General features: G+C 69.8%; 99 protein-coding genes and 1 rRNA gene. 43 read left to right on the forward strand and 57 right to left on the reverse strand.

The annotated features are described in order from the left end of the window. Positions 1 to 298: 298 nt before the first annotated feature. Entirely contained in the window at positions 299 to 1,900 is a 1,602-nt protein-coding gene (locus ACIP6W_RS15045; protein WP_400430239.1) for an MFS transporter, read from the reverse strand. Between the two features lie 179 nt (positions 1,901 to 2,079). Further along, on the reverse strand, positions 2,080 to 2,304 hold the full coding sequence (locus tag ACIP6W_RS15050; RefSeq protein ID WP_066658679.1) for a PLDc N-terminal domain-containing protein: 225 nt from the start codon (positions 2,302 to 2,304) through the stop codon (positions 2,080 to 2,082). A gap of 111 nt (positions 2,305 to 2,415) precedes the next feature. Here ACIP6W_RS15050 and ACIP6W_RS15055 point away from each other — a divergent pair, with 111 nt between their 5' ends. The 3 genes from ACIP6W_RS15055 to ACIP6W_RS15065 all read left to right on the forward strand — a co-directional run bounded on the left by ACIP6W_RS15055 (position 2,416) and on the right by ACIP6W_RS15065 (position 4,802). Next, positions 2,416 to 2,832: an HIT family protein gene (locus tag ACIP6W_RS15055; RefSeq protein ID WP_400430241.1), complete on the forward strand. Its 417-nt coding sequence runs from the start codon at positions 2,416 to 2,418 to the stop codon at positions 2,830 to 2,832. Positions 2,833 to 2,938: 106 nt separating this feature from the next. Continuing rightward, a complete protein-coding gene (locus ACIP6W_RS15060; RefSeq protein ID WP_251155735.1) occupies positions 2,939 to 3,370 on the forward strand; it encodes a hypothetical protein in 432 nt (143 codons plus the stop codon). A gap of 1 nt (position 3,371) precedes the next feature. Continuing rightward, positions 3,372 to 4,802, forward strand: a complete 1,431-nt coding sequence (locus ACIP6W_RS15065) for an FtsX-like permease family protein (RefSeq protein ID WP_400430244.1) — start codon at positions 3,372 to 3,374, stop codon at positions 4,800 to 4,802. A 30-nt stretch (positions 4,803 to 4,832) separates the two neighbouring features. On the opposite strand, the gene ACIP6W_RS15070 is transcribed toward ACIP6W_RS15065, so the two are convergent. Together ACIP6W_RS15070 and ACIP6W_RS15075 are read right to left on the reverse strand one after the other, a co-directional pair. Beyond that, positions 4,833 to 5,261 carry a hypothetical protein gene (locus ACIP6W_RS15070; protein WP_066656185.1) on the reverse strand — a complete coding sequence of 143 codons (429 nt, stop codon included), beginning with the start codon at positions 5,259 to 5,261 and terminating at the stop codon, positions 4,833 to 4,835. A gap of 211 nt (positions 5,262 to 5,472) precedes the next feature. Then, positions 5,473 to 5,922 (reverse strand): DUF4383 domain-containing protein, encoded by a 450-nt coding sequence (locus tag ACIP6W_RS15075; protein ID WP_400430246.1) that lies wholly within the window; start codon positions 5,920 to 5,922, stop codon positions 5,473 to 5,475. A 161-nt stretch (positions 5,923 to 6,083) separates the two neighbouring features. On the opposite strand from ACIP6W_RS15075, the gene ACIP6W_RS15080 reads away from it, so the two are divergent. Beyond that, entirely contained in the window at positions 6,084 to 6,806 is a 723-nt protein-coding gene (locus tag ACIP6W_RS15080; RefSeq protein ID WP_400430250.1) for a tyrosine-protein phosphatase, read from the forward strand. Between the two features lie 101 nt (positions 6,807 to 6,907). On the opposite strand, the gene ACIP6W_RS15085 is transcribed toward ACIP6W_RS15080, so the two are convergent. Both ACIP6W_RS15085 and ACIP6W_RS15090 read right to left on the reverse strand, forming a co-directional pair. Further along, a complete protein-coding gene (locus tag ACIP6W_RS15085) occupies positions 6,908 to 7,774 on the reverse strand; it encodes an SMP-30/gluconolactonase/LRE family protein (protein ID WP_400430252.1) in 867 nt (288 codons plus the stop codon). A gap of 29 nt (positions 7,775 to 7,803) precedes the next feature. Next, on the reverse strand, positions 7,804 to 8,832 hold the full coding sequence (locus ACIP6W_RS15090) for an LLM class flavin-dependent oxidoreductase (protein ID WP_400430254.1): 1,029 nt from the start codon (positions 8,830 to 8,832) through the stop codon (positions 7,804 to 7,806). A gap of 59 nt (positions 8,833 to 8,891) precedes the next feature. Between ACIP6W_RS15090 and ACIP6W_RS15095 the strand changes: the two genes are divergently transcribed. Together ACIP6W_RS15095 and ACIP6W_RS15100 are read left to right on the forward strand one after the other, a co-directional pair. Beyond that, positions 8,892 to 10,802 (forward strand): ABC transporter ATP-binding protein, encoded by a 1,911-nt coding sequence (locus ACIP6W_RS15095; RefSeq protein ID WP_066656205.1) that lies wholly within the window; start codon positions 8,892 to 8,894, stop codon positions 10,800 to 10,802. Positions 10,803 to 11,233: 431 nt separating this feature from the next. Beyond that, entirely contained in the window at positions 11,234 to 11,722 is a 489-nt protein-coding gene (locus ACIP6W_RS15100; protein ID WP_400430256.1) for a hypothetical protein, read from the forward strand. A 24-nt stretch (positions 11,723 to 11,746) separates the two neighbouring features. On the opposite strand, the gene ACIP6W_RS15105 is transcribed toward ACIP6W_RS15100, so the two are convergent. Next, positions 11,747 to 12,694 (reverse strand): LysR family transcriptional regulator, encoded by a 948-nt coding sequence (locus ACIP6W_RS15105; RefSeq protein WP_400430258.1) that lies wholly within the window; start codon positions 12,692 to 12,694, stop codon positions 11,747 to 11,749. 119 nt (positions 12,695 to 12,813) lie between these two features. Here ACIP6W_RS15105 and ACIP6W_RS15110 point away from each other — a divergent pair, with 119 nt between their 5' ends. Both ACIP6W_RS15110 and ACIP6W_RS15115 read left to right on the forward strand, forming a co-directional pair. Then, positions 12,814 to 13,818: a putative oxygenase MesX gene (locus tag ACIP6W_RS15110; RefSeq protein ID WP_271826333.1), complete on the forward strand. Its 1,005-nt coding sequence runs from the start codon at positions 12,814 to 12,816 to the stop codon at positions 13,816 to 13,818. A gap of 20 nt (positions 13,819 to 13,838) precedes the next feature. Then, positions 13,839 to 14,888, forward strand: coding sequence for a methionine synthase (locus ACIP6W_RS15115; protein ID WP_400430260.1), 1,050 nt, complete (start codon positions 13,839 to 13,841; stop codon positions 14,886 to 14,888). A gap of 198 nt (positions 14,889 to 15,086) precedes the next feature. Here the strand turns inward: ACIP6W_RS15115 and ACIP6W_RS15120 are convergent, their stop codons facing one another. From ACIP6W_RS15120 to ACIP6W_RS15140, 5 genes are all read right to left on the reverse strand, one after another. Next, on the reverse strand, positions 15,087 to 15,869 hold the full coding sequence (locus ACIP6W_RS15120; protein ID WP_400430261.1) for a serine hydrolase domain-containing protein: 783 nt from the start codon (positions 15,867 to 15,869) through the stop codon (positions 15,087 to 15,089). Beyond that, positions 15,766 to 16,497 (reverse strand): HTTM domain-containing protein, encoded by a 732-nt coding sequence (locus tag ACIP6W_RS15125; protein ID WP_400430263.1) that lies wholly within the window; start codon positions 16,495 to 16,497, stop codon positions 15,766 to 15,768. The genes ACIP6W_RS15120 and ACIP6W_RS15125 overlap by 104 nt, the downstream gene beginning before the upstream one ends. A gap of 287 nt (positions 16,498 to 16,784) precedes the next feature. Beyond that, positions 16,785 to 17,183: a hypothetical protein gene (locus ACIP6W_RS15130; protein ID WP_400430265.1), complete on the reverse strand. Its 399-nt coding sequence runs from the start codon at positions 17,181 to 17,183 to the stop codon at positions 16,785 to 16,787. Positions 17,184 to 17,328: 145 nt separating this feature from the next. Next, positions 17,329 to 19,218: an alpha/beta hydrolase gene (locus ACIP6W_RS15135; RefSeq protein ID WP_400430267.1), complete on the reverse strand. Its 1,890-nt coding sequence runs from the start codon at positions 19,216 to 19,218 to the stop codon at positions 17,329 to 17,331. A gap of 397 nt (positions 19,219 to 19,615) precedes the next feature. Continuing rightward, positions 19,616 to 19,870: a hypothetical protein gene (locus tag ACIP6W_RS15140; protein WP_400430269.1), complete on the reverse strand. Its 255-nt coding sequence runs from the start codon at positions 19,868 to 19,870 to the stop codon at positions 19,616 to 19,618. Between ACIP6W_RS15140 and ACIP6W_RS15145 the strand changes: the two genes are divergently transcribed. From ACIP6W_RS15145 to ACIP6W_RS15215, 15 genes are all read left to right on the forward strand, one after another. Continuing rightward, positions 19,869 to 20,159, forward strand: a complete 291-nt coding sequence (locus ACIP6W_RS15145) for a hypothetical protein (RefSeq protein WP_400430271.1) — start codon at positions 19,869 to 19,871, stop codon at positions 20,157 to 20,159. The genes ACIP6W_RS15140 and ACIP6W_RS15145 overlap by 2 nt on opposite strands. Before the next feature lie 41 nt (positions 20,160 to 20,200). Beyond that, a complete protein-coding gene (locus ACIP6W_RS15150; RefSeq protein WP_400430273.1) occupies positions 20,201 to 20,626 on the forward strand; it encodes a PRC-barrel domain-containing protein in 426 nt (141 codons plus the stop codon). A 19-nt stretch (positions 20,627 to 20,645) separates the two neighbouring features. Continuing rightward, positions 20,646 to 21,128, forward strand: coding sequence for an RES domain-containing protein (locus tag ACIP6W_RS15155; protein ID WP_251155713.1), 483 nt, complete (start codon positions 20,646 to 20,648; stop codon positions 21,126 to 21,128). Positions 21,129 to 21,269: 141 nt separating this feature from the next. After that, positions 21,270 to 21,797, forward strand: a complete 528-nt coding sequence (locus ACIP6W_RS15160; RefSeq protein ID WP_251155712.1) for a hypothetical protein — start codon at positions 21,270 to 21,272, stop codon at positions 21,795 to 21,797. Between the two features lie 351 nt (positions 21,798 to 22,148). Then, entirely contained in the window at positions 22,149 to 22,706 is a 558-nt protein-coding gene (locus ACIP6W_RS15165) for a histidine phosphatase family protein (RefSeq protein ID WP_251155711.1), read from the forward strand. Positions 22,707 to 22,866: 160 nt separating this feature from the next. Continuing rightward, complete coding sequence (locus ACIP6W_RS15170) at positions 22,867 to 23,274, forward strand: hypothetical protein (protein WP_251155710.1); 408 nt, start codon at positions 22,867 to 22,869, stop codon at positions 23,272 to 23,274. Between the two features lie 373 nt (positions 23,275 to 23,647). Further along, positions 23,648 to 24,919, forward strand: coding sequence for an MFS transporter (locus tag ACIP6W_RS15175; protein ID WP_400430276.1), 1,272 nt, complete (start codon positions 23,648 to 23,650; stop codon positions 24,917 to 24,919). A gap of 77 nt (positions 24,920 to 24,996) precedes the next feature. Further along, positions 24,997 to 25,575 carry an NADPH-dependent FMN reductase gene (locus tag ACIP6W_RS15180; RefSeq protein ID WP_400430278.1) on the forward strand — a complete coding sequence of 193 codons (579 nt, stop codon included), beginning with the start codon at positions 24,997 to 24,999 and terminating at the stop codon, positions 25,573 to 25,575. Between the two features lie 99 nt (positions 25,576 to 25,674). Then, entirely contained in the window at positions 25,675 to 26,370 is a 696-nt protein-coding gene (locus tag ACIP6W_RS15185) for a DJ-1/PfpI family protein (RefSeq protein ID WP_400430280.1), read from the forward strand. A gap of 236 nt (positions 26,371 to 26,606) precedes the next feature. Further along, entirely contained in the window at positions 26,607 to 27,914 is a 1,308-nt protein-coding gene (locus ACIP6W_RS15190) for an ice-binding family protein (RefSeq protein ID WP_400430282.1), read from the forward strand. A gap of 140 nt (positions 27,915 to 28,054) precedes the next feature. Next, positions 28,055 to 28,222 (forward strand): hypothetical protein, encoded by a 168-nt coding sequence (locus ACIP6W_RS15195; protein WP_200884112.1) that lies wholly within the window; start codon positions 28,055 to 28,057, stop codon positions 28,220 to 28,222. Between the two features lie 13 nt (positions 28,223 to 28,235). Further along, positions 28,236 to 29,201 (forward strand): diacylglycerol/lipid kinase family protein, encoded by a 966-nt coding sequence (locus ACIP6W_RS15200; protein WP_400430285.1) that lies wholly within the window; start codon positions 28,236 to 28,238, stop codon positions 29,199 to 29,201. A gap of 130 nt (positions 29,202 to 29,331) precedes the next feature. Beyond that, positions 29,332 to 29,943 (forward strand): GrpB family protein, encoded by a 612-nt coding sequence (locus ACIP6W_RS15205; RefSeq protein ID WP_400430287.1) that lies wholly within the window; start codon positions 29,332 to 29,334, stop codon positions 29,941 to 29,943. Positions 29,944 to 30,050: 107 nt separating this feature from the next. Then, positions 30,051 to 30,482, forward strand: coding sequence for a chemotaxis protein CheY (locus ACIP6W_RS15210; protein ID WP_400430289.1), 432 nt, complete (start codon positions 30,051 to 30,053; stop codon positions 30,480 to 30,482). Next, entirely contained in the window at positions 30,479 to 30,796 is a 318-nt protein-coding gene (locus tag ACIP6W_RS15215; RefSeq protein WP_066656282.1) for a transcriptional regulator, read from the forward strand. The genes ACIP6W_RS15210 and ACIP6W_RS15215 overlap by 4 nt, the downstream gene beginning before the upstream one ends. Positions 30,797 to 31,258: 462 nt before the next feature. On the opposite strand, the gene ACIP6W_RS15220 is transcribed toward ACIP6W_RS15215, so the two are convergent. From ACIP6W_RS15220 to ACIP6W_RS15240, 5 genes are all read right to left on the reverse strand, one after another. Further along, on the reverse strand, positions 31,259 to 31,696 hold the full coding sequence (locus tag ACIP6W_RS15220) for a hypothetical protein (protein WP_400430291.1): 438 nt from the start codon (positions 31,694 to 31,696) through the stop codon (positions 31,259 to 31,261). Continuing rightward, positions 31,693 to 36,873 carry a DUF6531 domain-containing protein gene (locus tag ACIP6W_RS15225; protein WP_400430293.1) on the reverse strand — a complete coding sequence of 1,727 codons (5,181 nt, stop codon included), beginning with the start codon at positions 36,871 to 36,873 and terminating at the stop codon, positions 31,693 to 31,695. The genes ACIP6W_RS15220 and ACIP6W_RS15225 overlap by 4 nt, the downstream gene beginning before the upstream one ends. A gap of 535 nt (positions 36,874 to 37,408) precedes the next feature. Further along, positions 37,409 to 37,948, reverse strand: a complete 540-nt coding sequence (locus ACIP6W_RS15230; protein WP_400430295.1) for a TetR family transcriptional regulator C-terminal domain-containing protein — start codon at positions 37,946 to 37,948, stop codon at positions 37,409 to 37,411. Continuing rightward, positions 37,915 to 38,499, reverse strand: a complete 585-nt coding sequence (locus ACIP6W_RS15235; protein WP_400430297.1) for a recombinase family protein — start codon at positions 38,497 to 38,499, stop codon at positions 37,915 to 37,917. Before ACIP6W_RS15235 ends, ACIP6W_RS15230 begins: the two co-directional genes overlap by 34 nt. A gap of 60 nt (positions 38,500 to 38,559) precedes the next feature. Continuing rightward, on the reverse strand, positions 38,560 to 38,778 hold the full coding sequence (locus ACIP6W_RS15240; protein WP_400430349.1) for a cold-shock protein: 219 nt from the start codon (positions 38,776 to 38,778) through the stop codon (positions 38,560 to 38,562). Positions 38,779 to 38,913: 135 nt separating this feature from the next. Here ACIP6W_RS15240 and ACIP6W_RS15245 point away from each other — a divergent pair, with 135 nt between their 5' ends. Next, positions 38,914 to 39,834, forward strand: coding sequence for a hypothetical protein (locus tag ACIP6W_RS15245; protein ID WP_400430299.1), 921 nt, complete (start codon positions 38,914 to 38,916; stop codon positions 39,832 to 39,834). A 292-nt stretch (positions 39,835 to 40,126) separates the two neighbouring features. Here ACIP6W_RS15245 and ACIP6W_RS15250 read toward each other — a convergent pair whose 3' ends face one another. Together ACIP6W_RS15250 and ACIP6W_RS15255 are read right to left on the reverse strand one after the other, a co-directional pair. After that, entirely contained in the window at positions 40,127 to 40,261 is a 135-nt protein-coding gene (locus ACIP6W_RS15250) for a hypothetical protein (RefSeq protein WP_284800294.1), read from the reverse strand. Positions 40,262 to 40,350: 89 nt separating this feature from the next. Further along, complete coding sequence (locus ACIP6W_RS15255) at positions 40,351 to 42,150, reverse strand: glycosyltransferase family 4 protein (RefSeq protein WP_400430301.1); 1,800 nt, start codon at positions 42,148 to 42,150, stop codon at positions 40,351 to 40,353. Between the two features lie 387 nt (positions 42,151 to 42,537). On the opposite strand from ACIP6W_RS15255, the gene ACIP6W_RS15260 reads away from it, so the two are divergent. The 5 genes from ACIP6W_RS15260 to ACIP6W_RS15280 all read left to right on the forward strand — a co-directional run bounded on the left by ACIP6W_RS15260 (position 42,538) and on the right by ACIP6W_RS15280 (position 46,574). After that, positions 42,538 to 42,903 carry a hypothetical protein gene (locus ACIP6W_RS15260; RefSeq protein WP_284800296.1) on the forward strand — a complete coding sequence of 122 codons (366 nt, stop codon included), beginning with the start codon at positions 42,538 to 42,540 and terminating at the stop codon, positions 42,901 to 42,903. 145 nt (positions 42,904 to 43,048) lie between these two features. Next, complete coding sequence (locus ACIP6W_RS15265) at positions 43,049 to 43,231, forward strand: hypothetical protein (RefSeq protein ID WP_400430304.1); 183 nt, start codon at positions 43,049 to 43,051, stop codon at positions 43,229 to 43,231. A gap of 262 nt (positions 43,232 to 43,493) precedes the next feature. Beyond that, entirely contained in the window at positions 43,494 to 44,855 is a 1,362-nt protein-coding gene (locus tag ACIP6W_RS15270) for a hypothetical protein (RefSeq protein WP_400430306.1), read from the forward strand. Continuing rightward, positions 44,852 to 45,067, forward strand: a complete 216-nt coding sequence (locus ACIP6W_RS15275) for an NUDIX domain-containing protein (protein WP_400430308.1) — start codon at positions 44,852 to 44,854, stop codon at positions 45,065 to 45,067. The genes ACIP6W_RS15270 and ACIP6W_RS15275 overlap by 4 nt, the downstream gene beginning before the upstream one ends. Positions 45,068 to 45,704: 637 nt before the next feature. Then, positions 45,705 to 46,574, forward strand: coding sequence for an LEM-3-like GIY-YIG domain-containing protein (locus ACIP6W_RS15280; RefSeq protein ID WP_400430310.1), 870 nt, complete (start codon positions 45,705 to 45,707; stop codon positions 46,572 to 46,574). Positions 46,575 to 46,595: 21 nt separating this feature from the next. Here the strand turns inward: ACIP6W_RS15280 and ACIP6W_RS15285 are convergent, their stop codons facing one another. From ACIP6W_RS15285 to nrdH, 6 genes are all read right to left on the reverse strand, one after another. Beyond that, positions 46,596 to 47,192 (reverse strand): hypothetical protein, encoded by a 597-nt coding sequence (locus tag ACIP6W_RS15285; RefSeq protein ID WP_400430312.1) that lies wholly within the window; start codon positions 47,190 to 47,192, stop codon positions 46,596 to 46,598. Positions 47,193 to 47,562: 370 nt separating this feature from the next. Further along, entirely contained in the window at positions 47,563 to 48,582 is a 1,020-nt protein-coding gene (locus tag ACIP6W_RS15290; protein WP_400430314.1) for a RelA/SpoT domain-containing protein, read from the reverse strand. A gap of 210 nt (positions 48,583 to 48,792) precedes the next feature. Continuing rightward, complete coding sequence (gene nrdF, locus ACIP6W_RS15295) at positions 48,793 to 49,794, reverse strand: class 1b ribonucleoside-diphosphate reductase subunit beta (RefSeq protein ID WP_058725585.1); 1,002 nt, start codon at positions 49,792 to 49,794, stop codon at positions 48,793 to 48,795. Positions 49,795 to 49,888: 94 nt separating this feature from the next. Beyond that, positions 49,889 to 51,994, reverse strand: coding sequence for a class 1b ribonucleoside-diphosphate reductase subunit alpha (gene nrdE / locus ACIP6W_RS15300; RefSeq protein WP_209685910.1), 2,106 nt, complete (start codon positions 51,992 to 51,994; stop codon positions 49,889 to 49,891). 17 nt (positions 51,995 to 52,011) lie between these two features. Further along, positions 52,012 to 52,428: a class Ib ribonucleoside-diphosphate reductase assembly flavoprotein NrdI gene (gene nrdI, locus ACIP6W_RS15305; RefSeq protein WP_066656296.1), complete on the reverse strand. Its 417-nt coding sequence runs from the start codon at positions 52,426 to 52,428 to the stop codon at positions 52,012 to 52,014. A 112-nt stretch (positions 52,429 to 52,540) separates the two neighbouring features. Continuing rightward, positions 52,541 to 52,774: a glutaredoxin-like protein NrdH gene (gene nrdH, locus ACIP6W_RS15310; protein WP_058727719.1), complete on the reverse strand. Its 234-nt coding sequence runs from the start codon at positions 52,772 to 52,774 to the stop codon at positions 52,541 to 52,543. Between the two features lie 412 nt (positions 52,775 to 53,186). Here nrdH and ACIP6W_RS15315 point away from each other — a divergent pair, with 412 nt between their 5' ends. Together ACIP6W_RS15315 and ACIP6W_RS15320 are read left to right on the forward strand one after the other, a co-directional pair. Further along, positions 53,187 to 54,392 carry an MFS transporter gene (locus ACIP6W_RS15315; RefSeq protein WP_066656297.1) on the forward strand — a complete coding sequence of 402 codons (1,206 nt, stop codon included), beginning with the start codon at positions 53,187 to 53,189 and terminating at the stop codon, positions 54,390 to 54,392. A 48-nt stretch (positions 54,393 to 54,440) separates the two neighbouring features. Then, the gene (locus tag ACIP6W_RS15320; RefSeq protein ID WP_400430316.1) at positions 54,441 to 55,259 is read left to right on the forward strand and encodes an aldo/keto reductase; all 819 of its coding nucleotides are present in this window, start codon (positions 54,441 to 54,443) and stop codon (positions 55,257 to 55,259) included. 34 nt (positions 55,260 to 55,293) lie between these two features. Here the strand turns inward: ACIP6W_RS15320 and ACIP6W_RS15325 are convergent, their stop codons facing one another. The 4 genes from ACIP6W_RS15325 to ACIP6W_RS15340 all read right to left on the reverse strand — a co-directional run bounded on the left by ACIP6W_RS15325 (position 55,294) and on the right by ACIP6W_RS15340 (position 59,044). Beyond that, positions 55,294 to 55,878, reverse strand: a complete 585-nt coding sequence (locus tag ACIP6W_RS15325; RefSeq protein WP_400430318.1) for an IS5 family transposase — start codon at positions 55,876 to 55,878, stop codon at positions 55,294 to 55,296. 70 nt (positions 55,879 to 55,948) lie between these two features. After that, positions 55,949 to 57,643 carry an MFS transporter gene (locus ACIP6W_RS15330; protein ID WP_400430320.1) on the reverse strand — a complete coding sequence of 565 codons (1,695 nt, stop codon included), beginning with the start codon at positions 57,641 to 57,643 and terminating at the stop codon, positions 55,949 to 55,951. Then, the gene (locus ACIP6W_RS15335) at positions 57,534 to 58,163 is read right to left on the reverse strand and encodes a class I SAM-dependent methyltransferase (RefSeq protein WP_400430322.1); all 630 of its coding nucleotides are present in this window, start codon (positions 58,161 to 58,163) and stop codon (positions 57,534 to 57,536) included. Before ACIP6W_RS15335 ends, ACIP6W_RS15330 begins: the two co-directional genes overlap by 110 nt. Beyond that, positions 58,160 to 59,044 carry an NAD(P)/FAD-dependent oxidoreductase gene (locus tag ACIP6W_RS15340; protein ID WP_400430351.1) on the reverse strand — a complete coding sequence of 295 codons (885 nt, stop codon included), beginning with the start codon at positions 59,042 to 59,044 and terminating at the stop codon, positions 58,160 to 58,162. The genes ACIP6W_RS15335 and ACIP6W_RS15340 overlap by 4 nt, the downstream gene beginning before the upstream one ends. On the opposite strand from ACIP6W_RS15340, the gene ACIP6W_RS15345 reads away from it, so the two are divergent. Next, positions 58,952 to 59,215, forward strand: coding sequence for a hypothetical protein (locus tag ACIP6W_RS15345; protein WP_271826366.1), 264 nt, complete (start codon positions 58,952 to 58,954; stop codon positions 59,213 to 59,215). The two genes, ACIP6W_RS15340 and ACIP6W_RS15345, sit on opposite strands and share 93 nt — an antisense overlap. Then, complete coding sequence (locus ACIP6W_RS15350; protein ID WP_066656309.1) at positions 59,188 to 59,763, forward strand: helix-turn-helix domain-containing protein; 576 nt, start codon at positions 59,188 to 59,190, stop codon at positions 59,761 to 59,763. Before ACIP6W_RS15345 ends, ACIP6W_RS15350 begins: the two co-directional genes overlap by 28 nt. A 762-nt stretch (positions 59,764 to 60,525) precedes the next feature. Here the strand turns inward: ACIP6W_RS15350 and ACIP6W_RS15355 are convergent. The 5 genes from ACIP6W_RS15355 to ACIP6W_RS15375 form a co-directional block, all read right to left on the reverse strand. Further along, positions 60,526 to 61,911, reverse strand: a complete 1,386-nt coding sequence (locus ACIP6W_RS15355; RefSeq protein ID WP_400430324.1) for a LamG-like jellyroll fold domain-containing protein — start codon at positions 61,909 to 61,911, stop codon at positions 60,526 to 60,528. Between the two features lie 65 nt (positions 61,912 to 61,976). Next, entirely contained in the window at positions 61,977 to 62,570 is a 594-nt protein-coding gene (locus ACIP6W_RS15360) for a hypothetical protein (protein WP_066656325.1), read from the reverse strand. Positions 62,571 to 62,703: 133 nt separating this feature from the next. Further along, positions 62,704 to 62,910 (reverse strand): tautomerase family protein, encoded by a 207-nt coding sequence (locus ACIP6W_RS15365; RefSeq protein WP_066656327.1) that lies wholly within the window; start codon positions 62,908 to 62,910, stop codon positions 62,704 to 62,706. Positions 62,911 to 62,949: 39 nt separating this feature from the next. Next, positions 62,950 to 63,852 (reverse strand): SDR family oxidoreductase, encoded by a 903-nt coding sequence (locus ACIP6W_RS15370; RefSeq protein ID WP_400430326.1) that lies wholly within the window; start codon positions 63,850 to 63,852, stop codon positions 62,950 to 62,952. Further along, the gene (locus ACIP6W_RS15375) at positions 63,852 to 64,592 is read right to left on the reverse strand and encodes an SDR family oxidoreductase (protein WP_066656331.1); all 741 of its coding nucleotides are present in this window, start codon (positions 64,590 to 64,592) and stop codon (positions 63,852 to 63,854) included. The genes ACIP6W_RS15370 and ACIP6W_RS15375 overlap by 1 nt, the downstream gene beginning before the upstream one ends. 97 nt (positions 64,593 to 64,689) lie before the next feature. Here ACIP6W_RS15375 and ACIP6W_RS15380 point away from each other — a divergent pair, with 97 nt between their 5' ends. Beyond that, entirely contained in the window at positions 64,690 to 65,457 is a 768-nt protein-coding gene (locus ACIP6W_RS15380) for a TetR/AcrR family transcriptional regulator (RefSeq protein WP_081985077.1), read from the forward strand. Beyond that, complete coding sequence (locus ACIP6W_RS15385; RefSeq protein ID WP_209685922.1) at positions 65,454 to 65,954, forward strand: VanZ family protein; 501 nt, start codon at positions 65,454 to 65,456, stop codon at positions 65,952 to 65,954. Before ACIP6W_RS15380 ends, ACIP6W_RS15385 begins: the two co-directional genes overlap by 4 nt. 141 nt (positions 65,955 to 66,095) lie before the next feature. Here ACIP6W_RS15385 and ACIP6W_RS15390 read toward each other — a convergent pair whose 3' ends face one another. The 3 genes from ACIP6W_RS15390 to ACIP6W_RS15400 form a co-directional block, all read right to left on the reverse strand. Beyond that, complete coding sequence (locus ACIP6W_RS15390; RefSeq protein WP_209685924.1) at positions 66,096 to 66,386, reverse strand: ArdC-like ssDNA-binding domain-containing protein; 291 nt, start codon at positions 66,384 to 66,386, stop codon at positions 66,096 to 66,098. Positions 66,387 to 66,435: 49 nt separating this feature from the next. Continuing rightward, positions 66,436 to 67,276 (reverse strand): IS5 family transposase gene (locus ACIP6W_RS15395; RefSeq protein ID WP_245172482.1). Its coding sequence is split into 2 segments (ribosomal slippage): positions 66,436 to 66,972 and positions 66,974 to 67,276, totalling 840 coding nucleotides; the frame shifts between segments, so codons are not numbered across the junction. Positions 67,277 to 67,375: 99 nt separating this feature from the next. Continuing rightward, positions 67,376 to 67,714: a hypothetical protein gene (locus ACIP6W_RS15400; RefSeq protein ID WP_066656341.1), complete on the reverse strand. Its 339-nt coding sequence runs from the start codon at positions 67,712 to 67,714 to the stop codon at positions 67,376 to 67,378. A gap of 149 nt (positions 67,715 to 67,863) precedes the next feature. Here ACIP6W_RS15400 and ACIP6W_RS15405 point away from each other — a divergent pair, with 149 nt between their 5' ends. Both ACIP6W_RS15405 and ACIP6W_RS15410 read left to right on the forward strand, forming a co-directional pair. Further along, the gene (locus ACIP6W_RS15405) at positions 67,864 to 68,679 is read left to right on the forward strand and encodes a LysM peptidoglycan-binding domain-containing protein (protein WP_400430328.1); all 816 of its coding nucleotides are present in this window, start codon (positions 67,864 to 67,866) and stop codon (positions 68,677 to 68,679) included. Between the two features lie 65 nt (positions 68,680 to 68,744). Then, positions 68,745 to 69,266: a ribonuclease H gene (locus tag ACIP6W_RS15410; protein ID WP_066656346.1), complete on the forward strand. Its 522-nt coding sequence runs from the start codon at positions 68,745 to 68,747 to the stop codon at positions 69,264 to 69,266. Positions 69,267 to 69,365: 99 nt separating this feature from the next. Here the strand turns inward: ACIP6W_RS15410 and ACIP6W_RS15415 are convergent, their stop codons facing one another. Together ACIP6W_RS15415 and ACIP6W_RS15420 are read right to left on the reverse strand one after the other, a co-directional pair. Next, on the reverse strand, positions 69,366 to 69,617 hold the full coding sequence (locus ACIP6W_RS15415) for a DUF6458 family protein (protein WP_400430329.1): 252 nt from the start codon (positions 69,615 to 69,617) through the stop codon (positions 69,366 to 69,368). A gap of 104 nt (positions 69,618 to 69,721) precedes the next feature. Beyond that, on the reverse strand, positions 69,722 to 72,283 hold the full coding sequence (locus ACIP6W_RS15420; RefSeq protein WP_400430331.1) for a DEAD/DEAH box helicase: 2,562 nt from the start codon (positions 72,281 to 72,283) through the stop codon (positions 69,722 to 69,724). A gap of 182 nt (positions 72,284 to 72,465) precedes the next feature. On the opposite strand from ACIP6W_RS15420, the gene ACIP6W_RS15425 reads away from it, so the two are divergent. Then, a complete protein-coding gene (locus ACIP6W_RS15425) occupies positions 72,466 to 73,488 on the forward strand; it encodes an LLM class flavin-dependent oxidoreductase (RefSeq protein ID WP_400430333.1) in 1,023 nt (340 codons plus the stop codon). Between the two features lie 426 nt (positions 73,489 to 73,914). Here ACIP6W_RS15425 and ACIP6W_RS15430 read toward each other — a convergent pair whose 3' ends face one another. Next, positions 73,915 to 76,401 (reverse strand): beta-glucosidase, encoded by a 2,487-nt coding sequence (locus ACIP6W_RS15430; RefSeq protein WP_400430335.1) that lies wholly within the window; start codon positions 76,399 to 76,401, stop codon positions 73,915 to 73,917. A gap of 141 nt (positions 76,402 to 76,542) precedes the next feature. Here ACIP6W_RS15430 and ACIP6W_RS15435 point away from each other — a divergent pair, with 141 nt between their 5' ends. Both ACIP6W_RS15435 and ACIP6W_RS15440 read left to right on the forward strand, forming a co-directional pair. Then, on the forward strand, positions 76,543 to 77,145 hold the full coding sequence (locus tag ACIP6W_RS15435) for a TetR/AcrR family transcriptional regulator (RefSeq protein WP_209685936.1): 603 nt from the start codon (positions 76,543 to 76,545) through the stop codon (positions 77,143 to 77,145). Positions 77,146 to 77,343: 198 nt separating this feature from the next. Next, on the forward strand, positions 77,344 to 78,210 hold the full coding sequence (locus tag ACIP6W_RS15440) for an NAD(P)-dependent oxidoreductase (protein ID WP_066658693.1): 867 nt from the start codon (positions 77,344 to 77,346) through the stop codon (positions 78,208 to 78,210). Between the two features lie 23 nt (positions 78,211 to 78,233). Here ACIP6W_RS15440 and ACIP6W_RS15445 read toward each other — a convergent pair whose 3' ends face one another. Together ACIP6W_RS15445 and ACIP6W_RS15450 are read right to left on the reverse strand one after the other, a co-directional pair. Then, positions 78,234 to 79,868: a methyltransferase gene (locus tag ACIP6W_RS15445; protein ID WP_400430337.1), complete on the reverse strand. Its 1,635-nt coding sequence runs from the start codon at positions 79,866 to 79,868 to the stop codon at positions 78,234 to 78,236. After that, a complete protein-coding gene (locus ACIP6W_RS15450; RefSeq protein ID WP_066656359.1) occupies positions 79,865 to 80,242 on the reverse strand; it encodes a helix-turn-helix transcriptional regulator in 378 nt (125 codons plus the stop codon). Before ACIP6W_RS15450 ends, ACIP6W_RS15445 begins: the two co-directional genes overlap by 4 nt. A 106-nt stretch (positions 80,243 to 80,348) precedes the next feature. On the opposite strand from ACIP6W_RS15450, the gene ACIP6W_RS15455 reads away from it, so the two are divergent. After that, positions 80,349 to 81,599, forward strand: coding sequence for an MFS transporter (locus tag ACIP6W_RS15455; protein ID WP_066656361.1), 1,251 nt, complete (start codon positions 80,349 to 80,351; stop codon positions 81,597 to 81,599). A gap of 13 nt (positions 81,600 to 81,612) precedes the next feature. Here the strand turns inward: ACIP6W_RS15455 and ACIP6W_RS15460 are convergent, their stop codons facing one another. Together ACIP6W_RS15460 and ACIP6W_RS15465 are read right to left on the reverse strand one after the other, a co-directional pair. Then, on the reverse strand, positions 81,613 to 82,080 hold the full coding sequence (locus tag ACIP6W_RS15460) for a TIGR02611 family protein (RefSeq protein ID WP_235426374.1): 468 nt from the start codon (positions 82,078 to 82,080) through the stop codon (positions 81,613 to 81,615). Positions 82,081 to 82,342: 262 nt separating this feature from the next. Next, entirely contained in the window at positions 82,343 to 82,675 is a 333-nt protein-coding gene (locus ACIP6W_RS15465) for a TraR/DksA C4-type zinc finger protein (protein WP_066656365.1), read from the reverse strand. A 56-nt stretch (positions 82,676 to 82,731) separates the two neighbouring features. Between ACIP6W_RS15465 and ACIP6W_RS15470 the strand changes: the two genes are divergently transcribed. Then, the gene (locus ACIP6W_RS15470; protein ID WP_400430339.1) at positions 82,732 to 83,763 is read left to right on the forward strand and encodes an LLM class flavin-dependent oxidoreductase; all 1,032 of its coding nucleotides are present in this window, start codon (positions 82,732 to 82,734) and stop codon (positions 83,761 to 83,763) included. Between the two features lie 15 nt (positions 83,764 to 83,778). On the opposite strand, the gene ACIP6W_RS15475 is transcribed toward ACIP6W_RS15470, so the two are convergent. Next, complete coding sequence (locus ACIP6W_RS15475) at positions 83,779 to 84,258, reverse strand: ASCH domain-containing protein (RefSeq protein WP_400430353.1); 480 nt, start codon at positions 84,256 to 84,258, stop codon at positions 83,779 to 83,781. A gap of 130 nt (positions 84,259 to 84,388) precedes the next feature. On the opposite strand from ACIP6W_RS15475, the gene ACIP6W_RS15480 reads away from it, so the two are divergent. Beyond that, positions 84,389 to 84,832, forward strand: coding sequence for a DUF2510 domain-containing protein (locus ACIP6W_RS15480; protein ID WP_066656369.1), 444 nt, complete (start codon positions 84,389 to 84,391; stop codon positions 84,830 to 84,832). Positions 84,833 to 85,225: 393 nt separating this feature from the next. On the opposite strand, the gene ACIP6W_RS15485 is transcribed toward ACIP6W_RS15480, so the two are convergent. From ACIP6W_RS15485 to rrf, 12 genes are all read right to left on the reverse strand, one after another. Beyond that, positions 85,226 to 86,218, reverse strand: a complete 993-nt coding sequence (locus ACIP6W_RS15485) for a site-specific tyrosine recombinase XerD (protein WP_209685974.1) — start codon at positions 86,216 to 86,218, stop codon at positions 85,226 to 85,228. 40 nt (positions 86,219 to 86,258) lie between these two features. Further along, complete coding sequence (locus ACIP6W_RS15490) at positions 86,259 to 86,858, reverse strand: DUF1349 domain-containing protein (protein WP_066656372.1); 600 nt, start codon at positions 86,856 to 86,858, stop codon at positions 86,259 to 86,261. Then, a complete protein-coding gene (locus ACIP6W_RS15495) occupies positions 86,855 to 87,469 on the reverse strand; it encodes an NUDIX domain-containing protein (protein ID WP_400430341.1) in 615 nt (204 codons plus the stop codon). Before ACIP6W_RS15495 ends, ACIP6W_RS15490 begins: the two co-directional genes overlap by 4 nt. A 114-nt stretch (positions 87,470 to 87,583) precedes the next feature. After that, positions 87,584 to 89,305 (reverse strand): CTP synthase, encoded by a 1,722-nt coding sequence (locus ACIP6W_RS15500; protein ID WP_066656378.1) that lies wholly within the window; start codon positions 89,303 to 89,305, stop codon positions 87,584 to 87,586. 212 nt (positions 89,306 to 89,517) lie between these two features. After that, the gene (recN, locus tag ACIP6W_RS15505; RefSeq protein ID WP_400430343.1) at positions 89,518 to 91,212 is read right to left on the reverse strand and encodes a DNA repair protein RecN; all 1,695 of its coding nucleotides are present in this window, start codon (positions 91,210 to 91,212) and stop codon (positions 89,518 to 89,520) included. After that, the gene (locus ACIP6W_RS15510; protein ID WP_066656388.1) at positions 91,209 to 92,132 is read right to left on the reverse strand and encodes an NAD kinase; all 924 of its coding nucleotides are present in this window, start codon (positions 92,130 to 92,132) and stop codon (positions 91,209 to 91,211) included. Before ACIP6W_RS15510 ends, recN begins: the two co-directional genes overlap by 4 nt. Continuing rightward, complete coding sequence (locus ACIP6W_RS15515) at positions 92,129 to 92,974, reverse strand: TlyA family RNA methyltransferase (RefSeq protein WP_235426376.1); 846 nt, start codon at positions 92,972 to 92,974, stop codon at positions 92,129 to 92,131. The genes ACIP6W_RS15510 and ACIP6W_RS15515 overlap by 4 nt, the downstream gene beginning before the upstream one ends. Beyond that, positions 92,961 to 93,275, reverse strand: a complete 315-nt coding sequence (locus tag ACIP6W_RS15520; RefSeq protein ID WP_400430345.1) for a hypothetical protein — start codon at positions 93,273 to 93,275, stop codon at positions 92,961 to 92,963. The genes ACIP6W_RS15515 and ACIP6W_RS15520 overlap by 14 nt, the downstream gene beginning before the upstream one ends. Before the next feature lie 10 nt (positions 93,276 to 93,285). Next, complete coding sequence (locus ACIP6W_RS15525) at positions 93,286 to 94,263, reverse strand: HAD-IIA family hydrolase (RefSeq protein ID WP_066656392.1); 978 nt, start codon at positions 94,261 to 94,263, stop codon at positions 93,286 to 93,288. Between the two features lie 25 nt (positions 94,264 to 94,288). Further along, positions 94,289 to 95,029 carry a hypothetical protein gene (locus ACIP6W_RS15530; protein ID WP_066656394.1) on the reverse strand — a complete coding sequence of 247 codons (741 nt, stop codon included), beginning with the start codon at positions 95,027 to 95,029 and terminating at the stop codon, positions 94,289 to 94,291. Next, complete coding sequence (locus ACIP6W_RS15535) at positions 94,975 to 96,111, reverse strand: hypothetical protein (protein ID WP_400430347.1); 1,137 nt, start codon at positions 96,109 to 96,111, stop codon at positions 94,975 to 94,977. Before ACIP6W_RS15535 ends, ACIP6W_RS15530 begins: the two co-directional genes overlap by 55 nt. Before the next feature lie 360 nt (positions 96,112 to 96,471). Then, positions 96,472 to 96,561 (reverse strand): 5S ribosomal RNA (rrf, locus tag ACIP6W_RS15540); the annotation flags it as partial.

A 96,561-nucleotide genomic window follows, 5' to 3' on the forward strand; every position in this document is an offset into this window, starting at 1 on the left:
CGGAAGACAAGCCAACCGCGAGGATTGCTCCGGAGACTACGGACGGGGGGGGGGGGGGGGCGGGGGGCGCCCCCCCCCCCGGCCCGGCGGCGGGGCCGGGGCCCCGGCGCGCCGGGGGGGAGGGACGGGGACCCGCCGCCCCCCCACCCCCCCCTCCCCGGAACCCCCCCGCGGGCGGTCCCCCCCCCCCCCCCCCGCCCCCCGGGGGGCGGGCCCCCCGCGGGGGGGGCCGGGCGCCCCCCCCCCCCCCCCCCCCCCCCCGTCCGTCAGCTGGTCGCCGCGCAACGGTCGCGCCCGTTCAGACGGACGCCTCCGTCCCGCGGACCTTCCCCACCACGACGTCGACGATCCCGGCGACGAGCGCCGCCGCGACGAAGACCAGGGAGACCCCGAGGCCGAGCGGGAGCCCCTGCGAGTAGTCGCCCTTCGTGCTCGCGAGCGACGAGTAGAACACGCTGCCGACCGCGGCGATGCCGATCGCCGAGCCGACGCGGGCTCCGACCTGGATCAGGCCGCCGGCGGAACCGCCCTGCTGGACCGGTACCTCGGAGAGCGTGAGCGTCTGGTTCGGCGAGATGGTCAGGCCCGACCCGATGCCGGCGACCAGCAGCGGCAGCACGAGCCACCAGCCGAGGTCCGGGCCGTAGTGTTCCGCGACGACCCAGATGACCGCGCCGAGGCCGATGAGCACCAGCACGGTGCCGACCACGATGAGCTGCCGACCGAAGCGGTGCACGATCCGGCCGCCGACGGTCGACGCGATGCCCGAGCCGATGGCGAACGGCACCGAGGCGACACCCGCGAGCAGCGCGGAGTACTGCAGGCCCGACTGCAGCGCCAGGGTCAGGACGAAGAACAGCGGGGTGAACCCGGCGAAGTAGACGGTGGCGAGACCGACCCCGAGCGAGAACGACCGACGGCGGAACAGCCGCAGGTCGACCACGGGCTCGTGGTCCCGGCCGTAGCGGCGCTCCCAGAGCACGAACAGCACCGCGAACACCACCGCGGCGACGACGAGCCACCACTTGGCGTTGCTCTTCCACTGCTCCGACTGCACGAAGGGCAGCAGCAGCGCGACGACCGCGGCGCCGAGCAGGACGATCCCGACCGGGTCGAAGTCGTGCTTCTGGCCGCGCTCCGCCTTCGGCGTGGTGGGCAGGTAGCGGAAGGCGAGCAGGATCGTGACGAGCCCGACGGGCAGGTTCACGAAGAAGACGAAGCGCCACCCGTTCTCGGTGCCGAACGCCGTGATGAGCAGGCCGCCCACGAGCGGACCGATCGCGGTGGCGATGCCGACGGTCGCGCCGAACAGGCCGAAGGCGGTGCCGCGCTCCTTGCCGCGGAACAGCTGCTGGATGAGCGCGGTGACCTGCGGGGTGAGCAGACCGCCGGCCAGGCCCTGCACCAGGCGGGCGACCACGAGCACGAACCCGTTCGGGGCGAAGCCGCAGAGCGCGCTCGCCACCGTGAAGAGTGCGACACCGACGACGAACATGCGGCGACGGCCGACGGCGTCACCGAGCCGGCCACCGGGCACGAGCAGCAGTCCGAACGCCAGGGCGTACCCGGACAGGATCCACTGGACGGCCTCGGGGGTCGCGCCGCTCAGGCCGCTCGAGATGGACTGGAGTGCGACGTTGACGATCGACACGTCGAGCAGGACGATGCCGCCGCCGAGCAGGCAGATGACGAGTGCCTTCCACCGGTTCGGGTCCGGGGCGTCGTCCTGCTGCTGCGCCGGTCGTCCGCCGGTCGGCTGCTGCTGGTCGGAGTGCTGCTCGGGGTGTTGCTCGGCCTGCGGCCCCGAGGGCTGCTCGGCGCTCGCGGCGTGGTGCGCGGTGTGGTGCGCGACGGTGGGAGCCGCATCGGGCTCGACGGGTCTGCGGTGTTCGGCTGCCATGACGATGCCACGCTAGGCCGGACCCTCGGGGCGATCCGCAGGCTGTGCGGTTCTTGTCCCCCGATCCGACCCGCGGACGCCGAGGACACCGCGAACACCTCGGACACCTCGGACACCTCGAACACCTCGGACACCTCGGACGCAGCAGACGCCCCGGACGGGCCGGTGGGGCCGGAGGGTCAGCGCCCCGTGCGCTGCAGGCCGTCCGCCGCCCTCCCCAGGAGCCAGTTGACCGCCCAACCGAGCACGCCGACGACCGGCACCAGGACGATGACGAGCGTCCAGACGATCTTCACCGCGTCGCTCCGGCGTCGGTCGCGCCAGACCTGCACCAGCGCCAGCACGTCCAGGGTCAGCAGCAGCACGAGCACCAGCACGTGGGCACCAGCGAGGTTCTCGAACACGTCGTCCTCCTTCGTCGTCGGAGGTCCCACGCTAGGACGCACCCCGTGTCGGTCGCGTCCTCCGCGAGGACGACCTCACTCCCCCTGGTCGGCGTCGACCAGACTGGAGCGATGGAGTCGTGCACGTTCTGCAGCATCATCGCCGGCGGGGAACCGGTCACCTGGGTCGAACGCGAGGAGCACGCCGTCGCCTTCGCCCCGCTCCCGGCATCGGCGCTGGCGCCCGGGCACACGCTGGTCGTCCCGGTCGCCCACACCGCGGACCTGCTCAGCGCCGACCCCACCTCGCTCGCAGCCTGCACGGCGCTGGCGCGACGGGTCGGCCTCGCGCTGCGGGGTGCCCTCGGCGCGACCGGGACCGTCCTCCTGCAGGCCTCCGGCACCGACGCCGGGCAGAGCGTGCCGCACCTGCACTTCCACGTGGTGCCCTGCTGGCCGGACGACGGCACGACGCACTGGCCGGAGCCGCCGTCGGCGCACGTGCACGACGGCGATCCGTACGCCGACCTGCGGGCGATGGTCGAGTAGGCGCGGCACCGGATGTCATCCCGGAGGAGCACGTCGGTCCTCCGCTGTGCCGATCCCGCCGTGGGCCGCGGTGCGCTGTGATCGTCCCAGACACGAAAGGCTCGACATGCCCCGCTCCACGATCACCGCTCCCCTCGCCGTCGGCGTGCTCGCCCTCGGCGCCCTGACGCTCACCGGCTGCTCGGCCCTCGGCGACCTCGCCCACGACCGGGTGACCTCCGAGGCCTCGACCCGCGCCGACCTCGACTCCGCACCCGACTGGCTGCCCTCGGACGCCAGCGACATCACCTCGGTCGCAGGCACCGGCGGGAAGGGCTCCGACACGACCCCGACCACGCTGGTCTTCACGAGCACCGACGGTGTCACCGACGACGCCTGCAGCACGACGCCCCGGCAGTCCGCGCCGACGATGGACGTCGACGGTGCGCCGGACGTGTACAAGGCCACCTCGGTGCTGCGGTGCGGCCCGTGGTCGATGACGTCGACGGGTGACCGCTGGGTCGCCTGGACGCCGAACCCGGGCGACGGCGGGTCCTGACGTGCCCCGTCCCCGCGGCCGCCACCGACGCACGAGGACGCGGCGCGCCCGTCCGTTCGGCGAGCACCGCGCCACGGTCGCCGTCGCGGCCCTCTCCGCCGGCCTCGGCGCCCTCGTCGTCACCGGCGCCGAGGCCGCGCACCGGATCGTCGAGCTCGGCGAACGCACCGGGTCGAGCGCAACGGTGGCCGCGATCCTGCCTGTCGTGGCGGGGGTCTTCATCGGGATCGCCCTGTACGTCAGCGCCGTGGTCGCGTCCAACACCTGCGCGACCGTCATCGCCGGCCGCACCCGCTCGCTCGGACTGCAACGTGTCCTCGGTGCCACCGGTCAGCAGCTCCGCTGGCAGGTCACCCGGACCGGGGCGACCTGCGGGATCGTCGGCGCCGCCGTCGGCACCGTCCTCGGCGCGGTCGTCGCGGACGCCGCGCTCGCCGTCACCGCGGCCGCGGACGTGCTCCCGTCGCTCGGCGTCGTCGCCCCGCCGTCCCTGGTCCCGATCGGGCTCCTGGTCGCGGTCATCACGACGGTCGCGTTCCGCATCGGCTCCCGCGCCGTCCTCACCATCTCCCCGCTCCGCGCGCTCGAGGCCGGCGTCGAGGCCGCTCCCGGCACGACCCGTTCCGTCGGCCGCACGGTGACCGCGAGCACGCTCTCCCTGCTCGGCACGGCGGGGCTCGGCGTCGCCGTGGTGCTCGGCGCGACGAGCGTCGACTCCCTGCTGCTCGCGGTGGCCTGCGGTGCCCTGTCGTTCACGGGCGTCGTGGTCGCCGCCCCGGTGCTGCTCCCCGCCGTCCTGCGGATCGCGGCCGCCGCGTCCGCCCGGTCGGTCGTGCCGGCGATGGCCGCACGGAACTCGCTCCGGGCGCCGAAGCGCACCGCCCGCGCGACGGTGGGGCTGCTCATCGCGGTGACGCTCATGGCCACGTTCGCCGTCGGGTTCTCGACCTACGCCAGCATGCTCCAGGGCCAGGCCGCGGACGACCCCGAGTACTACCGCGGCATCCAGGAGCAGTTCGACCAGCTCGCGGTCATGTTCACCGGCCTCGTCGGTGCCGCGGGGGTCATCGCGGCCGCCGGGGTCGTCGCCGTCACGGCCCTGACGACCGCGCAGCGGGGACGTGAGCTCGGACTGCTCCGGGTGGTGGGCGCGACGCGGCAGCAGGTCCGCGCGCTCGTCCTCGCGGAGACGGCGATCACGGTCGCGGTCGCGGTCGTGCTCGGCGGGCTGCTCGGCACCGCGTACGGCTGGGCCGGGGCGTACACCCTGCTCGGCGCGACGAAGGGTGCGGAACTCATCGCGCCCGTCGTGCCGCTCTGGCTCGTGGTCGTCGTGGTGGTCGGCGCTGCGGGCACCGGGCTCGCCGCTGCGCTCGGCCCGGCGGCACGAGCCGTGCGGGCGGCCCCGGTGACCGCGCTCCGGTACGAGTAGCGCCCGACGGGGCCGGGGGGTGTCGCGGGGTCAGCCGGCCGCCCGGCGCACGAGCTCCCGGAGCCGCTGCTCGACCTCGTCGGTCCACTCGACGACGGCGAACGAGGTCGCCCACATCGCGCCGTCGTCGAGCGTGGCGTCCTCCTGGAACCCGACGGTCGCGTAGCGCGCACCGAACTTCGAGGCCGGCTGCACGAAGGTGACGACCTTGCCGTCCCGCGCGTACGACGGGAACCCGTACCAGGTCTTCGGATCGAGCTCCGGAGCGACCTCGGTCACGAGCACGTGGTAGCGCGCGGCCAGGACCTGGTCGAAGCCCTCGAGTGCCTCGATCGCGGCCGTGCACGCCTCGCGCTCGGCCTCGCGCTTCGCGGCGCCCTTCAGCCCGCGCGTCGCCTTCCGTTCCGCTGCTGCCTGCTGCATCGCGGCTCGCTCCGCGTCGCTGAACACCTCGGCCATGCCCGTCTCCCTCACCGATCCGCCCGGTCCGCGACCGGTGCTGACGGCATCCTGGCACCGCCGGTGCGGACCGCGCGACCCGGCGGACGGGAGGCACGGTGCGGGTCGACCACGAGCCTCCCGTCCGTCCCGGCGCACGCCCGTGGCCCACGGACGACAGGAGCGCGCCGGTCCGAGGACCGACGCGCTCCTGTCTGCGCTGGGCTGGGTGTCAGCGGGTGGTGCGTCCGGCGCGGGGCAGGAGCACGCCGAGGACGATCATCGCGACGGCGAGGAAGGCGTGCAGGACGTTGTCGGCGCTGTTCAGCGGGACGAAGTTCGCAGCCCCGGCCATGCCGGCGACGAAGAGGCCGAAGACGAACAGCACGGCGTAGACGATGCCGCCGACGAGCAGGTACGAGCGCGAGCCCGCGGCCGAACGGGCGGCGAGCAGGCCGACGATGCCGAACAGCAGGTGCACGATGTTGTGGAGCACCGACACCTGGAACAGGCCGAGGAGCATGGCCATCGAGCTGTTGCCCGCGAAGGACAGCGTGCCCATGTCCATCGTGAGTCCGGGGATGAAGCCGGCGATGCCGACGATGAGGAAGACGATCCCGAAGAGCAGTGCGCCCTTCTGGACGAGGGTCGAACCGGTACGGGGGGTTGCTGCGCTGGACATGTGGTCTCTCCTTGTGTGCGAGGACCGGGTCGTGGTTCCGGTCGGGGACGTGACTCGTGTCACGCTCGGTTGCCTTTCACGGTAGACATGCAGCCTGCTCTCGGTTTCCCCCCGTCCGGGGGCGCGCGCCGAACGGACAGGACCCGTCGTACGGTGGGAGGGTGCGTGGACTCGACTGGGACGGCTACCGGAACGTGCGGGACCTCGGCGGGCTCCCCACCCCGTCGTCCCCGACCGGTGCGACGCAACTCGGCCGGATCGCACGCGGTCCGCGCCGCGAACTGCTCACGGACCGGGGGTGGCAGGACGCACGCGTGTGGGGGCTCCGGTCGGTGGTCGACCTGCGGTGCGCCGACGAGGTGGGGCGTCGCGAGGGCGATCCCCTCGTCGCTCCGGACGCCCTCACCGACATCACCGTCGTCGCGGCCCCGACCGAGGACCAGGACGACCCGGAGTTCCGCGAGGTGTGCTTCCCGATCCTCGACTCCCCCGAGTACTGGCGGCACAACTGGCGGATCCTGCCCGACCTGGTGCTCGGTGCGCTGCGGGCGATCGCGGACGCGCCGTCCGGGGTGCTCGTGCACTGCAGTGCGGGGCGCGACCGGACGGGCATGATCAGCACGCTGCTGCTCGCGAACGCCGGCGTCCCGCCGACGGCCGTCGCCGAGGACCACGCGGCTTCCGTCCGCGCGATGGCCGGCACCGGGACCCACGCTCCGGGTGACCGCCAGGCGACCTGGGATGCCGACCAGGTGACCGAGTGGCTCGCCACCGTCACACCGATCGTCGAGGACGTCGCCGCCGACGTCGACGCGGCGTTCGCCGCCGTCGGTGCCGACGACGACCTGCGCGCACGGTTGCGCGCCCGACTCACCATGCCCTGACCACGCGGGAGCCGTCGGACGGGAGGCACGCTGCCGGCCCGCACCGCGCCTCCCGTCCGTCAGCTGCGCCCCGCCGTCGACTGCTCAGGTCGGTCGTGCGGTCACGGTCCGGGGACGGTGACGCGGACGGCGCTGATCCGCCCGGCGCGCGTGCGCGCCGTGGTGTCCGGGTCGTAGCTGTCGGCGGTGGCGAGGTAGAGGGTGCGACCGTCCTCGCCGCCGAGCGCGCAGTCGATCGCGCACAGGCCGGGGGCGTCGACGCGGTCGGTGACCTCGCCGCCCTCGACGACGCGGAGGAACTCCCCCGTGTCCACCGAGCAGACCCAGATCGCGCCCTCGGCATCGACCGTGCTGCCGTCCGGCGTGACGCCCTCGGGCAGCGTCGCCCACTCGCGGCGGCCGGTGAGCGACCCGTCCGGCTCGATGTCGAACGCGGTCAGTCGACCACCCCAGGTCTCGCTGACCACCAGGGTCCGCGTGCCGGGGAGCACGTTCGCGCTGTTCGGGAACACCAGGCCGTCGGCGGCGAGCCGGGCGGAGCCGTCCTGGTCGACGACGTAGAGCGGTCCCGGGCGGAGTTCTTCACCGCCGTACAGGTCGTAGCCGAACGCGCCGACGTACGTCCGGCCGGTCGCCTCGTCGACGACCAGGTCGTTGAGGAGCGACGGTTCGGTCGACGACAGGTCGGCGAACGGCTCGTTCGAGCCGTCGGGACGCACGACCTGGATCGTCCGGGCGTTCATGGCACTGACGATCAGCCGGCCGTCGGCGAGCCACCCGAGGCCGGACGACTGGCCGTCGATGGTCGTCTCGAGGCGCGGTCGCGCGTCCGCCGCACCGGGGTCGACCGAGAAGACCTCGCCCGTGTGCATGTCGGAGTACCAGAGCCGGCCGTCGTGCCAGCGGTTGCCCTCGGGGAAACGGATGCCGGAGACGACCTCGGTCGCGGAGTCGATGGTGGTGTGCACCCGTCCAACCTGCCACTCCGGACTGGCGGTCACCTGGCGCTCGTGGCCGGGGTCCAGCCGAGCTCGGGGCCGAGCCGACCGGCCATGTCCTCGATGATCTGCGCGTAGTCGTCGGGTGCGAACGAGAACGGCAGCGCGAAGGCCACCTCCGTCGCCACCTGGTACCCGGCGTCGGCGCGGAGTCGATCGGCGATCTCGGCCGAGCTCCCGACCAGGTCGGCGGCGAACAGCAGCTTCCCCGGCCCCTGCGGCACCCCGACCCGACCGGCCCGGGACCCGGCGTACGCCCGGTAGCGCTCGACCTGCTCCGGCGTCGCCGAGTCGGTCGGGATGACCACGAGGCCCTGCGAGACCCGCGCCGCAGCAGGGTCCGGGTGCGCGTCGAGGTAGGCGTCGACCTGCGCGCGCTGGTTCGCGGCGAAGTCCGTGCCGACCTCGCTCCGGGTCACGCTCGAGGTGAGCAGGTGGAAGCCGTGCTCGGCCGCCCACACCGCGGACCGCGTGCTGCCGGTGCCGTACCAGATCCGGTCGGCGAGACCCGGGCTCTGCGGTTGGACGGTCGTGGCGAACTCCTCGATCCCCCGGCGCTCCACGGTCGCCGTGACGGGGTCGCCACGCACGAGGTCCCGGAAGCGCAGGAGTCGGTCGTTGCCGAGGTCCTCGTGCTCGGCGGTGTCCGGGTGGATCGCGTCACGGTAGAGGTCGTAGTGCATGGGCGTCCCCACGGAGAAGCCGGGCTGCAGCCGACCGCCGAGCAGCACGTCCACCGTGCCGAGGTCCTCGGCGAGGCGGAACGGGTTCTCGGCGCCGATCGGGGTGACCGCGGTGCCGAGGGCGATCCGCGAGGTGCGCTGCGAGGCTGCGGCAGTGATCGCCACGGGCGACGAGATGCCGTGCTGCAGGTGGCGGTGCCGGAGCCAGGCACTGTCGAAACCGAGGGCCTCGGCTCGCTCGATCACGCGGAGCGTCTCCTCGTGGCCGTCGGCCGGGCGCACGGGGTCGAACGAGCCGATGGTCAGGAAGCCGAGGCGCTCGAGGGGCCGGTCGTCGGAGGGCATGCTCCGATCGTCGCAGACCGGGGCGCGGGGCGTCGGTGGTCCCGACGTATCCTGGCTGCATGAGCATGGAAGGCGCTGCCTGGAGCTCGCTGTACAAGATCTCGTCCGCGAAGGACGCCGGGCGGGGCTTCTCCCGCGAGTCGCTCCGACGGATCATGACGTTCGCCGTGCCCTACAAGGTGCAGCTCGTGGTGTTCATCGCGCTGTCCGTCGTGGGGGCGTTCCTCGCGGTCGCGACGCCGGTGCTCGCCGGCCAGGTCGTCGACGTCATCGCCGCCCGCGGCGCCGTGTCGACGATCGTCTGGTTGGCCCTGGTCATCGCGCTCGTGGCCGTCGCCGACGCCGCGTCGTCGCTGCTGACCCGCTGGTACTCCGCGCGGATCGGCGAGGGCGTCATCCTCGACCTCCGCACCGCGGTGTTCAACCACGTGCAGAAGATGCCGATCGCGTTCTTCACCCGCACCCGCACCGGCGCCCTGGTCAGCCGGCTCAACAACGACGTCATCGGCGCGCAGCAGGCCTTCAGCGGGACGCTCTCCGGCGTCGTCACGAACTCCGTGGCACTCGTGCTGACCCTCGTCGTCATGCTCAGCACCTCGTGGCTGGTGACGGTCATCGCCGTCGTCATGCTCCCGGTGTTCCTCGTCCCCGCACGCCGGATGGGCAGCCGCCTCGCCGCACTCCGCCGCGAGGCCGCCGACCACAACTCCGCGATGAGCACGCAGATGACCGAGCGGTTCTCCGCGCCCGGCGCGACGCTCGTCAAGCTGTTCGGACGCCCCGACGAAGAGGCCGAGGAGTTCCGCGTCCGCGCCGCCCGCGTGCGGGACATCGGCGTCCGCACCGCGATGCTGCAGTTCGTCTTCGTCACCGCGCTCATGCTCGTCTCGGCGCTCGCGCTCGCACTCGTGTACGGGCTCGGCGGCACGCTCGCCCTCGGTGGCCAGCTGAACACGGGCGACGTCGTCACCCTCGCACTCCTGCTCACCCGCCTCTACGCACCGCTCACGAGCCTGGCGAACGCCCGCGTCGAGATCATGAGCGCCGTCGTGAGCTTCGAGCGCGTCTTCGAGGTGCTCGACCTCCGGCCGCTCATCCAGGAGAAGCCCGACGCCGTCACCCTGCCCGACGGTCCCGTCGCGGTCGAGTTCGACGACGTCCGCTTCGCCTACCCGTCCGCCGACAAGGTCTCGCTGGCCTCGCTGGAGGAGGTCTCCACGCTCGACACCCGCGGCGGTGACGAGGTCCTGCACGGCGTCTCGTTCCGGATCGAGCCCGGGCAGACCGTCGCCCTGGTCGGGTCCTCCGGCGCGGGCAAGTCCACGATCGCGCAGCTGCTCTCCCGCCTGTACGACGTCGACAGCGGCGCCGTCCGACTCGCCGGCACGGACGTCCGCGACGTCACCTTCGCGTCGTTGCGGCACACGATGGGCATGGTCACCCAGGACGGGCACCTGTTCCACGAGACCATCGGCGCCAACCTGCGCCTCGCCCGCCCCGAGGCCACCGACGACGAGGTGTGGGACGCCGTGCGACGCGCACGCCTCGAGCCGCTGATCCGGTCGCTGCCCGACCAGCTCGACACCATGGTCGGCGAGCGGGGCTACCGACTGTCCGGCGGCGAGCGCCAGCGCATGACGATCGCCCGGCTCCTGCTCGCGCAGCCCCGCGTCGTGATCCTCGACGAGGCGACCGCCGCGCTCGACTCGACGTCCGAGGCCGCCGTGCAGGCCGCCCTGAGCGAGGCGCTCGACGGTCGCACGGCGATGGTCATCGCGCACCGGCTGTCTACCATCCGGAGCGCGGACCTCATCCTGGTCATCGAGGACGGCTCCGTCGTCGAGCGCGGCACGCACGAGGAACTCCTCGCCGCGGGCGGCCGGTACGAGGAGCTGCACCGGACCCAGTTCGCCGTCCAGGCGGACCAGGCGCCGGACCCCGCTCCGCTGCGCGGGAGCGGCATCCGCTGACGGCGCGACCGCAGCGTCCTGTGACGGGCTGCGGGCGGACGTGCGATCGCGCCCAGCGCCGGCCCGGAGGCGCGTGGTGCGCGCGCCCCGCGCCTCCCGTCCGGCGGCACCGCGGTCCGCAGCCGTCAGCCGCTCCGTGCCCGAGACCGAGATCGGGTCCACGTCCGTGACGATCCCGGTGCACGAACCGCGGCATCCGTGCACCGGGATCGTCACGCGGCGGACGGGACGTGGCCGCCCCGTACTCGGCTCCCGGCTCGCTCGGTGCGACGAGGCGCAGGATGGCGTCGTGTCGTCGCTCACGCCGCCACGGGACAAGGAGTCGAGATGACCGCGTACCACCTCTCGAGGCCGGCCTCGGGATCGTCCTCGGGATCGTCCTCGGAGCGGATCCCTGACCGATGCGGACGGTGAGGGAACACGTCCGTGCGGTGATCGCCGTCGTCACTGCGGCGACAGCGATCGTCGTCATCACCGGTTGCAGTGGAGGAAGCCGCGTGGACTCGGAGAGCAACGGGGCCGTGAGCACTGCCGAGGCCCGGCAGTCCGTGCAGGACATCGTCGACCGGACTGCCTCCTCACTCGAGGGCGACTGGGAGGTCTCCAGCGGGCCCTCGGTCGAACAGTGCAGCAAGAGCGACGGCAGCGACGGCGCTGCCTACAGGTACATCACGGCTCTCGCGAAGCCGACCGGTGAACCCGAAGCGGACATCGCCGTCGTCGAGAAGCTGTGGGAGGAAACCGGGATCACCACGCAGCCGTACGAGAGCGGGGGCGACGACCCGATCCTCGGTCTCCGCGGCGCAGGAGGCCCGACCACGTCCATCAGCTTCCTGGCGGACACCCGTCGGTACACGGTCTCAGCAACGTCCGAGTGTGCTGACGGGGACGCCGTCGAGATGCAGCGCAACGGCGAGTGACGAGCGGCGGAGATCCTCGACGGATCAGTGCGGCCCGAGCAGCTCGACCCCGTAGCTGACGACGACCGCCCGCAACTCCTCCAGGTACGTCTGCGCCTGCTCCGTCAGGGGCACCGAGGAGTGCGCGATCCACCCGATCTCGATGCGCTCGTCGACGTCGAGCGGGATGGCGACGATCTCCGGGTCGAGGTCGTCGCTGATGAGCCCGGTCGAGATCGTGTACCCGCCGAGCCCGATCATGAGGTTGAAGATCGTCGCCCGGTCCGACACCCGGATCTCCCGCTTGCTCGACATCGTCGACAGGATCTCCTCGGCCAGGTAGAAGGAGTTGTTCGCGCCCTGGTCGAACGTCAACCGCGGCAGCTCGGCGAGGTCGTCGAGCGTCGCCCGCTCCTGCGACGCCAACGGGTTCCGCCGGGCGACGAAGACGTGCGGCTGTGCGACGAACAGCGGCGTGAACACGACCCCGGCGTCCCGCATGAGCTTGCCGAGGACCTGCCGGTTGAAGTCGTTGCGGTAGAGGATGCCGAGCTCGCTCCGCAGCGTCCGGACGTCCTCGATGATGTCCCACGTGCGGGTCTCGCGCAGCGAGAACTCGTACTGGTCGGCGTCGGCACCCTCGACCATCCGCACGAAGGCCTCGACCGCGAAGGAGTAGTGCTGGGCCGACACCCCGAGCAGCCGGCGCGACGCCTGGCGCCCGACGTACCGCTGCTCGAGCAACGACACCTGCTCGACGACCTGGCGGGCGTACCCGAGGAACTCGACGCCGTCGACGGTGAGCACGACCCCACGTGCGGACCGGGTGAAGAGCGGCCGGCCGATGCGAGCCTCCAGGTCCTTCATCGCGGCCGACATGGTCGGCTGCGAGATGTAGAGCAGGTCTGCGGCCGCGCTGATCGATCCTTCGGAGGCGACCTCGATGAAGTACCGCAGCTGCTGCAGGGTGATGTCGTTCGCAACGCGAGCCATAGGAACAGGCTATGCGACCGCATAGCGTCTCGGTATTACCTGATGACCCGCGCCTCCCGCCATGATCGGAGGACTCATCCCACAGTGCCCGCGGGCGCTCGACGACCGGACTGCGGACCATGGCGAACGACATCACCTTCAGCATCAGCAGGACACGCTTCGACGAGGACTACTCGCCGGCCGAGAGCTCGCGCCTGACGACGAACTTCGCGAACCTGGCCCGCGGGGAGCACCGGCAGCAGAACCTCCGCGACGCGCTCGCGCTCATCGACGGGCGCTGCAACGACCTGGCCGGTCACCCGGACGCGGATCGCTACCGCGTCGAGCTCGACATCGTGTCGGTGACGATGCAGTTCGAGGACGGCGGACAGGTCGAGCGCTTCCCCTTGATCGAGGTGCTCGACGTCACGATCGTCGACCAGCACTCCGGCGAGCGCCACCAGGGCATCGTCGGCAACAACTTCTCGTCGTACCTGCGGGACCACGACTTCGCCGTCCGCCTGCCGTCCGCATCCTCGCTCCCCGCCGACTTCGGGCTGCTGCACGGGCAGCTCTTCCAGCACTTCCTGCGATCGGACGCGTTCCGGTCGGAGTTCGACGCGGAGCCGGTCGTCTGCATCAGCGTCTCGACGAGCCAGACCTACCGGCAGACGGGCGTCGTCCACCCGGTCCTCGGTGCGGAGTACGAGCACGAGCACTCGTCGCTCACCGACGACTACTTCGGTCGCATGCGCATGCAGGTCCGGTACTGCATGCCGCCGGGGTCCAAGGCACCGCTCGCCTTCTACTCGCGCGGCGACGTCCTGACCGACTACTCGGACCTGCAGCTCATCGGCACGATCGCCACCATGGAGACGTTCCAGAAGATCTACCGGCCGGAGATCTACAACGCGAACGAGGTCGCGCCGAGCACGTTCCGCCCGACACTCGAGCACGACGACTGGACGTCGACCGGCATCGCCTACGACCGCGAGGAACGCAGCCGCCTCGGCGTCACGCAGGGCCGGTGGACCGAGGAGCACCTCGTCACACCGCACCGCGACTTCCTCGACCGCTGGCTCGCTGAGCAGACCGCACACGCCGACCAGGCTCTTCCCGCCGCCCCCGCTGCCCTCACCCACTGACCGACTGGACCCCCACGCGCATGAGCACGCTCCTCCCCACCGCGATCGTCGGCAGCCTGCCGAAGCCCTCCTGGCTCGCCGAGCCCGAGCGACTCTGGTCCCCCTGGCTGCTCGAGGGTGACGCCCTCGTCGAGGGCAAGCAGGACGCGCTCCGCTCCGCCGTCCACGAGCAGGAGCGCAACGGCATCGACATCGTCAGCGACGGCGAGCAGACCCGGCAGCACTTCGTCACCACCTTCATCGAGCACCTCGACGGCATCGACCAGGAGCGCAAGGAGACCGTGCGCATCCGCGACCGCTACGACGCCGCCGTGCCCACGGTCGTCGGCGCGGTGAGCCGCCCGGAGCCGGTGTTCGTCGAGGACGCGAGGTTCCTCCGGGCCCAGACCGACCGCCCGATCAAGTGGGCGCTCCCCGGCCCGATGACCATGATCGACACGCTCTCCGACCAGCACTACAAGAGCCGCGAGAAGTTGGCGTGGGAGTTCGCGACGATCCTCAACCAGGAGGCACTCGAGCTCCAGGAGGCCGGCGTCGACGTCATCCAGTTCGACGAGCCCGCGTTCACCGTCTTCCACGACGAGGTGCAGGACTGGGGCGTCGCCGCACTCGAGCGCGCCGCCGAGGGCCTGCGCGCCGAGACCGCCGTGCACATCTGCTACGGCTACGGCATCGAGGCGAACAACCGGTGGAAGGAGACCCTCGGCGCCGAGTGGCGGCAGTACGAGCAGTCCTTCCCGCTCCTGCAGCAGTCCTCGATCGACATCGTCTCCCTCGAGTGCATCCACTCACACGTCCCGCTCGAACTCGTCGAGCTCATCCGCGGCAAGAAGGTCATGCTCGGCGCGATCGACGTCGCCACCGAGCAGGTCGAGACGCCCGAGGAGGTCGCCGCAGTCCTCCGCCGCGCCCTCGACCACGTCGACGCCGACAAGCTCATCCCGAGCACGAACTGCGGCATGGCGCCGCTGGCGCGCGGGGCGGCCCTGCAGAAGCTCGGTGCGCTGTCCGCGGGTGCGGACATCGTGCGAGCCGAGCTCGCGAGCGTCGCGGTGCCGGCAGCGCGGTAGTCCCCTGCTCCGCAGGACGGCTCGCCCCAACAACGGGGCGAGCCGACCGCCGTGTCCCCGCCTGCGCTGGTCCCGATCCGGCCTGGAGGCAGGGGTCGCTCCTGGCGGGTCGGTCACATGTGTGGGCACCTGCGCGTCGGCGCGGGGCTGGCCGCCAGCCAGCTCGAGTTGGTCACCTCCTGACCGCCGCGGCTCATCTCATCGACGTCGCTCGCCACGCCCTGCGAGCTCCCGTTCGATGACGGCTGAGGCGATGCGGTCCGGAGTGAAGAGCCGCTGCGCCAAGGCATGTACGACCGCCGTCACGCCACCCGCAGACACGATGGCAGCACCTGCAGCACGTACCTGTCCGTTGATCCAGATCGTCGCATCCCGTTGTTGCCAAGCAACCGTCCGCGCCGGGTCGTCCAGGTCTCCCAGAGCCCAGTCCGCATATCGGCACAGGTCCTCGAACGTCGACCAGACGCCCCCTGCAGCTGCATAGGGCGACCCGGTCATCGTCCACGGCTCGACGGGCCGACCAAGCCTCCGCGGCACGACTCTGGCTGTCTCCAGTGGAGCTGTCGTGGCCGTGGTGATGCCCGCTGGCTCGAGGACCTGCTTCCGTACCGTTCGGAACCAGTTGCCGTCGACGTCGTCGAGTAACTCACCGAGCAGGGCGTAGCCGAGGTTCGAGTACGCAAACTGTCCGCGGTCTCCGCTGCGAACGACGCTGTCCGGATCCAGAGGGGCTCCGATCGTCGGAAGGTACGGATCGCGGAACGGCACCAGTCCCATACCGACGTGCAGGCGAGGGAGTCCCGAGGTGTGCTCAATCAGGTCTTGGACGGTGAAGTCAGCCCCCGGGAACCGGGGCGCGAACTGACGGACCTCGCGGTCAAGCGGAAGCACCATCGTCGCAGCGGTCCCCACGAGTCCCTTGGTGATACTTCCCCACTCGACCAGAGCAGCCCTTGCGTACGGCCCGCTGGCGGGACGCACAGAACGCCAGCCCCACTCGTCGCCGATGCTCGCCCGCCAGTGTCGCCGTACTCTCAACAGGTCTCTCATCAACTGTTTCCTCTCGACAGCCGGCCAATGCGCGGCGTAGCAGGGCCGCCCGGCGGTGCAAGCGCACCACGTGATGGTTCACGAAGAGAAGGTCGTACGCCGCCATGACGAGCGCGAATGATGTGAGCCCCATCAGCACTGCAATCGCCAGATGGAACGTCAGCATCACCGCAACAGCCAACGGTCTTCCTTGGCGGAAGAGCACGAGCACTGGGAAGAACACCGATGCGAGCACGGTCGCGTACGCGCCGATGACGAGAACCCAATCCGATTGCAGGACGAACGGCGTCACGCCGGGCAGGAAGAACTCCGGAACGCTCAGGATGTAGTACAGCGCGGTTCCGTCCTGCCACAGCTGACCCTGGACCTTGTACAGGCCCGCCATGAGGTACACGACCACGACCTGCGTCACGAGCAGGAGGAGTCCGGTGTTGTTGCACACGCTCGCGATCACCCCGACGGGCTCGGAACGGATTCGACGAACGGTGAAGGCGGAGTAGCACCGCGTGAGGAGGAGGAAGCAAGTCGCCGTTGAGGCGAGCGCGTCGCCGCCGTCCATGAGCCCCGGATTCGCCATGTACAGCGGCCAGAGCGGCTTGCAACCTCGGCGTCGGTCCGATCACTCGATGGGCGGCCCTGGTCGAGTGGTCAGCGTTGCCGGACGGGATCGCTCCAACACGGGAACGGCTTTGTGCGCGCCGAGCTCGCGAACGTCGCCGTGCCGGTAAGGCGGTAGCCCCCGCTCCGCAGGTAGCCTCGCCTCTGCAACGGGGCGAGCCGTCCGTCAGGTGCCCAGCTCGGTCCGGCTTGGAGGCGCGGGTCGATCGGGCGATCAGGTCGCTGTCGTCATTCCTGGCCTTCGAGGCTCATCTTGTCGAAGTCACCCGGGACGCAAAGCGAGCTGCCGTCGATCGTGTACCCGCGGGGATCCGCGCGGAAGTCGGACGACTTCACCGGGCCACCCCTGCCTCGAACGCCGAGGATGGGGTCCTCGCCGCCGGTCTGGTACCGCTCCGTTGTGACCCCGAGCTCCTTCCAGTGCCGCTCCACCGCCTCGACGTCGGCCTTCGGGTCAGCGCTCGCTGGGCGAACCTTGGCGTAGACGTACTGCACGCCCCCTTGTCCCAGGCCGACACCACACTTCCCGAGCCCGGGGCCCTCACCGATCTCCCAGCCGTCCCCCACCACGTCGGTCGATCCCTCGACGAACGTCACGATGGACTGCTTTGCTTCTTTCGTGTTCATGCCAGACCTTTCGGTGCAACCAGTGAGAACGGTGACGGCGAGCAGCACTGCCCCGACCGACCTGACGACGGAGACGGTCTGCCGCCTACTTGACCTCATTCGAGAGTTCCTTCCGCATCAGTTCGCTTCTGCGACATCGGGGGAATCACTTCGTCAACCGTTCAGGTTGGCCCGTGGTTGCGTATGCAACGTTTTGTAGCGACTGCGTGTCCTTGTCCAGATAGCCGCCGCCGTACCATGTGTGTACGCCGTGGTCGCGAACTGGCTTGAGGCCTGGCGCCCCGTCGGCGCCGAAGCTGGTCGCACCGAACTCCGGCGCAGTCGGATCCTGGTGGTGATCGGAGCTGAGGCCCCGACCGACCGCCGCCCACTCGTCGCCACCCCAGTGCTCGATGATCGGCTTCGCCACTTCCGCTTGTCCGGCGTACACCCTATCGGCGTGGATGTCGTCCGCTCCGTGGATGCTGTCCGGAATCCCGGCCGACGCGATGGCAGTGAACGAATCCACGTGCACGCCCTCCGTTGTGAGTGCGTAGGACGCTGTCGTCGTGCCGTATGAGTGCCCGAGGACGTTGACCGTCGGCATTCCTCCGGCCCTCGTCGCATCAAGTCCCTTGATCGAGGCAGCCAGCTTCTCGCCGCCGGCCTTCGCGTAGTTGCTGCCGAAGACGGTGAAGCTCGCCGGAGGGACCGGCGGTGCTTCGTATCCCATCCAGGCGACGATGGCGTTCGTGGAACCACGGCCGGATGGGGTCGCCTTCGCCTGCTCGCCGTAGACGTTCTGAGCGGCGCTCGTCCAGTCGGTCATACTGCCCGTGCTCGATCCCATCCCCGGTACCGCCCACGTGACGTTGGTCGCCTCGTCGAGATCTCCGATGGACACCGCCGCCAGGGGCGGGTGGTCTGTGCTGAGCATCGTGAGCGTTCTGGTTCCGTTGCGACCGTTGGGGTTGAGAGAAGACTTGATTGATTCGAGTGCGGAGAGGTCTGCCGCGTCCTCCCGCGCCTCCGCACTGTAGACGCGATCTGGGCGACCGATGTCGTCGAGGAACTGCTTGGCGGATGCGATGCGGCGGTCGAGAACGGCGACGTTCGCGGCGCCGCGTGCCCAGTACGGAGCCCCTTCAAGGTTTCCCAGAGCAGTCAGCACCGAAGTCGGGAGGAGCGCGAGCTCCGCTGCGTCTTCCCGGGTGAGCCCGAGGTCCGACCACATCGCCGCGACCTCGGTCGGGCTCATCCCATCGGCGAAGAGGCGCTGGACACCGCGGACGAGCTCGTCGTCGATCACCTTGTCGATCCTGGCGTTCGCCAGCGATCCGCCGCTACCGGCTTGTTCGAACGCATCAGCGATGCGGTCGATCCATGCGGCATCGGCCCGGTTCTCCACGAGGAACCGATCGAATCCAGTCACGAATGTGCACCCGTCGATCTGCACCCAGGAGCACGAGACGGTGAATGCCTCCCAAGCGCTGGCAAGTGTTGCTGCCTTTCCCTCGGCGGCCGCGTCCTTGGCCCGGCTGACGGTGCTGAATTCTCGCAGTCGCGCTGGGTCGGCCGAGCTACGACCGTTTCCTGTGCCGCCCCCGGAGCGCGTGCGTTCCCGGGGTGCGAAGGCCGCGTGGATCGTCGGTGGTCGGATGGCGACCTCCGACGGTTTCGGCGCACGGATGGCGGCTGGGGGAAGGGTGGTGGTGGTATCGAGCAAGGACATCGCTGCGACGCGCTGGCGCTCACGTTCGGCGTCGTTCCAAGCTTCGAGGGCGTCCAAGCGTTCCTGTTCGGCCTGCGCAGCGGACTCGGCTTCGCGTATCTGCCCGACAAGGTCGTTCAGCACGGACGCCAGCTTGCCCCGGTCAGCTGACTCGGCCGAAGCAGACTCGGTGAACCGGTCGGCGTAGACACCGGCAAAATCAGCCGCTGCCTCCTCGACCGCAGACCGGCGGGTCCCTGACTGAGCGCGGAGCTCGTCTTCCGCCGACGTGGCCGCCCGGATGACGGCGCTCGCTGCAGCCGCATCGAACTCGATCTTCCCCATGATGTCCCCCTCAGGCCCACCCCAGTCGGAACCCCGACCTCACCGGGAAGCAGCACGCTAGCGCGGGTATTCCACACATTGCGCAGCAACCGTGCGGGGTCCTCGCCGCCTTTCTGGTACCGCTCGGGCGGAACAGAGATCCTCGGCAGGCGGTCCTCTTGCGGCGCAACCGCGGACGTGCACGCTGCGCCGATGTGTGCTCGTCGAGTCGGACGCGGGTGACGAGAACAGCAGCGAGGAGGTAGCTCACCGCGTCAGCGGCACGATCCTCGACAGGAGCGACTGCGTCGCGGCGGAGCCGATGACGAACAGGATGCCGAACACGGACAAGGCGGCTGCGATCGCCCAGAGATCGAGCACTCCGACCGCCTCGGACTCCGTCGTTCCGCCCGTCTCGCTAGTGTCGAGGCGTGAGGATCAGGGCGGACATGACGACGGCACGTCGCCTGCAGGCCGACAGGATCACCGGCTCCGCGGTGTCCGTCGCTGCTGCGGCGCTCGCACTGATGGGGTGCTCCGGAGGGCCCTCCTCGGAGAACGAGTAGCCCCCCGACCAGGCGAAGGACGCCGTCGTCACGATCGTCGACGACACCGCCGGTGCAGTCGGCGACACTTGGTCGGTCGCGAGCGGTCCGGCGGTCCAAGGCTGCATGCGCGACAACGGTGCACGTGGTGCCGCCTACTTCTTGACGGAGATGCGCGAACAGCGTGCAGGAGATCCCGCCGACGACGTCGCCACGGTCGAACGGCTGTGGAAGGACAAGGGCCTCACGACCGAACGCCACGAGAGCGGAGGCACCGACCCGACGCAGGGCGTCCGGGGAACGGGCGGCCCGGCCACGAGCATCGACTTCCTCGCCGACGAACGCGGGTACAGCCTCGACGCCGTCTCCGTCTGCACCGCTGGCAATGCAGAGGAGCTCCAGCGGAACGGCGAGTGACAGACCCGCGGAGCATCAGGCACAGGGCGTTGACTACGCACATGATCACCAAGGCGAAGATCCACGAGATCGAGAACGCTCCTGTCAAGGACCGCAACGGCGCATCCGTCGGCAAGGTCGCGCAGGTCTTCCCCTCCGCCGAGGACGGCAGTGCCGCGTTCATCAGCGTCGCAACGGGACTCCTCGGGGGTCACACCGTGCTCGTCCCGGTCGAGGACGCCACGTTCGACGGCAACGACCTGCACGTCGGCTACTCGAAGAGCGCGATCAAGGATGCCCCGTCCCCAGGAGCCGGGAACACCGTGACCGACACCCAGGCGAATGCCGTCCGCAAGCACTTCGGGCTGTCCCCGGCAGGCAAGGCGACCGGCGACATGGGCGACCCGCACGAGAACCTCGACCAGGCCGGTACCGGTCCGGCGGGCGCTGACGACACCGAGGGCGCGGGAGCGACGCCGCCGGCGTGAGCCGCACCAGGATGCTTTCGTGAGCGACGACCGAGACATCTTCGCACCGGAGGTGCGCGGCACCTTCTTCCGCGCGGTGGACCCGCGCTTCCGCGCATCCGCCATCGCAGGGTCACGGTCCGCAGGCCGGTACTCACGTGCTGACGAGCCCACGCTGTACCTCAGCTCGTCGGTCGAGGGTGTGGAGGCCGCACTGGTGGCGCATCCGGACAAGCGCGCCACGGAGCCGATGATCGTCGAAGTGGGCGTGGTGGCGTCCCGGATCGTCGACCTCCGCGACCGGGCCGCTCGTTCCGAAGCCGTGGTCGACCTCGAGGACGCGACCGCTCCGTGGCAACAGGTCGTCGCAGACGGTGGCGTCCCGGCCTCGTGGCAGGTCCGAGACCGCCTGGTGGCACTCGGCGCCGACGGCCTGATCGATCCGTCGAGGAAGCGCCCGGGCCTCTGGCACCTGGTGTTGTTCCGCTGGAACACTGACGGTGCACCGCAGGTCAGGGGCTGAGGCACCGCCGGTTGAAGCCCGTGCCGCGATCGCTCGAGCCACTGCTAACAGGTGTCCGGTATATCACGTTTGCTCTTCTGGCAAGGGCCGGGCACGCTGGTCCCAGCTCGGCGAGGGGCGCCGGGGACGAAAGGTAGGATCGTGACGTCGTTCACCAACAAGAACTCCATCAAGCTCTCCATCACGTTGGCTGTCGCGGCAGGAATGTGCGCGACCGTACTCACCGCTCCTCCGGCGCATGCCACGGAGCAGGACATGCCGCTCGGATCGATCGCCACTACGAGGAGCCTCGACCACCAGGCGGCCGACCTCCAGCGAGGCCTCACCCTCATCGAGCAGATCCCGGACTCCATCCTCACCGCAGGGGATGCAGCAACGCACGAATGGCTCCGCGAGAACCACCCTGAACTGCTGACCGGTAGCCGCGCGGACGTCCTCGGTTGCGCCGGAGCCATCGCTTGGTTGATCGCTTCGACCGCCATCCCCGCTGCCAAGATCCTCAAGATCAAGCGGCTCATCAACAGTCTCGGCGGCGTTTCCAAAGCGGTGCAGTTGTTCTGGGGCGCCTCCTTCAAGTGGGAGAAGATCCAGGCGCTCGGAGGGGCTGCGGCAGCGCTCGGCGCCGAGCTCCTCGGCATCTCTGCCGTGCAGCAGAAGTGCTTCTCGTGACGACGAGGACTCGCGCTCTCACGACCGTCGGCGGAGTACTGGCGGCGGCGGTGGCCCTCGCATTGTTCGGCACCGCGCCAGCGGGGATGGTGGCGCTCGCAACCTTGTGGTTCGCCGCGGCTGGCCCAGGCACGGTCGGTGCGGTCGCGGTCGATCTCCGCGGCGTTCATGTCGACCCGCGAGAGGTGCGTCGGTACCGCGAGGATCACCCGGGCACGACCATCGGTGAGGGTGCATCCGCAGTCGCTCGGCGCTGATGGCCTGGTGGCTCCGCTCACTCCGACGGCGGAGCCACCGACCTCCGGATCCCACCGCATGTTCGGCCACGGACTGAGTCGGTACGGTCGAACGATGCTGTGCACGTGGGTGTCCCATCCCGAGGTGACCGTCGACCCGACCGTCCGGATCCAGGACTGGGGTCTGTCGCCGGTCGGACGGGCCCGCGCCGCACACATCGCGACGCTGTTCCCCCAGCCCCTCCGCATCGTCAGCAGCAGCGAGCGGAAGGCCCTGGACACCGCCGAGATCATCGCCGGACAGTGGGGCTCGGAGTTCGAGGTCGACGAGGACCTCGGTGAGATGGACCGCAGCGCGACCGGTTACCTCGACCCGCGTGAGTTCGAACCGACCGTCGACGCGTTCTTCGCCGAACCGCACCGGTCCGTCCGTGGTTGGGAACGCGCGATCGACGCCCAGAGCCGTGTCGAGCGCGCGGTCCGACGCATCGCGGCACAGACGCCCGAGCGGGGCATCGCGTTCATCGCTCACGGCGGGGTCGGCGCACTCCTGCTGGCGAGCCTCCGACGCGAGCCCATCAGCCGCGCACTCGACCAGCCCGCGATGGGCAGCTCCTTCGCCTTCGACCCGCAGGACTGGACGGCGCTGTCGTCGTGGGAGCACGTCGGCTGAAGCGGGAGGCGGGGGCAGGTCCGGCGGCGGCAGATCAGGCCGAGAGCAGTACGCTGCCGTCAGGGGAACGCGAGGGGGAACCGTGACCACTGATCATCGAGAACGACCGACGGCCGGGCAGCTCGAGTGGCCCGCGGTGTCCTGGCCGGGGCTGCCGTAGATGGACGACCAGGACACGAGCTCAGGCCTCCCGTACGACTCATGGCCGGAGTCGGAGGTCGACGACCAGCGCACCATCGCCCAGGTCAACAGCAGCCGGAAGGCCTTCCGCACCACGGCCAGGGCCGGCTTCATCATCGCGCCGGCGATGTTCCTCCTCCCGCTCGTCTACCCGCTGCTCGGCCTCGGGTGGCACTTCCTGCCGATCATCTGCATGACGGCGGCGTGGGCCGTGCTCGTCTCCGCGTGCTCGTTCGCCGCGATGACCGCCACGGAGCCAGCAGGTCACCCCTGGGTGCACCAGGTGTGGGCGGTACCCGCGGCCGTCCTCGCGATGTTCCCCGGCGGCATCGCCGCCTTCGTGCTGTACGGGTCGGTCGTCGCAACGGTCCACCAGGCAACGAAGTGACGGGCGGGCGCCGCTGCACCCGCAGGACCCGCGCCTCCCGGCCCGGACCGGAGGCGCGCGAGCGCCGCTGACCCGAACGGTGTGGTGCACCAGCCGTTGCTCGGTCGACGTGGGCGCTGCTATCGTTCGTCGGTCTGGTCCGACGACGGGGAAGGTGGCGACGATGCCGCTCAGTGCCCCTCGTGGACTGTTCCCCACGAAAGCCGCGCCCGAGCTCGTCGGACCGCGGCCCGTCCCGCCCGGAGTCACGGCAACGCAGCACTGAGCTGATCGACACGGTCAGCCCTCCTCGCCGCGAGCGTTCTGCTCGTGTGCTCCTGCACGCCCGCGCCGCCGCTCGGCGGCGGTGCGACGACCTCACGGGAACACCTCCATGCGCTTCACCCCTGCCCGGCTCCGGGCTCCACTCGCGAGCCTCCACGAGCACCGCTTCGTCACGTTCGCGGTCCTGACCGACACCATCGGTGCCGGCCTCACGCTGCCGCTGACGATCGTCTACTTCACGATCACCACCGACGTGTCCCTGGCGGTGATCGGTGTCCTCTCCACCGTCGCATCGCTGGTGGCCCTCCCGATCGGACTCGTCGGCGGCGTCCTCACCGACCGGTTCGGTGCCAGGGCGTCGATGGTCCTCAACAACCTGCTCTCCGCAGCGGGCTTCACGCTCTACCTCTCCGCCCACGATCCGGTGGTGATCTTCGCGGCGATCTTCCTCGCCAATGCATCCGAACGGCTCTACTGGACCTCGTGGACCGCGTACGTGCACGACATCGCGGCGGGCCGCCCGTTCGAGCGCTGGTTCGCCTTCCTCGAAGCGACGAAGGCCGCCGCCCTCGGGGCAGGCGCGATCGTCGCTGCGGTCACCCTCGCGCACGGACACCAGGACGGGTTGCGGTGGCTGGTCCTCGCCAACGTCGTCACCAGCGTCGCAGCGGCCGTCGTGTTCGCCACGCAACGCACCGGTCGTCGTACCCCGCAGGCAGCGGCACCGACGGGAGCGGGACCAGCCGATGCCTCCGGGCTGCTGCGTGCCTTCGTCGCCGACCGGTCGATGCGTCTCATCGCGCTCGGCCAGTTCCTGATCGGCCCCGCCATGCTGCTGCCGAACGTCGCGTTCAGTGTCCTGTTCATCGAGCGGTGGGGCATGTCCCCAGCGGTCGCTCCCGTCCAGTTCGCCATCGCCACGGGCCTGTGCGCACTCTTCCAGACATCCGTCACCCGGTGGGTCGCCGGGCGACGGCGCGGGACGCTCATCGCGCTCGGCGCCGTCCTGACCGCTGCGACGACGGCACCGTTGATCGTCCTTCCCCCGCTGCACGGACCGGGCGCGTGGTCCTACGTCGTCGTGGTCGCGGTCGTGCTGGCCGCGGCGGACATGATCTCCCTGCCCGCGGCGAACGCGGTCATGGCTGCAGCTCCGCACCCACGCATCCGAGGCCGAGCGATCGGGGTGTTCCAGACCGCGAGCTCGATCGGGATGGCACTCTTCCCGCTCACCCTCGGACTGCTGGACTCGCGGATGCCCTGGCTCCTGTGGCTCATCGCCACTGGTGTGTTCCTCGCCGCTGCCTGGGCCTGGCACGCAGCGGTCCGCGGCCTGCCGCGCCGGGTCCAGGGAACGGGGTCGACCGACGTCGACGGGTGAGCAGGGCTCGGCCGGACGGACCTGCCACGGACCGGTCGCACCACGCTCCGCCGCACCTGACTCGGTACCGTGCAGGGGTGACTCCCCTGCGTCTGCCGGTCATCTCGTGCAGCCTCGATCCCGTCAGCACCAGTCGCCGGCTGGCCGAGCGGTCTGCATCCCTCCTGAGGGCGAGCGGTCACGGGTCAAAGGTCGTCGACCTCGCAACGGCACCGCTGCCGGCGTTCGACAACGACCAGGTCTTCGACAGCGACGCATTCGGTGCGCTGCACGATGTCATCCGGGAGTCCGACGGCGTGGTGCTGGCGTTCCCGATCTACAACTGGGCGCCGTCATCGGCGGTCAAGTCGCTCATCGAAGCCACCGGTGCGACGGGGGAAGGCCGGCGTGCTGCGTGGTTCGACAAGGTGGTCACCTTCGTGTGCGCTGCCGGGCTCCCGCACAGCTACATGGCGACGGGCGCGCTCGCGCAGTCCCTGATGCTCGACTTCAAGTGCGTCGTCAACCCGTACACGGCGTACATCGCGGAGCGGGACTGGGAAGCGGGGACGCTCTCCGTCGACAGGGCAGCGCGTCTGGAGAAGACCATGACGGTGCACGCCGAACTCGCCCGTCTCCTCCGCGACAGGACCTCCCTGTCGGACTGGGAGGTGTGAGTCCGACGACGGTCGCGCGGTCCACCGACCACCGACTACCGACTACCGACTACCGACTACCGACTACCAGGATCCTCGCGATTCCGCGACGATGTACGGATGAGCAGACCCGTCAGGTTCGTTGCGCTGTTGTTCCCGAACGTGACACAGCTCGACCTGACCGGCCCGGTACAGCTCTTCTCAAGGCTCCCCGGCGCGACCATCGACCTCGCCTGGCACGACCGAGAGCCGGTGGGCACCGATGCGGGCTTCGCGATCATGCCGACGGTGACCTTCGACGAGGCCCCGCAGGCGGACGTCCTCATGGTCCCCGGAGGGCAAGGTGCCTTCGACCTGCTCGACGACGAGCGAGCCATCGACTTCGTCAAGCGGCAGGCTGAGCACGCGCGCTACGTCACCAGCGTGTGCACCGGAGCGTTCGTACTCGGTGCCGCAGGCCTGCTCATCGGCAGGCGAGCGACGACGCACTGGGCGTCCCACTCGCTGCTCGAGACCATCGGAGCCGTACCCGAGCAGGCGCGGGTGGTCCGCGACGGTCGGATCATCACGGGAGGCGGGGTGACCAGTGGTGTCGACTTCGCCCTCACGGTCGCCGCTGAGGTCTACGACGATGCCGCAGCCCGCGCTGTCCAACTGGCCGTGGAGTACGACCCGCACCCGCCGTTCGACGCTGGATCACCGACGCGTCCGGAAGCGGACGCCGAGCAAGTGCGACGAGCCGTTGCAGACGCGCGACGCAGCCGCGGACCGGTCGTCTCGCGAGCAGCATCCCGACTCGGACTGGCGTCCTGCTGAGGGGCCCCCGGCGGAACGTCTCCGGCCGGGTCGCCTGTGGTGTCCGTCCTCGGATCGGCCGCGAGGTCCGGGCCGTGGGAGGGGCCCGGTCGACGACACCGTTCCTGACCATCGGCCTGCCGATCCGACGATCCGCACCGTTTTGCGTCGAGCAGGCGCATACTGCAGGGACCGGAGATCATGTTCGCGTCGTCGACGCTCGCCTTGTGGCTCTCCCACTCAGACAGGGGCCTCGCATGGCCACGTCCCGTATCCTCCGCCGCACCGCGTTCGCCCTGACCGGCATCGGCCTCGCCGCTTCGATGGCGATGATGTCGACCTCTGCGGCATCGGCCGCGACCGTGATCGACGGCCCAGTGAACCTCGGCACCGCGTCGACCTACGGTGTCCTCGGCGCGAGCGCCGTGACGAACACCGGCCCGTCAGTCGTCAACGGCGACCTGGGGCTCTCTCCCGGCACCTCGATCACCGGCTTCGGCGGTGCGCCGAACGGAACCGTCAACGGCACCACGCACCAGACCGACGCCGCAGCCGCGCAGGCGCAGCGGGACACCACGACGGCGTACGACGTCGCTGCGTCACTGTCCCCGACGCAGACCGGCCTCACCGAGCTGAACGGCCTCTCCCTCCCACCCGGGGTGTACTCCGGCGGGGCGCTCCAGCTCGCGGACAACGGTGCGTTGACCCTCGCCGGCAGCGCGGACTCGGTGTGGGTGTTCCAGGCCGCATCGACGCTGACCATCGGATCCGCCAGCCGGATCACGATCACCGGTGGTGCGAGTTCCTGCAACGTGTTCTGGCAGGTCGGCAGCTCCGCCACCATCGGCACCGGTGCCCAGTTCCAGGGGACCGTGCTGGCGCAGCAGTCCGTGACCGCCACCACCGGTGCCACCGTCGTCGGACGCCTGCTCGCCCGCACCGGCGCTGTGACCCTCGACACGAACACCATCACTGCCTCGACCGGCTGCCCCGCCCCGGGGACTCCGACCGAGACGACCGCACCGGTCATCACCTCCGACGCACCCGCCGCCGCGACCGCCGGGACGCCGTACTCGTACACGGTGACCGCGACGGGTACGCCCACCCCGACCTACACGGCGACCGGGCTGCCCGCCGGCCTGACGATCAACGGCACCAGCGGCGTCGTCTCCGGCACGCCGACCACACCCGGCACGTCCACGGTGACGATCACCGCGTCGAACGGCACGCCGCCCGCTGACGTGCAGACCGTGACGATCACCGTGCGACCGGCTGCTTCGTCGACTCCCACGCCCACTGCGTCGCCGACCGCCCCCGCCAGCACCCCCGCTGGGAGCCCGACAGGCGGAGCAGCTACGGGCGGGAACACCCCGACCGCTCCCACCGGCACCCCCTCAGGGAGCACGACCGGCGGAGCGGCACCGGGCGGGAACACCCCGACCGGTGAACTGGCCTTCACCGGGAGCGACCCGGCGCTGCCCCTCGGCATCGCCGGAGTGCTCCTGGCAGCCGGCACGGCGATCACGCTGATCGTCCGGCACCGTCGTCGCACGAGCCGCATCTGACACGCAGCCGACCCGGACCGCCACCGGTGTGGTGGCCCAGTCCGCGGAACGGCCGCGGACCCTCTTGCCGCACCGGCGACGAGGTCGTCGATGTCGAGCGGACCGCCGGCATCTCCCCCTCCCTGACAGGAAGCACCACCATGAAGACCGTCATCGTCCTCCTCACCCTCTGGCTGATCCTCGCCGTCGTCGGCTTCGCGCTGAAGGGCCTGCTCTGGCTCGCGATCATCGGCATCGTCCTGTTCGTCGGAACCGTGGTCTTCGGGGCGATCCGCCGCTCCGGGAACACGGCCCAGCGCACCGACTGATCGGGACGGACCAGTGCAGGATCCCCCACGGCAGCGAATCGCAGCCGTCGTCATCAACCCGGTCAAGACCGACCCGGCACGGCTGCGCACCCTCGTGGACGCCGAGGCGTCCCGCAACGGGTGGGCACCCACCCGATGGTTCGAGACCGCTGCAGACGACGATGGTCGCGCAGCCGCACGCGAAGCAGCCGAGTCGAAGCCGGACGTCGTCCTCGTCGCCGGCGGCGACGGGACCCTCCGTGTCGTCGCCGAGGAACTCCGCGGCACCGGTGTCCCGGTCGCGCTCGTGCCCAGCGGTACCGGGAACCTGTTCGCCCGCAACCTCGGTCTCACCCGCAACGATGTCGACAGTGCCGTCCACGACGCCTTCACCGGCGCCGACCGGCCGATCGACGTCGGGCTCGCCGAACTGACCGACGTCGATGGATCGACGACCACCCACGCGTTCCTCGTCATGGCCGGTGTCGGACTCGACGCGAGCATGGCGGCGGACACGAACGCGTGGGTCAAGAAGCGGTTCGGTTGGGTCGCGTACTCGGACCCGATCGCCAGGTCCATCGTCGGGAACCGTCAGATCCCCGTCCGCTACGACATCGACGGCGCCCCGACCAGGACGATGCACGCACACACCATCATCGTCGGCAACTGCGGCACCCTCACCGCCGGCGTGCTCCTCCTGCCGCGCGCCGAGCCCGACGACGGCATCCTGGACGCCGTCGCGTTCCGACCGAACGGCTGGTTCGGCTGGACGAAGATCGGCTCCACCCTCACGCTCAACCGCTTCTTCTCGCGCACCGGGTTCGGTCGGTTCCTCGCTCGGTTGCTGCCGCGTTCCCGGGTGCTCCCGACCACCCGAGCGCGACGACTCCACCTCGCGTTCGACGAACCGGAACAGGTACAACTCGACGGGGACCCGTTCGGTCGGGTGGTCGCCGTGACGTTGAGCACCCACCCTCACGGGTTGACGCTCCGCGCCTGACCGGCACTCGTCCGCGGTGGTCACGCGCCGACCGTGTGAACGTCGTGCTCACACCACCACGGGGCAGTGCTCTCGGCCCTCCCCCGACATCCCTCGCCCAGCGGCCGCGTCGAGGGTCCATGATGTGGCTGTGGCCACACACCCGCTCTGGCGGCCGTTCACCGCAGACGGCAACGCAGCCCGTCAGTCGCAGCGTGTCGCGTTCCGACAGGTCGACCCTGGCAGCCTCCAGGACCACGACCCACATTGGGCCGATGCGTTCGCGCGCGTACGGGACCTCGTCGCAGGTGCGCTCGGCGCCGATCACACCATCGCGCACGTCGGCTCGACTGCCGTTCCCGGGATGATCGCCAAGCCGGTCATCGACGCCGACCTGCTCGTGCCCGACCTCGGTGATGAACGCACCTGGCTCCCGGAGCTCGAGGCCGTCGGGTTCCGTCTGGTCTTCCGCGACGTGATCGCCGGTGACCCGCACCGGCAGCTCACCCTCGGCGATCCCAACACCAACCTGCACGTGTGGCAGCCGGGGGCAGCGGAGCCGCAACGGCATCGCCTGTTCGTGGAGTGGTTGCGATCCCACCCCGAGGACCGGCAGGTGTACGCGGACGCAAAGGCAGCGGCCGTGAACGCCGGCAACGGCCTGCGCTACAACGACGCGAAGGCCGCTGTCGTGCACGAGATCTACGAACGAGCCTTCGCATCGGATCCGCACCACGCCCACGACGCTCAGCCGCGGCCATGACCACCCGCAGCCGTCCGTCGCCCGTGTCGCGGTAGGTTTGGCCGATCGGCAAGCACTTGCCAACATGGCAAGTCTGTGCCAAGCTCGGAACCCGAGAGGGGAACACCATGGACAACCAGAACAGCATCAGCCCGGCAGAGGCGCGGACGCTCCTCGACACCGCCGATCGCCTCAGTCGACGAGCGCACGAGTCCACCCGGTGGCCGTACGTGACGTTCATCCTCGCGCTCGGCATGGTGACCTCGTTCGGGACCCTCGGGATGGGTCTGACGACCGGCTCGGCCTTCGGCCTCACCTACGTCGGCACACTCGCCGCCTTCTTCGCGTTGATCGTGTTCTTCGCGGTGTCCATCCGCGGGCGAGCGGCCTTCGCGCGGAGCCGTCGATGGACGGTCTACATCGCGAGCTGGTTCGTCACCTACGGGGCTGCGATCGCCGTCGTCGCCTGGGCGCACGGATCCGTCCTGTGGTCCGGGATCACGTCCGGAGCGATCCTGGCGGTCACGATGGCCTGCGCGTCGTACGAGGCACGACGATGACGTCGACGAACCAGGCACCGGTCCATCCCCGTCACCGGCTCGACGGTCACTTGCTGAACCCGGTCCGCTTCTCGATCATGGCCGCACTCGACCGTGCCACCACGCTGGGGTTCCGCGAGGTCCGCGACGCCGTCGAGGTCACCGACTCGGCGCTGAGCAAGCAGGTCGCGCTCCTCGAGACGGCGGGGTACGTCGCCGTCGGGAAGGCCTTCACGGGGAAGACCCCCCGGACGTCGCTCACCGTCACACGCGAGGGTCGGACGGCGTGGCGTGCGCACCTCGCAGCGCTCCAGGAGATCGCCGACCCGTCCTGATCCCTGCGGTCGTCGCTCGCGCGGCACGGGACGAACTTCCTGGAGCGGCCGTCCGCTCCGCTACTGTCGGTGCGGACGACGGGGAGGCCAGAGTGCACCGAGAAGCGGTCGACACGTTGGGGAACGACGGGGTGTACTTCGACCCACTGTGGCGGATCGAGGTGCGCCTCACGGCGACCGAACAGCGTCTCCTCCGCACCTGGCCGGTGCGGCGTCTCGCCTTCATCGCCCACGCAGGAGCCGCGTCGATCACGACGGTGCAGACGTACTCTCGCCTCAAGCACTCGCTCGGGGTACTCGACGGACCGGCTGTGCGTCTCGTGCAGCACGGTCGGGAGCCGACACGAGCCACGGGCCCCCACCGGTAGGGCGTCCCGCAGATCCGCGCCGCCCAGACTCCCCGATCGTCGTCGCGGTCCCCGTCAGGACAGTCACCGGACGGGCTGCGGAGGAGGCTTCCGGTCAATCCGACGATGAACGGACGAAGAGGTAGTCGGGACGTGGCACATCGAGTGATCCGCTGTAGAAACCGAGTGCTCCGTTGGTCGGGTAGCCCTGGCGCACGAAGTGGTCATCGAAGTAGAACCGGATGCCGGGCGAGTCACCGTCGGCCACCGTCCATCGTCCGGAGAAGCTCGCCGAGTCCTCGCCGTTCGCACAACCCGGAGGGCTCGTCGCAGCGTTGCCGGTTCGGCACGCGAGGTCGATCGGGATGTTGCGCGCTGTGTACGTCCGGTCCGCCGACACGGTGAACTCCGTCACTCGGTCGCCGTCCGCACTCTCGAGCACCCAGGTGCCGGTGTAGTCCTCCGGCTCGGGCTGTGCCATGACGGTGCAACCGGTCAACAACAGCGTCAGCACCGCGATCGACGTCGCGATGCCCGTCGAGTGTCTCGTCACCACTTCACCTTCTCCTTCCACGTGAACCGCTCCGTCACCCGCGAGAACGGCCCGTGGTCTCCAGCGGCTCGGTTCAACGCGTCGTAGTCGAGCCCGGGGATCCGCAGGGCCGAGCCGAGCGTGGTCTCGTTCGTTGCCGTGTACTCGACCACGGCGGTTCCGTCGTCGCCCTTCGACACGACCCTCGCATCCACGTCGTACGTCCCGAGGGCAAGGAGAGTCCGGTCCCGTTCGGACGCCACCGGCCAGGTGGCGACTGTGCGGATGTCTCGCAGGAGGTTCTGGTTCGTCAACGACGCGGGTCCCGCCCGGTAGCCGTACCCGGTCGCGACGCCTGTCTCCTTCAAGTCGTCGAGGATGTCCCTGCGCTGGTTACCCGGCAGCTCATTCTTCACGACCTGCGTCATCTTGCTGTCCGATCCGTAGAGCAATGTCCGAGGTGACGTGCCAGTCGCCCACCCGAACAGCATCTCGCCTTGCCCACTCGTCAGGACGGTCCCGGCGTAGAAGTCCGCCGCCATGCCGACGGGGATGCCGACCATCGGGAGCGGACTCAGCGCGCCGAGGACGACGCCGGGACCTGGCCTGCGTGGGTCGAGGAGTGACATGCCGAGCAGCCACGACAATGCGTGTGAGGCGTGCAGGTCCCCGTCCATGGAGAAGGCACCGTTGTTCGACAAGTGGTACGAGATCCCGAGCAAGCCCTGCCTGCCAGCTGCGTACGCCGCGAGTTCAGCGTCCGTGATCGGTCGGAGTCCGGTTGGGTCGGTCTGGTTGACCGGATCGTTACCAGCGAAGGCGTACGGGTTGTCGGCCCAGGCCGCACCTGCCACCGGGGGCAGGGGATCTGGGGACAGGAACGACCGTACCGACGGGTCGTACGCTCGCGCTCCGCTCAGTTCGAGCCCAGCGACCATGACGGTGCCGGTCTGGCTGACCTCGATGCCGTCGGGGAGGCTCGGTGACGTCGCGACGTCGGCCGAGGACCACGGGTCGTGCATCTGCGCAGAGCGCGCCTGGCGCCAGCCTGAAGTCGACCAGATCCCGTCGACACCGAGCATCCCCGGTACGGAGACGATCGGAACCTCACCGATCGACAGCAGGGTGGGCACGGGGGCCGTCGGGTCCCAGCAGAGCGTCGTTCCGTCGACCTCGGCGAGTTCACCGAGAGCGTTCACCCACAGGTCGAAGCGCTTGACGCCTGCCCCGTCTTCACGCACGACGGCGCGGAGCTGACCGAGCTCGTCCCACTCGTACGTCGTGGTGCCGTCGTCGGTTGCGGCGAGGACACGCCTGCCCGAGCCGTCGTACTCGAACCGGACGACCGCGGTCCCATCGCCGCGGCGTTCGGCCTGCAGAAGCGCTCCGGCAGGATCGTGCAGGTACGAGGTGTTCCCGGACGCGCTTCGCTCCTCGAGCATCCGGCCGGACCGGTCGTAGGTCCAGGTCGACGCAGTCGTCCCGGTCGCGGCCACCAACTGCGACGCCTCGTCGTACTCGTACGTCACGGTCTTGCCGTCCGGATCGCGCACAGCCGTGACACGCCCTCGGCTGTCGCGCTCAAGCGTGGTCGCCCGCCCGCCTGACGTGTGCCCGACGACGAAGCCATCGCGGTACTGCCACGACTGACCCACGGACCCGGCGACGACCTCGGTCAGTCGGCCGTCACCGTCGTGTCGGAACGAGGCGTCGGGGAAGCCGGGTCGCCTGATGCCGGTCAGGATGCCCGCACGACCGCGGTCGTACTCGGTCCTGACTCCGTCTGGCGTGGTCATCGCGCGCTGATTGCCAGCGGCGTCGTACTCCCATCGGGTCGTCGTGCTCCGCCCGGCACGACTCGTCGTGCGCCGGACCAACTCCTGCCGGGCGCCGTACTCCAGCCGGTGCACGGTCTGCTCACCGTCGGGGTGGGTCATGTCGGTGATCGTGACCGATCGGCCGGACTCGTTCCGCGCGACTGCCGCAACGAGTCGGCCGTCCTGACGAACCTCGGCCAGCCGCCCAGCTGGGTCGTGTCCCCAGGTGGTCGTGTGGCCATCGGGATCCCTGCGGGCTGTCGGCCGGCCGGCCGCATCCCGCGTCCACGCCACGGCGCGGCTCATCGAGTCGGTCATGGATGAGACGTCACCGCACCCGGTCCAGGTGGTCAGCGTGCGCCCGCCAGAGGGGCTGATCTCCTGTGTCACCCGTCCGAGGACGTCTCGGTGGAAGGTCGTGGAGTGCCCGAGCGCGTCGTCGACCGCGTCCGCCTGCCCGGCAAGGTCCCGGGTGATCGTCCGTCGACCGTTGGTCGGGTCGTCGACAGTGACCAGGCGTCCGGCAGGGTCGTGACCGTACCGCGTCGTCCCGACGCCGGGCACTCGTTCCGCAACCAGCCGTGAACAGGCGTCGTACTCGAACGTCGTGACGGCGCCCGAGGGCTCGATGCGTTCCACGATCCGCGAGTCCGCATCGTACCGGAGCATCGTCCGGCCACCATCTGAGTCGGTCCACGCCGAGAGCCGGCCGCAGACGTCGTACTCGATGGTCGCACGGTCACCGAGCGGCGAGGCCCCGGCGACGACGCGGCCCGCGAGGTCGAGGTCCAAGAACGGTACTGACGCACGACGGTCTGTCTGCTCGACGACGGAGCGGACACCGGTGGGATCGATCCGGGCCGTGGGGCGCCCGATGGCGTCGTACTCCCGGAGCCATCGCCCACCTTCCGGATCCGTGACCTCCTGCAGTCGCGAGAGCCCATCGTGGAGCATCGTCCAGCGGGTACCGTCTGGCTGAAGGAGTTCGTGCACGTTCCCCAGACGGTCGTACTGGATGTCGCTCGCCCGTCCGAGCGGATCCGTGGCGCGCGTGAGGCTTCCACTCGCTCCGTACTCGTAGGTCGTCTGCCCACCAACCGGATCGACGACCGAAGTGACACGACCACCAGCGTCGCGTTCGAGCTTCCACACGGACCCATCCGGGGCCTCACATGACGTCACGCGGCCCGCAGGATCACGCTTGAAGCGCGTTCGGTGTCCCATGGGTGTGGTGGTCGTGACGACGTGACCAGCGTCGTCCCGCGTGTACCGAGTCGTCGCGCCCAGCGCGTCCCTGACGGCAACGAGATCACCCGAACGGTCGTAGTCGTACGTCAGCACGACACCTGCCGGGTCCTCGACGCGGACGAGCAGGTCGTCCACCCATGCCAACGTGAAGCGGGCACCCCGTTCGTCGACGACGTGCGAGGGCGACGTCGCAGAAGAGTCGGCGTACTCGTACGAAACCCTTCGCCCATGGCGCTCGACGCGGTGCACGCGGTCGTGATCGTCGTGGGCCACGAGCGTGTCGGTCCCGTCCTCGGCCAGGGTCCGAGTGAGGCGTCCACGGTCGTCGTACGTGTGGACCGTGACTGACCCGTCCCGCGCGGTCGAGGCAACCAGGTTCCCGTGCTCGTCGTGGCTCAACGATTGTCGTCGACCATCTGAGTCGGTGATCGAGACCACACGACCGTGACGATCGGACGTCCATGTGTTCGAGCGCGTGCCGTCCTCGTCGGCGACGGACGTGACTCGTCCGGGGAGGTACGCGAACCGGATCGTGCGCCCCTGCGGCGTCGTCTGCAGGACCACCCGACCGTGCTCGTCGTAGGTGTTCGCACACTCGACGACGCCGTCCGCAGCGGTCACCCGCTCGATCCGACCGTCGACGTCCCACGAGTACGTCCGTGTTCCGCCGGGACCCGTCACCGTTCTGAGTGCACCGTCGTCGGCGTACTCGTACGTGACCGTCCGGCCGTCGGACGAGCGCGCCGAACGGACCAGCCCATCGAGGTGCAGGAGGTCGATGAACCGTCCGCGTCGGTGCTGGAGCCGCACGAGCCTCTCGTCGCCGTCCCGCACGGCTCTGGTGGTCGCCGCGGTCCCGGTACCGGTCGCGATCCACAGCCCGCTGGTCGTGAACGACCACCAGGAGCCGGCATTGTCGCGGACGACGAGGAGTACCTCACGGTCGGCCGTCGAACCCGCCGAAGGGTCGGGTTCTGGTGCCAGCCACAGGTTCTCTCCGACGGCACGGACCGCTGTGTCGCCCCGGGTCGGGAACGTGCTCCGTCGTCCGTCGTCGTGGACCAACTCGACGTGGTCGGCGAGGACTTCGAGGCGCTGGTCGAGGACCGAGGACCAGCCGCGACCGAAGGACCCACCGACGACGTCGAACGAGTTGTACATCCGCGTGAGCTCGAAGCCCTCAGCGCCTCCGGCGAAGGAGAGGTCACGCTCCAGCTCGACGAAGTTGCCGGTCGCCGTGTTCACGGGGTCGGCTGCGAAGCCACTGGTGGGGACCGCGCCGAGCAACGAGGGCTTGCCGAAGGCGAGGTCGGTCCGCGTCCTGCCCACCCCTGCCGCCAGGAGCGCGGCCAGGAGCGAACTGTCGTTCAGCGAGACGACATCGCCGCTCGCCCCGGCTGCCTCGAAGGCGGCTGCGACCGTGTTCGCCCAGTCCACGTCGCCTTCGTTCGCGGCCGACCAGGCCCGGAAGCCCGCGAGGAGCGGCAACAGGTCGACGCGGCCGAAGTCGCACCTCTGGGTGAAGCCCGCCAGGGCAGCCGCTATCCGCCCCGGCAGCGCCTGCACGCTGCCGTTGAGGGAGCTGGTTCCGGAGGCGAACGATCGGAGATGGTCCGGTCGCGCAGACGAGACACTGCCCCCGGTACCCGCACCGGCGCCCGGCGGCGGCGTGCTCCTCGTGCGCGCCTTGTAGCTCGTACTCGGAAAGACCGGAACGTCGACCCTGCCACTGCTCGGCGGGGGTTCCTCACCGAAGATCTGGTCCCATGTGCTGTCGACGATGTCGGTCCGGCGAGCCATCACGCGATCCCGCCAGGCACGGGCCTCGCGACGACGGGTGTTCTCGGCGCGCGCGGCATCGCTCAGCGCACGGATGCCGCTCGCGACCTCGCCGAGCTTCGTGGTGAGCTCGCGCGCATCCTCCTGGGCGATCTCCGCGTTCGACCGGAACGTCTCTGCGAAACCGCCTGCGAAGTCGGTGCCGGCCAGCACGACGAGCGCCGCGCGCGACGGAGACTGAAGCTCCACCGTTGTCTTCGCCAGGTCGCACTGCCGTGCGAGGTCGTCGGCCGCGGCGAAGTCGTACGTCAGGTCCGGCAGCGCGTACGCGGTCAGGTCTGTCGGTCCAGTCACCGTTGTGTCCCCCCATGGAATCCGGTGTTGTCTCAGTCGAACCTAACGCAGGCTTGTCGCCCGCGCCGCTGATCCTCGAGGGAACCGGCCCGATGGATCGGAACACCCGACCGCGGTGCTCGTACCGTGGCGAGGACCGGCTTCATCGTCGGGACGGTGATGGTCCCCCTCCCGCTCGCCAACGCCCTGCTCGACCGCGGGTGGGACTCCCTGCCGATCATCGCTATGACGGCCGCGTGGGCCGTACTGGCGTCCGCGTCCTCGTTCGCGGCGATGGCGGCCACGAAGCCGGGTGGCCATCCCCGAGTGCACCAGCTGTGGCCCGTCCCCGTCGCGGTCATCGCGATGGTCCCCGGCGTCGCGATCACACTCCTGCTGGACGGGTGGCTCGCGTCGACGGCCCAGCACGCGACCAGGCGACGGGCGGATGCGGTCGCGCCTGCGGGATGCGCGCCTCCAGACTCGGACTGGAGGCGCGGTGGCGGTCCGTCCCGCCGCTCGCGTCGTCGCGCGTCACTCTGGTACCGGGCGACGATCAGTCCCAGGGACCGTCCGCGGTTCCGAGGTGCTCTGCACCCAGCGGTGTGATCGGCAGTGCCGCGAGGCTCGCGATCCCCACCTGCAGGAGCGCCGCTCGTGAGGTCCCAACGCGTCCGATCGCCGCTATTCCCTCGATGACCGCGCAGAAATAGGTGCCGAGCGCCTCGGCGTCGGCGTCAGCCTCGACCTCGCCGGCTGCCTGCGCGTCCACGATGCAGGCTGTGTAGCCAGCGCGGATGGTGTCGAAGGCCTCGGTCACGGTGGCGGCCACCTTGGATCTGCGTGAGATTGAGGCGACCGCGTCGGCGGTGGCAGCTGCGGCGTCCCAGCCGATGTGCGCGTCGGGGGCTGCTGCAAGGGAGGTTGCGCGGCCGCGGAAGGCTCGCTGGGTCGCGGCGTGGATGAGTACTCGTGGCAGGGCGGCGCACGGGGCAAGCGCAATCAGCGTCTCGATAGCCGATCCGCTCTCGGACGCGTGTGCTCGAGAGCGGATCGGTCTGGTCAGCGGTCGGGGTGAGCTTGGCGGTCGATGCATCGGTAGACGGTCGCTCGTCCGATGCCGAATAGTTCGGCGAGCTCGGCGACCGAGTGCGTACCGGCTTCGTGCACCTCAAGGAGATGTCGTTGCTGCGCGGCGCTGAGCTTGGGCTGTCGGCCGCGGAGGTGCCCCTTGGCCTTGGCGATCTGCATGCCCTCCCGCGTTCGGGCTCCAATCAGGTCCGATTCGAACTCAGCCACCATCGCGAGGACGTTGAACAGCAGCCGGCCCACGGGGTCGTTGGGATCGTGGACAGAGCCACCGATGTTGAGCTTGACGTTCTTTGCGGTGAGTTCGTCGACGATGTCCTTCGCGTCGCGGAGGCTCCTGGCCAACCGGTCCAGCTTCGCGATCACCAGGGTGTCGCCGTCGCGGCAGGAAGCGAGCGCTTCGCGGAGACCGGGTCGTGAACGATTCGTGCCGGTCAAGCCTTGGTCGGTGTGGACGTTGGTTGGAAGGACTCCAAGCCGTTCAAGCGCGACGCGCTGGGCGGTGAGGTCTTGTTCGTAGGTTGAGACGCGGGCGTACCCGATAAGGAGAGCATTCATGGCGCGAGGATCCGCTTGCTGCGCCTGGCTTGCGTCGTTTCACTCCCGATCGGTCACCGGTCACACGATCGCGACGTTGTGGGCACGGAAGAAGTAGCCGTCCTGCCCCGGCGGATACGGCTCTACTTCGAACCGGACACGTCGTCCGGCTCTCAGCGAGTGGTAGCCGGTCATGTCGACGTTGGAGAAGTGAACGAAGACCTCCGACTCGACCTCGTTTGAACGGAGAGCGCCCCAACCGTCCTCGTCACTCCACCAGACACACACGCCATCGACCATCTGCACCAACGCACGCTACCGCGCTATCGTCCGATAGCCGATCTCCATCTGAGACGGTGAGAGCAGCCGGTCGTCCGCCCGGGACAGCACGGGCTATCGAGACAGCAAGTCGGCGGCAACAGCTACTCTCCGACTATGGACGACCAGCGAGTTCGGGTTGACGAAGCAACGATGCGGACCTGGGCTGAGATTGCCTTGAAGATCCGCGCTGCCAGCCACATCGTTCACACGGTATCCATCCCGAAGAGCGGATCGGCTTTCGCGACGACCGACGATCTATACCCGACAGAGTCCTCGAGTCAGTGGGCTCGCGAGCCCCTCCGGTCAGCGGTCGATCACCTGTCCACGTGGGCGAATCATGCCGTTCCGCTTGAACAGCACGACGGGCAGGTCGTTGTGCACTATGGCTTCCGCTGGACCTTCACGCTTATCCGCGCCGCTTTGGAGGGAACGGCGCAATCGATGCAGCTAACGCAGGCAAAGAGCACGCATGAGTGTGTAGCAAGACTGATTCGTGCGGTGCGAGATGACGTCCATCAGGAGATCAAGGCTTGGACGGCATTCGGGCGTGACATCTCCGGTTTACAAGCACGGGCGGAGCGGCACGCCGTCGAGGCTGAGAAGTGGGCGCAGTGGGGTAAGCCCGCAGCCACCCTCCCGGACATGGTCTCTCTGCTGCGCAGCGGCGCATCATACGAGAAAGTGGACCCGAGCGGCATTGAAGCGATGTGGCGCACCTGCAGCGCCGCGACACACGGAAAGGCGTGGGCCGTGCGCGAGCTTCAGGTTTTCACCGACGAACGTGAGTGGCGTCCTGGCCAGTTCCACAGTACCGGGTACCCGGACCCGGTGAAGCTGACGCGCATGCTCGACGAGACCACGGATTTCCTCAACCTCGCGGTTATCCGCTATCTCATACGTATGGGGGCAGATGTCGCGCGGGAGCTCCGAGGAGGCATCTTGGCCGCGGCAGAGCGCACCCCGAGTACCGACGGTGGTGCTCTGGTGAGCGCGATGCGGTCGCAGTTCGAAGCGGAGTCAGCTACTGAGCCTTGACCGTCTCCGCCGACGGCACGTTACTGAGCCGCCTCACTTGCTAGCCGGCGCTTCGGTCGCGGCGCAGAGTCTCTCGTTCGCGAGAGGATCGACGCGAACTCGGTCACTACCGAGCACGCCCCAGGCCTGGGGTCTCATCACCACCGGATGCTGCATCATCGGCCGCGCCGCCTGCGACCGGCCCGACTATCCCGCGTGAAGCACACGAGAGACGCCCTACCCGCTTGTCGCCTTCGCCAAGGCCGAAGTCGACGTGGCGTCGCCCGGGTTCGAGTCCGACACGATCGGCTTCTCAGGCACCGAACTGATCCGGCCAGAACACCCCACCGGCTTCTTCCCCGCAGCCGCCGCTGGCTACCGAGACCGAACCGACGACATCAGCACGGCAAAAACTCTCCTCCGCGGCCTCCTTCACGACGTAGTTCACGTATGCCCCTCTCGAACTGCCACGTCCCACGACGTTTTTCCGCCGCCAGGGCATTCGTCACCGCCGGCTGAGCGGTAGTCCGCACATCGTCACGGCGACGGCAACGCAGTGAGGAGCTTCAAGACGGAGTCTGGCCAATTCACCAGACCGGCTACCGAATCGCGAAGCGCGATCGCTTGAGCGCGTGCAACGTCGGGGGCGTCGAGAACACGCTGGATCGCGTCGGCCCACACATCCACTGCAAGCCGGGTCAGTGAATCATTCGTCGACGCGATTGAAGAAGGGCTCGTGTCGATTGCCGAGTCGCGGAGGAACTCCGCGAGACCCGATTCTGCACTGATGATCACCGGGACACCACTCGCAATCGCTTCATACGCCGCAAGCCCGAAGCCCTCGTGACGCGACGGCATCAACAGCACGCGTGCTTGCGCGAGATCTTGCGTGACGTCGGTCTCCGTATCGGTGAACGGTCGCAGATGGAACTTCACGCGCCCTTCCAAAATCACGTCGAGACGAGCCTTGACATCCGTAGCCGCGTCGTCGGGCACGCCCCTGATGATGAGGACAGGACGGTGCGACTTGTTTGTTGGCCACGCGTCGGCGACCTTGAGCATCGCTTCGGCAGCGATATCTATACCCTTCGAATGAAAATCATCTGCGCGCCCCACGATCAACACGTGGTTGCGCACGGGGGTGTGGGCAGTACTGACATCGAACGTCGCACGCAAGCCCGGCATTAGGCAGATGACGCGGGTTGTGGGTTCCCGGCCTATGAGGTCATCTCGAATACTCGCGGCAAGCAGTGGGCCTACACCGACAACTAGGTGCGCCGATTGCGCGAGTTGCTGCTCCAATCGCCGCCGGGCGTCCGAATCTGACATGCGCGATTCGCCACCTGGGACTTCCTTCGCCGACTCAAGCTGTTCGGCGTCGGTATGTACGAAATGCACGCGCATCGCTTCAGGGAAGAACTGTTGCTGCTGAGCAGCCGCATAAGGGCCGAGAAGGCGCCCGTGCCCGATGATTAGGTCCGGTATCCACGACTGGTCCGCGAAGACCGGACGAAGGAGCAGCGCCTCACGATCGGTCAAACCCGGCACTCGGGCCGGGGTCACGAGCGCAACGTCGACATCAGAGGCGGCCCTGATGTCTTCCGGCGAAGCTTGCGGAACCATCACCGCCGAATCAACACCCGCGGCGGCTAGGGCGATTGCTAACTCCCGATTCACCGTGGAGATGCCGCCGCGCCCTGACCGCCACTCATCGGCAACGAGCAAGCACCGATGAAGTCTTCTCGCCCGCGCACTCGTAGCGCGTTGGAGCGGAAGCGGGCGCCTCTTCATCAGTAGGTTTAGCGCCTCTTGCGTGGAGCGCGGATGCGATGACGCCGGGAAATCACCGTCCGACGGTGCAGCGAAGAACTGCCACTCCATCGCAGCGGCTGCAGTACCAACTAGGACGGAGTCGAATCCCACACCGTCATCGGCTCGAACAAGCCGAGACGCCAGCTCAGAAGCAAACTGCCCAGGATTTTGGCCGGCGGACACGCCATCAACGTCTCCGTGAAGGAGGACTATTGCCGCGACACCCGCCTCATCACGGAAAGAGCGGCGGATCTGCACCGAGGCCGCCAGCATTTCCGACACACGATTTCGGAAGTTCTTCCGAAAAAACTGGCGATTGAGCACCTTCAGCTCAATGGCGAGGGACGGAGCGTCGGCTCGCCCCACGAGGATGTCCGGGCCGGAGTCCCAGACGCGCTGGCTTCGCTGACCGCCCACAAGCTCGGCAAGATAGCGCTCAAGCGCGAGATGAGGGCCAGCGGCGCGAGGCTCTGCACGTGTGCCCTCCAACAGCGAAATCAACTGCTGGTCGACTGACTCTGCCATGGCAACCAGCCTACGGCGAAGCTAAGACGCCGTAGCTCGTCGTGGGGGCGCGAGAGTCGGCACGTGTCTGACTCATGATCGGCTACTAGGAAGGTCCGACGTCATATGAGGGACGACGGCGCGCTGCTCCGGCCGGGCTGGGATGCTCCGCTCAGAGCAAGCGGTCTCACCAGTTCGGACACATCTTCTCCTCGCAATCAGACATGGACGCCAGATGCGGATCGGTGTGCAGGGACTGCGACCCGTGTCCGCCAGCCGACCGGCTAACGGACACGAAAACTGGCTCAAGAACCTGACGAAAGACCCGGGCGGTCGGGGAGGCCGCGGCGCTCGAATAAGATTGGGGCAGACATACCTCAACCTTGTAAGAACGGGCATTCTGGGGGCATGGTGAGGTTGGCTTGGCTCGGTTTCGGGCTCTTGGGCGCGTTCGTCGCGATCGTCAGCGCAGGTGTCTGGTGGGTCGCAGTCCTCGGCGGGACGATTACGGCCGCGAGCATCGTGCTGCAGTACGTCGACGCTAAGCCGTTCGATCGGGTCATCCCGGCTGCCGATTTCGTGCAGGTGAGTGCGACCGAGTGGCGGTATCAAGAGACCAGCTGGCGGGCCAATGGCCGGGTCAGCGTCAATGTGTATGAGGAGCAACCGGACGGGACGTGGGTCGAGGTGATGACTGACACGGGAATCGGACCCAAGCAACGATTCTGGCTCGGGCTAGCCGTCCCCGCCGCCTACCGCGTCATCGCGAGGTAGCCCGAAGCGTCGCGCTCACCAATCGTTCGTCGAGACAAGCTTGTGCTGTCGACCATCACCTCAAAAGGGGCCGTTTAGTCCGTCGGGCACAGACCGAGCGTCCGCGGCGACTTCGAGAATCCAGGTTCGGAGACTTCGCGGCTGGGTGAAGGTGAAGCACCACGACAGCATCGACGTCATCTGCGCCGTCGTCACCGCGAGCCACGAGCGCCCGCGGGAGCTCAACGTCGGCCTGCCACCCGACGAGGGGCTCCGCATCGTCGGCCGTGTCGGCCCGCTGACCGCGGCCACGAAGGACCTCGCCGAGCACCTGCAGGAGCCGACGTAGGAGCCGGTAGGGCCGGACAGCATCCCCTCCGGGGACTGGACCGATCGTTGTCGAAGCAGCAGCCGACACTACCTGGGAAGACCGATGCTTCATGCACACCGTCCGCTACCTCAGGGCCCGCCCAACACTCCACGCCGGCGACGTCGAACTGCTGCGAACGCTGTACCGGTGACCGCGTTCCAACTTCCGGCCGTTTACAAGAAAGTTGAACGGCGGTAGAAGTTAAACACGCCCTGTCGGCCCTGCACACCAAGATGGGCTTGTGGCGCTCAACATCGACCCCAGCCGACCCCTACGCACGATTCCGCAACTGACCGCGCTCCTCGAAGCGATCGACGGGGCGGAACCCGGCGATGAGTCGTTCGCCGTCGAATGGAAGCGCCCGCTCGAGCTCAATAAGGCTTCTGGGCGGTTCGCCATTGCGAAGTGCATCCTCGGCATGGGCAATCGTGCCGTCGAAGCAGCGGGCCGCTCCTTCGGCGGTCGCGGCTACATGGTGGTCGGTATGGAGCCGCGCAACGTCGTTGGCATGCCTTCTATCGACTATGCCGACCTGCAGCCGCAGATCGAGGCGTACACGGGCGAGGACGGGCCGTCATGGTCGCCGCAGCAGGTGACGTACGAGGGGCAGAACATCCTCGTCATCACTGTTGAGGCACCAGCTGACGGGGACCGGATCCATCCGCTGCGCAAGAGCTACCAGTCGGACCAGCGGGGCGAGCGAGGCCACGACAAGGGCGCCGTCCTTGTCCGCCACCACGCCATGACCGAACCCGCAACCGTTGCCGATATCCGCGAACTCGAACGGCGGCTCCTCGCCGGCCAGCCGAGCGTCGAAGCCATCGACGACATCGTCGCGACCCCGAGCGGCGCGGTTCAAGTCATTCAGGTCACCGACGACGCGGTGAAACAGCGCCAGACGGAAGAAGAGGAAGCGTTCCCTCCCCAGCCGGACGTGACGAGCGGGCCGGCGTCCACCCCCTTCGGGTTCCGCACTTTCAAGGTCAACGCGACGCCTCAGGAGGAGCGGGAACGGTACGAACGCGAACGGGTGCAGTATCTCCGCGACTTCAACGCCGCACTCAAGCCGCACTCCATTCGCACCGCAGTCGAGCGGCACCCAGCCCCGTTCGAGCTGGCCATCACGAACAACTCGCGAACAGCCCTTCAGGAACTTGAGATCCGCGTGACAGTTCCCGAGGGAGTCCATATCTTCGGTGCCAACGACGATCTCGGCCAGATGCCACGGCCGCCCAAGCCGCCGAGCAACAGCGTGATCGCCTCATTTCAGGACAACATCGACTGGCGACACCACGCGAGCGCAGCGCTCCGAGCCAACTTAGACCACTTCTCCATCAGCCGCGAACGGCGAGAAGTGACCTTCACCATCAGGAGCATCCACGCAGGGCAGACAGAGAAAACCGACTCGGTGCTGCTGGTGACCGGAACCGGAAGGATCAGCGGAGATGTGCCCTCCACGCGGTGGGATGCAGAGGTGCACATCACTGCATCCAACCGCGCTGATGCCTGGCACGGGTCGGTTCAGCTCAGCCCGACGTCCTCAATGCTCGCCGACGGTCAACTCTTGCCGCTGGCGACGCCGCGCCGTTCCGACGACGGATGAGGAGGAGCCCCGCCCACGGCAACGGGCACTGCACCGCCGCTCGCTTTAGGCAGCGTGGCGGCGTCGAACTCGGCGAAGAGCCACGCGCCGCTCTGCAGCGCAAAGTGAGAGAAGAGCTCCACGTGGCAGCGACACAGTCCGGAACATTGGAGCCTACGGCGGCACCCTTCTCGAGGACGTTCACCTCAAGGGTGACCTCGTCGGATACATGACAATGGCATACCGCTACTCACCCCGACGAAGACGAAGTGCTCCAGATCCATTGGGTGAATCTCGCCGAGCTCAGCCAACCTGGATCATCACAAGTGGATCGCACCAGTGCTGCACGGCGCTGTCCGGTAACCGATCGATTACCGGTAGCCCTTGGTCTGCCAGCGGCCAAGCTCCACGATGTCGTCGTCGAGTCGAGCGAGGACTGACGCAGGTGTCTCCGAGGGCCAGCGACCACGAAGCCAGCGCGCCGCCTGTAGAAGGTCGCTACGGGCAATGTCTTGCTGCATCACGTGAGCGTGTACGTGCTCGGCCGCGAGTTCGAACGCGCCAGGGTCGGGAGGGACGTTCGATGCGATCGAGAGTTCGATCGAGCGGCCGCCGAGTCCCAGGAACGGGTGAAGCGCCGGGGGTGCGGCCAACCCGTGAGCTGCGTGCTGTCGCGCGCGACGGTCTTGGTACCGCCGAAGGATTTCCGCCGCGAGCCAGGACATGGAACCACTGTGCCCCCTCGCTCCTGCGTCCGATAGCCAATTGACTGACAAGCGCATGTCGGAGTCGAGAGAATCTCATTGAGAGTATACGCTCAGTCCATGACTGGAGGACGAGATGGCTACTGATTCAGCAATGAACAGGGCGGTGCAGCGTCAGGTGGCGGACGAGCTTGGGCTCTACGTCTACATGCTCGTTGATCCGAGAACCGGGGTGCCGTTCTACGTGGGAAAGGGACAAGGTGAGCGCTTCGCCGCCCATGGCCGCGAGGAGCTCCTTGACAGAGACCGCACCGCCCAAAGCGCCAAGCACAAGACGATTCGAACGCTTCGAGACGCCGGCCTTGAGCCGGAGATCTGGATCGTTCGGTACGGGATGCGCTCGAAGCACGAGTACACAGCGGTAGAGGCCGCCTGTATCGATCTGCTCCGTTCGATGCCCGTCCTCGCAACAACTCGGGGGATCGTGAGGCTTCCAGACGGGCAAGCCAACCAACTCACCAATAAGCGACGGGAGGAATCCCGTGACCACGGCCTCATCCGACTCGACGACCTCGAAGATGAGATGGCAGCTCCTCCACTCGAGACGGACACTCCGCTTCTGATCGTCAGTCTCGGAGACTGGAGGGATAGCGAAGAAACGGCGCTCGATGGGTCCCGTCTTCCTGGTTTCGGGTATAAAACTGCGTGGCTGCCACGAGCTGAGCGCGTTAAGCACTACCAGGACATCGGTCAGTCGGCGTCGAAGTGGTTCGGCTTCACTGAACGTGAAGTCAAGCGACACGGCATCGAATACGTGATTGCAGCGCACCGCGGAGTGACCCGAGCGCTACTGAGGATCGTGCCGGGATCATGGCAGAGCATTCATTCTGGGCGCGAGCGCCGGAGCGGCTTCCACTTTGAAGTGATTGAGCAAGGTGCCCTATTCGACGAGACTGTCGGCGAGTACGGTCATCGTCTGCCGGGAAAGAAAAAGGGAGACCAGTCGAGCTTCCGCTATTGGCCATATGCGCGATGAGGGCGGAGTGGAGACTCCGGCTCAGTCAATAAGCACCAGCGGGACACCGTTCTCGTCAACCGCCCAAGTGCCAGGGACGCCGGGAAACTCCGCGTAGCGACGCGGCTCACCGCCGCGCTCCAACGCCTCTCGCAGCATCTGGCGGTCGTCCTCGGACCCCCGAACTCGCTCGACCTGCCACTCGGCGAACCGCTGGGCGCGTCGGGCCTCGAGTTCTGCGGAGCACTCCGGGCACAGTCGGGCCTGCTTGCGGGCGTCGGTCCGCGATGAAACCTGCCACGTGATGATGCGTCCACAGGCGCCGCCGCACGGCCGCTCGACGGCACCATTGCCCATTTCACGCGCGACCGAGCTGACGTGAGCACCCATCGGGTGCGCGATCTCGCTTACCAGCAGATCCGGGTAATCCCAGTAGAGCCGCCGAGCGAGTTCGCGGTCGAATGGGATCCCCACGATGCGAGCGAGGTACCCGAGCCGCTCGAGCTGTCTACCCACAGCCCGCGCGGTCGCAGTCGCGCGAGCCTTCGCGGTGTCCCGCTCGGCGATGGCGGTGTCGAGAGCGTCGAGCATTTGAGTGACCTGCTCGTACTCTCGGGAGAGGGCGTCTTCGTCAGCCATGCAACGATCCTGGCATCGACAGACGACCTTCATCGGCTCAGCCGCCGGCGGAGCCGGCGTGTTGCGACGCAGTCGTAGCGGACTACCACGTGACGGGAACGCCCCCGATACTCGCGTGCTCGGCGCATCGGCGCATCGGCGCATCGGCGCATCGGCGCATCGGCGCATCGGCGCATCGGCGCATCGGCGCATCGGCGCATCGGCGCATCGGCGCATCGTGCCACGGTTCGGAGCGTGATACAGGGCGTTCCCTGACCACGAAGCGCCCAGCGCGCTCTTTGGCATCAAAGTACTTGCTCATCCGCATCAGCTCGTCGAGATTGAAGCTGTAGCCGCTACCGCCCGATAGTCAATCCGTCAACGGGAGCCTCTAGAGGTGTCCGCGCAAGAACTCCGTGAACGCGGTGCTATTCGCGTAGTAGTTGGGGTATGCGGACTCGAGCTGGCCGATTTGAGACACGTTCACCAGCACGGCATCTAGGTTGTCGTCGTCGCGAGCTTCAAGCTCGGCAAGCCGTCGCTCAGCGTCTGCAATTCGCTCGTGGACAGTGACGGTCAGCTCTTGCTCGCGACGTTTCAGTTCAAGCGTGAGTGCAGACCGCCGATTGCTGTGAGCGTGCTGACTCACGATGGCGTTGTATCCCTCAAGTCGAGAGATAGCCCCGACTTTCGTTTCCAATGAACGCAACTCTGTCTCTAAGGCTGCCAAAGATCCCGTCGCCCCGGGGACCAGCGTCGTCTTCTCCTCTACGGCCATCAGCGAGCTCGCGACGACGAAGAAACGCTCAAGATCCGTGTCGGCGCGGCCGTACTTCAAGCCACTGTTCGAGAAGAGGTCCATGGTCTCGACAGCCGTAGCCCATGCGTGCTGTAGCGCGGTGCGTACTTGCAGCTCGACCCGAAGGCCGTGGAATGCCTGCTGGGACGCCCGATACTCGTAGACTAGGTGAACGCCTCGGTACCCCGAAGTCTTCGGCCCCGGGTCCTCCCTGATGTAGTCGTAGTACCGAACGATCTGGTTCTGAGTCCTCTTGGAACTGCGCAAGGCCTCGACGAGTTCCTCGACATCCTCCACCGATTCGAAGACTACGCGACATCCGCCGAGGTCTTGCATTGTAGTGACATTCATGTCTGGGTACCGCTCGAGCTTGTCCATGATTGTCGGAAGTCGCTTGAGTCTGCGCGCGACGATCGCATCGTCGGACACAGCCAGCGCTCGGGCGCGGGCGTTCACGGTCACAGCGAGAAGCGGGTAGCCGTGAGCGCTTCGGAAGTTGCCGACCATCTCACGAGCTTTTTCGAGCTCTGCGGCAGTGCCGAGGCGCTTGCCGATCCTCTCTCCCGCGCGCCGAACAGCCTTCTTCGAATGCAGTGGGGTGACACGAGCCATGCTCGCCATCTTCACACACTGGCGTCCGTCAGACGGTCCTTGACCGGATCCGTCGCACGCAGGACGCGCTCCGAGACCGCCCGTCTCACATGACCCGTCCGAAAAGGTTCTCCGTGAGGGGGCGCCATCCGGACACGTTCGCGGCTCGGGAAGAACACGAACGCCCCGCCGGCCGAAGCCAGCGGGGCGTCCTCATGAGTCAGACCGGGATCAGAAGTCCCAGTCCTCGTCCTCCGTCACGACGGCCTTGCCGATGACGTACGACGAGCCGGACCCCGAGAAGAAGTCGTGGTTCTCGTCCGCGTTGGGCGACAGCGCCGACAGGATCGCCGGGTTCACGTCCGTCGTCTCCTTGGGGAACATCGGCTCGTAGCCCAGGTTCATCAGCGCCTTGTTGGCGTTGTAGTGCAGGAACTTCTTGACGTCCTCGGTCAGCCCGACACCGTCGTAGAGGTCCTGCGTGTACTGCACCTCGTTCTCGTAGAGCTCGAAGAGCAGGTTGAACGTGTAGTCCTTGATCTCCTGCTTGCGCTCCTCGGAGGCGCCCTCGAGGCCCTTCTGGAACTTGTACCCGATGTAGTACCCGTGGACGGCCTCGTCGCGGATGATCAGGCGGATCAGGTCGGCGGTGTTGGTGAGCTTCGCCCGGCTGGACCAGTACATCGGCAGGTAGAAGCCGGAGTAGAACAGGAACGACTCGAGCAGCGTCGAGGCGACCTTGCGCTTCAGGGGGTCGTCACCCGTGTAGTAGTCGAGGACGATCTGGGCCTTCTTCTGCAGGTTCGGGTTCTCCGTGGACCAGCGGAAGGCGTCGTCGATCTCCGGCGTCGAGGCGAGCGTCGAGAAGATCGACGAGTAGCTCTTCGCGTGCACCGACTCCATGAACGCGATGTTCGTGTAGACGGCCTCTTCGTGCGGGGTGATCGCGTCGGGGATCAGGCTGATCGCGCCGACGGTGCCCTGGATCGTGTCGAGCAGCGTCAGGCCGGTGAAGACCCGCATGGTGAGCTGCTGCTCCTCCGGCGTGAGTGTGTTCCACGACTGCACGTCGTTCGACAGCGGCACCTTCTCGGGCAGCCAGAAGTTGTTGACCAGCCGGTTCCAGACCTCGACGTCCTTGTCGTCCTGGATGCGGTTCCAGTTGATGGCACTGACCGCGCTGATCAGCGGGATGGACTTGCCCGTGGCGTGGACCGGGTCGGTGAGGGTCATGGCTTTCTTCCGGGTGGTGGTGGACAGGACGATCGGACGGACTGGAGGCGCGGGGCGGGGCCCGCCCCGCGCCTCCAGGAAGAGAGCAGCAGCTCTACAGCATGCAGCTGACGCAGCCCTCGACCTCGGTGCCCTCGAGGGCGAGCTGGCGCAGACGGATGTAGTAGATCGTCTTGATGCCCTTGCGCCATGCGTAGATCTGGGCCTTGTTGATGTCGCGCGTGGTGGCGGTGTCCTTGAAGAACAGCGTCAGCGACAGGCCCTGGTCGACGTGCTGGGTGGCAGCCGCGTAGGTGTCGATGATCTTCTCGGCGCCGATCTCGTACGCGTCCTGGTAGTAGTCCAGGTTGTCGTTCGTCATGAACGGCGCCGGGTAGTAGACGCGGCCGAGCTTGCCTTCCTTGCGGATCTCGATCTTCGACGCGATCGGGTGGATCGACGACGTCGAGTGGTTGATGTACGAGATCGACCCGGTCGGCGGGACGGCCTGCAGGTTCTGGTTGTAGATGCCGTGCTCCTGGATGGACGCCTTCAGCGCCTTCCAGTCGTCCTGCGTCGGGATCGTGATGTTTGCGTCGTCGAACAACGAGGCGACGCGCTGGGTCGCCGGCGTCCAGGCCTGGTCGGTGTACTTGTCGAAGAACTCACCCGACGCGTACTTCGAGTCGCGGAAGCCGTCGAACGTCTCCCCCGTCTCGATCGCGATGTTGTTCGAGGCGCGCAGGGCGTGGAACAGCACCGTGTAGAAGTAGATGTTCGTGAAGTCGATGCCCTCTTCGGAGCCGTAGAAGACGCGCTCACGAGCGAGGTAGCCGTGCAGGTTCATCTGGCCGAGGCCGATGGCGTGCGACTTGTCGTTGCCGTCCTCGACGGAGCGGACCGACGAGATGTGCGACATCTGCGAGACCGAGGTCAGGCCGCGGATAGCAGTCTCGATGGTCTTGCCGAAGTCCGGCGAGTCCATCGTCAGCGCGATGTTCAGCGAGCCGAGGTTGCAGGAGATGTCCTTGCCGATCTCCTTGTAGGACAGGTCCTCGTTGAAGGTCGTCGGGGTGTTGACCTGCAGGATCTCCGAGCACAGGTTGGACATGTTGATCCGACCCTTGATCGGGTTGGCCTTGTTCACCGTGTCCTCGAACACGATGTACGGGTAGCCCGACTCGAACTGGATCTCGGCGATGGTCGTGAAGAAGTCACGCGCCTTGATCTTCGTCTTCTTGATGCGCGAGTCGTCGACCATCGCGCGGTAGTTCTCGGAGATCGGGACGTCGCCGAACGGCATCCCGTAGACCTTCTCGACGTCGTACGGCGAGAACAGGTACATGTCCTCGTTGTTCTTCGCGAGCTCGAACGTGATGTCCGGCACGACGACACCGAGCGAGAGCGTCTTGATGCGGATCTTCTCGTCCGCGTTCTCGCGCTTGGTGTCGAGGAACTTCATGATGTCGGGGTGGTGCGCCGACAGGTAGACGGCACCGGCACCCTGACGCGCGCCGAGCTGGTTCGCGTACGAGAAGGAGTCTTCCAGCAGCTTCATCACGGGGATGATGCCCGACGACTGGTTCTCGATCTGCTTGATCGGGGCGCCGGCCTCGCGGATGTTGGAGAGGAGCAGGGCCACGCCACCGCCGCGCTTCGAGAGCTGCAGCGACGAGTTGATCCCGCGCGAGATCGACTCCATGTTGTCCTCGATGCGGAGGAGGAAGCAGGAGACGAGCTCGCCGCGCTGGGCCTTCGCGGTGTTGAGGAACGTCGGGGTCGCGGGCTGGAATCGGCCGGCGATGATCTCCTCGACGAGGTCGATCGCGAGCTGCTCGTTGCCCTGCGCCAGGCCGAGGGCGGTCATCACGACGCGGTCCTCGAAGCGCTCGAGGTAGCGCTTGCCGTCGAACGTCTTGAGCGTGTAGCTCGTGTAGTACTTGAACGCACCGAGGAACGTCTGGAACCGGAACTTCTTCGAGTACGCCAGGTCGTTGAGCTGCTGGATGAAGTCGAGCGAGTACTGCTCGATCGTCGCGGCTTCGTAGTACTCGTTCTCGACCAGGTAGTCGAGCCGCTCCTTCAGGTTGTGGAAGAAGACGGTGTTCTGGTTGACGTGCTGCAGGAAGAACTGCTTGGCGGCCTCACGATCCTTGTCGAACTGGATGTTCCCGTCCGCGTCGTAGAGGTTGAGCATCGCGTTGAGGGAGTGGTAGTCCATCCCCGTCTGCGGCGACGTCAGATCGACGTCTGCAACTGCTGCGTCCAAAATGCATCCAATCCTGAGTTGACCGCCTGCACGTCGTCAGGCGTTCCGAAGAGTTCGAAGCGGTACAAGAGCGGGACGCCGCACTTCTCGGCGATGACGTCCCCGGCGAGCCCGTAGGCCTCGCCGAAGTTCGTGTTCCCTCCGACGATCACACCGCGGATGAGCGAGCGGTTGCGTTCGTCGTTGAGGAACTTGATGACCTGCTTGGGGACCGCGCCCTGGCCGTTGCCGCCACCGTAGGTGGGCAGCACGAGCACGTACGGCTCGTCCGCGTGGAGGAACGGGTCGCTCGGGAGGAGCGGGATGCGGTCCGCGTCACGGCCGAGCTTCTCGACGAAGCGGGCCGTGTAGCCGGACACGCTCGAGAAGTAGACGAGGCGACTCATGTGCGCGCTCCTTGTGAGAGGTGCGGACAGCAGATCAGGGGTGGCCCGTCGGAGGTGCTGCGCGCCTCCGGGCCGGCGGAGCTGCGGGCCCCGGTGACGGGACCCGCACGGCTCACGCGAGTTCGGCGCTGAGCGTCGCGATCTTGTCGGGACGGAAGCCCGACCAGTGGTCGTCGTCGGTCACGACGACGGGGGCCTGCATGTAGCCGAGGCTCTTGACGTGCTCGAGCGCTGCTTCGTCGGCGGAGACGTCGAGCACCTCGTACTGGATGCCCTTGTTGTCGAGCGCGCGGTACGTCGCGGTGCACTGGACGCAGGACGGCTTGGTGTAGACGGTGACGGCCATGATCTCCCCTGGTTCTTGCTGGTGTCGTGCTTGCTGTGGAGGTGGTGCTGATGCCACGTGTGCAGGTGGTGCAGGTAGCTGCGCAGACGTGTCCGGGAAGGGGCCGCTGCGATGTCTCCACACTACATCTAGTGGCTGACTGCCGCACCGACCACTAGAGGAAGTGTTACAGCCGTGTAGTTCTCCACAAGCCCTTCCACAGTGTGCACAGCTCGGGGAGGCCCGCGGTTCCGCCATTCTGCGGCCGACCACCGACACTTCCCCACACTCGTGGAGAGCCTCGATCCACAGGTGTGGAATCGACGCGTCGGCGTGTCGCGGCAGCCCGTGCCGAGCACCGTGGGCACCCGGTCTGTCCACAGCACCCCCGGACGGGTGACGGCACGTTCCGTCCGGTCGGTACGCTCGTCCCGTGAGCGCCTACGGACCCCTGCTGAAGACCCCCGGAGTCGGTCGCGTCATCGCAGCACAGCTCACCGCACGCTTCCCGTTCGGCATGCTGTCGCTCGCCTACCTGCTGCACGTCGAGCACGTGTTCCACTCCTACGGCGCCGCGGGGCTCGTCCTCGCGACGACGAGCATCGGCCAGGCGATCGCCGGCCCGCTCACCAGCCGCTGGATGGGCAGCTGGGGCATGCGGCCGGTGCTGGTCCTGACGAGCGCCGTCGCCCTGGCGAGCATGGTCGTGATCGCGTTCGTCACGATGCCGCTCTGGGGGTACGTCGTCGTCGGGTTCCTCGGCGGTCTGGCGGTCCCGCCCGTGCAGCCCGCGGTGCGCACCATCTACCCGAAGATGGTGACCTCGTCGCAGCTCACCCCCCTGTTCTCGCTCGACGCCAGTGCGCAGGAGCTCATCTGGGTCGCCGGCCCGGTCATCACCACGTTCGTCGCGACGCAGGTCGGCACGGTGCAGGCGATCGTCGTCGCCATGGTGTTCCTGGTCGTGGGCGGCGTGTGGTTCATCGCCTCCCCCGAGCTCGGTCGCGTCCGCATCCCCCGGTCGAAGCGCGCGTTCGGTGTCGTGCTGAAGCGGCCGTCGGTGATCGTCGCGACGCTGACCGGCCTGCTGCTCATCGGCGCGTGCTCGGCGGTCGAGGCGAGCGTCACCAGCGTCTTCGGAGAGGGCAGTCCGAACGCCGGCATCGTCCTCGCGGTGTTCGCGGTCGGGTCGCTCGCCGGCGGCCTCGCGCTCGGACACCGACCGATCTCGAAGAACACGCTCTGGGCGCGCATGTCGATCGTCTTCGTCGGGCTCGCGCTCGCGGTCGGCGGCACCGACTTCTGGTGGCTCTGCCTGGCCCTCGTCATCGCCGGCGCCGGCATCGCCCCGGCACTCGCGGTCATGTTCGGCTCGGTGTCCGCGACGGTCAAGTTCTCCGACACGGCCGAGGCCTACGGCTGGATGGGCACCGGCCAGCTCATCGGCGCCGCCGGCGGGTCTGCCGTCGCGGGCTTCCTCATCGACGCGAACGGCCCGACCGGCGGCATGACCGTCGGAGCGGTCATGGCGGCGGCGGGGGTCGTCCTGCCGCTCGTGACGAAGCGGTGGTTGCCCGACCTGCGCGGCCGCGACGCGAGTCCCCTCCCCGACACCGAGCCGGTCACGCTGCCGAGCTGACGGCCGGGAGGCACGACGCACCCCCGCCCCGATGGGCAGGATGGGTGCATGGTCACCTCCTTCCCCCTCCGCGACGGCCGGTCGATCCCCGCGATCGGGTTCGGCGTCTACAAGGTCGACGACGCCGAGGCGGAGACCGCCGTCGGCCTGGCGCTCGACGCCGGGTACCGCCACGTCGACACGGCCGAGATGTACGGCAACGAAGCCGGCGTCGGGAAGGCGATCCGTGCCTCCCGGCTGGACCGCGACGACGTCTTCGTGACCACCAAGGTGTGGAACGACCACCAGGGGCGCGACGCGACCCTGCGGGCGTTCGACGCGAGCCTCGAGCGGCTCGGACTCGACGTCGTCGACCTGTACCTCATCCACTGGCCGGCGGCGGCGAACGGCCGGTACGTCGAGACGTGGCGGACGCTCGTCGAGCTGCGCGAGCAGGGTCGGGCGCGGAGCGTGGGCGTCTCGAACTTCCAGGTGCCGCACCTGCAGCGGGTGGTCGACGAGACGGGCGAGGTGCCGGCCGTCAACCAGGTCGAGCGCCACCCGTGGCTGCCGCAGCGCGAGCTGATCGCGTTCCACGAGGAGCACGGCATCCGGACCGAGGCGTGGTCGCCGCTCGGACGTGGACGGCTCGTCGACGACCCGGTGCTCACGCGCATCGCGGAGTCGCACGGGGTGAGCGTCGCGCAGGTGCTCGTGCGGTGGAACGTGCAGCAGGGGGTCGTCGTGCTGCCGAAGTCGGTGACGCCGTCGCGCATCCGGGCGAACCTCGACGTCGACGGGTTCGAGCTGACCGACGAGGACCTGACCGCGATCGCCGGCCTCGAGAACGGACAGCGGACCGGGTCGCACCCGGACTCGGTGTCCTGACGCGGTCGCGGTCGCCGTCGCCGTCGCCGGGGATCTAGAGCGTGTCTCCTGAATGGTGGGTCCAGGCGATGACGGCGTTGAGCACGACGGCTGAGCGGTAGACGATCGCGAGGTCGTCGTACCTCGTCGCCAGGGCTCGCCATTGCTTGAGGCGACAGAAGCCACGCTCGACGACGTTCCGGTTCCTGTAGTCGATGCGGTCGTAGGTCACGGGTCTCCCGCCGCGGGAACCACGCCGTTTCCGGTGTCCTTGCTGGTCGCGAGGCTCGGGGATCACGGACTCGATACCGCGGTCGCGCAGGTGTTGCCGGATCGCTTTGGATGAGTACGCCTTGTCACCGCGGAGCCGGTCCGGTCGGGTCCGCGGCCTGCCCACCGGACGGGCCACTTCGAGCGCTGCCAGCAGCGGCAGCAGCATCGGTGAGTCGCCGGCTTGTCCGGGCGTGATCAGGGTGACCAGGGGCAGCCCGTGGCCGTCGACGAGCTGGTGGACCTTCGTGGACAGGCCGCCGCGGGAGCGGCCGCATCCGTGATCAGGCGGCTCGAGCGTCCGCAACCGGACGGCCACGTTTGCCTGTCGGACTCGGCATGAACGACTGGATCGAAGACCACTGAGCATCGGAGAGCAGCTGGAATCATGTCACCACTACAGCGCGCCAGCGCTCTACCTGATCTTCAGCAGACACGCCCTAGTGCGTTGCAGCGGGAGTACTGGCGTGGGCTTCTTCCGATGTGGGGTCTTCGCTCTGCGCTCGCTTGCCGGAATTCCGGGTCAGGAGACCGGCGATCGTCGCGGCGAGGAAGAGCGCGGCGGACACCAGGAAAGCGGTCTGGTAGGCGGCAAGCGTCGTCGCACCTGTCGGTGTTCCCGAACCCTCTGTGAGGAGAGCAGTGGCGTAGACGGTGTTCAGCAGCGCGACGCCGAGAGCTCCGCCCAGCTGCTGCGTCGTGTTGATCGTGGCGCTGGCGACTCCGGAGTCAGCGTCCGTGACGCCGTTCAGCGCGGCGTTGTTGATCGCAACGTACGTCACACCGAGTCCGAGGCCCATCAGGATCTGGGAGGGCAGCACAACGGTGATCCAGGATGACGGGCCGATCGTGGTCAGCCACGCCATGCCTGCGGTAGCGAGGATGAGGCCGCCGACGATGAGGGGCTTGGCTCCGATGCGGGGCAAGAGGGATGAGGACAGCGTGGCACTCGCGACGATGCCGATGCTGAAGGGGAGGAACGCAAAGCCGGTCTGCAGCGGTGTGAAGCCGAGGGAGAGCTGCAGGTAGTAGGTGAGGAACAGGAACATACCGAACACCGCCGCGTTGGCAAGGAAGCCGGCAGAGAGCGCGCTGGCGCGGGTGCGGTTCGTCAGGATCCGTAGTGGGAGCATCGGGTTCTTCACCTTCGCCTGCACGAACACGAAGGCTGCGAGAAGCACGACGGCGCCGATGAGCGAGGCGATCGTGACGGCGCTGGTCCAGCCCGCGCCGGGTTCGGCGGCGTAGGTGAACCCGACGACGAGGAGAGCGGATCCGGCGGTGACGAGCACCGCGCCGAGAACGTCCAGGCGGCGCGAGCTCCCGGCGTGGCTCTCCCGAACGGCCCACATCGCCGTGATCACGGCGACGAGGGAGATCGGCACGTTGATGAACAGCGTCCAGCGCCAGTTGACGAATTCGGTCAGGACCCCGCCGAGGAGCAGACCGACTGCACCGCCAGCCCCCTGAACGGCCCCGTACGCGGCAAACGCCCGTGCTCGCTCACGCGGGTTGGTGAACGTGACGTTCAGCAAGGACAAGGCTGCGGGTGCGAGGGCTGCGGCGAACACACCCTGGGCGGCGCGAGCGGCGAACAGCATCTCTGGCGTTGAAGAGAGACCACCGATGGCGGACACGATCGCGAAGCCGATGAGCGAGATGACCAGGGTCTTCTTGCGCCCGACGATGTCCGCGATCCGACCGCCGAGCATCAGGAGCCCGCCGAAGGTGATGGCGTAGGCGGTCACGGCCCAGACGCGGTCAGCGTCCGAGATCCCGAGTTCCTGCTGCGCCTCCGGCAAGACGATGTTGATGATGAAGGCGTCGAGCACGACCATGAGGCTGGCCAGTGTGATCGCGACGAGGGCGAACCACTTCCGTGGGTTCTCCGGTGCGGACGGCGGCGGGGCGGTGACGGGTGAATCTGACACGTGGTGGTCCACTACTTTCGGGCAGGCCAAGGAGGCCCGAGGTGACGGGGAGGGTGGGGCAAGCACGAAGCACGAACCGGCTTCGGTTGGTCGGTCAAGGACGCTGGGCGATGATGACGTTGTCAGCGACGTCGGCGCGCTGCCCGTCAGGGCCGGACGCCTCACGCCACGCGGTCTCCTGCCGCACGATGCGCAGGTCTTCACCGAGGCCCAGCCGGGTCACCGCCTCGTTCGCGGTGGGGAACTCCTGGTCGTGGGCACCCCAGGACCATGGTGCCGATGACGCGTGGTCGATGACGACGAGGTACCCGCCCGGGGACAGGACTTCGGATGTGCGACCGATGATCGCGTTCCGGTCGATGTCCACTGGCGTGTGGAAGTAACAGGCGTACACCAGGTCGAACGGGCCGGCGGGGATGTCTCGAGCAAGATCCTTCCGGAAGGCACTCAGGCGCGGGCCCAACTCACTGCGCTGCGCTGCGTCGGTGACGCGTGCAATGGCGGTCGCGGAGACGTCTACCGCAGTGACGTGCCAGCCGTTGGAGGCGAGCCAGAGCGCATCCCCACCGTGTCCGCATCCGAGGTCCAGAGCACGAGCCGGGACAGGAGCCAGGTCATCCAGGACTGCAGCGAGGACTGCGTTCGGCCGGGTTGCCCAAGACGGGTCCATGCCCTGGTAGTGGGATTCCCAGAACCGCTCGCTCGGCGTGGTGTCCTCGCTCATCGCGTCTCCGCCTTCGCGCTGCCGCGGAGTGCGAGGCGGACGTCGTCGAGGACGAGAGCGTGGTTCACCGCGCCTGCGGCGAGGGCCGCGGTGCCGATGGAGACAGGGACGTTGGCCATCGCGTTGACCACGTTCCCGGCCGCCCACACCCCGTGGACGCTCGTCCTCCCGCTGGGGTCGACGGTGGCGAAGGACCCCCAGGGGTGTTCAGTGCGCTCGACCTCCAGCTGTCGCAGTGCCGCGTCCTGTGGGATCAGACGCGGTGCGGTGAAGATCGCGTCGAGCTCGATGGTCCGTCCATCGTCGAACTCCACGCCGGACAGCTGGTCACCTCGGGACAGCACACGCGTGACTCGCCCATCCTCGATCTGGATGCCGCGGGCGTCGAACGCCGCCTGGTCCTCACCGGTCGGCGCATCCGTGTCGTGTGCGAGGTAGATGATCTGGTCGGACCACTGTCGCAACAGTTGCGCTTGGAAGATGCTGCCGGGGCCGGTAGCCAGGATCCCGATCCGTCGGTCGCGCACTTCGTACCCGTCGCAGTACGGGCACGCCGCGACACCGCTGCCCCAACGCTCGGCGAGGCCATCGACGTCAGGCAGTTCATCGCTGGCACCCGTCGCCACAAGGAGCGCCCGCGCCAGCACGGTCCGGGAGTCATCGGTCTCCACCGCGAACCCGTCGCCCTCGTGACGGGTCGTCACAGCCGGAGTGTCCCAGATGGCACCGCCGTGGGCTTCGACTTCGGCCCGACCTACCGCGAGGAGCTCCAGCGGAGGTTTCCCGTCATGACCGAGGACACCGTGCATGTGGGCGGCGAACCTGTTCCGGGGTGCCCCCGCATCGAGCACAAGCACCTTGCGGCGCGCACGTCCGAGCATCAGCGCTGCGCTGAGGCCAGCACTACCGCCACCGAGTACCACGACATCCCACTCGAATCTGCTCACGTGATGACCCTGCAACACGGTGACCAGAACCTCAAACTGATTTGCGAGAATCGCAAAGGCGGGAGAGGCTGTACGGTATGGGACACGACGACCTCGATGCGGTGATGGACGGGCTCGGCGCGCGGCTGAGGGAGCAGCGGACGAGACGGGGCCTCCGGCTCGCCGACGTGAGCGAGATCACGGGAGTCTCGATCAGCATCCTGTCCAGGCTCGAATCAGGGGTCCGCGCTCCAAGCCTCGACGTGCTGCTGAAGATCGCCCGCGTCTTCCAGGTTCCTCTCGACGAGCTCGTCGGCGCGCCCGCATCCGGTGATCCACGTGTGCACCCCAAACCGGTCCGTCGCCACGGGATGATCTACCTTCCCCTCACCACGAGGCCGATCGGGGTTCAGGCCTTCAAGGTGATCCTGCCGGGTCGTGAGCCGGACGCGCGGATCTGCCAGAAGACCCATGTCGGCTACGAGTGGGTGTTCGTTCTCACTGGGACGCTGCACCTGCAGATCGGCTCGACACTCACGGTGCTCGATGCTGGAGAGGTGGCCGAGTTCGACACGGCAGCGCCGCACGGCATGGCCAGCGGCACGACGAACCCGGTCGAGGTCCTGACCCTCTTCAGCGCACAGGGCGAGCAGCTGCACATCCGCGACGCCTGACCGTCGAGACTGCTCGCCAGGGTTGACGGTCGAACACAGAGAACCCGCGGTGTGGCGCCTTGCCGACCGCGTCACCTACGAGCGCGGGGCAGGGTTCCCAGGAGCGCCGAAGTTGATGAGCTCAGGAGGGCGTCCCAGAGACAGAGATGCCGCACCGCAATCTCCGGTTGGTCGGCCTACGCGGTGTGACCTGCAACGCGGAGTGGGCACAGGGCAGAGCCGCCCTGTGCGGACACCCTCCGTGCGGCGTGTGCCGTCGGGGCCGGCGTTGTGCTCCACGAGTCGAGCCAACCGCCGTTTCGTCACCTGTCAACGTATGTTGACGTGCCGTATCGGGCCGCGCCTCCGCGTCCCCTGACAAGAGCTCCTTCCGGTCAGCGAACTTCGTTGAAGCGAGGTCTGCTGGCCGAACCCGCGTTCACGACGCCACACGCGGCAGCCCCGAGTGGGCGAAAGTCGGACCCGTCACCCGACGACATCAACGCCGTTGTGCAACGGCGATCGTCGCTGCACCCGCACCCGAGCGGACGGCCAGTCGACGCCGCCGGCGCTACAGACAGGATCGGTCCGACCTACCAAGACTTCTTCACCAACGGAGATGCCAGTGGTACGCGCGTCCGTTCGGCTGGGGTCCAGAGAAATCGCACCGGACTGATCTGCCGACGACTCGGTTTGAACATGCGCTTGACTCCCGGCTCGGCGGGCGGGCCCCGTTCCCGAGTGACCAGGGCCTGCGTGCCTACTGCTTCGGCGTCCTGCCGGTCATCTGCCGACGGCAAAGTGTTCCTGCACCGCGGCCGCCGGCAGCGTGTCTTCATATACGGCGACGTTGTCGAGGTTGCCCTTGAAGTGGAATGTCGTGTGGTTGCCGGGCCAGCCGTTGAGGTTGTCGAAGCCGATCCGCCACCACCCGGTGCTGACCTCTGCTCTGGCGTTCGAGCTCGCGGCGACCTGTTCGCCGTCGACGTACAGCCGCATGCCCGACGCGTCCATGGTCGCGGTGGCGAGGTGCCAGACGCCGTCGTTCAGGCCGGCTGCGGAGCTGATCGCGATGTTGGTGCCGTTGTAGGCGCCGAAGTGCACGGCGCCCTCGTCGGAGAGGTAGAGCTGTCGGTCGTACTTGGTGGACTGGTCCGAGCGGAGGTTGCCGAAGCCGAGGAGCATCCCGCCGGTCGTCGTCGTGGTCCGGAACCACGTTTCGATCGCGAAGATCTGCGGTGCATCGACCGCCGCGTCCGTGATCACCTGCCCCCGCACCCCGCCCGTCAGCAGGGACGGACTGTCCCCGGCTCGGCAGGTGCCCGGGGCGAGCGAGACTCCCGAGGTGAGGGTGCCGTGGCGACCGTTCCCGGATCCGTCGGCCGCGGAGGTGCCGGGGGCGTCGTCGAACCGGTAGGTCAGGTACGTGTGTGCGAACGGCGCTCGCTGCAGACACGGGAACGTCGCGGTGGCGAGCCGGGTACCCGTGTTCGCCGCGGTGGCCGTGAACGCTGCGCGAGCGGCATCGTCCACCACGATCACCACGGCGAGGACGGCGGCGAGTGCACCGACGAAGACCACGCTCCGGGCACGTTCCGCGCGGACGGACCGCCGTCGTCGCCGACCGTGCCCGACCGCACGGGTCACCTCGGGTCCGCCTGGGCTGCCCAGGCGGGACGAGAGCACGAGGGCGCCCCCGAGTCCGAGCGTCGCCGCGGCGAGCCTGCCGACGTCGTGCTCGCGGACCCACAGTGCAGGGAGACCGACCAGCGGGACCCGGAGCACACCGACCCCGCGGACGTCCGCCGGCTCCACCGTCCGGGCATCGGGCGTGGGGTTCGCGTCACCGCGGAGTTGCAGGGAACCCGACGGCGTCCGCGCGACGAGTCGGTGCAGCAGCAGCGCTTCCGGGTGGTCGGGGTCCTCGACCAGCAGCACCTGCCCGATCGTCACCTCCCGATCGTGGACCGGCATCGCGACGACCACGTCACCTGGGAGGATCTTCGGCGCCATGGATCCCGACACCACCGTCGTGGGGGTCCACGCCCATGACGCAGGCAGCGCTGCCCAGAGCAGGAGGCTCACGGTGACCACGAGGACCGTGCGGCCGAGCAGTGCCGCAGCGAACACCACCCAGGTCGAGGCGGAGGCGTGCCCGGATCGTGTCACCGCGACAGCCGAGGGCTGTTCGCGTCGTCCGTCCGGACGCAGGGTGACGTCGGCCACGGCCGGGCTCAGGAACTCTGCGCTTCCCAGGTGAGACCGATGCGCGCGGTCCCGTTCTGGGCAGAGTTCGGCGTCGCGGCGTCGAGCGCGACCGTCACCTGGTACGTGCGCGACTCGGAGGAACCGCCGGCGGTGCGCCAGGTGCCGATGCCGTTCGAGAACCTCGTGGCGGTCGATCCGAGGTCGGCGAGGGAGCCCGACCAGACCGCGGCGGGCGAGAGCGGGGTGAAGCCGCTGCACTTGCCGAAGGACCCGCCGGTGCCCTCGGTGACGGTGACGTGCAAGGAGCTCGACAGTGCGTTGGTGGTCGCCGGGTCCGTGCCGTACAGCTTCACCGTCGAGGGGAGTGAGCCGGTCGACGTGACGACGATGCACGATGTCCGCGTGTCACCGGGCTGCAGCCCGGAGGCCGTGAAGAGCGCGGTGTCGGAATCGTCGTCACTGAGCGAGACGGACCCGGCAGACCAGGTGTTCGGGGCGTTGCTCGTCGTGGCCGAGAAGGCGGCGTAGGACGCCTGGGCGATGACGAGGCCGGAGGCCAGGACAGCCGTCGGGACGACGGCGAGGGCGATGGTGCGGCGTGCTCGAGACGTGAGGTGCACGGGGTTCCTTCGGGGAGGGCGCCACACCGTCGTCGGTGGACGCGAGCATGTGCAGGACGAGGGAGCGCGGATCGACTCCCGGTGCGGGGCGCGGCGGGGCCGTGCTGTCGGTCCCCGCCGCGCCCGGAGATGGTCAGACGCGGCCGAGCATCGCCTCGTTGAGGATGGTGCCGCCGAGCATCCAGCCGCCGTCGGCGACCTCGTCGAGGATGACGAGCGTCGTGGGTCGGGCTCGCTCGCCGTAGACGTCGACGATGGCGTCGGTGACGGCGTCCTGCAGCTTCTTCTTCGACTCCGGGGTCAGGGTGTCAGCGGGGACCTTGATGTTGGCGAAGGGCATGGTGTTCCTCTCGGTGGGGTGTCCCGGACGTTCCGGGGGTCAGAGCGCGGCGTTCGGGGACAGGAGGTCCTCGATGCCGACGCGGTGGTAGAACTCGGATCGGATGCGGTCGGCGACCGCCGAGACGACCTCGCTGCCGTCACGGGAGGGGTCGACGTGGGTCCGGAACGGGCGGGCGCCGTCGGCCAGGCCGACCACGCGCACGATCTCGTCGGCGACGTCCTGCACGTCGGCGTCGGCCGGCACGATCGCGGCGAGGCGGTCGGTCAGGTCGCGCCGGAGCGCCCCGTACTCCGTGTCGTGTTCGTCGACGCGGGCGGTGTCCGTCGGGACGGCGGCGTTCGTGAAGTGGTTCGTGCCCGAGGTGAAGGCGCCCGGGACCACGATCGTGGTGTCGATGCCGAAGCGGATCAGTTCCGCCGCGTAGCTCTCGGCCAGGGCGTCCATGCCGGCCTTCGCCGCGAAGTACGGCGCCAGGAACGGCGGGTGGCCGCCGCGGGTGGCCGAGCTGCCGACCCAGACGACGAGTCCGGACCGGCGCGCCCGCAGGTGTGGCAGGACGGCACGTGCGACGCGCTGGGCGCCGACGACGTTGACGTCGTACAGGGCGGCGAACTGTTCCGGCGTGAACGCCTCGGCCGGACCGTAGGCCATGTGGCCGGCGTTCTGCACCAGCACGTCGATGCGCCCGTGCGCACGCATCACGGTGCTGACCGCCTCGTCGACGGACTGCTCCGACTGCACGTCGAGCTCGACCGCGCCGAGCTGCAGGCCCTCGCGCACGGCGAGGTCGTCGAGCGCGGCACGGGCGGGCGCGTTCCGGCCGTCGACCGCACGCATCCCGGCGACGACGACGTGCCCCGCCCGCGCGAGCGACTCCGCCGTCAGCCGGCCGAAGCCGCTCGACGCGCCCGTGACGAGGACGACCCGCGGCGTCGGCATCAGACCATCCCGCCGTTGGCGCGGATGGTCTGGCCGTTGACCCAGTGCCCGTCGGGCCCGGCGAGGAACGCGACGACACCGGCGATGTCCTCCGGCATGCCGAGCCGTTCGAGGGGCGGGACCTTCGCCAGGGTGTCGATCTGGTCCTGCGTCTTGCCGTCGAGGAACAGCTCGGTCGCCGTCGGCCCCGGGGCCACCACGTTCGCCGTGACGTCCCGGCCGCGGAGCTCCTTCGCGAGGATCATCGTCATGCCCTCGACCGCGCTCTTGCTCGCGACGTAGGCGCCGTAGGTCGGGAACTGCGTCCCCACGACCGACGTCGACATGCCGACGAACGCCCCGCCGGCCCGGAGACGACGGGCAGCCTGCTGCGCGACGACGAAGGTGCCGCGGATGTTCGTCCGGTGCAGTGCGTCGAGGACGTCGAGGTCCTGGTCGGCGATCGTCGACAGCGCAAGGCGGCCGGCGGAGTGCACGACGACGTCGACGCCGCCGTGTTCGGCCTCGACCCGGTCGAACATCGCGGCCACGGCGTGCTCGTCCGCGACGTCGGCCTGCACGGCGACGCCACGGCCGCCCGTCCGCTCGATCTCGGCGACGGTGTCCTCGGCGGCGGCCGTCCCGCTGGCGTGGTTGACGACGACCGTGAAGCCGTCCGCGGCGAGCCGGATCGAGACGGCGCGGCCGATGCCGCGAGAGCCGCCGGTGACCAGGGCGACGCGGCGAGGAGTGGTGCTCATCGTCTGTCCTTTCAGTGATACGCGCAGAGCATTTCGGCGCTACGGCAGAACGTAGCACGGTTACGATCATCGATACAACTTGCGCTACGATCACTGCATGGCCCGATCTGACGAAGCGCTCCGCAGCGCCCTGCTCCGCGCAGCGGAGGACCAGCTGGTCACTGCCCCCGACGGGGACGTCGCCACCCGAGCGGTCTGCGAAGCGGCCGGCGTGACCCAGCCCGTGCTCTACCGGATCTTCGGCGACAAGCGCGGGCTCCTCGACGCCCTCGCCGAGACGGGCCTGCAGCGGTACACCGCTCGGAAGGCCGAGCTCGAGGTGTCCGACGACCCGGCAGCGGACCTGCGCCACGGATGGGACGACCACCTCGCGTTCGCTCGGGAACACGCCGCCCTCTACCGGCTGATGTTCGCCCCACGGCCGTGGGCGAGCAGTTCCGCGCGGGACGGCCTGACCGCGCTGCTCGAACGGACGCTGACCCGGTGCGCGGCCGCGGGCCTGCTCCGCGTCGACGTCCCCGTCGCAGCGACCATGCTGCTCGCCGCCAACGTCGGACTCGCACTCCACCAGATGACCACGACGGCTCCGGACACTGCCGACGACGACGCACTCCGGGACGCGGTCCTCGACGCCGTCCTCATCGAGGCGTCCGCCCGCGACCAGGACGACCTCGACGCGGCTGCTCGTCGCCAGCTCCGCGCCCGGCTCGACGACGACGGGTCGGACGCGTTGCTCCCCGAGGAGACCGCACTCATGCGGATCTGGCTCGACCGACTCGACCACGAGGCCGACCACGAGGCCGACCACGAGGCCGACCACGGCCACGAAACCGACCACCACCAGGACCACGAAGGCACCCGATGATCTCCACGTTCCTCGCCGAACACGCACCCCTCGTCCCCATCGGGTTCTGGGTCGCCCTCGCCGTCGCCACGGGGGTCGCCTGGCTGCTCCACCGTCTGCGGCTCCGCGGCGTCCTGCTCGGCCTCTCCGGCCTGTCGTTCGTCGCCGCCCTCGTGCTCACCCTGCTCCCCGACGGTGCCCGCTCTGGCGGCGTCACCTGCACCGTGCAGTTCTCGGTCCCGTTCCAGGGCATCGACACCCTCGCCAACATCGCGCTGCTGCTGCCGCTCGCGCTCTTCCTCAGCGTGGCGACGAGCCGGCCACTCACCGTCCTCGCCGGCACCGTCGCCCTCTCCGTCGCCATCGAGGTCGTGCAGGCCCTCGCACCGGCCCTCGGCCGGCGATGCGACACCAACGACTGGTTCATGAACACCGTCGGAGCACTGCTGGGCGCGGTCATTGCTCTGACCATCCATGCGATCGACCGGCGGCGGCGCGCCGCTTTCGTCCTGGACTGAACCGCTGCCGGATCACGACAGGCGCTGACCGGTCGATGTCCGTCCTCGATCAGGGTGCGATGTGCGCGTGCTCACCTGCCGCAGCAAGAATGGTGAGCGCCCCGACAGGCCTGCCGTCAGCTGCACCGATCGTGTGCGGGATCATCGTCGGCCGAGTCCCTGCCACTTGCGGAACCCGGCGACGCGCGACGCGTCGGGGCGCTGACCGAGGATCAACAACACGTTGCCCAGGCTGTAGGCGTGGAACGCGGACGCGCGCGCGAGGAACGCCGTCCACCGTTCCGCGTCGCGCAAGCTCTCAACCTGCGTCGCGATCGACTCGTGGAGTGCGGCGGCCTGCGCCTTCTTCTCCTCGATGGTGCGGCGGGGCGTCGAGGTCTTCCCGGCCGGACGGAGGGCCGCGGTCTTGGTGGTGCGTGTCGTGGTGATCATGGTTCCTGCTCCTGGGTCGATCGGGGACGATGGGCGGAGCGGGAGGGATCTAGATCGTGTCTCCTGAATGGTGGGTCCAGGCGATGACGGCGTTGAGCACGACGGCTGAGCGGTAGACGATCGCGAGGTCGTCGTACCTCGTCGCCAGGGCTCGCCATCGCTTGAGGCGACAGAAGCCACGCTCGACGACGTTCCGGTTCCTGTAGTCGATGCGGTCGCAGGTCACGGGTCTCCCGCCGCGGGAACCACGCCGTTTCCGGCGTCCTTGCTGGCCGCGAGGCTCGGGGATCACGGACTCGATACCGCGGTCGCGCAGGTGTTGCCGGATCGCTTTGGATGAGTACGCCTTGTCACCGCGGAGCCGGTCCGGTCGGGTCCGCGGCCTGCCCACCGGACGGGCCACTTCGAGCGCTGCCAGCAGCGGCAGCAGCCTCGGTGAGTCGCCGGCTTGTCCGGGCGTGATCAGGGTGACCAGGGGCAGCCCGTGGCCGTCGACGAGCTGGTGGACCTTCGTGGACAGGCCGCCGCGGGAGCGGCCGCATCCGTGATCAGGCGGCTCGAGTCCCGGATCCGTGTGATTCGATGGTTCCCCCTGTGGTGCGGGCGATGTTCGTGGCGTGCTGATGCGCGCGAGCGATCGTGGAGTCCACTGACAACGACCGATCCACCGCCCCAGCCTGGTCCGCGGACGCTGTCACCGCGGCGAGGACCCTGTCCCACGTGCCGTCGCCTGCCATCCGGCGATGCCACTTCCACACCGTCTGCCACGGCCCGAACACCTCGGGCAGGTCACGCCACGCGATCCCGGTCCGATACCGGTCCACGATCCCCTCGACCATGCTCCGAGCGTCCGCAAACGGACGGCCACGTTTGCCTGTCGGACCCGGCATGAACGACTGGATCGAAGACCACTGAGCATCGGAGAGCAGCTGGAATCATCTCACCACTACAGCGCGCCAGCGCTCTACCTGATCTTCAGGAGACACGCCCTAGCCCCGGCGGTCCTCCTCGGACTGCCACGGCAGGTTCAGGTCGCCCGGCTCGGGCTCGACGTCGCCCGCGTCGTCCGCACCGCCGGTGCCGGGTGCCGCCACCACGCGGGACGGGTCGATGCCGTCCTGCTCGAGGTCCTCGCGGCTGCGCTGCTGCGTCTGGGACGCGACCGTCTCCCGTTCGCTCGACGGGCTGTAGGACGTGTCGGCGGCACGCTGCTCGCGGTCGCTCACGCCGTCGACGTCGTCGCTGTGCGCCGCGTCGCGGAGTTCGTCGTTGCGGGCGCGGTCGTCGGACTCGTCGGGGCCGGGCACGTTCGGGATGCTGTCGCTCATGCCCCGCACAGTAGGCCGGGGCTCCTGGTACCGGTTCGGTCACGACGGCCGTGATCCGGTTCGCGCTCGGGTACCGTCGTCCCGACGAAGGGGGTCGGACGATGGGTCGGACGAGGGCACGGGGCACGGCGGCCGTCGCACTGGTGGGGATGAGCACGCTGCTGTTGGCGGGCTGCTCGCTGTTCGGCGACGACGCCCCGCTGCCGGCGCCGACCGGCCACGCTGCGCCGAGCGCCTCCGCGACGCCGGGGCCCGTCGACGGGTCGGCTGCCGCGGACGACACCGCCCAGCCCGTCGCGGCACCGCAGGCGGTCCCGGCCGGCACGGTGGTCGCGGAGACCGACGCCGTGTCGAAGTCCGGCGACACCGCGGTCCACGTCCGGGTCGTCGCGAACGACCACGGCACGTTCGACGCGGAGCTCTCCGGCTACCGCACCACCCAGCCGCAGCCGATGTCGGTGGAGTTCCGGCGCACGGCGCAGTACGGGGACGGCTACGACGCCCGAGCCGTGGGCACGACGAGGTGGGGCGCGCAGGCCCAGCCCCCGGCCACCGTCAGCCTGTCCGGAGCAGGGGCGGACCCGGACTGGCTGCGCACCGTCGTCCTCGTGCCGGACCAGTCCGACGGTGACGACAGCGACCGCCCGTGGGTCCACAAGGTGCTCGCGATCGGCACGCTGTCCTGGTCGATCCCGGATCCGGAGCCGGATCTCCACGTCACGCTCGGCACCGCTCGCCCGGGTGCCTACGGCTACGCGTTCGACGCCGCCGACGAGACCCTCCGCGGCACCACCGGCACCCCGGTCAGCTACCGCGTCAATCAGGGTGACGACCTGACCACGATCGCGAAGCGCTTCGGGATCACCGTCGCCCAGTTGCGGTGGCTGAACCCGCAGATGGAGACGGAGGGCGACGACTGGGTGATCAAGGGGACCCTGCTCAACCTCGACCCCGCCACGCGCTGATCTGGCGTGCGTCCGTCGGTCGGCTACGCTCGTCCAGCACCCCGCACCACCCAGGAGGCCACATCGTGACCATCGTCGCCGCCGCAGACGGCTCCGCCCTCGGCAATCCCGGACCGGCCGGCTGGGCCTGGTACGTCGACGACGACCGCTGGGCAGCCGGAGGGTGGCCGCGGGCGACGAACAACATCGGCGAGCTCACGGCCGTGCTGCAGCTGCTCCGCGCCACGAAGGACACCGGCGAGCCGCTGCACATCCTCTGCGACAGCCAGTACGCGATCAAGGCGTGCACGGAGTGGCTGGCCGGGTGGAAGCGCAAGGGCTGGCGGAAGGCCGACGGCAAGCCCGTGCTGAACGTCGAGATCATCAAGGAGCTCGACGCCGAGCTGCAGGGCCGCAAGGTCACCTTCGAGTGGGTCCGCGGTCACGTCGGCCACGAGATGAACGAGGCCGCGGACGTCCGTGCCCGCGGCGCTGCGACCGCCTTCCAGAACCGCACCGAGGTACCGACCGGTCCGGGTTGGCCGGACACCGTCGTCCCGCCCGCTCCGGAGCCGGTGCAGGTCGAACCGCCCGCCACCCTGTTCTGACGAGCCACACGCCCTGTCGGGCTGCACGACGACGGGCCGCACGACGACGGGCCCGGGCGATGTCCTCGCCCGGGCCCGTCGTCCGCTCGGGACGTGCGCTCAGTAGGTGCCGTCGCGACGGTCCTGCCGGGTGATCTGCTCCCCCGACGACGGGTCGACGCCCGACCGGGTGGTGGTCGTGGTCCGACGCCCGCCGAACCCGACCGCCAGGCTGATGATGAGCAGCACGACCCCGGCTGCCATCAGGATGTAGCCGATCAGGCGCAGGTCGATGCCGGCGATCTGGTAGTCGACCGCGAAGGCGACGATCGCTCCGATCACTATCAGGGCGATGCTCGATCCGATGCGCATGACGGGTCCTTCCGTGGTGCCCCGTCCCGGGTGTCCGGGGCTGGCGTCGAAGGTACCCGGACCGCGGCGGCGAGGTTCCGTGTGACCGCCGAGCGAGGCCGCCCTCAGTCGATGTCGACCTCGGCCCAGCCGTCGAACCGGCCGATCTCGGTGACGCGCACCACGGCTTCGCCGGTCTCGTCGGACGCGTCCAGGTCGATCGTCGCCGAGAACCCGAAGTCCTTGTCGCCCTCGGGGTCGGCGAAGATCTGCCGTGCCCGCCAGGTCCGACCCGGCCCGTGCTCGTCGAGCACCAGGTACGCCATCGACCGGGCGTCCCCGTCGGTCCCGATCGCGTCGTGCTCCTCGTAGTACTCCTCGAGCACGGCGTCCCACTCCTCCTGCCCGAACCCTGCGGCCCCGTCGAGCGCGGCGAGCCCGGCAACGTCGTCCGCCGCCGCGAGCAGCACCCGCTGGAACAGGGCGTTCCGCACGAGCACCCGGAACGCCCTCGGGTTGCCGGTGAGCCGGGCGGGCTGCGGCGGCGCGATCTCGTCGTGTTCCGCGGCGGCCTCCGCGACGGAGCCGTTGACCAGCGCCTCCCACTCGTCGACGAGCGAGGAGTCGGTCTGCCGCACGACCTCGCCGAGCCACTCGATCAGGTCGTCGAGCTCGGGCGTGCGCTGTTCCTCGGAGATGGTCTGGCGCATGGTGCGGTAGGCGTCGGACAGGTACCGGAGCACGAGTCCCTCGGAGCGGGTCAGCTGGTAGAACCGCACGAAGTCGCCGAAGGTCATCGCCCGCTCGTACACGTCGCGCACCACGGCCTTGGGCGACAGCGTGAAGTCGAGCACCCACGGCTGTTCGGCCGCGTAGGCCTCGTACGCGGCGGTCAGCAGTTCGTCGAGCGGCTTGGGCCAGGTGACCTCCTCGAGCAGCTCCATCCGCTCCTCGTACTCGATGCCCTCGCGCTTCATCCGGGCGACCTCCTCGCCGCGCTCCTTGAACTGCTGCTGCGCGAGGACGGCGCGCGGGTCGTCGAGGGTCGCCTCGACGACCGACACCATGTCGAGCGCGTACGTCGGGGACTCGGGGTCGAGCAGTTCGAAGGCGGCGAGTGCGAACGGCGACAGCGGTTGGTTGAGCGCGAAGTTCACGGGCAGGTCGACGGTCATGCGGTAGCGCCCGTCGACCTTCTCGATCACGCGGGCGTTGATCAGCGTGCGGGCGATCGACAGCGCGCGTCGGGCCATCGCGAGCTGCCGGGAGCGCGGCTCGTGGTTCTCGAACACGAGCGAGCGGACGTCGGTGAAGGCGTCACCCCCGCGGGCGACGACGGCGAGCACCATCGCGTGCGTGATCCGCATCCGCGACACCATCGGCTCGGGCTCGGCGGCGATGAGCCGGTCGAACGACGCCGGCCCCCACGAGACGAACCCCTCCGGCGCCTTCTTCTTCTTGACCTTGTTCTTCTTCTTCGGGTCGTCCCCGGCCTTGGCGACGGCCCGGGCGTTCTCGATCTCGTGCTCCGGCGCCTCGGCCACGACGTCGCCCTCGGTGTCGTAGCCGGCTCGTCCGGCTCGTCCGGCGATCTGGTGGAACTCGCGGGCGGACAGCTGCCGCATCCGGGAGCCGTCGAACTTCGTCAGCCCGGTGAGCAGCACGGAGCGGATCGGCACGTTGATCCCGACCCCCAGGGTGTCGGTGCCGCAGATGACCGGCAGCAGGCCGCGCTGGGCGAGCTGCTCGACGAGCCGGCGGTACTTCGGCAGCATGCCGGCGTGGTGCACGCCGATGCCGGCCCGGATGAGTCGTGACAGCGTCTGCCCGAACCCGGCGCTGAACCGGAACCCGGCGATCGCGGCGGCGATCTCGTCCCGGCGTTCACGCGACGCCACCTTCACGGACATGAGCGCCTGCGCACGCTCGAGCGCCGCGGCCTGGGCGAAGTGCACGATGTAGACCGGCGCCTTCCCCTCCTCGAGCAGACGTTCGACCGTCTCCTGCACCGGGGTCAGCACGTACTCGTACGACAACGGCACGGGCCGCGAGACGCCGGTGACCCGTGCGGTCGGGCGCCCGGTCCGGCGCGACAGGTCGTCGGCGATGGTCGTGACGTCGCCGAGCGTCGCCGACATGAGCAGGAACTGCGCGCGCTCGAGCACGAGCAGCGGCACCTGCCACGCCCAGCCGCGGTCGGGGTCGCCGTAGAAGTGGAACTCGTCCATCACCACGACGTCGACCTCGGCGTCCGGGCCCTGGCGGAGCGCGGTGTTCGCGAGGATCTCGGCCGTGCAGCAGATGATCGGGGCGTCCGCGTTGACGCTCGAGTCACCGGTCACCATGCCGACGTTCTGCGCGCCGAACAGGTCCACGAGCTGGAAGAACTTCTCGGAGACGAGGGCCTTGATCGGCGCCGTGTAGTAGCTGCGCTTGCCCTCGGCGAGCGCGGCGAAGTGCGCCCCGGCCGCGACGAGGGACTTGCCGGTGCCGGTCGGCGTGCTGAGGACGACGTTCGCGCCGGAGACGAGCTCGATGAGCGCTTCGTCCTGCGCCGGGTAGAGCGGTCGTCCGCCCGCCTCGGCCCAGTCGGCGAACGCCTGGTAGACCGCGTCGGGGTCGACGGCGCCGTCGACCGCCGCCGGCAGGGCGGCGAGGAGCGGCGGGGTGGTGGTGACGTCGGTCATGCGCCCATCCTCCCAGGTGGGCGGTGACCGGCAGACGAGCCGGCGGCGGACGGGAGGCACGGGGCCGCTCCGTCACGCATCCGGCGTCCGCACGCACCGACCGCAGGTCGCAGGCCGGAGACGAGCCGCGCCTCCCGTCCGGCGCCCTGTCGGGAATCGATGCGCGCGCATAGACTCAGACCGTGCGCGAACTCGGCTTCCTCTCCTTCGTCCCCAACCACGGCGGCACCGCCGGTGCTGCTGCCGCCCTGGAGGACGGTCTCCGCCTGTTCGAGACGGCCGAGTCGCTCGGGTACGGCACCGGCTGGGTCCGGGGCCGCCACTTCGAGCCCTTCCTGACCAGCCCGATGACGTTCTTCGCGGCGGCCGCCCAGCGCACGAGCACCATCGGTTTCGGCACCGCCGTCCTCGGCATGCGGTACGAGGACCCGATCCGTCTCGCCGAGGACGCCAGCACCGTCGACCTGCTCAGCGACGGTCGGGTGCAGCTCGGCATCAGCACCGGGATCGCCGGGTACGGCCCGATCCTCGACCCGGTGTTCGGCGGGTCGGAACGCAGCTTCCGCGACGAGGCCGAGGTGCGCGCGGCGCGGCTGCTCGAGGTCCTGCAGGGCGAGGCGCTCGGCACCGCGGGGAAGGGCTACGAGAGCATCCCCGCCGGTGCCGACCTGACCCTCCAGCCGCTGTCGCCCGGCCTGCGCGACCGCGTCTGGTGGGGCGGCGGCAGCACGGGCACCGCGGTCCGCACGGCCGAGAAGGGCCTGCTGCTGCACTGCTCGACGCTCAACACCGAGGACACGGGCGCCCCGTTCGCCCAGGCACAGGCGGACCAGCTCACCGCGTACCGCGACCGCTTCGCCGAGCTGCAGGCCGCCGGCGAGCACCCCGGCCGCACGCCGAAGGTGGCGGTCGGTCGGATCGTCGTCCCGCTGCTCGACGACCACGACCGCCGGGTGCACGAGGAGTTCCTCACCGGGTACGCGAGCGGGATGGACGACGAGGGGCGCCCCCTGAGCGGTCCGCCGTTCCGGTTCAGCAGGATCGTGTCGGGCGGTGTGGACGAGATCGTCGACGCCCTGGCAGCCGACCCCGCGGTCCAGGCGACCGACGAGCTGGTGATCACCCTGCCGGCGAACGGCGACGCCGCGGCGCACGAACGCATCCTGCGGGTCGTCGCCGAGGAGATCGCCCCGCGGCTGCCCTGAGCACGACCGCTGACGACAGGCACCCGGCCGGGGCTCGAGTCGGAGTGGTGAGGTCCGACGAGCCCCGGGCCGGATGACCATCTCGTCCCTGATCCGTACGGGATGGTGGCATCACTCTTTCACTTTCTGAAGGATTTGTCATCATCACTTCCCCGGGAACGGGCACATGGCCAGTTGCGCACGACAACCCCTGGTCAGAAGCGGAAAGGTACGCTCTCGTACCTTTGCCCACAGGACGACGAATGCGCCCCCGCGCGGACGCGGGGACGCATTCTGGACGCACCGGGATCGACGGGGTTCCACGGCCGGATCAGGAGGCCGCTTCGCTCACACGACGATCCCTCGGTGGTGCGCGCGCCGACGGTAACCAGCCGACTGGCGCGGATTCATGCTACTGAACGCATCCACGACCGTGCGGAAATCGGCTCACTCCAGTTCGAGGGCCGCGGAACCGGCCAGGTCCGCGACCGAGGCACCGACGTGGAGCTCGAACGTCCCGGGCTCGTAGCGCCAGGCGCCGTCCCAGTGTGCGAACGCCCGGGCCGGAACCTCGATCGACACCTCGGTGGACTCCCCTGCCCCGAGCCGGACGGGCGCGAAGCCGACGAGCCAGCGAACGGGACGGTCGACCGCCGACTCCGTGCGGGAGGCGTAGACCTGCACGACGTGCTTCCCGGCACGGTCGCCCGTGTTCGCCACGGTCGCGGTGACGATCGCGGCGTCACCCTCCGTCACGGTCGGCGACGCGGCCACGCCGTCGATCGTCCAGGTGGTGTAGCCCAGGCCGTGGCCGAAGGGGTAGGCGGGTTCGGTGCCGGCGCGCAGCCAGGCACGGTAGCCCACGTGCACGCCCTCGTCGTAGGCGACCTTGCCGTCGACCGGCGTGACGTCCTGCACCGGGACGTCGGCGAGGGTCGCCGGCCAGGTGGTGGGCAGGCGCCCGCCGGGCTCCGCGGCACCGGTCAGGACGTCGGCGAGCGCGTTGCCGTACTCCTGTCCGCCGAACCAGGTCAGGAGCACCGCGGCGACGTCGTTCCGCCAGGGCATCTCGACCGGCGAACCGGAGTTCACCACGACGACCGTGTTCGGGTTCACGGCGGCGACGGCACGGACCAGCTCGTCCTGGTGGCCCGGCAGCGCGAGCGACGAGCGGTCGTAGCCCTCGGACTCGACCTTGCTGTTCGTCCCGACGACGACGATCGCCACGTCGGCGTCGCGGGCCGTCGCGACCGCGGCCTCGACGAGTGCGGCGGGGTCGGCGTCGCTCGGCTCGGTACCGAACTGGTAGGCGAGCACACCGCCCAGCGCCTCGTCCTGCACGATGTCGTGCTCGATCCGGATCGCGAGCTGCTGCCCGGCCTCGACCGACACCGGCACCGAGCGCGCCGGCGGGTTGAGGAACGCCGCACCGAGCTGGTCCCCCTCGACCGGCACGGTCTCGTCGAGCAGGAGCTCGCCGTCGACCCACATGCGCGAGCGACCGGCGGCACCGATGCCGATCCGCACGGTCCCCGTCGTCTCGGCGGTGTACGTCGTGGTGACGTCGAGTCGGTCGGACTCCCGGATCGGGGCGTCGCCGCCGAACCAGAACAGCGCGGTGGCACGGCGGTCCTCGACGAACAGCTCCTCGCCGTCCTTGACGAACGCCACCCGTGCACCGGGCTCTCCCGTGGCCGGGTTCGTGATGCTGGACAGCGGGAACTCCGCGATGCCCTCCTGCACCACGGCGCCGATGGCGTGGTCGACCGTCGCGCCGGGGAAGGCCGCTCGGATGCCCTCGATGGGCGTGACGACGTGCTCCGGCACCACCGTCGCCGAACCGCCGCCCTGCGTGCGGGCCTGGTCGGCGTTGTGCCCGAGGAGCGCGATCCGCGACACCGCGGACGCGTCGAGCGGCAGGATCCCGGTGTTGCGGACGAGGACGGTGCCCTCGGCCTCGGCCGTCCGCACGAACGCGACGCCGTCCTCGACGTGCACCGGCTGCGCGGCCACGGGCTCGAAGCCCTCGAGCGCGCCGACGCGGGCGGCGAGGGTCAGGATGCGGCGGACCTTGCGGTCGACGGCCTCCATCGGGACCTCGCCCGACTCGACCGCCTGCAGCAGGGGCCCCTCGCTCCACCAGGGGTTCGGCCCGGGCATCGCGACGTCCTGCGACGCCTTCGCCGACTCCACCGAGCGGACGCCGGTCCAGTCGGACACGACGATGCCGTCGAAGCCCCACTCCGAGTTGAGCGGTGTCTCGAGCAGGTCGTTCTCGGACGCGGTGACGCCGTTGATCGCGTTGTAGGACGACATGACCGCCCAGGCGTGCGCCTCGGTCACGGCCTTCTCGAACGCGAGCAGGTACAGCTCACGGAGCGCACGGTCCGACACCTCCGTCGACGCGGTGAACCGGTCGGTCTCGTAGTCGTTCGCGATGTAGTGCTTCGGGGTCGCGGCGACGCCGTTCTCCTGCACGCCGTCGACGTAGGACGCGGCGAGGTCGCCGGTCAGCAGCGGGTCCTCGCTGAACGCCTCGAAGTGGCGACCACCGAGGGGCGAGCGGTGCAGGTTGATCGTCGGGCCGAGGACGACGTCGACGCCCTTCCGGCGGGCCTCGACCGCCGCGGCGGCACCGTAGCGCTTCGCGATCGCGCGGTCCCAGCTCGCCGACAGGGCGGTGGCGGACGGCAGGTTGAGCGACGGGTCGCGCTCGTCCCAGACCTCGCCGCGGACGCCGGACGGACCGTCGGACATCAGGATGCGGCGCAGCCCGATCTTCTCGACCGGCCAGGTCGTCCAGAAGTCGCGCCCGGTCAGCAGCTGGACCTTCTCCGCGGTCGTCAGCTGTCCGACGAGCGCGGCGATGCGCTCGTCCAGCGGCGACGCGGCGGTCGGCCGGGAGGCGCGGGTGGTGTCGTCCACGGTGGTCACGATGGTCGGTCCCTTCGTTGTGCGACGCAGGCGACGGGGCATGACCTCCGCGCGCCATCGTCGGCGGCTGCGGGCAGCGTAGCACCCAAAACCTATCGGAAGTAGGTTTGTTGGGTCTCGAACCCGCTGTACGCTCGCGCCATGGCACGACGGGGTTCGTACGCGAAGGGGATCGCGAAGCGCGAGGAGATCCTCACGGTCGCGCTCGACCTCGTCGCGCAGCAGGGGTTCCGGCGCACGAGCATCAAGGACATCGCCGACGCGGTCGGGCTCACCCAGGCCGGGCTGCTGCACTACTTCGACTCGAAGGACGACCTCTGGGTGGAGATCCTCCGTCGCCGCGACGAGGTCGACCTGGCGCACGACTGGGGCACCGCGGCCGAGGACCCCGGTGCGTTCCTCGCGGCGATTGTCCGGCACAACACCGAGGTCCCGGGCCTCGTGCAGATGTTCGTCAACCTGTCGGCGGCCGCCGCGACCGACGACGAGCACCCCGCGCACGAGTACTTCCGCGAGCGCTACGAGCGTAGCCGGAGCGACTTCGCCCGGGACTTCCGCACCATGCAGCAGGACGGCCGGCTCCGCTCCGACGTGGACACCGAGCAGCTGGCGAGCGTGCTCCTGGCGATCTCCGACGGCATGCAGATCCAGTGGCTGTACGACCCGTCGCGGGACATGGCCGACCACGTCGAGCTCGTCGCACGGCTCGCGGTCGCGCAGTCCGTCACGCCCGCCCCGGCCTGACGCCGGCACCCCGGCCCGCCGCGCTCCCGCCGCGCTCGACCGCTCCGGCCCCGGGCCGCGTCGGCCGCATCGCCTGCGTCGCCTGCACCGCCTGCGCCGCCCGGACAGGTACCGCCAGTGCCTGGTCCCCGCTCGGGCGCGCACGGCAGGATGGGGTCCGGCCGACCAGGCCGTCCGACGACGATGTGGAGTGACGCGATGACGCGTGTTGTGGTGACCGGAGGCAGCGGGAAGCTCGGACGGGCGGTCGTCCGCGACCTCGACGAGCACGGGTACGACGTGGTCCTGCTCGACCGGGTGCCCTCCCCCGACAAGCCGGAGCGGGTGCCCTTCGTCCGCATCGACCTGAGCGACTACGGCCAGGTGCTCGGGGCGCTCACGGGCATCGACGACCGCTACGACCGCGTCGACGCCGTGGTGCACCTCGCCGCCGTACCGGCCCCCGGACAGGTGCCCGACGTCGCTCTCATCACGAACAACGTGACCGCGTCGATCAACGTCTTCCACGCCGCCCGTGTCGCCCGGATCAAGAACGTCGTGTGGGCGTCGAGCGAGACCCTGCTCGGCATCCCGATGGGCGAGCACCACCCGCCGTACCTGCCCGTCGACGAGGAGTTCGCGGTCCGCCCGCAGTCCTCGTACTCGCTCGGCAAGGCGGTCGAGGAGGAGATGGCCCGCCACTTCACCCGCTGGGACCCGGAGCTCAAGATGATTGGGCTGCGCTTCTCGAACGTCATGGACGAGACCGACTACCCGTCGTTCCCGTGGGACGCCTCCCCCGAGGCGAAGACCTTCAACCTGTGGTCGTACATCGACTCGCGCGACGGGGCGCAGGCCGTGCGGCGGTCGCTCGAGGCCGAGCTCACCGGGTTCGAGGCGTTCGTCATCGCGAGCCCCGACACCGTGATGGACACCCCGACGATCGAGCTCGTGGAGCGCTTCGTGCCGGACATCGAGCGCCGTGCGGACATCGACGGCACGAGCTCCCTGCTCTCGAGCGAGAAGGCCCGCGAGCTCCTCGGCTACGCCCCCGAGCACACCTGGCGGAACCACCGCTCGCGCTGACCGGAGGGAGGCGCGGGGCGGCCTCAGGACGTCGGCGCGAGCAGCAGGCCGTCCAGCACCAGGTCGCGCACGCGCGGCAGCAGGTCTGCCGCGAGCGCGTCCTCGTCGACGCCGGTGATCTGCGCGATGGCCCCGACGATCGCCGCGACCGACAACTCCCCGTCGCAGGCACCCACGAACGCGGCGAGCGCCGTGTCCGCGTCCACCCGACGGCCGAACCCACCGCCCTGCACGAGCGTGATCACGGTCGGGTCGTCGTTCCCGGGCCAGTAGTGCCGCTCCTCGGTCACGTCACCGGCGACCCGCAGGTGTGCGGCGGCGAGCGCCTCGTCGTCGTGCACCTCGAGCCACCCGGTGGCGTCGAGCACCCGTGCGACCGTCGCGCCGAGCCCCACGGGGTTGGAACCGAGCGCCTCGGGGACCCGCTCGGCGCGGCGGAGGCGAGCCGTACCTCCCGGCCGACCGATCTCCGTTGCCGACGCCGACGCACGCCGGACGACCACGTACCCGAAACCGACCCCGGTGACCCGCCGGGTCGCGAAGTCGTCGAGCCAGGCGTCCACGAGCCGGTCGAACCCGTCCGTGCCGGGCTTCGTGCCGCCGTCGCGGATCCAGGTCTCGGCGTAGGCGGGCGGGTCCTCGCGCTCCCGCTCGACGACCCACAGGTCGAGGTCCTCGGCGTCCGCGAACCACGAGCGCACCCGGTCGAGCCCGTCGACGCCCCAGCGGTACTCCCAGTTGCCGAGCAGCTGCGCGGTCCCGCCGGGTGCGAGGTGGTCGGCGAGCCCGCGGAGCACGGTCTCGACGAGCGCGTCGCCGACCATGCCGCCGTCGCGGTACTCGTAGGACGGCACGTCGTCGCGACGCGGGGTGATGACGAACGGCGGGTTCGACACGATCCGGTCGAACCGCTCGCCCGCCACCGGCTCGTACAGCGACCCGAGCCGGAACTCGATGCCGTCGATGCCGTTGAGCGCCGCGTTGAACCGGGCGATGTCGAGCGCACGGCGGGAGATGTCCGTGGCGACGACCTCGTCGGCGAAGCGACGGGCGTGCATGGCCTGGATCCCGCACCCGGTCCCGAGGTCGAGCACCCGACGGACCGGCACCGGGACCTGGAGCCCGGAGAGCGTGGTGGTCGCGCCGCCGATGCCGAGCACGTGCTCCTCGCCCAGTGCCGTGCCGAGCGCGAGCTCCCCGAGGTCGGAGACGATCCACCAGCTGCCGGCGCCGAGGTCGTCGACGAAGGCGTAGGGCCGCAGGTCGACGGTCGGGTGGACCAGGACGTGGTCCGCGTCGGGAGCACCGGCGTCGTCCGTGTCGTCGTCGATCCGGAGCAGACCGGCCGCGAGCACCGCGTCGAGCCCGGCCGTCGGGAACGCCCGCTCGGCATCGCTCCGGTCGACCGGCAGGCCGAGCACGAACAGCGTCGCGAGCGTGGTCAGCGGCGTGGAGTCCCGCGCGGCGAGCGCCCGCAGCGCGGCGACCCGGGAACCGCGGTGCAGCGATGCGGCGGCCTCGGTGCCCCAGAGTGCGTCGATGCGGTCGACGGTGAAGCCCACGGCGTCGAGGTCGGCGGCGAGCGCCGTCGTCACCGCGGGGACGGTCGTGATCGTCGGGAGCTCGTGGGCGATCGGACCGCGGGGCCGGCCGGTCACGCGGGGACCTCCTCGCGCATGACGGTCGCGGGGACCTGCCACGCGGCCACCAGGTCGAGGAGCCCGGGGAAGCGCTGCTGCACGTCCTCGACCCGGACCCGGCTCGACCGCGTCAGTCCCTCCTGGTGCTGCTCGAGCAGGCCGGCCTCGCGCAGGACGCGGAAGTGGTGCGTCAGCGTCGACTTCGGTCGGTCGACCCCGACCCACCCGCAGCTGCGGACGCCGCCGGCGGCGTCGACCAGGTAGCGGTGCAGGATCGTCAGCCGGATCGGGTCGCTCAGTGCGTCGAGCACGACGGGCAGGTCCATCTCGGCGACGGTCGGCTGCGGCAGGCGTTCTGGGGCGACGACGGAGTCCACGGGCGCGGCGGGCATGCGACGACGGTAGCACCGCGCTGGCAGTAGTACGACTTGCGTCGTACTGGTGCACTGCTGTACGAATGCTGTCGTACAGCAGTCGATCCGGCCGGAAGGTGCCACCATGCAGTCAGCACGCGGAGTCGCGGGGTTCTGGATCCTCGCCGCCATGCTCTTCGTGGCGATGGCCTCGTCCTCGGTCCCGTCGCCGATCTACCCCGTCTACGCCGCCGAGTGGGACCTCACGCCGCTCATGCTCACGGGGGTGTTCGCGATCTACGTCGCCGGACTCCTCGTCACCATGCTCGTCGCCGGTCGGCTGTCCGACCACGTCGGCCGGAAGCCCGTGCTCGTCGCCGGCGGACTGCTGCTCGTCGTGTCGCTCGTGCTGTTCACCGGCGCCGACGGGTTCACGGCCCTCGTGGTCGACCGGATCGTGCAGGGCGTCGCGGTCGGGCTGCTCATCGGCGCCCTCGGTGCAGCGCTCATCGACAACTCGCTCGAGCGCTTCCCCTCGCTCGCGGGCGTGCTGAACGGTGCCGTCCCACCCTTCGCCCTGGCGACCGGCGCGGTGTCGAGCGGCGCCCTCGTGGAGTGGGGCCCGGCACCGGAGCAGCTCGTCTACGTGCTCTTCGGTGCGCTCCTGCTGCTGCTCGTCGCCGCCCTGGTCGTCGTGCCCGAGCGGGTCACGCGCCGACCGGGTGCACTCCGCTCCCTCCGCCCGACCGTGTCCGTCCCGCGGGCGTCGCGGGCGCTCTTCCGCGGCGTCGCCGGGGCGCTCGTCGCCAGCTGGGCACTGGGCGGGCTGTTCCTGTCGCTCGTGCCGTCGGCCCTCGGCGCGGTGTTCGGCATCCACGACCACTTCGCAGCCGGGGCTCTCATCGCCGTCGTCACCGGCGTCGGCGGACTCACCGGTCTCGCCATCCAGCGCCTCGACACACGTCGGAGCCTGTTCCTCGGGCTCGTCGCGCTCATCGTCGGCCCGGTCGTCACCGTGACGTTCGTGTTCGCGCACTCGCTGCCCGGGCTCGTCGTCGGCAGCGCGATCGCGGGCGTCGGCTTCGGCGCGGGCTTCCAGGCACCCCTGCGGATGCTGCTCGCCACCGCGGCGCCGACGCACCGCGCCGGACTCCTGTCGTCGGTCTACATCGTCAGCTACCTGGCGTTCGGCGTACCCGCCGTCGTCGCGGGACTCGTCGAACCGGCGTTCGGCTTCGTGCCGGTGCTCGCCGGCTACGGCGCCTTCATCGTCCTCGCCGCGGCGATCGCCCTCGTGCTGCAGCTCGCGTCACGCAGCGCGGCCGGGGTCGAGGAGCGCGCCGCCGAGGCCGTCGAGCGCACCGCGACCGGTTCCGTCCGGACCGTCGCCGAGTAGCGCTGCGCGAGGGCTAGTGCCCGGCCCGCGCCCGGTTCGGTCGCTGTGCGCGGACCCCGGTGCTGCGGTGTGCGTCGGCGTGCGCCGCGTCGACGTCGGCCTTGCCGCGGTCGGCCGCCCTCCGCAGCCACTGCGGTCCGTGCGCCTTCGCCCAGTCCCAGAAGCGGTGGAGCTGCGCGCGCAGCCACGTGATGATGCGGTGGAAGAAGTGGAACTCGCTCGCCAGGATCGTCAGGCCGATGAAGACCACGAGCCACCCCGGACCGGGCAGCGGCACGAGGATGAGCCCGATCACCACGACGAGTCCGCCGACGATCCCGACGAGCACCTTGTAGAACAGGTGCCACCCCGGCCGCGCGTGGATCCAGGCGCGCATCCGACGGAACCACCGGAAGCGGTGGTGCCGGTCGTCGGCGTCGGTCTCGGGAGCCGTGGTGTCGGCACGCACGACCGCGTCGGGTCGCTCGTGGGTGTCGTCCATGGCGGCAACCTAGGGCGCGCGGCTGGGAAACGGCGGCGCAACCGGTCCACGCCACGTGAGCAGTGGGACGGGCGGACACCGCGCCTCCCGGCCGTCACGGGCCTCGGCCCACCGGAGCCCTCGTTCCGTCGAGACGCCGCGGTCTCGTCGCGACGGCGTCGGATGCAACGGCGTTCTGCGCGCCCCGCGGCGTCTCGCGCAGTCGGGGCCGTGTCGCGCCGGCCGCAGCCCCGTCAGCGGGCCCCGTCGGCCTGGAGGCTCGTCACGCGTGAGCGACGCACGTCGCAGCCCACGGGACCGCGGCGAGACGGGCCTCCGGGATCGGTTCGCCGCCGACGGCGCACCGCCCGTAGGTGCCGGCGTCGAGCCGCGCGAGCGCGGCGTCGACCAGGCGGATGCGTTCCCGGGCGTCGTCGCGCACCGCACCGAGCGACCCGCGCTCCCAGGCGAGGGTCGCACCCTCGGGGTCGTGCTCGTCGTCCGCGTTGGCGTCCAGGCGCGCGTCGCTGACGTCCCGCATGCTGCGCTCGACGTCGGCGAGCAGCCGCTCGTTGCGCCGCCGTTCGTCGGCGAGCGCGGTGCGGGGGTCGTCCATGCCGACGACCGTAGTCGCGTCGGAATGCGGCCGCAGCAGCATGCGTTCGCATCGGCATGACGAAGATCGGGTTCCTGTCCTTCGGGCACTGGCGCGACGTGCCGGGCTCGCGTGTGCGCAGCGGCCGCGAGGCCCTCGTGCAGGCGATCGACCTCGCCGTCGCGGCCGAGGAAGCGGGCGTCGACGGCGCGTACTTCCGCGTGCACCACTTCGCTCCGCAGCAGGCGGCGCCGTTCCCCCTGCTCTCGGCGATCGCCGCCCGGACCAGCCGCATCGAGATCGGCACCGGCGTGATCGACATGCGCTACGAGAACCCGCTCTACATGGCCGAGGAAGCCGCGGCCACCGACCTCATCTCGGGAGGCCGACTGCAGCTCGGTGTCTCGCGGGGGTCACCCGAGACCGCCCTCGCCGGGTACCAGCAGTTCGGCTACGTGCCCGAGGCGCACGACACCAACGGCGGCGACATGGCGCGCTCCCACACCGACGTGTTCCGTCGTGCGATCGCCGGCGAGCCGATGGCACACGCGAACCCGCAGATGACCGGGTCGGCCGGGTCGCTGTCGGTGTCCCCGCTGTCGGACTCGCTGCCCGACCGGATCTGGTGGGGTGCCGGGACCCGCGCGACCGCCGAGTGGACGGCCGAGCAGGGCATGAACCTCATGTCGTCGACCCTGCTCACCGAGGACACCGGCGTGCCGTTCGACCAGCTGCAGGCCGAGCAGATCGAGCGATTCCGGACGACGTGGCGCGAGATGGGCTGGGAGCGGACGCCCCGGGTCTCGGTGTCGCGCAGCATCATCCCGATCACCGACGACGAGTCGCGGCACTACTTCGGCGTGCGGGCACAGGTCGAGGGGCAGGACCAGGTCGGGCACCTCGACGGCGGGCTCGCCCGCTTCGGTCGGTCCTACATCGGGGAGCCGGAGCAGCTCGTGGCCGAACTCGCCGCCGACGCCGCGGTCCGGGCTGCCGACACCGTGCTCGTCACCGTGCCGAACCAGCTCGGCGTGGACTTCAACGCCCGGCTGCTCGCAGCGACGAAGGCCGTCATGGACGAGGTCGACGCCGCGACCGTCCCCGCGTAGGTCGGGTCGTCCGGCTCACGCCCCCGCGGGCGCTTCCGGCCAGAGCAGGCGGAAGCGCTCGCACAGCACCGGCATGTCCGGTTCGTACCCGCGCGGGTTCTCGGAGTGCTCACGCCAGTAGCGCTCGTGCACCGCACGCCAGTGCGCGAGGGTGCGGTCCCCCTCGCCCTCGGCGCGGGCGTGCTCCTCGCCGACCTGGTCGAACGGGACGACCCGCAGGTCCGTCGTCTCGATCACGGCCCGGGGGTCACCCCTCCCGTCGAGGATGACGCTGAGCTCGCCGACCTCGGGCAGCGGGTCGCCCGTCGCCTCGTAGTCCCACATCGACGACGCCGTGCCGTCCTTGATCCCGCGGAGCACCAGGTCGAGCAGTCCGTCGGCGTGGTCCGGCGTCGCGCCGAACGCCCACGCCTCCGGAACGGCCTCGGGCAGCTCCGGTGCTTCGTCGCGGCGGGCGGCCCAGAAGCCGGACAGGGTCTCGACGTCGGCGGTGATCACCGCACGACCGTAGCGCAGGTGCGGCCGGTCCCCCTTGTTGCCGACACCCGCTGTGGGACTGTGGCCGTGCCTCCCGGCTGCGTAGCGTCGAGGTGCACCATCCACCGCACCCCGCGAGGAGCACCCCGTGACGCTGCCGGCCGCCGGCTGGTTCCCGGACCCCCAGGACGCCCACCGCCTCCGGTGGTGGGACGGCCACGCGTGGGGCGGGGCGACGCGGGTGCTCCCGGCACGGCAGGAGCCCGTCGCACCGGTCGTCGTCGCACCGGTCGGGCCGTCGTTCTCCGTCGAGGGTGCAGCGGTGCGCACCGGGTCGTGGGCGTCCGGCGGGTCCGTGCAGCGGGTCGGGGCGGCGGCGCTCGTGGCGGTCCTGCTCGCGGTCGTGTCGATCGTCTGGAACCCGGTCGGCATCGCGAGCACGCTGGCCGTCGTCACGGGCGTCCTCGCGATCGTGCGTCCCGGCGCGACCGGCGGCTGGCGGGCGCTGTGGCGGAGCGCCGCGGCGAGCGCCCTCGTGGTCGCGGTCGCCACGGGCGTGGTCGCTGCGTCCGCGCAGTTCCACCTGTTCTGAGCGCTGCGGGCGCAGCGCTACCGCCGCGCCCGCGGCGCTCGCGCGCTCGGCGCTCGGCGCTCGGCGCGCCGCACTACGGGAAGCACGTCGCGCCAGGGTTCTCCATGGCGCGACGTGCTTCCGGTTGTGCTCGAGCACGTCGCGCCGCACGTCACCCCGACCCTGCCTGCGGCCCTGCCCGCCCGGCCGCCCGGCCGGGCGGCCGGGCGGCCGGGCGCAGCGCTACCGCCGCGCCCGCGGCGCTCGGCGCGCCGCACCACGGGAAACACGTCGCGCCAGGGTTCTCCATGGCGCGACGTGCTTCCGGTTGTGCCCGAGCACGTCGCGCCGCACGTCACCCCGACCCCGCCTCCGGCCCCGCCCGGCCGGCCCCGGCCCCGCCCGGGCGCAGCGCTACCGCCGCGCCCGCGGGTGCGCCGTCTGGTAGACGTCGCGCAGCATGTCGGCCGTGACGAGCGTGTAGATCTGCGTCGTCGCGACGCTCGCGTGCCCGAGCAGCTCCTGCACGACGCGCACGTCCGCGCCGCCCTCGAGCAGGTGCGTCGCGAACGAGTGCCGGAACGTGTGCGGAGACACGTGCGCCGCCAGTCCGGCCCGCTCCGCCGCCGCCTGGATCACGAGCCAGGCGCTCTGCCGCGACAGCCGTGCGCCACGGGCGCCGAGGAACAGCGCCGGGGTCGACGGCCCACGCGCCGCGAACACCGGCCGGGCCCGGACGAGGTAGGCGTCGACCGCGGCCCGCGCGAAGCTGCCGAGCGGCACGATGCGCTGCTTGTTCCCCTTGCCGGTGACCTTCACGACCGCGAGCCCGTCGCCCTCGTCGTCCTCGGGGTCGGACAGCGTCGCGACGTCGTCCACCGACAACCCGACCGCCTCGGAGATGCGCGCGCCCGTGGCGTAGAGCAGCTCGAGGAGCGCCCGGTCCCGCAGCTGCACGGGGTCGTCGTCCGCCGAACCCGCGGCGCCGAGCAGTCGCTCCATGTCGTGCACCGAGATCGCCTTCGGCAGCCGTGACGGCGCCTTCGGTGGCCGGACGGCCGTGGCGGGGTCGAGCGGCAGCCAGCCCTCGGCGGCCGCGAACGCGGTGAAGGACCGCACCGAGCTGAGCATCCGGGCGACCGACCGGGGCGCGAGCGGTTGCTCCGGTCGCGAGGTCAGGTGCGTGACGAACCCGGCGACGTCCGCGCGGGCGAGGCGTGCGACGTCCGTCAGCGCCTCCGCTCCCCCAGCCCGGTCCGCGCCCGCGGAGTCGACCGCCGGCGTCGAGGCGAGCCACTCCGTGAACACCGCCAGGTCCCGCCGGTAGGCCGCCACCGTGTGCTGCGACAGTCCCCGCTCGACGGCGACGTGCCGCAGGTAGGTGTCGGTGGCACGGTCGAGGGGGATCACCCGACAAAACTAGTGCGGGACCGCCCTGCGGAGGTCGTCAGTGCAGCCCGGCGTCCGGCTCGCCGAAGCGGCAGGCGGTGAAGGTCACCGTGAGCCCGGCCCGGGTGGGTGCGGCGCAGAACAGGCCGGCCGACACGACGGCGTCCGGGTCGAGGTGCGCGACCCGCACCAGCCGAGGCTCCTCGCCGTCGGCCCAGGCCCGGATCGTCACGGCGTCACCGGAGCGGCTCGCGCGCACCGTCACGACCCGCCCGGTCCAGGACGGCACGGGCGCGACGGACCAGTCGGACGTCCCGTGCGTCACGACGGCCCCGACCTGCGGCAGCCCGTCGGAGAACTCCACGCCCGCCTTCACCCACTCCTGCTCGTCGACCCGCAGGAACACCCCGGCCTGGTCGAACTGCTCCGCGAAGTCGAGGACGAACGAGACCTCCACGGCGAACGCGCCGTCGGTGGGTCGGAGGAGCGCGTGCTCCGAGTCGTGGACGAACCCGTACGAGGTCGTCCGCCAGGCATCGCTGCCCTCCTCCGCGGTCACGAGCAGGGCGGCGCGGTCGACGACGGGTTCGACGGCGACGGGCTCGTGCGTCCAGAGCCCGTCCCGCAGCAGGGCACCGAGCCCGCTGTCGGCCGTCACGCCGTCGCGCCCCGCTCGACCGCGCCCCGCTCGACCGCGCCGCGCTCGATCGCATCGACCGCGAGGGTGGCGACGACGAGCGCCGAGTTCTGCAGGCGGCCCGCGAGGATCCCCTCGACGAGCTCCGCCCGCGGCACCCATCGGGTCACGATGTCCGCCTCCTCGGCCTCACGCTCGAACGCGGACGCCGTCGCACGGACCCCACGGGCCCGGTAGACCTGGATGAACTCGTCGCTGCCGCCCGACGAGGTGTTGTACCGGACGAGGGGCTCCCAGTGGTCCGCCTCGAGGTCGGCCTCTTCCCCGAGCTCCCGCTGCGCGGCGGTGAGGTGGTCCTCGCCCTCGTGGTCGAGGAGCCCGGCCGGCAGCTCCCAGTCGCGCAGCTGCACGGGGTGGCGGTACTGCTGGATGACGAGCACGCGGCCCTCGTCGTCCTCCGCGAAGACGGCGACGGCGCCCGTGTGGTCGATGTACTCGCGGACCATGTCGTGCCCGTCGTAGTCGACGTGGTCACGGCGGACGTCCCAGACGGCACCCTCGTACACGACGGTGGAGTCGGTGACCTCGTACGAGGCGTGTTCGTCGGCGATCGGTGCGTCAGCGGCAGTCACCAGCCCATCCTGGCACGCGGCTCCGTCAGCCCTCCCCGGGACGGACGGGAGGCGCGGTGCCAGCTGGCACCGCGCCTCCCGTCAGCGACAACGCGCGTTGAGCGACAGCGCGCGTTACGCGACGACCTCCGCCGACTCCTCGGCCGGGTCGAACAGGCTGGACGCCTCGTGGCGCGCGATCGCCGCGTCCACCAGCCCGGCGAACAGCGGGTGCGCGTTCGTCGGACGCGAGCGCAGCTCCGGGTGTGCCTGCGTGGCGATGTAGAACGGGTGCACGTCGCGCGGCAGCTCGACGTACTCGACCAGGGTGCCGTCGGGCGAGGTGCCCGAGAACACCAGGCCGGCGTCCGCGATCTGCTGACGGTAGGTGTTGTTCACCTCGTAGCGGTGACGGTGGCGCTCCGAGGCCTCGGACGCACCGTAGAGCTCGGCCGCGAGCGACCCGTCGGTGAAGTGCGCCGGGTACAGGCCGAGGCGCATCGTGCCGCCCATGTCGCCACCGGCGATGATGTCGACCTGCTCCGCCATGGTCGCGATGACCGGCGTCGAGGTCTCCGGGTCGAACTCGGTGCTCGACGCGTCGGTCAGGCCGGCCTCGTGGCGGGCGTACTCGATGACCATGCACTGCAGGCCGAGGCACAGGCCGAGCGTCGGGATGCCCTGCTCACGCGCGAACCTGAGCGCGCCGAGCTTGCCCTCGATGCCGCGGACTCCGAAGCCGCCGGGGACGCAGATGCCGTCGACGTCACCGAGCTGCTTCGCGGCGCCCTCGGGCGTCGTGCAGTCGTCGGACACGACCCACTTCAGCGTGACCTTGGCGTTGTGGGCGAAGCCACCGGCGCGCAGGGCCTCGGTGACCGACAGGTAGGCGTCCGGCAGGTCGATGTACTTGCCGACCAGCGCGATCGTGACGTGCTTCTTCGGCTCGTGCACCGCGTCGAGGACCGGGTTCCACGCGGACCAGTCGACGTCGTGCGCGTCGAGCTTCAGCGCGTCGATGATGACCTGGTCGAGACCCTGGTCGTGCAGCAGCGTCGGCAGGTCGTAGATCGAGGGGACGTCGACGGCGTTCACCACGGCGTCCTCGTCCACGTCGCACATGAGGGCGATCTTGCGCTTGTTCGACTCCGACACCGGGCGGTCCGAGCGGAGCACGAGGGCGTCCGGCTGGATGCCGATCGAGCGGAGCGCGGCGACGGAGTGCTGCGTCGGCTTGGTCTTCTGCTCGCCCGAGGCGCTCATGAACGGCACGAGCGACACGTGCACGAAGAACACGTTGTTGCGGCCGAGCTCGTGGCGGACCTGGCGGGCGGACTCGATGAACGGCTGGGACTCGATGTCACCGACCGTGCCGCCGACCTCGGTGATGATGACGTCGGGCTGCGGGTCGTTCTCGGCCTGCTCGCGCATCCGACGCTTGATCTCGTCGGTGATGTGCGGGATGACCTGGACGGTGTCGCCGAGGTACTCGCCGCGACGCTCCTTGGCGATCACGCTGGAGTACACCTGACCGGTCGTGACGTTCGCGGCCTGCGACAGGTTGATGTCGAGGAAGCGCTCGTAGTGCCCGATGTCGAGGTCCGTCTCGGCACCGTCGTCGGTCACGAAGACCTCGCCGTGCTGGAACGGGTTCATCGTGCCCGGGTCCACGTTGAGGTACGGGTCGAGCTTCTGCATGACGACCTTGAGGCCGCGCGCCGTGAGCAGGTTGCCGAGGCTGGCCGCCGTCAGGCCCTTGCCGAGGGACGAGACGACCCCGCCGGTCACGAAGATCTGCTTCGTGACCTTCGGGGTCGAGGTCGAAGAATTGGTTCCGCCGCTGAGAGTGTCCGCCACGGGGTTCCATCGTACGTCAGAACTGCCGGGAGGCGCGACCCGCGTTCGCCGCGGGCGTTGCGCCCGCCGACCGGTCACCCCCGCCGTCCCCGCAGGACGCAACGTCGGCGACTGTGCGCAGCGCTGTACCGCTGCGACGAGCCGCCTTCGTTGCGTGTTGCGGACGCGAGCGGAGGGACGGGGCGGGGCGTGCCTCCAGGCCGGAACGTTGCCTAGGCGCGCTGGCCGGCGACGTCGAGGAGCTCGCGCGCGTGCTCGATGCCGCTCGCGCTGTCGCCCAGGCCGGAGAGCAGGCGGGCCATCTCCTGGAGCCGGTCCTCGCCCTCGAGCCGGCGCACGCTCGACGAGGTCACGGCGCCGCTGGCGTCCTTGACGACGCTGAGGTGGTTGTTCGCGAACGCGGCGACCTGCGCCAGGTGCGTGACGACGATGACCTGCGTCCGCTCGGCGAGCTTCGCGAGCCGCCGACCGATCTCGATCGCCGCGGCTCCGCCGACGCCGGCGTCCACCTCGTCGAACACGAAGGTCGGGACGGTCGTACTGCCGGCCATGACGACCTCGATCGCGAGCATCACGCGCGAGAGCTCGCCGCCGGACGCGCCCTTGCCGATCGGGCGGGGGTCGGTGCCGGAGTGCGGCTGGAGCAGGATCGCGACCTGGTCGCGCCCGTGCCGGCGGTACTCGCCGCCGTCGGTGACCTCGACCACCAGGGTCGCGCCGGCCATCGCCAGCGTCCGGAGTTCCGCGGTGACCCGCTTCGCGAGGTCGCCCGCGGCCTTCGTGCGGGCCGCGGTCAGCGCGGCGGCCGTCTGCGCGAGGGCCTGCTCGTCCTGCTCGACGCTCTGCTGCAGCGCGACGATGCGGTCGTCGTCACCGTCCAGCTCCAGCAACCGGTCGCTCGCCCGCTGGCCGTACGCGATCACGTCGTCGACCGTCTCGCCGTACTTGCGCGTCAGGTTCGCCAGGAGTGCCCGGCGTTCGTTGACGAGCTCGAGGTCGTGCCCGGCGTCCGGCTCCAACGAGCCGAGGTAGCTGGACAGTCCGGCGGATGCGTCCGAGGCCTGGATCCCGAGTTCGGTCAGCTGCTCGAGCACGGGCTGCAGGGCCGGGTCGGACCCGGCGACGCGCTCGACGGCCCGGCGTGCCGCCTCGACCAGTCCGACGACGTCGGCGACCCCGTCGAGGGACTCGCTGGACAGTGCCTCGTGGGCGGTGCCGGCGGCCAGGCGGAGCTCCTCGAGGTTGCCGAGGCGTTCGGCGCGTTCGGCGAGCTCGACGTCCTCGCCGGGCTGCGGGTCGACCGACTCGATCTCGTCCGACGCGGCGCGGATGCGTTCGGCCTCGGCGACGCGGTCGTCGCGGTCCCGCACGAGCGTCTCCAGCTCGCCGGCGTGCGCTTGCCAGGTGTCGTAGGCGGCGACGTAGGCACCGAGTGCCCGCTGCACGGCCCTGCCGCCGAAGCCGTCGAGGGCGGCGCGCTGCGCCGAGGCCGACGTCAGGCGGATCTGGTCCGACTGCCCGTGCACGGTCACCAGCTGGTCGGCGAGCTCGCCGAGCACCGCGACCGGGGCACTGCGGCCACCGACCGTCGCACGGCTGCGGCCCTCCGCCGAGACCGTGCGGGTCAGGATGAGCTCGCCGTCCTCGACGGTCCCGCCCGCGTCCTCGACACGCTCCGCGACGGCGGCGTGGTCCGGGACGTGCCAACGCCCCTCGACCACCGCGCTGGAGGCGCCGCGGCGCACGGAGCCGGCATCCGCCCGGGCACCGAGCAGCAGCCCGAGCGCCGTGACGATCATGGTCTTGCCCGCACCGGTCTCGCCGGTGACGACGGTGAAGCCGGGTCCGAGCTCGAGCGTGGTCTCGCCGATGACGCCGAGGTCGGAGATGACGATCTCCTCGATCATGCGTCGTCCTCGGTCGCCGGACCGCGCCAACCCGCGACGGGCAACTGGAACTTGGCGACCAGCCGGTCGGTGAACGGAGCGTCCTTCAGCCGGGCGACCCGGACGGGGTCGGGCGATCGACGGACCTCGACCCGGGCACCCGGCGGCAGGTCGTGGGTGCGACGGCCGTCGCACCACAGGACACCGACGCCGCTCGTGCGCCGGAGTACCTCGATCGCGAGGGTGCAGTCCGGCCCGACGACGATCGGACGCGAGAACAGGGCGTGCGCGCTGAGCGGCACCATGAGCAGGGCGTCGACGTCCGGCCAGACGATCGGGCCGCCGCCGGAGAACGAGTAGGCCGTGGACCCGGTCGGGGTGGCGACGACGACGCCGTCGCAGCCGAAGGACGACAGCGGCCGACCGTCCACCTCGGTGACGACCTCGAGCATGCGCTCGCGGGAGGCCTTCTCGATCGTCGCCTCGTTCAGCGCCCACGAGGAGTAGACGACCTCGTGCCCGACGACCACGTCGACCTGGAGCGTCACACGCTCCTCGACCTTGTAGTCGCCGACCAGGGCACGCTCGACCGTGGCCCGCAGCCCGTCGCGCTCGCTCTCGGCCAGGAAGCCGACGTGTCCGAGGTTCACGCCCACGATCGGGGCGCGCGTCCCCCGCACGAGTTCGGCGGCACGGAGGATCGTGCCGTCCCCGCCGAGGACGATGACGATCTCGAGGGCGTCGGCCTGCACGTCGACACCCAGGATGTCGACCTGGCCGACCGAGGCCTCGGCCCGTCGGACGTCGGCGTACTCGTCGAACGGCATCACCGGGGTGAGTCCGGCGGCGTGCAGCAGGTCGCAGACCTCGACGGCGGCGTCGATGGAGTCCTGTCGGCCCGTGTGGGAGACCAGCAGGATGTGCCGGTCGTCGTCGCTCATGCAGCCCCTTCGGTGAGTTCGGTGGCCCGACCGATCCACGCTGTCGGGTTCCCCCATCCTGCCGGATGACCCCCGACACCACGCTGGAAGTGCGCGAGGTACTCGTGGTTGCCGTGCGTGCCGACGATCGGCGATGCGGTCAGCCCGACCGTCCCGAGGCCCGCGTCCCACGCCGACCAGAGCACGTTCATGAGCGCGTCGTTCCGCAGGGCGGGGTCGCGCACGATGCCCTCGCGCACACCACCACGGCCGACCTCGAACTGCGGCTTCACGAGCAGCACGAAGTCGTCCGCGGGCACGGCGGCCGCCAGCACGGGCAGGACGATACGCAGGGAGATGAAGGACAGGTCTCCGACGACCAGGCTCGTGCGGGGCGCTGCGTCGTCGAGCGCCGCGTAGGTGTCCGGCGTGAGGTCACGGGCGTTGCACCCCTCGACCACACGCACCCGCTCGTCGATGGCGACCACCGGGTCGAGCTGACCGTGCCCGACGTCGAGGGCGACGACGCGGGCGGCTCCGTGGTGGAGCAGCACCTGCGTGAATCCTCCGGTACTGGCGCCCACGTCGAGCACGACGCGCCCGCTCGGGTCGACGTCGAAGGCTTCGAGGGCACGGACGAGCTTCCGCGCCGCACGCGACACCCACTCGTCCTCGGTGTCGACGACGAGCTCGGCGTCCGGCGCGACCGGGGCCGACGGCTTCACGACCGCCGTGCCCCCGACCGTCACTCGGCCGGCCTGGACCAGCTTCGCCGCGGCGGTCCGCGACCTGACCAGCCCGCGGGCGGCGAGCAGTGCGTCCAACCGGACCGGGCGGGCCTCGTCGTGCTCAGGCACCGGCACCGCCGTCTCCTCGTCCGCTCCCCCACACCTGCGTGGCGCCGGCAGCGCGACCCGAGCTGTGCCCCTGCGGTGCCTGGCCGCTCTCGAGGCGGGTGCGCAGGTCGTCGTGCAGCGCGGCGAAGGCGTCGGCGCGCTCGGGCAGGGGCAGTGCCTCGGCAGCCGCGGTGCGCTCAGCGAAGCCGTCCGGCTGCTGCGCGGGCTGTCGGTGCTCGCCCTGCTGCTGCTGCTCGCCCTGCTCCTGCTCGGGCGGTTGCTGCTGCTCGCCCGGCTCCTGCTCGGACGGCTGCTGCGGGTGGGGCACGTGGGTCACGCTACTCGCCGCCGTACAGCTTCGGGTCGACGTCGAGGCCGTAGATCGCCAGTCCGGACTCCCAGATCAGCGCTGCCCCGGCGCGGAGCAGGTCGATCGGCGTCCCGCTGTCGAGCACCCGGACGACGTGCCCGTGCATCGCGACCGTGGCGCCGCCGACCGTGACGTACCGGGTGCCGTCCGGGTCCTGCCGTCGCACCGTGACCGGGTACGGCTCGGACAGCCCACGGAGGTCCTGCAGGACGTACGTCGGACGCGAGCGCTGGTCGGCCGCGAGCACCTGCTTCGCCTGGTCGATGCCCGTCAGCACGAGCACGCTCGGGATGCCGGCGTCGTTCGCGCCCTTGATGTCCGTGTCGAGCCGGTCGCCGATGAACAGCGGGTGCTCGCCGCCGAAGCGGGCGATCGCGGCGTCGAAGATCGGTCGCTCCGGCTTGCCCGCCACCACCGGCATCCGCCCGACGGCCTGGTGCACCGCGGACACGAGCGTGCCGTTGCCGGGCGCGATGCCACGCTCGACCGGGATCGACCAGTCCATGTTCGTCGCCACCCACGGCACGTCCGGATCGGCGAGGGCGAAGGACGCCTCGGCCAGGTGCGTCCACCCGAGGTCCGGCGAGAAGCCCTGGATGACCGCTGCCGGAGCGTCGTCGGCGCTCGTGGTCACCGTGAAGCCCGCCTCCTCGACGATGCTCGTCAGCCCGAGGCCGCCGGTGACCAGCACGGTGGACCCGGCCGGCACCAGCGTCTCGAGCAGCCGCACGCCCGCCTGCGACGAGGTCACGACGTCGTCGGCGGTCACCTCGAGGCCGTAGCCCTCCAGGTGCTCCGCGACGTCGGACGGCCGACGAGAGGCGTTGTTCGTGATGTAGCCGACCCGAGCCGTCAGCGACGCCCGTGTCAGGGCCTCGACAGCGTGCGGGATCGCGTTGCGTCCGCGGTACACGACACCGTCGAGGTCGGTGAGGACGACGTCCACACCGTCCGTCGGCGGCCTCGGGACGTCAGTCGGCTGCGGAGCCGTCGACGTCGCGGGGGTTGTCGTCGTCGATCTCGCCGAGGTCGTCGTCGGGGTCGACGTCGTCGCCGAGCTGGTCGGTGTCGTCGAGCGCTCCGGTCCCGTGCTCGTCACCGGCGACGGACTCGTCACCGACGACGGCGTCGTGCTCGTCGTGTCCTTCGACTTCTTCCTCGACCACATCGACAGTCTCCCATGCGTTCTCGTCGGCGATCTCGGCCAGGGCGGCGGCAGCCCGGTCGACCCGCGCCCACCACTCGTCGGCCTCGTCCTGGCGGCCGAGCTCCTCGAGCGTGGCCGCGTAAGCACTGTAGAGGGCCGGCGACCAGCTGTACGCCGTGGTCGGGTCGAGCTGCGGGATCTCGAGCTCGCCGAGCGCGGCCGTCGGGTTGCCCAGGTCGATCCGGGCGCCGGACATCGCGATCGCGAGCTCCACCTGCACCGCCGTGTCCAGCGCGGCGCGGTCGACCGACCGGCCGAGCTCGAGCGCCCGCTCCGGACGTCCGAGACCCCGCTCGCAGTCGACCATCATCGGCAGCTGGTCGTTCTTGCCGGAGATGCGACGGTAGGTGCGCAGCTCACGGAGCGCCGTGGCGAAGTCGCCCGTCCGGTACGCGGTGATCGCCGCGGTCTCGCGGACGACCGCCACACGGCCGGCCCGACGCGCAGCGCTCAGGGCGTGGAGGTTGGCCGTCTCCGGGTCCTCGTCGACGAGCAGCGCCGCCATGACGAGGTGCTTCGCGACCCACTCGGCGTTGTCCTTGCTGAGCGTCTTGAGCTCGGCGCGGGCAGCCGGGTCGAGGTCCCGCGGCGAGACGCTCTCGTCGATCTCGGGGTCCTCGTGCCGCGGACGGACGGAACGCGTGCCGTACGGGTCACGGTCCTCCCAGTCGTCACGGGCAGCCTCGCCGAAGCGTGCGCCGGCATGACGGGAGCCGTCGCCGAACCGAGGGCGGTCGCCCCGGTCGTCCTCGCGGCGCGGGCGGTCGTCGGCACCGCGGAACGGACGACGCTCACCACCGTCGCGCTGCGGACGACGATCATCGCCACCACGGAACGGACGGCGGTCATCACCGTCACGCTGCGGACGACGGTCATCACCGTCACGCTGCGGACGACGGTCATCACCGTCACGCTGCGGACGACGATCGTCGCCACCACGGAACGGACGACGCTCGCCACCGTCACGCTGCGGACGACGGTCATCGCCACCACGGAACGGACGACGGTCATCACCGTCACGCTGCGGACGGCGATCGTCGCCACCACGGAACGGACGACGCTCGCCACCGTCACGCTGCGGACGACGGTCGTCGCCACCACGGAACGGACGACGCTCGCCACCGTCACGCTGCGGACGACGGTCATCGCCGCCACGGAACGGACGACGGTCGTCGCCACCGTCACGCTGCGGCCGACGGTCGTCGCCACCACGGAAGGGCGCACGGTCATCGCGACCACGGAAAGGACGATCACCATCACGCTGCGGACGACGGTCGCCACCGTCACGCTGCGGACGACGGTCGTCGCCACCACGGAAGGGCGCACGGTCATCGCGACCACGGAAAGGACGATCACCATCACGCTGCGGACGACGGTCGTCGCCGCCACGGAACGGACGGCGGTCACCATCACGGCCCGGGCGGTCAGCGCCTCGAGGACCGTCACCGCGGGGCGGACGCCCCGTACCGTCGCGGTCACCCTGCCGAGCCGGCCGACGGCCACCGTCACCGAACGACCGGTCGCCCTCGCGGAAGCCCCGACGGTCGTCACGACCACTCCGGCCGGCGTCGCGGGCTGGACGGTCACCGTCCCGTCGCAAACGATCCCCCTCGCGACGCTCGAAGTCGCGCGGCCCGGACGACCAGCGGCTGCCTTCGCGCCGCTCCCCGCGATCCCGGTCGTTGCGCTGCTGCTCGTCGTCGTTCGCCACCGTTGCTCCTCATCGCGTGCCCGTGCTCGAATGCGCCGGGCGGTCGTCCGCTGTGTCGTTGTGGGGGGGGTGCCGCACGGTCGTCCGTGCTCGCTGCTGGGCCCAGTCCATCACGAACCGGACCGCGAGTCGAGCGACCTACGGCGGAAACAAATGTGGCCACCGGCCTCCACGAGAACGAGGGTCTCCCCTACGAGTTCTCGATGGAGGGCCGATGGCCACATCACTTACGTTGAGTCCGGCGGCGTCCTACTCTCCCACAAGGTCCCCCTTGCAGTACCATCGGCGCTGAGAGGCTTAGCTTCCGGGTTCGGAATGTGACCGGG

This window comes from Curtobacterium sp. NPDC088465 (assembly GCF_044753165.1).
Taxonomy (GTDB): domain Bacteria; phylum Actinomycetota; class Actinomycetes; order Actinomycetales; family Microbacteriaceae; genus Curtobacterium.

Excerpts from the sequence above, each read along its gene's own strand:
- ACIP6W_RS15045 (WP_400430239.1), bottom strand. The coding sequence starts at position 1,900 with ATGGCAGCCGAACACCGCAGACCCGTCGAGCCCGATGCGGCTCCCACC.
- ACIP6W_RS15055 (WP_400430241.1), top strand. The coding sequence starts at position 2,416 with ATGGAGTCGTGCACGTTCTGCAGCATCATCGCCGGCGGGGAACCGGTC.
- ACIP6W_RS15060 (WP_251155735.1), top strand. The coding sequence starts at position 2,939 with ATGCCCCGCTCCACGATCACCGCTCCCCTCGCCGTCGGCGTGCTCGCC.
- ACIP6W_RS15070 (WP_066656185.1), bottom strand. The coding sequence starts at position 5,261 with ATGGCCGAGGTGTTCAGCGACGCGGAGCGAGCCGCGATGCAGCAGGCA.
- ACIP6W_RS15075 (WP_400430246.1), bottom strand. The coding sequence starts at position 5,922 with ATGTCCAGCGCAGCAACCCCCCGTACCGGTTCGACCCTCGTCCAGAAG.
- ACIP6W_RS15090 (WP_400430254.1), bottom strand. The coding sequence starts at position 8,832 with ATGCCCTCCGACGACCGGCCCCTCGAGCGCCTCGGCTTCCTGACCATC.
- ACIP6W_RS15095 (WP_066656205.1), top strand. The coding sequence starts at position 8,892 with ATGAGCATGGAAGGCGCTGCCTGGAGCTCGCTGTACAAGATCTCGTCC.
- ACIP6W_RS15105 (WP_400430258.1), bottom strand. The coding sequence starts at position 12,694 with ATGGCTCGCGTTGCGAACGACATCACCCTGCAGCAGCTGCGGTACTTC.
- ACIP6W_RS15110 (WP_271826333.1), top strand. The coding sequence starts at position 12,814 with ATGGCGAACGACATCACCTTCAGCATCAGCAGGACACGCTTCGACGAG.
- ACIP6W_RS15115 (WP_400430260.1), top strand. The coding sequence starts at position 13,839 with ATGAGCACGCTCCTCCCCACCGCGATCGTCGGCAGCCTGCCGAAGCCC.
- ACIP6W_RS15125 (WP_400430263.1), bottom strand. The coding sequence starts at position 16,497 with ATGGACGGCGGCGACGCGCTCGCCTCAACGGCGACTTGCTTCCTCCTC.
- ACIP6W_RS15130 (WP_400430265.1), bottom strand. The coding sequence starts at position 17,183 with ATGAACACGAAAGAAGCAAAGCAGTCCATCGTGACGTTCGTCGAGGGA.
- ACIP6W_RS15135 (WP_400430267.1), bottom strand. The coding sequence starts at position 19,218 with ATGGGGAAGATCGAGTTCGATGCGGCTGCAGCGAGCGCCGTCATCCGG.
- ACIP6W_RS15145 (WP_400430271.1), top strand. The coding sequence starts at position 19,869 with ATGCGCGACAACGGTGCACGTGGTGCCGCCTACTTCTTGACGGAGATG.
- ACIP6W_RS15140 (WP_400430269.1), bottom strand. The coding sequence starts at position 19,870 with ATGCAGCCTTGGACCGCCGGACCGCTCGCGACCGACCAAGTGTCGCCG.
- ACIP6W_RS15150 (WP_400430273.1), top strand. The coding sequence starts at position 20,201 with ATGATCACCAAGGCGAAGATCCACGAGATCGAGAACGCTCCTGTCAAG.
- ACIP6W_RS15165 (WP_251155711.1), top strand. The coding sequence starts at position 22,149 with ATGCTGTGCACGTGGGTGTCCCATCCCGAGGTGACCGTCGACCCGACC.
- ACIP6W_RS15170 (WP_251155710.1), top strand. The coding sequence starts at position 22,867 with ATGGACGACCAGGACACGAGCTCAGGCCTCCCGTACGACTCATGGCCG.
- ACIP6W_RS15175 (WP_400430276.1), top strand. The coding sequence starts at position 23,648 with ATGCGCTTCACCCCTGCCCGGCTCCGGGCTCCACTCGCGAGCCTCCAC.
- ACIP6W_RS15185 (WP_400430280.1), top strand. The coding sequence starts at position 25,675 with ATGAGCAGACCCGTCAGGTTCGTTGCGCTGTTGTTCCCGAACGTGACA.
- ACIP6W_RS15190 (WP_400430282.1), top strand. The coding sequence starts at position 26,607 with ATGGCCACGTCCCGTATCCTCCGCCGCACCGCGTTCGCCCTGACCGGC.
- ACIP6W_RS15195 (WP_200884112.1), top strand. The coding sequence starts at position 28,055 with ATGAAGACCGTCATCGTCCTCCTCACCCTCTGGCTGATCCTCGCCGTC.
- ACIP6W_RS15210 (WP_400430289.1), top strand. The coding sequence starts at position 30,051 with ATGGACAACCAGAACAGCATCAGCCCGGCAGAGGCGCGGACGCTCCTC.
- ACIP6W_RS15215 (WP_066656282.1), top strand. The coding sequence starts at position 30,479 with ATGACGTCGACGAACCAGGCACCGGTCCATCCCCGTCACCGGCTCGAC.
- ACIP6W_RS15230 (WP_400430295.1), bottom strand. The coding sequence starts at position 37,948 with ATGCATCGACCGCCAAGCTCACCCCGACCGCTGACCAGACCGATCCGC.
- ACIP6W_RS15235 (WP_400430297.1), bottom strand. The coding sequence starts at position 38,499 with ATGAATGCTCTCCTTATCGGGTACGCCCGCGTCTCAACCTACGAACAA.
- ACIP6W_RS15240 (WP_400430349.1), bottom strand. The coding sequence starts at position 38,778 with ATGGTCGATGGCGTGTGTGTCTGGTGGAGTGACGAGGACGGTTGGGGC.
- ACIP6W_RS15245 (WP_400430299.1), top strand. The coding sequence starts at position 38,914 with ATGGACGACCAGCGAGTTCGGGTTGACGAAGCAACGATGCGGACCTGG.
- ACIP6W_RS15255 (WP_400430301.1), bottom strand. The coding sequence starts at position 42,150 with ATGGCAGAGTCAGTCGACCAGCAGTTGATTTCGCTGTTGGAGGGCACA.
- ACIP6W_RS15260 (WP_284800296.1), top strand. The coding sequence starts at position 42,538 with ATGGTGAGGTTGGCTTGGCTCGGTTTCGGGCTCTTGGGCGCGTTCGTC.
- ACIP6W_RS15275 (WP_400430308.1), top strand. The coding sequence starts at position 44,852 with ATGAGGAGGAGCCCCGCCCACGGCAACGGGCACTGCACCGCCGCTCGC.
- ACIP6W_RS15285 (WP_400430312.1), bottom strand. The coding sequence starts at position 47,192 with ATGGCTGACGAAGACGCCCTCTCCCGAGAGTACGAGCAGGTCACTCAA.
- ACIP6W_RS15290 (WP_400430314.1), bottom strand. The coding sequence starts at position 48,582 with ATGGCTCGTGTCACCCCACTGCATTCGAAGAAGGCTGTTCGGCGCGCG.
- nrdF (WP_058725585.1), bottom strand. The coding sequence starts at position 49,794 with ATGACCCTCACCGACCCGGTCCACGCCACGGGCAAGTCCATCCCGCTG.
- nrdE (WP_209685910.1), bottom strand. The coding sequence starts at position 51,994 with ATGGACTACCACTCCCTCAACGCGATGCTCAACCTCTACGACGCGGAC.
- nrdI (WP_066656296.1), bottom strand. The coding sequence starts at position 52,428 with ATGAGTCGCCTCGTCTACTTCTCGAGCGTGTCCGGCTACACGGCCCGC.
- nrdH (WP_058727719.1), bottom strand. The coding sequence starts at position 52,774 with ATGGCCGTCACCGTCTACACCAAGCCGTCCTGCGTCCAGTGCACCGCG.
- ACIP6W_RS15320 (WP_400430316.1), top strand. The coding sequence starts at position 54,441 with ATGGTCACCTCCTTCCCCCTCCGCGACGGCCGGTCGATCCCCGCGATC.
- ACIP6W_RS15325 (WP_400430318.1), bottom strand. The coding sequence starts at position 55,878 with ATGCTCAGTGGTCTTCGATCCAGTCGTTCATGCCGAGTCCGACAGGCA.
- ACIP6W_RS15335 (WP_400430322.1), bottom strand. The coding sequence starts at position 58,163 with ATGAGCGAGGACACCACGCCGAGCGAGCGGTTCTGGGAATCCCACTAC.
- ACIP6W_RS15345 (WP_271826366.1), top strand. The coding sequence starts at position 58,952 with ATGACCGAGGACACCGTGCATGTGGGCGGCGAACCTGTTCCGGGGTGC.
- ACIP6W_RS15340 (WP_400430351.1), bottom strand. The coding sequence starts at position 59,044 with ATGCTCGGACGTGCGCGCCGCAAGGTGCTTGTGCTCGATGCGGGGGCA.
- ACIP6W_RS15350 (WP_066656309.1), top strand. The coding sequence starts at position 59,188 with ATGGGACACGACGACCTCGATGCGGTGATGGACGGGCTCGGCGCGCGG.
- ACIP6W_RS15365 (WP_066656327.1), bottom strand. The coding sequence starts at position 62,910 with ATGCCCTTCGCCAACATCAAGGTCCCCGCTGACACCCTGACCCCGGAG.
- ACIP6W_RS15370 (WP_400430326.1), bottom strand. The coding sequence starts at position 63,852 with ATGCCGACGCCGCGGGTCGTCCTCGTCACGGGCGCGTCGAGCGGCTTC.
- ACIP6W_RS15375 (WP_066656331.1), bottom strand. The coding sequence starts at position 64,592 with ATGAGCACCACTCCTCGCCGCGTCGCCCTGGTCACCGGCGGCTCTCGC.
- ACIP6W_RS15380 (WP_081985077.1), top strand. The coding sequence starts at position 64,690 with ATGGCCCGATCTGACGAAGCGCTCCGCAGCGCCCTGCTCCGCGCAGCG.
- ACIP6W_RS15385 (WP_209685922.1), top strand. The coding sequence starts at position 65,454 with ATGATCTCCACGTTCCTCGCCGAACACGCACCCCTCGTCCCCATCGGG.
- ACIP6W_RS15390 (WP_209685924.1), bottom strand. The coding sequence starts at position 66,386 with ATGATCACCACGACACGCACCACCAAGACCGCGGCCCTCCGTCCGGCC.
- ACIP6W_RS15400 (WP_066656341.1), bottom strand. The coding sequence starts at position 67,714 with ATGAGCGACAGCATCCCGAACGTGCCCGGCCCCGACGAGTCCGACGAC.
- ACIP6W_RS15405 (WP_400430328.1), top strand. The coding sequence starts at position 67,864 with ATGAGCACGCTGCTGTTGGCGGGCTGCTCGCTGTTCGGCGACGACGCC.
- ACIP6W_RS15415 (WP_400430329.1), bottom strand. The coding sequence starts at position 69,617 with ATGCGCATCGGATCGAGCATCGCCCTGATAGTGATCGGAGCGATCGTC.
- ACIP6W_RS15420 (WP_400430331.1), bottom strand. The coding sequence starts at position 72,283 with ATGACCGACGTCACCACCACCCCGCCGCTCCTCGCCGCCCTGCCGGCG.
- ACIP6W_RS15435 (WP_209685936.1), top strand. The coding sequence starts at position 76,543 with ATGGCACGACGGGGTTCGTACGCGAAGGGGATCGCGAAGCGCGAGGAG.
- ACIP6W_RS15440 (WP_066658693.1), top strand. The coding sequence starts at position 77,344 with ATGACGCGTGTTGTGGTGACCGGAGGCAGCGGGAAGCTCGGACGGGCG.
- ACIP6W_RS15450 (WP_066656359.1), bottom strand. The coding sequence starts at position 80,242 with ATGCCCGCCGCGCCCGTGGACTCCGTCGTCGCCCCAGAACGCCTGCCG.
- ACIP6W_RS15455 (WP_066656361.1), top strand. The coding sequence starts at position 80,349 with ATGCAGTCAGCACGCGGAGTCGCGGGGTTCTGGATCCTCGCCGCCATG.
- ACIP6W_RS15460 (WP_235426374.1), bottom strand. The coding sequence starts at position 82,080 with ATGGACGACACCCACGAGCGACCCGACGCGGTCGTGCGTGCCGACACC.
- ACIP6W_RS15465 (WP_066656365.1), bottom strand. The coding sequence starts at position 82,675 with ATGGACGACCCCCGCACCGCGCTCGCCGACGAACGGCGGCGCAACGAG.
- ACIP6W_RS15470 (WP_400430339.1), top strand. The coding sequence starts at position 82,732 with ATGACGAAGATCGGGTTCCTGTCCTTCGGGCACTGGCGCGACGTGCCG.
- recN (WP_400430343.1), bottom strand. The coding sequence starts at position 91,212 with ATGATCGAGGAGATCGTCATCTCCGACCTCGGCGTCATCGGCGAGACC.
- ACIP6W_RS15510 (WP_066656388.1), bottom strand. The coding sequence starts at position 92,132 with ATGAGCGACGACGACCGGCACATCCTGCTGGTCTCCCACACGGGCCGA.
- ACIP6W_RS15530 (WP_066656394.1), bottom strand. The coding sequence starts at position 95,029 with ATGGCGGCGCTGCTCGTCGACGAGGACCCGGAGACGGCCAACCTCCAC.